General features: G+C 36.7%; 130 protein-coding genes, 1 riboswitch and 2 other annotated features (1 of these 133 running past the window's edge). Of the genes, 20 read left to right on the top strand and 110 right to left on the bottom strand.

Annotated elements, in window-relative coordinates; genetic code table 11:
- The first annotated feature begins 294 nt into the window (after window positions 1-294).
- On the top strand, window positions 295-957 hold the full coding sequence (locus tag FEZ13_RS16920; RefSeq protein ID WP_146553658.1) for a hypothetical protein: 663 nt from the start codon (window positions 295-297) through the stop codon (window positions 955-957).
- Window positions 958-1,302: 345 nt separating this feature from the next.
- Here the strand turns inward: FEZ13_RS16920 and FEZ13_RS16925 are convergent, their stop codons facing one another.
- Window positions 1,303-2,001: a KinB-signaling pathway activation protein gene (locus tag FEZ13_RS16925; protein WP_146553659.1), complete on the bottom strand. Its 699-nt coding sequence runs from the start codon at window positions 1,999-2,001 to the stop codon at window positions 1,303-1,305.
- A 146-nt stretch (window positions 2,002-2,147) separates the two neighbouring features.
- On the opposite strand from FEZ13_RS16925, the gene gerD reads away from it, so the two are divergent.
- Window positions 2,148-2,744: a spore germination lipoprotein GerD gene (gene gerD, locus FEZ13_RS16930; protein ID WP_146553660.1), complete on the top strand. Its 597-nt coding sequence runs from the start codon at window positions 2,148-2,150 to the stop codon at window positions 2,742-2,744.
- A 405-nt stretch (window positions 2,745-3,149) separates the two neighbouring features.
- Here the strand turns inward: gerD and FEZ13_RS16935 are convergent, their stop codons facing one another.
- Together FEZ13_RS16935 and cwlD are read right to left on the bottom strand one after the other, a co-directional pair.
- Window positions 3,150-4,211 (bottom strand): Mrp/NBP35 family ATP-binding protein, encoded by a 1,062-nt coding sequence (locus FEZ13_RS16935; RefSeq protein WP_146553661.1) that lies wholly within the window; start codon window positions 4,209-4,211, stop codon window positions 3,150-3,152.
- A gap of 71 nt (window positions 4,212-4,282) precedes the next feature.
- Entirely contained in the window at window positions 4,283-4,996 is a 714-nt protein-coding gene (gene cwlD, locus FEZ13_RS16940) for an N-acetylmuramoyl-L-alanine amidase CwlD (protein ID WP_146553662.1), read from the bottom strand.
- A gap of 350 nt (window positions 4,997-5,346) precedes the next feature.
- On the opposite strand from cwlD, the gene FEZ13_RS16945 reads away from it, so the two are divergent.
- The gene (locus FEZ13_RS16945) at window positions 5,347-6,198 is read left to right on the top strand and encodes an IS4 family transposase (RefSeq protein ID WP_255473237.1); all 852 of its coding nucleotides are present in this window, start codon (window positions 5,347-5,349) and stop codon (window positions 6,196-6,198) included.
- Between the two features lie 82 nt (window positions 6,199-6,280).
- Here FEZ13_RS16945 and FEZ13_RS16950 read toward each other — a convergent pair whose 3' ends face one another.
- Both FEZ13_RS16950 and FEZ13_RS19845 read right to left on the bottom strand, forming a co-directional pair.
- A complete protein-coding gene (locus FEZ13_RS16950) occupies window positions 6,281-6,478 on the bottom strand; it encodes a hypothetical protein (RefSeq protein WP_146553663.1) in 198 nt (65 codons plus the stop codon).
- A 10-nt stretch (window positions 6,479-6,488) separates the two neighbouring features.
- Window positions 6,489-7,181: a hypothetical protein gene (locus FEZ13_RS19845; protein WP_222434433.1), complete on the bottom strand. Its 693-nt coding sequence runs from the start codon at window positions 7,179-7,181 to the stop codon at window positions 6,489-6,491.
- 295 nt (window positions 7,182-7,476) lie between these two features.
- On the opposite strand from FEZ13_RS19845, the gene FEZ13_RS20260 reads away from it, so the two are divergent.
- From FEZ13_RS20260 to FEZ13_RS20270, 3 genes are read left to right on the top strand one after another with little or no spacing between them, the layout of a single operon-like run.
- Entirely contained in the window at window positions 7,477-7,650 is a 174-nt protein-coding gene (locus FEZ13_RS20260) for an Arm DNA-binding domain-containing protein (protein WP_243881280.1), read from the top strand.
- Between the two features lie 60 nt (window positions 7,651-7,710).
- Window positions 7,711-8,100 (top strand): hypothetical protein, encoded by a 390-nt coding sequence (locus FEZ13_RS20265; RefSeq protein ID WP_255473243.1) that lies wholly within the window; start codon window positions 7,711-7,713, stop codon window positions 8,098-8,100.
- Window positions 8,079-8,528, top strand: coding sequence for a tyrosine-type recombinase/integrase (locus FEZ13_RS20270; protein WP_255473238.1), 450 nt, complete (start codon window positions 8,079-8,081; stop codon window positions 8,526-8,528). The genes FEZ13_RS20265 and FEZ13_RS20270 overlap by 22 nt, the downstream gene beginning before the upstream one ends.
- A gap of 329 nt (window positions 8,529-8,857) precedes the next feature.
- Here the strand turns inward: FEZ13_RS20270 and FEZ13_RS16970 are convergent, their stop codons facing one another.
- Entirely contained in the window at window positions 8,858-9,982 is a 1,125-nt protein-coding gene (locus FEZ13_RS16970) for an IS4 family transposase (RefSeq protein WP_146553664.1), read from the bottom strand.
- Between the two features lie 433 nt (window positions 9,983-10,415).
- Here FEZ13_RS16970 and FEZ13_RS16975 point away from each other — a divergent pair, with 433 nt between their 5' ends.
- Window positions 10,416-11,072, top strand: a complete 657-nt coding sequence (locus tag FEZ13_RS16975; RefSeq protein ID WP_146553665.1) for a hypothetical protein — start codon at window positions 10,416-10,418, stop codon at window positions 11,070-11,072.
- Window positions 11,073-11,111: 39 nt separating this feature from the next.
- On the opposite strand, the gene FEZ13_RS16980 is transcribed toward FEZ13_RS16975, so the two are convergent.
- The 8 genes from FEZ13_RS16980 to FEZ13_RS17010 all read right to left on the bottom strand — a co-directional run bounded on the left by FEZ13_RS16980 (window position 11,112) and on the right by FEZ13_RS17010 (window position 15,756).
- Window positions 11,112-11,516 (bottom strand): DUF2178 domain-containing protein, encoded by a 405-nt coding sequence (locus FEZ13_RS16980; protein ID WP_146553666.1) that lies wholly within the window; start codon window positions 11,514-11,516, stop codon window positions 11,112-11,114.
- Complete coding sequence (locus FEZ13_RS16985; protein WP_146553667.1) at window positions 11,513-11,716, bottom strand: helix-turn-helix transcriptional regulator; 204 nt, start codon at window positions 11,714-11,716, stop codon at window positions 11,513-11,515. Before FEZ13_RS16985 ends, FEZ13_RS16980 begins: the two co-directional genes overlap by 4 nt.
- Before the next feature lie 376 nt (window positions 11,717-12,092).
- Complete coding sequence (locus FEZ13_RS20540) at window positions 12,093-12,185, bottom strand: DUF5776 domain-containing protein (RefSeq protein ID WP_222434429.1); 93 nt, start codon at window positions 12,183-12,185, stop codon at window positions 12,093-12,095.
- Between the two features lie 31 nt (window positions 12,186-12,216).
- The gene (locus tag FEZ13_RS16990; RefSeq protein WP_146553668.1) at window positions 12,217-12,855 is read right to left on the bottom strand and encodes an N-acetylmuramoyl-L-alanine amidase; all 639 of its coding nucleotides are present in this window, start codon (window positions 12,853-12,855) and stop codon (window positions 12,217-12,219) included.
- A complete protein-coding gene (locus FEZ13_RS16995; protein WP_146553669.1) occupies window positions 12,852-13,271 on the bottom strand; it encodes a phage holin family protein in 420 nt (139 codons plus the stop codon). Before FEZ13_RS16995 ends, FEZ13_RS16990 begins: the two co-directional genes overlap by 4 nt.
- Before the next feature lie 100 nt (window positions 13,272-13,371).
- The gene (locus tag FEZ13_RS17000) at window positions 13,372-13,920 is read right to left on the bottom strand and encodes a hypothetical protein (RefSeq protein ID WP_146553670.1); all 549 of its coding nucleotides are present in this window, start codon (window positions 13,918-13,920) and stop codon (window positions 13,372-13,374) included.
- Window positions 13,921-14,030: 110 nt separating this feature from the next.
- Window positions 14,031-14,615 (bottom strand): non-contractile tail sheath protein, encoded by a 585-nt coding sequence (locus FEZ13_RS17005; RefSeq protein ID WP_146553671.1) that lies wholly within the window; start codon window positions 14,613-14,615, stop codon window positions 14,031-14,033.
- A gap of 559 nt (window positions 14,616-15,174) precedes the next feature.
- Entirely contained in the window at window positions 15,175-15,756 is a 582-nt protein-coding gene (locus FEZ13_RS17010; RefSeq protein WP_146553672.1) for a hypothetical protein, read from the bottom strand.
- A 91-nt stretch (window positions 15,757-15,847) separates the two neighbouring features.
- Between FEZ13_RS17010 and FEZ13_RS17015 the strand changes: the two genes are divergently transcribed.
- Together FEZ13_RS17015 and FEZ13_RS17020 are read left to right on the top strand one after the other, a co-directional pair.
- Complete coding sequence (locus tag FEZ13_RS17015) at window positions 15,848-16,030, top strand: hypothetical protein (protein WP_146553673.1); 183 nt, start codon at window positions 15,848-15,850, stop codon at window positions 16,028-16,030.
- 355 nt (window positions 16,031-16,385) lie between these two features.
- Window positions 16,386-16,559 carry a tyrosine-type recombinase/integrase gene (locus FEZ13_RS17020; RefSeq protein WP_146553674.1) on the top strand — a complete coding sequence of 58 codons (174 nt, stop codon included), beginning with the start codon at window positions 16,386-16,388 and terminating at the stop codon, window positions 16,557-16,559.
- A 148-nt stretch (window positions 16,560-16,707) separates the two neighbouring features.
- Here the strand turns inward: FEZ13_RS17020 and rpsI are convergent, their stop codons facing one another.
- From rpsI to FEZ13_RS17350, 66 genes are all read right to left on the bottom strand, one after another.
- On the bottom strand, window positions 16,708-17,100 hold the full coding sequence (gene rpsI / locus FEZ13_RS17025; RefSeq protein WP_146550579.1) for a 30S ribosomal protein S9: 393 nt from the start codon (window positions 17,098-17,100) through the stop codon (window positions 16,708-16,710).
- Between the two features lie 21 nt (window positions 17,101-17,121).
- The gene (rplM, locus tag FEZ13_RS17030) at window positions 17,122-17,559 is read right to left on the bottom strand and encodes a 50S ribosomal protein L13 (protein ID WP_146550578.1); all 438 of its coding nucleotides are present in this window, start codon (window positions 17,557-17,559) and stop codon (window positions 17,122-17,124) included.
- 180 nt (window positions 17,560-17,739) lie between these two features.
- Entirely contained in the window at window positions 17,740-18,489 is a 750-nt protein-coding gene (gene truA / locus FEZ13_RS17035) for a tRNA pseudouridine(38-40) synthase TruA (protein WP_146553675.1), read from the bottom strand.
- Window positions 18,490-18,509: 20 nt separating this feature from the next.
- Window positions 18,510-19,307 carry an energy-coupling factor transporter transmembrane component T family protein gene (locus FEZ13_RS17040; protein WP_146550576.1) on the bottom strand — a complete coding sequence of 266 codons (798 nt, stop codon included), beginning with the start codon at window positions 19,305-19,307 and terminating at the stop codon, window positions 18,510-18,512.
- Entirely contained in the window at window positions 19,304-20,176 is an 873-nt protein-coding gene (locus FEZ13_RS17045; protein ID WP_146553676.1) for an energy-coupling factor ABC transporter ATP-binding protein, read from the bottom strand. The genes FEZ13_RS17040 and FEZ13_RS17045 overlap by 4 nt, the downstream gene beginning before the upstream one ends.
- Entirely contained in the window at window positions 20,152-20,997 is an 846-nt protein-coding gene (locus FEZ13_RS17050) for an energy-coupling factor ABC transporter ATP-binding protein (protein WP_146553677.1), read from the bottom strand. Before FEZ13_RS17050 ends, FEZ13_RS17045 begins: the two co-directional genes overlap by 25 nt.
- A 532-nt stretch (window positions 20,998-21,529) precedes the next feature.
- The gene (rplQ, locus tag FEZ13_RS17055; protein WP_146550573.1) at window positions 21,530-21,910 is read right to left on the bottom strand and encodes a 50S ribosomal protein L17; all 381 of its coding nucleotides are present in this window, start codon (window positions 21,908-21,910) and stop codon (window positions 21,530-21,532) included.
- 52 nt (window positions 21,911-21,962) lie between these two features.
- Complete coding sequence (locus FEZ13_RS17060) at window positions 21,963-22,907, bottom strand: DNA-directed RNA polymerase subunit alpha (protein ID WP_146550572.1); 945 nt, start codon at window positions 22,905-22,907, stop codon at window positions 21,963-21,965.
- A gap of 145 nt (window positions 22,908-23,052) precedes the next feature.
- Window positions 23,053-23,442, bottom strand: coding sequence for a 30S ribosomal protein S11 (rpsK, locus tag FEZ13_RS17065; protein WP_146550571.1), 390 nt, complete (start codon window positions 23,440-23,442; stop codon window positions 23,053-23,055).
- A gap of 25 nt (window positions 23,443-23,467) precedes the next feature.
- A complete protein-coding gene (gene rpsM, locus FEZ13_RS17070) occupies window positions 23,468-23,833 on the bottom strand; it encodes a 30S ribosomal protein S13 (protein WP_146550570.1) in 366 nt (121 codons plus the stop codon).
- A gap of 24 nt (window positions 23,834-23,857) precedes the next feature.
- Window positions 23,858-23,971 (bottom strand): 50S ribosomal protein L36, encoded by a 114-nt coding sequence (gene rpmJ / locus FEZ13_RS17075; RefSeq protein ID WP_000868344.1) that lies wholly within the window; start codon window positions 23,969-23,971, stop codon window positions 23,858-23,860.
- Between the two features lie 37 nt (window positions 23,972-24,008).
- On the bottom strand, window positions 24,009-24,227 hold the full coding sequence (gene infA / locus FEZ13_RS17080; protein ID WP_146550569.1) for a translation initiation factor IF-1: 219 nt from the start codon (window positions 24,225-24,227) through the stop codon (window positions 24,009-24,011).
- A 430-nt stretch (window positions 24,228-24,657) separates the two neighbouring features.
- Window positions 24,658-25,311 carry an adenylate kinase gene (locus FEZ13_RS17085; protein WP_146553678.1) on the bottom strand — a complete coding sequence of 218 codons (654 nt, stop codon included), beginning with the start codon at window positions 25,309-25,311 and terminating at the stop codon, window positions 24,658-24,660.
- A 65-nt stretch (window positions 25,312-25,376) separates the two neighbouring features.
- Entirely contained in the window at window positions 25,377-26,663 is a 1,287-nt protein-coding gene (secY, locus tag FEZ13_RS17090) for a preprotein translocase subunit SecY (RefSeq protein ID WP_146550567.1), read from the bottom strand.
- The gene (gene rplO, locus FEZ13_RS17095) at window positions 26,663-27,103 is read right to left on the bottom strand and encodes a 50S ribosomal protein L15 (RefSeq protein WP_146550566.1); all 441 of its coding nucleotides are present in this window, start codon (window positions 27,101-27,103) and stop codon (window positions 26,663-26,665) included. Before rplO ends, secY begins: the two co-directional genes overlap by 1 nt.
- Window positions 27,104-27,135: 32 nt before the next feature.
- Complete coding sequence (gene rpmD / locus FEZ13_RS17100) at window positions 27,136-27,318, bottom strand: 50S ribosomal protein L30 (RefSeq protein ID WP_119415288.1); 183 nt, start codon at window positions 27,316-27,318, stop codon at window positions 27,136-27,138.
- 14 nt (window positions 27,319-27,332) lie between these two features.
- Window positions 27,333-27,836, bottom strand: a complete 504-nt coding sequence (gene rpsE / locus FEZ13_RS17105) for a 30S ribosomal protein S5 (protein WP_146550565.1) — start codon at window positions 27,834-27,836, stop codon at window positions 27,333-27,335.
- Between the two features lie 21 nt (window positions 27,837-27,857).
- Window positions 27,858-28,217 carry a 50S ribosomal protein L18 gene (rplR, locus tag FEZ13_RS17110; RefSeq protein WP_146550564.1) on the bottom strand — a complete coding sequence of 120 codons (360 nt, stop codon included), beginning with the start codon at window positions 28,215-28,217 and terminating at the stop codon, window positions 27,858-27,860.
- Window positions 28,218-28,250: 33 nt separating this feature from the next.
- Window positions 28,251-28,790 (bottom strand): 50S ribosomal protein L6, encoded by a 540-nt coding sequence (rplF, locus tag FEZ13_RS17115; protein WP_146553679.1) that lies wholly within the window; start codon window positions 28,788-28,790, stop codon window positions 28,251-28,253.
- 32 nt (window positions 28,791-28,822) lie between these two features.
- Window positions 28,823-29,221 carry a 30S ribosomal protein S8 gene (gene rpsH / locus FEZ13_RS17120; protein ID WP_146553680.1) on the bottom strand — a complete coding sequence of 133 codons (399 nt, stop codon included), beginning with the start codon at window positions 29,219-29,221 and terminating at the stop codon, window positions 28,823-28,825.
- A gap of 30 nt (window positions 29,222-29,251) precedes the next feature.
- The gene (locus FEZ13_RS17125; protein ID WP_146550562.1) at window positions 29,252-29,437 is read right to left on the bottom strand and encodes a type Z 30S ribosomal protein S14; all 186 of its coding nucleotides are present in this window, start codon (window positions 29,435-29,437) and stop codon (window positions 29,252-29,254) included.
- A gap of 17 nt (window positions 29,438-29,454) precedes the next feature.
- On the bottom strand, window positions 29,455-29,994 hold the full coding sequence (rplE, locus tag FEZ13_RS17130) for a 50S ribosomal protein L5 (RefSeq protein WP_146550561.1): 540 nt from the start codon (window positions 29,992-29,994) through the stop codon (window positions 29,455-29,457).
- A gap of 26 nt (window positions 29,995-30,020) precedes the next feature.
- Window positions 30,021-30,332 (bottom strand): 50S ribosomal protein L24, encoded by a 312-nt coding sequence (rplX, locus tag FEZ13_RS17135; protein ID WP_146553681.1) that lies wholly within the window; start codon window positions 30,330-30,332, stop codon window positions 30,021-30,023.
- Between the two features lie 35 nt (window positions 30,333-30,367).
- Window positions 30,368-30,736: a 50S ribosomal protein L14 gene (rplN, locus tag FEZ13_RS17140; RefSeq protein WP_146550559.1), complete on the bottom strand. Its 369-nt coding sequence runs from the start codon at window positions 30,734-30,736 to the stop codon at window positions 30,368-30,370.
- Between the two features lie 38 nt (window positions 30,737-30,774).
- Window positions 30,775-31,038: a 30S ribosomal protein S17 gene (rpsQ, locus tag FEZ13_RS17145; protein ID WP_146550558.1), complete on the bottom strand. Its 264-nt coding sequence runs from the start codon at window positions 31,036-31,038 to the stop codon at window positions 30,775-30,777.
- A gap of 20 nt (window positions 31,039-31,058) precedes the next feature.
- Complete coding sequence (gene rpmC / locus FEZ13_RS17150) at window positions 31,059-31,259, bottom strand: 50S ribosomal protein L29 (RefSeq protein WP_146550557.1); 201 nt, start codon at window positions 31,257-31,259, stop codon at window positions 31,059-31,061.
- The gene (gene rplP / locus FEZ13_RS17155; RefSeq protein ID WP_146550556.1) at window positions 31,249-31,683 is read right to left on the bottom strand and encodes a 50S ribosomal protein L16; all 435 of its coding nucleotides are present in this window, start codon (window positions 31,681-31,683) and stop codon (window positions 31,249-31,251) included. The genes rpmC and rplP overlap by 11 nt, the downstream gene beginning before the upstream one ends.
- Before the next feature lies 1 nt (window position 31,684).
- Complete coding sequence (gene rpsC, locus FEZ13_RS17160; RefSeq protein ID WP_146553682.1) at window positions 31,685-32,341, bottom strand: 30S ribosomal protein S3; 657 nt, start codon at window positions 32,339-32,341, stop codon at window positions 31,685-31,687.
- A 3-nt stretch (window positions 32,342-32,344) separates the two neighbouring features.
- Window positions 32,345-32,689: a 50S ribosomal protein L22 gene (gene rplV / locus FEZ13_RS17165; RefSeq protein WP_146553683.1), complete on the bottom strand. Its 345-nt coding sequence runs from the start codon at window positions 32,687-32,689 to the stop codon at window positions 32,345-32,347.
- A 21-nt stretch (window positions 32,690-32,710) separates the two neighbouring features.
- Window positions 32,711-32,992 carry a 30S ribosomal protein S19 gene (gene rpsS / locus FEZ13_RS17170; protein ID WP_102693547.1) on the bottom strand — a complete coding sequence of 94 codons (282 nt, stop codon included), beginning with the start codon at window positions 32,990-32,992 and terminating at the stop codon, window positions 32,711-32,713.
- Between the two features lie 60 nt (window positions 32,993-33,052).
- A complete protein-coding gene (gene rplB, locus FEZ13_RS17175) occupies window positions 33,053-33,883 on the bottom strand; it encodes a 50S ribosomal protein L2 (protein ID WP_146550553.1) in 831 nt (276 codons plus the stop codon).
- Window positions 33,884-33,924: 41 nt separating this feature from the next.
- Window positions 33,925-34,203, bottom strand: coding sequence for a 50S ribosomal protein L23 (rplW, locus tag FEZ13_RS17180; protein ID WP_146550552.1), 279 nt, complete (start codon window positions 34,201-34,203; stop codon window positions 33,925-33,927).
- On the bottom strand, window positions 34,203-34,826 hold the full coding sequence (gene rplD / locus FEZ13_RS17185) for a 50S ribosomal protein L4 (protein ID WP_146550551.1): 624 nt from the start codon (window positions 34,824-34,826) through the stop codon (window positions 34,203-34,205). The genes rplW and rplD overlap by 1 nt, the downstream gene beginning before the upstream one ends.
- A gap of 26 nt (window positions 34,827-34,852) precedes the next feature.
- Window positions 34,853-35,482, bottom strand: coding sequence for a 50S ribosomal protein L3 (gene rplC / locus FEZ13_RS17190; RefSeq protein ID WP_146553684.1), 630 nt, complete (start codon window positions 35,480-35,482; stop codon window positions 34,853-34,855).
- A gap of 45 nt (window positions 35,483-35,527) precedes the next feature.
- Window positions 35,528-35,836, bottom strand: coding sequence for a 30S ribosomal protein S10 (gene rpsJ, locus FEZ13_RS17195; protein ID WP_119415300.1), 309 nt, complete (start codon window positions 35,834-35,836; stop codon window positions 35,528-35,530).
- A 407-nt stretch (window positions 35,837-36,243) separates the two neighbouring features.
- Window positions 36,244-37,431 carry an elongation factor Tu gene (tuf, locus tag FEZ13_RS17200; RefSeq protein WP_146553685.1) on the bottom strand — a complete coding sequence of 396 codons (1,188 nt, stop codon included), beginning with the start codon at window positions 37,429-37,431 and terminating at the stop codon, window positions 36,244-36,246.
- Window positions 37,432-37,578: 147 nt separating this feature from the next.
- Window positions 37,579-39,660 (bottom strand): elongation factor G, encoded by a 2,082-nt coding sequence (gene fusA, locus FEZ13_RS17205; RefSeq protein WP_146550548.1) that lies wholly within the window; start codon window positions 39,658-39,660, stop codon window positions 37,579-37,581.
- Window positions 39,661-39,702: 42 nt separating this feature from the next.
- Complete coding sequence (rpsG, locus tag FEZ13_RS17210) at window positions 39,703-40,173, bottom strand: 30S ribosomal protein S7 (protein WP_102693540.1); 471 nt, start codon at window positions 40,171-40,173, stop codon at window positions 39,703-39,705.
- A 35-nt stretch (window positions 40,174-40,208) separates the two neighbouring features.
- Entirely contained in the window at window positions 40,209-40,628 is a 420-nt protein-coding gene (gene rpsL, locus FEZ13_RS17215) for a 30S ribosomal protein S12 (protein WP_102693539.1), read from the bottom strand.
- Between the two features lie 99 nt (window positions 40,629-40,727).
- Window positions 40,728-40,976, bottom strand: a complete 249-nt coding sequence (locus FEZ13_RS17220) for a ribosomal L7Ae/L30e/S12e/Gadd45 family protein (protein ID WP_146550547.1) — start codon at window positions 40,974-40,976, stop codon at window positions 40,728-40,730.
- A 164-nt stretch (window positions 40,977-41,140) separates the two neighbouring features.
- Window positions 41,141-44,743: a DNA-directed RNA polymerase subunit beta' gene (gene rpoC, locus FEZ13_RS17225; protein WP_146553686.1), complete on the bottom strand. Its 3,603-nt coding sequence runs from the start codon at window positions 44,741-44,743 to the stop codon at window positions 41,141-41,143.
- A gap of 130 nt (window positions 44,744-44,873) precedes the next feature.
- On the bottom strand, window positions 44,874-48,425 hold the full coding sequence (gene rpoB, locus FEZ13_RS17230) for a DNA-directed RNA polymerase subunit beta (RefSeq protein ID WP_146550545.1): 3,552 nt from the start codon (window positions 48,423-48,425) through the stop codon (window positions 44,874-44,876).
- Window positions 48,426-48,666: 241 nt separating this feature from the next.
- On the bottom strand, window positions 48,667-49,266 hold the full coding sequence (locus FEZ13_RS17235) for a class I SAM-dependent methyltransferase (protein WP_146553687.1): 600 nt from the start codon (window positions 49,264-49,266) through the stop codon (window positions 48,667-48,669).
- A 79-nt stretch (window positions 49,267-49,345) separates the two neighbouring features.
- The gene (gene rplL, locus FEZ13_RS17240; protein WP_146553688.1) at window positions 49,346-49,705 is read right to left on the bottom strand and encodes a 50S ribosomal protein L7/L12; all 360 of its coding nucleotides are present in this window, start codon (window positions 49,703-49,705) and stop codon (window positions 49,346-49,348) included.
- Window positions 49,706-49,776: 71 nt separating this feature from the next.
- The gene (rplJ, locus tag FEZ13_RS17245) at window positions 49,777-50,277 is read right to left on the bottom strand and encodes a 50S ribosomal protein L10 (RefSeq protein ID WP_146550542.1); all 501 of its coding nucleotides are present in this window, start codon (window positions 50,275-50,277) and stop codon (window positions 49,777-49,779) included.
- Between the two features lie 32 nt (window positions 50,278-50,309).
- Window positions 50,310-50,456: a sequence feature (ribosomal protein L10 leader region), on the bottom strand.
- A 46-nt stretch (window positions 50,457-50,502) separates the two neighbouring features.
- Window positions 50,503-51,198 (bottom strand): 50S ribosomal protein L1, encoded by a 696-nt coding sequence (gene rplA, locus FEZ13_RS17250; protein WP_146553689.1) that lies wholly within the window; start codon window positions 51,196-51,198, stop codon window positions 50,503-50,505.
- Between the two features lie 128 nt (window positions 51,199-51,326).
- Window positions 51,327-51,752 carry a 50S ribosomal protein L11 gene (gene rplK / locus FEZ13_RS17255; RefSeq protein WP_146013888.1) on the bottom strand — a complete coding sequence of 142 codons (426 nt, stop codon included), beginning with the start codon at window positions 51,750-51,752 and terminating at the stop codon, window positions 51,327-51,329.
- Between the two features lie 175 nt (window positions 51,753-51,927).
- Entirely contained in the window at window positions 51,928-52,461 is a 534-nt protein-coding gene (gene nusG, locus FEZ13_RS17260; RefSeq protein ID WP_146553690.1) for a transcription termination/antitermination protein NusG, read from the bottom strand.
- A 99-nt stretch (window positions 52,462-52,560) separates the two neighbouring features.
- On the bottom strand, window positions 52,561-52,746 hold the full coding sequence (secE, locus tag FEZ13_RS17265) for a preprotein translocase subunit SecE (RefSeq protein WP_146553691.1): 186 nt from the start codon (window positions 52,744-52,746) through the stop codon (window positions 52,561-52,563).
- A 41-nt stretch (window positions 52,747-52,787) separates the two neighbouring features.
- Window positions 52,788-52,934: a 50S ribosomal protein L33 gene (rpmG, locus tag FEZ13_RS17270; RefSeq protein ID WP_146550538.1), complete on the bottom strand. Its 147-nt coding sequence runs from the start codon at window positions 52,932-52,934 to the stop codon at window positions 52,788-52,790.
- An 87-nt stretch (window positions 52,935-53,021) separates the two neighbouring features.
- A complete protein-coding gene (gene sigH, locus FEZ13_RS17275; protein WP_146553692.1) occupies window positions 53,022-53,663 on the bottom strand; it encodes an RNA polymerase sporulation sigma factor SigH in 642 nt (213 codons plus the stop codon).
- 68 nt (window positions 53,664-53,731) lie between these two features.
- Entirely contained in the window at window positions 53,732-54,241 is a 510-nt protein-coding gene (locus tag FEZ13_RS17280; RefSeq protein ID WP_146553693.1) for an NYN domain-containing protein, read from the bottom strand.
- 11 nt (window positions 54,242-54,252) lie between these two features.
- Complete coding sequence (rlmB, locus tag FEZ13_RS17285; RefSeq protein ID WP_146550535.1) at window positions 54,253-54,999, bottom strand: 23S rRNA (guanosine(2251)-2'-O)-methyltransferase RlmB; 747 nt, start codon at window positions 54,997-54,999, stop codon at window positions 54,253-54,255.
- A complete protein-coding gene (locus FEZ13_RS17290) occupies window positions 54,992-55,417 on the bottom strand; it encodes a Mini-ribonuclease 3 (protein WP_304621405.1) in 426 nt (141 codons plus the stop codon). Before FEZ13_RS17290 ends, rlmB begins: the two co-directional genes overlap by 8 nt.
- 1 nt (window position 55,418) lies before the next feature.
- Complete coding sequence (gene cysS / locus FEZ13_RS17295) at window positions 55,419-56,822, bottom strand: cysteine--tRNA ligase (RefSeq protein ID WP_146553694.1); 1,404 nt, start codon at window positions 56,820-56,822, stop codon at window positions 55,419-55,421.
- A 6-nt stretch (window positions 56,823-56,828) separates the two neighbouring features.
- Complete coding sequence (gene cysE / locus FEZ13_RS17300; protein WP_146553695.1) at window positions 56,829-57,476, bottom strand: serine O-acetyltransferase; 648 nt, start codon at window positions 57,474-57,476, stop codon at window positions 56,829-56,831.
- Window positions 57,477-57,524: 48 nt separating this feature from the next.
- Window positions 57,525-57,779: a binding site (T-box leader), on the bottom strand.
- A 48-nt stretch (window positions 57,780-57,827) separates the two neighbouring features.
- Window positions 57,828-59,288: a glutamate--tRNA ligase gene (gene gltX, locus FEZ13_RS17305; protein ID WP_146553696.1), complete on the bottom strand. Its 1,461-nt coding sequence runs from the start codon at window positions 59,286-59,288 to the stop codon at window positions 57,828-57,830.
- Window positions 59,289-59,366: 78 nt separating this feature from the next.
- Window positions 59,367-59,843, bottom strand: a complete 477-nt coding sequence (ispF, locus tag FEZ13_RS17310; RefSeq protein ID WP_146553697.1) for a 2-C-methyl-D-erythritol 2,4-cyclodiphosphate synthase — start codon at window positions 59,841-59,843, stop codon at window positions 59,367-59,369.
- Window positions 59,844-59,845: 2 nt separating this feature from the next.
- Entirely contained in the window at window positions 59,846-60,532 is a 687-nt protein-coding gene (gene ispD / locus FEZ13_RS17315) for a 2-C-methyl-D-erythritol 4-phosphate cytidylyltransferase (protein WP_146553698.1), read from the bottom strand.
- 241 nt (window positions 60,533-60,773) lie between these two features.
- Window positions 60,774-61,868: a PIN/TRAM domain-containing protein gene (locus FEZ13_RS17320; RefSeq protein WP_146550529.1), complete on the bottom strand. Its 1,095-nt coding sequence runs from the start codon at window positions 61,866-61,868 to the stop codon at window positions 60,774-60,776.
- Window positions 61,869-61,997: 129 nt separating this feature from the next.
- Window positions 61,998-63,374, bottom strand: a complete 1,377-nt coding sequence (gene radA, locus FEZ13_RS17325; protein ID WP_146553699.1) for a DNA repair protein RadA — start codon at window positions 63,372-63,374, stop codon at window positions 61,998-62,000.
- Window positions 63,375-63,562: 188 nt separating this feature from the next.
- Window positions 63,563-66,001, bottom strand: coding sequence for an ATP-dependent Clp protease ATP-binding subunit (locus FEZ13_RS17330; RefSeq protein WP_146553700.1), 2,439 nt, complete (start codon window positions 65,999-66,001; stop codon window positions 63,563-63,565).
- 24 nt (window positions 66,002-66,025) lie between these two features.
- On the bottom strand, window positions 66,026-67,060 hold the full coding sequence (gene mcsB / locus FEZ13_RS17335) for a protein-arginine kinase McsB (protein WP_146553813.1): 1,035 nt from the start codon (window positions 67,058-67,060) through the stop codon (window positions 66,026-66,028).
- Between the two features lie 31 nt (window positions 67,061-67,091).
- On the bottom strand, window positions 67,092-67,658 hold the full coding sequence (locus FEZ13_RS17340) for a UvrB/UvrC motif-containing protein (RefSeq protein WP_146553701.1): 567 nt from the start codon (window positions 67,656-67,658) through the stop codon (window positions 67,092-67,094).
- A gap of 13 nt (window positions 67,659-67,671) precedes the next feature.
- Window positions 67,672-68,142, bottom strand: coding sequence for a CtsR family transcriptional regulator (locus tag FEZ13_RS17345; protein ID WP_146550525.1), 471 nt, complete (start codon window positions 68,140-68,142; stop codon window positions 67,672-67,674).
- Window positions 68,143-68,311: 169 nt separating this feature from the next.
- A complete protein-coding gene (locus tag FEZ13_RS17350; protein ID WP_146550524.1) occupies window positions 68,312-68,629 on the bottom strand; it encodes a magnetosome magnetite crystal formation protein family in 318 nt (105 codons plus the stop codon).
- 430 nt (window positions 68,630-69,059) lie between these two features.
- Between FEZ13_RS17350 and FEZ13_RS17355 the strand changes: the two genes are divergently transcribed.
- Together FEZ13_RS17355 and corA are read left to right on the top strand one after the other, a co-directional pair.
- A complete protein-coding gene (locus tag FEZ13_RS17355; protein WP_146553702.1) occupies window positions 69,060-69,305 on the top strand; it encodes a hypothetical protein in 246 nt (81 codons plus the stop codon).
- Window positions 69,306-69,579: 274 nt separating this feature from the next.
- Complete coding sequence (gene corA, locus FEZ13_RS17360; protein ID WP_146553703.1) at window positions 69,580-70,542, top strand: magnesium/cobalt transporter CorA; 963 nt, start codon at window positions 69,580-69,582, stop codon at window positions 70,540-70,542.
- A gap of 255 nt (window positions 70,543-70,797) precedes the next feature.
- Here the strand turns inward: corA and FEZ13_RS17365 are convergent, their stop codons facing one another.
- On the bottom strand, window positions 70,798-70,989 hold the full coding sequence (locus FEZ13_RS17365) for an acyltransferase (RefSeq protein ID WP_146553704.1): 192 nt from the start codon (window positions 70,987-70,989) through the stop codon (window positions 70,798-70,800).
- A 309-nt stretch (window positions 70,990-71,298) separates the two neighbouring features.
- Between FEZ13_RS17365 and FEZ13_RS17370 the strand changes: the two genes are divergently transcribed.
- Complete coding sequence (locus FEZ13_RS17370) at window positions 71,299-72,603, top strand: globin-coupled sensor protein (RefSeq protein WP_146553705.1); 1,305 nt, start codon at window positions 71,299-71,301, stop codon at window positions 72,601-72,603.
- 332 nt (window positions 72,604-72,935) lie between these two features.
- Here the strand turns inward: FEZ13_RS17370 and FEZ13_RS17375 are convergent, their stop codons facing one another.
- Together FEZ13_RS17375 and FEZ13_RS17380 are read right to left on the bottom strand one after the other, a co-directional pair.
- Window positions 72,936-73,427: an acyl-CoA thioesterase gene (locus tag FEZ13_RS17375; protein WP_146550519.1), complete on the bottom strand. Its 492-nt coding sequence runs from the start codon at window positions 73,425-73,427 to the stop codon at window positions 72,936-72,938.
- Between the two features lie 118 nt (window positions 73,428-73,545).
- Window positions 73,546-74,973, bottom strand: a complete 1,428-nt coding sequence (locus FEZ13_RS17380) for an aldehyde dehydrogenase family protein (protein ID WP_146553706.1) — start codon at window positions 74,971-74,973, stop codon at window positions 73,546-73,548.
- Window positions 74,974-75,092: 119 nt separating this feature from the next.
- Between FEZ13_RS17380 and FEZ13_RS17385 the strand changes: the two genes are divergently transcribed.
- Window positions 75,093-75,914 carry an AAC(3) family N-acetyltransferase gene (locus tag FEZ13_RS17385; protein ID WP_146553707.1) on the top strand — a complete coding sequence of 274 codons (822 nt, stop codon included), beginning with the start codon at window positions 75,093-75,095 and terminating at the stop codon, window positions 75,912-75,914.
- A 50-nt stretch (window positions 75,915-75,964) separates the two neighbouring features.
- On the opposite strand, the gene FEZ13_RS17390 is transcribed toward FEZ13_RS17385, so the two are convergent.
- From FEZ13_RS17390 to FEZ13_RS17490, 21 genes are all read right to left on the bottom strand, one after another.
- Window positions 75,965-76,327 (bottom strand): DUF779 domain-containing protein, encoded by a 363-nt coding sequence (locus FEZ13_RS17390; protein WP_146553708.1) that lies wholly within the window; start codon window positions 76,325-76,327, stop codon window positions 75,965-75,967.
- Between the two features lie 19 nt (window positions 76,328-76,346).
- Window positions 76,347-77,864: an acetaldehyde dehydrogenase ExaC gene (gene exaC / locus FEZ13_RS17395; RefSeq protein WP_146553709.1), complete on the bottom strand. Its 1,518-nt coding sequence runs from the start codon at window positions 77,862-77,864 to the stop codon at window positions 76,347-76,349.
- Between the two features lie 463 nt (window positions 77,865-78,327).
- Window positions 78,328-79,029, bottom strand: coding sequence for a CpsD/CapB family tyrosine-protein kinase (locus tag FEZ13_RS17400; protein WP_146553710.1), 702 nt, complete (start codon window positions 79,027-79,029; stop codon window positions 78,328-78,330).
- Between the two features lie 54 nt (window positions 79,030-79,083).
- The gene (locus FEZ13_RS17405) at window positions 79,084-79,773 is read right to left on the bottom strand and encodes a YveK family protein (RefSeq protein WP_146553711.1); all 690 of its coding nucleotides are present in this window, start codon (window positions 79,771-79,773) and stop codon (window positions 79,084-79,086) included.
- A 355-nt stretch (window positions 79,774-80,128) separates the two neighbouring features.
- Window positions 80,129-80,902 carry a tyrosine-protein phosphatase gene (locus FEZ13_RS17410; RefSeq protein WP_146553712.1) on the bottom strand — a complete coding sequence of 258 codons (774 nt, stop codon included), beginning with the start codon at window positions 80,900-80,902 and terminating at the stop codon, window positions 80,129-80,131.
- Between the two features lie 318 nt (window positions 80,903-81,220).
- Window positions 81,221-81,928, bottom strand: a complete 708-nt coding sequence (locus FEZ13_RS17415) for an ABC transporter ATP-binding protein (protein ID WP_146553713.1) — start codon at window positions 81,926-81,928, stop codon at window positions 81,221-81,223.
- A complete protein-coding gene (locus tag FEZ13_RS17420) occupies window positions 81,929-82,705 on the bottom strand; it encodes an ABC transporter ATP-binding protein (RefSeq protein ID WP_146550510.1) in 777 nt (258 codons plus the stop codon).
- Window positions 82,698-83,645 carry a branched-chain amino acid ABC transporter permease gene (locus tag FEZ13_RS17425; RefSeq protein ID WP_146553714.1) on the bottom strand — a complete coding sequence of 316 codons (948 nt, stop codon included), beginning with the start codon at window positions 83,643-83,645 and terminating at the stop codon, window positions 82,698-82,700. The genes FEZ13_RS17420 and FEZ13_RS17425 overlap by 8 nt, the downstream gene beginning before the upstream one ends.
- A gap of 12 nt (window positions 83,646-83,657) precedes the next feature.
- Entirely contained in the window at window positions 83,658-84,533 is an 876-nt protein-coding gene (locus FEZ13_RS17430; RefSeq protein ID WP_146553715.1) for a branched-chain amino acid ABC transporter permease, read from the bottom strand.
- A gap of 78 nt (window positions 84,534-84,611) precedes the next feature.
- Entirely contained in the window at window positions 84,612-85,814 is a 1,203-nt protein-coding gene (locus FEZ13_RS17435) for an ABC transporter substrate-binding protein (RefSeq protein WP_146553716.1), read from the bottom strand.
- A gap of 369 nt (window positions 85,815-86,183) precedes the next feature.
- Window positions 86,184-86,807 carry a methyltransferase gene (locus tag FEZ13_RS17440; protein WP_146553717.1) on the bottom strand — a complete coding sequence of 208 codons (624 nt, stop codon included), beginning with the start codon at window positions 86,805-86,807 and terminating at the stop codon, window positions 86,184-86,186.
- A 400-nt stretch (window positions 86,808-87,207) separates the two neighbouring features.
- On the bottom strand, window positions 87,208-89,157 hold the full coding sequence (locus FEZ13_RS17445) for a CotH kinase family protein (RefSeq protein ID WP_146553718.1): 1,950 nt from the start codon (window positions 89,155-89,157) through the stop codon (window positions 87,208-87,210).
- A 26-nt stretch (window positions 89,158-89,183) separates the two neighbouring features.
- Window positions 89,184-89,867 carry a DUF4956 domain-containing protein gene (locus FEZ13_RS17450; protein ID WP_146553719.1) on the bottom strand — a complete coding sequence of 228 codons (684 nt, stop codon included), beginning with the start codon at window positions 89,865-89,867 and terminating at the stop codon, window positions 89,184-89,186.
- A gap of 22 nt (window positions 89,868-89,889) precedes the next feature.
- On the bottom strand, window positions 89,890-90,591 hold the full coding sequence (locus tag FEZ13_RS17455) for a polyphosphate polymerase domain-containing protein (RefSeq protein WP_146553720.1): 702 nt from the start codon (window positions 90,589-90,591) through the stop codon (window positions 89,890-89,892).
- A gap of 17 nt (window positions 90,592-90,608) precedes the next feature.
- Window positions 90,609-91,553: a peptidylprolyl isomerase gene (locus FEZ13_RS17460; protein ID WP_146553721.1), complete on the bottom strand. Its 945-nt coding sequence runs from the start codon at window positions 91,551-91,553 to the stop codon at window positions 90,609-90,611.
- Window positions 91,554-91,889: 336 nt separating this feature from the next.
- Window positions 91,890-93,338, bottom strand: a complete 1,449-nt coding sequence (locus FEZ13_RS17465) for a sensor histidine kinase (protein WP_255473239.1) — start codon at window positions 93,336-93,338, stop codon at window positions 91,890-91,892.
- The gene (locus tag FEZ13_RS17470; protein ID WP_146550502.1) at window positions 93,316-94,002 is read right to left on the bottom strand and encodes a response regulator transcription factor; all 687 of its coding nucleotides are present in this window, start codon (window positions 94,000-94,002) and stop codon (window positions 93,316-93,318) included. The genes FEZ13_RS17465 and FEZ13_RS17470 overlap by 23 nt, the downstream gene beginning before the upstream one ends.
- A gap of 152 nt (window positions 94,003-94,154) precedes the next feature.
- The gene (locus tag FEZ13_RS17475; RefSeq protein ID WP_146553722.1) at window positions 94,155-95,429 is read right to left on the bottom strand and encodes a cation:dicarboxylate symporter family transporter; all 1,275 of its coding nucleotides are present in this window, start codon (window positions 95,427-95,429) and stop codon (window positions 94,155-94,157) included.
- Window positions 95,430-95,632: 203 nt separating this feature from the next.
- Window positions 95,633-96,529: a response regulator gene (locus FEZ13_RS17480; RefSeq protein ID WP_146553723.1), complete on the bottom strand. Its 897-nt coding sequence runs from the start codon at window positions 96,527-96,529 to the stop codon at window positions 95,633-95,635.
- A 2-nt stretch (window positions 96,530-96,531) separates the two neighbouring features.
- Window positions 96,532-97,800 carry a sensor histidine kinase gene (locus tag FEZ13_RS17485; protein WP_146553724.1) on the bottom strand — a complete coding sequence of 423 codons (1,269 nt, stop codon included), beginning with the start codon at window positions 97,798-97,800 and terminating at the stop codon, window positions 96,532-96,534.
- A 190-nt stretch (window positions 97,801-97,990) separates the two neighbouring features.
- Complete coding sequence (locus tag FEZ13_RS17490) at window positions 97,991-99,037, bottom strand: NAD(P)/FAD-dependent oxidoreductase (RefSeq protein WP_370467730.1); 1,047 nt, start codon at window positions 99,035-99,037, stop codon at window positions 97,991-97,993.
- A 153-nt stretch (window positions 99,038-99,190) separates the two neighbouring features.
- Here FEZ13_RS17490 and FEZ13_RS17495 point away from each other — a divergent pair, with 153 nt between their 5' ends.
- Both FEZ13_RS17495 and FEZ13_RS17500 read left to right on the top strand, forming a co-directional pair.
- Entirely contained in the window at window positions 99,191-99,973 is a 783-nt protein-coding gene (locus tag FEZ13_RS17495) for an ABC transporter ATP-binding protein (protein WP_146553726.1), read from the top strand.
- Between the two features lie 181 nt (window positions 99,974-100,154).
- A complete protein-coding gene (locus tag FEZ13_RS17500; RefSeq protein ID WP_146553727.1) occupies window positions 100,155-100,856 on the top strand; it encodes a pirin family protein in 702 nt (233 codons plus the stop codon).
- Between the two features lie 331 nt (window positions 100,857-101,187).
- Here FEZ13_RS17500 and FEZ13_RS17505 read toward each other — a convergent pair whose 3' ends face one another.
- The 5 genes from FEZ13_RS17505 to FEZ13_RS17525 all read right to left on the bottom strand — a co-directional run bounded on the left by FEZ13_RS17505 (window position 101,188) and on the right by FEZ13_RS17525 (window position 106,743).
- Window positions 101,188-102,183 carry a methyl-accepting chemotaxis protein gene (locus FEZ13_RS17505; protein ID WP_146553728.1) on the bottom strand — a complete coding sequence of 332 codons (996 nt, stop codon included), beginning with the start codon at window positions 102,181-102,183 and terminating at the stop codon, window positions 101,188-101,190.
- Window positions 102,184-102,380: 197 nt separating this feature from the next.
- The gene (locus tag FEZ13_RS17510) at window positions 102,381-103,115 is read right to left on the bottom strand and encodes an amino acid ABC transporter ATP-binding protein (RefSeq protein ID WP_146553729.1); all 735 of its coding nucleotides are present in this window, start codon (window positions 103,113-103,115) and stop codon (window positions 102,381-102,383) included.
- 22 nt (window positions 103,116-103,137) lie between these two features.
- Window positions 103,138-103,887 (bottom strand): amino acid ABC transporter permease, encoded by a 750-nt coding sequence (locus FEZ13_RS17515; protein WP_146553730.1) that lies wholly within the window; start codon window positions 103,885-103,887, stop codon window positions 103,138-103,140.
- A 78-nt stretch (window positions 103,888-103,965) separates the two neighbouring features.
- A complete protein-coding gene (locus FEZ13_RS17520) occupies window positions 103,966-104,820 on the bottom strand; it encodes a transporter substrate-binding domain-containing protein (RefSeq protein WP_146553731.1) in 855 nt (284 codons plus the stop codon).
- Window positions 104,821-104,943: 123 nt separating this feature from the next.
- Window positions 104,944-105,126: riboswitch (Lysine riboswitch) on the bottom strand.
- A gap of 141 nt (window positions 105,127-105,267) precedes the next feature.
- The gene (locus FEZ13_RS17525; protein WP_146553732.1) at window positions 105,268-106,743 is read right to left on the bottom strand and encodes a PepSY domain-containing protein; all 1,476 of its coding nucleotides are present in this window, start codon (window positions 106,741-106,743) and stop codon (window positions 105,268-105,270) included.
- Window positions 106,744-107,643: 900 nt separating this feature from the next.
- Between FEZ13_RS17525 and guaC the strand changes: the two genes are divergently transcribed.
- The 5 genes from guaC to FEZ13_RS17550 all read left to right on the top strand — a co-directional run bounded on the left by guaC (window position 107,644) and on the right by FEZ13_RS17550 (window position 114,046).
- Window positions 107,644-108,627 (top strand): GMP reductase, encoded by a 984-nt coding sequence (gene guaC / locus FEZ13_RS17530; protein ID WP_146550490.1) that lies wholly within the window; start codon window positions 107,644-107,646, stop codon window positions 108,625-108,627.
- A gap of 596 nt (window positions 108,628-109,223) precedes the next feature.
- On the top strand, window positions 109,224-111,185 hold the full coding sequence (locus FEZ13_RS17535) for a methyl-accepting chemotaxis protein (protein ID WP_146553733.1): 1,962 nt from the start codon (window positions 109,224-109,226) through the stop codon (window positions 111,183-111,185).
- A gap of 327 nt (window positions 111,186-111,512) precedes the next feature.
- Window positions 111,513-112,571: a hypothetical protein gene (locus tag FEZ13_RS17540; protein ID WP_146553734.1), complete on the top strand. Its 1,059-nt coding sequence runs from the start codon at window positions 111,513-111,515 to the stop codon at window positions 112,569-112,571.
- Between the two features lie 414 nt (window positions 112,572-112,985).
- On the top strand, window positions 112,986-113,522 hold the full coding sequence (locus tag FEZ13_RS17545) for a hypothetical protein (RefSeq protein WP_146553735.1): 537 nt from the start codon (window positions 112,986-112,988) through the stop codon (window positions 113,520-113,522).
- Window positions 113,519-114,046 (top strand): hypothetical protein, encoded by a 528-nt coding sequence (locus FEZ13_RS17550; RefSeq protein WP_146553736.1) that lies wholly within the window; start codon window positions 113,519-113,521, stop codon window positions 114,044-114,046. Before FEZ13_RS17545 ends, FEZ13_RS17550 begins: the two co-directional genes overlap by 4 nt.
- Before the next feature lie 302 nt (window positions 114,047-114,348).
- On the opposite strand, the gene FEZ13_RS17555 is transcribed toward FEZ13_RS17550, so the two are convergent.
- Window positions 114,349-115,343, bottom strand: the 3' portion of a protein-coding gene (locus FEZ13_RS17555; protein WP_146553737.1) for an ABC transporter permease. The gene runs 124 nt beyond the window's last position; only the last 995 of its 1,119 coding nucleotides appear in the window; the start codon falls outside the window, past its right edge; it ends in the stop codon at window positions 114,349-114,351.

Below are 115,343 nucleotides of genomic sequence, written 5' to 3' on the forward strand. Positions count from 1 at the left end.
GAAGATGATATCTATTTTATCTTTGTCACTAACGGAGGTTAGTGAACAAATTTTATTGATTAACGTCTTGCTTGTTCAGTTTTCAAGGTTCATCCTTACTTAAAAGACTTAAATATTATATCATATCTAAAAGTCAAAAGCAAGATGTTTTTTTAGATTAGAAAGATTAAATATTTTGTTGTTTTCTCTTAATGAGTCAACGTTGTTCAATATACGCTGATTATATATAAATGTCAATACTTTATAGCAAAAAGTTTTAAAAAACCTTTTACAATCATATATATAGGGCAAGAGGTGAGCATACTGTTTAAAAGAATAATTGTATCAACGATTATTATGATGGCTTTATTGTTAATTTTTATTCCTTCTAAAAATTCAATATTAGAAGTTTTTCGTTTAACAGATGAACCCAATATTATTATAAAGGGAAATTTTGGGATGTCATTAACAATAGATTTATCTTATGCTGATGCAAAGTTTATCGAATGGTTAAACGAGGAAAAATCTCCTTATCCTTTATTAATGGTCGATCCAGATTTATTAGAAAGATCTCCAACTCTTGTAAAAGTCATTAAAGCTAAAAATATCCCAATAGGATTGCTAGGAAGAAATAGTGATTTTTATGAAGTCAATCCTTCTCAGCTTGAAAAAGATATCAGTACTTTCAATTCCATTATGAAACAATCTCCTCTTTGGTTTAGAACAAGAGATTATGTATTCCTCCCAGATGTTACTAAGGTGCTATGGAAAGAACAAATTAATATGCTAGCCGCTTCTAAAATTTTATCTGACAGCAAAGACTTGAAACTCTCAAAGGGCGATATAATTTCCATACCGTATCATCAAGAAGAACGACTACCATTAAAAGAAATCGATCGACTGATACAAAACAACTCTTTTCAGCCAATAGAAGAAACAATATTTGGCTATTCCGTTAAGACCAAAAAAACCCCATAACGTTTTAGTCTTCTATTTCAAGAAATAGTAAGGGAAAACTTCACTCAGTGAGAGCCTTTTTCAACTTTCACTGGGTCGGGGATTTTTATGCAGACAATCCCCTCTTTTTGCGGCTTGTAATGAGGGGCTTCCTTGCTGCCTGTTCCTATGGGTTTGTTTTGATTAGTTTTAATCTTCCTTATTTCTCCTCCAGCAAGTCCTTCCGGTAAACCTTATTTGGGTAGGAAGCGCTAACATTTCAGGGGTTTTGTGTTTTCTTCCCCACTTTTCTTTCTTACAAGCAACCTTAGATTTAGATATAAGGTTATTGCTACTTTTTCTCTTCAAAAACCATTTAGCTCTTGATCATTTGTGCTTCGCATTTTTATTATTTTTTTCTTCTAATTCTCTACGTGCAGCTCGGCGTTCTTCTCTTTTTTTCAAATCTTCAGCAGATTTAGCATTATATTTTGGTAATTCAAGCAGTTGAAAAGCATTTACTGCAAGAATCGGGAATAATAAAAGTGTAATGTACTCATTGCCACCACTTGTTCGTACCCATAGAGCTATGAGCCACTCAATAATACTAACGAAAATCATAAAGAATAATGCAGAAATTAAAATATGCTTCTTACCAGTCATCTTCACCTTTTTCATAGCTGTTAAAATGGCGGCTGCAATCAATACTATCAATAACCCTATGTAAAGAAGCCAATCACTAGCGCTATATGCATATGGTTTAAAGCGGAACAAAATAACATCCAGTAATGCGACAAACATTAATAATATTTGTACCCAGTTCCATAAAGTCAATGAGCGGCAAATATTAACACCAATTTGATGTACTGTGAGATAGGCAAAGTATCCCATTTGGCAAACCATGCTCATCGTAAAACCAAGAAGAACAAACCATAGTAATCCTAAAAAAGCTTCTCCCCATTCACCATTTGAAAAATGTTGAGCATAGAAATCTCCCCAACGAACGATTAAACTCATCAATCCAGTGACAACGCCACCAATTATGAGTGCTCTAAAAGCAAATTTAAACCAATTTCGTATCGTCACGACTTAAAGGCCTCCGTTTTTACAAGTTCTTGTTTCATTCTAACAACGAATTTCGAAAAAATCTATTTCTTATCTCGTTTCATACATATTCCGCCGTTAATTGTGAACAATAATTGAAACGACTTACGCAAAAGTGAGGGAAGTATATGTATAAAAAAGCCATAATTTTCACACTTCTATTCGTTATTCTATCCGGTTGTTCCGCTGCTCCCCAACAGAACCAATCTTATGATGATATAAAAAAATCAACCCTCGATGCTCTGCAAACGGAGGAAGGCAAAAAGGTGATCCGTCAACTGTTAGAGGATCCATCAATGAAGGATTTAGTCGTCTTAGAGCATGATGATGTTAACAAAGCTGTGCAAGACACTATGATGTCAAAAAAGGCTGAAGAATATTGGAAAAAACAATTTGAAGACCCTAAATTCCGCGAAAGCTTCGCCAAGAGTATGAAAAAAGAACAGCAAGATCTACTGAAGGATTTGATGAAAGATGCTTCTTTTCAAAAAGATTTGGAACAATTCTTCTCACAACCCGATATGCAAAAACAATTAGAAAAAATAATGAAATCAGCAAGTTCAAAGGAAGATTTGCAAAAAGTAATCATTGAAGTAATCAATAGCCCTTTGATGCAAGAAAAATGGTCCAAACTCATTCAATCAGCAGGGGAAAAATCCTCTGATGAAGATAAATCTGGAGGCGGCAGTGATAAGAACTCTGGCGGAAGTAAAGATCAAGGATAAAGGTAAAGTGAAACTTCGCATAGCGAGAGGATTTCTTCATCACTCTCTGTGCGTTAGTTGAACTAATCGAGGTTTCAAGCAATAAGATTCCCCTATTTCCTGCTTGTTCCTTGCATTTTGAAGTGGTGCTATCTTATCTTGTCTGTTGTCGGATAAAGTGAAGCTTCCATCAGTGAGTGGTTTCTTTATTCCCCACTGATGGTTAGCTAAACCAATCGGGCTTTTACGGGCAGTTAATCCCCCACCTATCTTTCTCGTTTCTCTCTAAACCTTGTGGTGGGAGTCTTACTGCCCGTTAAAGCGGGGTAAAGAACGATTCATTGAGGTATCCGTTTTAAAAATTTGTTCTTCAAAAAACAAAGGATGTATCTAAGATATTTTTTCTTAAGATACATCCTTTAATCGTTATTCTTTGTCTAATTTATCAATCACACGTTGAGCAATTTCTAGATAAATTTGTCCAGTGGAGTGGTTTTTCGCATATACAGATGGAGCAAAATCTACTTCATTCCAATCTGGTTGACCAAGAGGAATTTGTCCGAGTAGTTCTGTGCGAAGTTCTTCTGTTAGTTTAGTCCCCCCACCTTGGCCAAATACATATTCACGTTCACCTGATACATCAGATTGGAACCATGACATATTTTCGATAACGCCCAAAATATTATGTTCCGTTTTTATAGCCATTGCTCCCGCACGAGCGGCTACAAATGCCGCAGTTGGATGTGGAGTCGTTACGACGATTTCATTAGATTCAGGTAACATTTGGTGAATATCTAGCGCTACATCACCTGTACCTGGAGGTAAATCTAAAAGTAAATAATCAAGATCTCCCCAATCGACATCGCGGAAAAATTGATTTAACACTTTTCCAAGCATTGGGCCACGCCATACAACTGGTGCGTTATTTTCGACGAAAAATCCCATAGATATCATTTTGACACCAAAACGTTCAACTGGAATAATGCGATTTTCTTCAACGATCGGCATAGTTTGTACACCCATCATATCTGGAACACTAAATCCATAAATATCTGCATCGATTAAACCAACTTTTTTATCAAGGCGAGATAATGCTACAGCTAAGTTAACAGCAACAGTAGATTTGCCAACTCCACCTTTACCAGATGCAATAGAAATAAATTTTACTTTATTTAATGGTGAAAGCAAATCCTGTGTTTCTGCACGTGTTGCAGTGCCACGGAATTTTTCAATGGCTTCTGGTGAAAGTTCTGAGAATCGAATACCAACAGTTTTGCAGCCTGCACCCTTTAATACATTAACAATTTCCATTTGAAGTGCAAGTTGTTCCGGCGTATTTGTTTTCGCTATCGCGATTTTTACGCTCACATGCTCTTTTTCTTCTTTTATGGAAACTTCAACGATACCATCTGTTTCAGTCAATGTTTTATGTAGAAAAGGATCCTTTAATGCTCCAACTAATTCTCGAACTTGTTGTTCATCAATCACTGTAGACACTCCTTTATTATCATTTCGATTTTAGTATATCATAACGCTTTCAAAAAGGTATGATACGTTACTCATTCTACAATAGAATCAGAGTAACGTTCGATTCCTTCTACGATTGCTTCTGCCATTTTTTGTTGATAATCTGCTGAAGATAATAACTCCGCTTCTTGTGGATTGCTTAGAAAACCTGTTTCTACAAGAACTGACGGCATCGTAGCCTTTTTCAGTAAATATACTTGTTTAATCGCCAAAGCTTCACGATCTGTATTCTTTAAATTTTCCTTAATAGAGCCTTGAATCGCTTTCGCTAAAAGTTCTCCCGCTGGATGACCATCTTTATGATAAAAAACTTGTGCACCATGCCATTTTGATTCTGGGATAGCATTTGCATGGATACTAATGAAAAGATCTGGCTTAGTTTTATTGACCAACTTTTCTCTAAGGAAAATATCCTCTTTCTTTCTTTCTCGCAACGTTGTATAATCGGCATCTGGTTGATGCTCTGCGATCACATCATCATCTTTTGTACGAGTCATCACTACCGTTGCACCTTTTTCTTTTAATAGCTTTTCCACTTTTTTGGCGATGGCTAGTGTTATATCTTTTTCTATAAGTTCAGACGTTGAAGCACCACCATCCATTCCTCCATGCCCAGCATCCACTACGATTTTGACTCCTCCTAAAGTCTCTGAAATAAAAAAACCACGATTGGATGCTTTTGTTTCATATACAACTAGGAGTATACATGCTACTAATACTACACTCCAAATGAGCCAACGTTTCAATCATAGACACCACCTTTTACACTACTATATGCTTGTGTAAGAAGGGTTATGTCGCTCCGTATAATCAAAATTATAGATTCATTTTCTCAGTTAAAAATGGCCAAATTTAGTAATTCTGTACTTGAAAAATAGGAGGAGAATCCGTTCGTTAAAAATGGGAAGTCTTAATTCGTTAAAACGAATCATATATAAGCTTCTGGTATCAAAATATGGTCGGCTGGTGGTCAAAAAGAAAAAAGATCACGCGTGTTGATTATCTAATTTTTTCCAATAAAATAATACAAAAAAGAGAGATCCTCCTGTAAAATGTAAGGTGCGAACCACAACATTTATGAAACGAGGAATCTCTCATGACTAACCATACCACGATCTTCACCCTGATTCAAAACTTTCTTTCCGAAACGGAGCTACAAGCGATTTTAAAAGAGTTCCATTACGTCGAAACAGCCCGTAAATGTACGGTTTCTACGCTCCTCCATTATTTACTTGGCGCTGCAAGCTATGAATGGAAAAGTTTGCGTCATGCAGCGGATGTTGGTCCAAGTCATGGACTGGTTTCAGTGGATCATTCTTCGCTTTCTAAACACTTAAAAACGTTGGATTTTGGTGTCATCAAACGGATATTTGAAGTCATTGTAAACAAATTGAATCGTGCGGCACGTCGTCGATGGACGCTTCCGAAAAAACAGCTTCTTTCCATTGATTCCACCACCATTACCGTTGGAAAATCACGTTTACCCTGGGCTGTCTACCATGGTGAACGCTCTGGTGTTAAACTGCATGTGAGTCTGACAAATGAAACAGCCATGCCTTTGAAGGTCGTTGAAACAACGGGCTTACAGCATGACGGCCCCATTGGCGAGCAATGGGAAGATGCCCGCTTTGTTTTGGTGTGTGATCGTGCTTATTTTTCCATCGATAAAGTAGATCGTTACCAAAAAGAGCACCAAGATTTTGTGATTCGTCTAAAAGAGAATGGACAAATCAATCGAAAAAAATCCATCAAAGGCGGTCTGAACAAGGCTTCCAACTTCCTAGACGATTTCACTTGTATCCTTTCCACGGCTTTAATAGCCTATGTTTTATTCAAATTTCTTCCTACGCAAGGGAGCAAGCTGATTCACGTCAAACCTTTATCTTTTGCGGGTTTTACACGTCTGCTTCTTTGGGATGATTTGCCTCTTGAATGCGGATTCACATAAGAGAAACACTCGAATTTCACAGGGAACTGAATCAAGGTGATATTGTATAATTTTGGTTAACCAACACGCGTGATAAATTATATTACTCTCTTTTTCCATCTAATCGCCGACGAAATACTAAAGCTGAGACAGTGAATATAACAAAAGCTACTGTTGAAGCAGCAGTAACCATCTTCACCACATTTCCTATTGGAGATTCAAACAACAGAGCGATGGAGATGATTAAAACGGCACCAGTTAAACCCATTCCTAAAATTGAGAATGCCAAAACCTTGTTCATAAATCACACCTCACAGGTAATTGAAACAAGCTACCGCTCCAGCAATACCACCAGCACCAATAACTGCATATGCACCAATACATGCAGCACATATCGGGGCAGTCACTGGTGTCGGTGCTGCACACGATCCGCCACACGCAACCGCAATTATATAAGCCGCCGTACCACCAACGCCAAGCACTGCTCCAAGACAAGCTGCCACTGCTTTTACACCCATCGGTTGAATTAATGCCGGCTCTTCTGCAAGCATTTCTTCATCTGTGATCCAAGAAATCCCAGTATCCTCAGACTTAACAAGTAATCCATCCAAATACGTCTCAACTTGGAAGTTTCCTACCTCATTCTTGGTCACTAACATTTCATTTGTCTGCAATGCAGTCTTATTCTCATCGAAGAATACTGTTATGTTACTAGGAAGGCTATAATCCCCATGCACAGGAACTGTAACAGCCGTTACTCCACCACCTACGGTATACACACTCGATTCTTCCAAATCAAAAGCAGAGATAGGAGCGATATTCTCGACTTCACCTTCCTCTACCGCATGTAGCGTTGCATCGACAAATTCCTCAGCTTCATCACCTGTAACTACAACAATACTTTGAGTATCATCAGCTTGCGCAGTAACACTCGGAGATAAATCGAAACAGAAAATCGCCAAAATCATTAATACTGGGGAAAAAACCTTTTTCACCTTTAGCATAATAAATCCTCCTATTTTTCAATATTTTGTATAAATTATAAGTTATCTATAAATATAACAATATCCTTCTTTTATATTTAAAATAAGTAATAAATCTTTAAGTTATAAATCATTTGATAAATATATTCGACCACATAGAGAACTTGATCAATTCATGATTGGTCGACAAGAACGATACACCATGAAATCTTTAATTAAATTTATCGAAAAACAATCTGTTTAACTTATTTTTAGTTGATAATATGCTAGTTTCAAAATGCAATATATATTCAACTAGCATCTATCAACATTATTTTTGAAGGGAATTGATAGTATAGATATTATTGTAAAAAGAGGACAATCCTATTGGACACAAGTTTCTTTATATAAATATGGAGAGCATAAAAAGCTTACTAAAACATTTACGACTAAGAAGGAAGCGAAACTTTGGGCGTTAGAAATGGAATTAGCGAAGGGAGAAGGTAAATAACTGGCTCAAAGAACAACAACCTTCGCGGACTTCTTCGAAAATTGGATTTATCTTATAAAGATAAACGATGTTAGAGAAACGACTTTTCAAAATTATGTTTGTGATTTAGTAGGAGTCATTAGAAACATACTTCAAGATATCCGATTAAAGGATTTAAATGATATTGTTGTTCAGAAGAAGATAGATGAGTATGCCAAGACACATTCTCGAAAAACAACACATGAGGTTCTTCTTAAAATCAAAACATCATTACGTGATGCATATGCTCGTGGTTATATTGCTAATGATTTTGCTCGTTTGGTGAAAACACGTGGGGAAAACCCACCTAAGCGAAACAAAGCTTTGTCTATTAAAGACTTTAAAATGCTTCGTAATTATGTTTTACAGCACCCAGAAGATGAATTTAGCTTACTTGTCTTACTCGCGGTATGCGACGAGGTGAATTATTAGCTATTCGACCAAAAAATTTATACGAGTACGGAATTAAGGTTAGGCACTCAATCAGCTCCACTTCTGATGATACTTCACTAAGAACACAAAATGCAAAACGTGACGTTTCTATAAACAAAGAAGTGTATGAGCTTATCCGTAACATTCCCGTTAAAGAGAATAGTTATATTTTTGGCTTTGGTGGCTTTAAACAATCAGAACTTTTAGCCGAATTATTAACGAAATTAAACATTAAAAAAACAACATTCCACGGCTTAAGAGATACGCACGCATCATTTTTATTTTCACAAGATATAGATATTGCGTATGTATCAAAACGATTAGGTCACATCAACATTCAAACAACCCAAAACTACTATCTGGAATTAATGCCAGAAAAAAAGCACCAGCAAGATGCTGATGCTTTAAATCTGTTAAGTTCTTTATGAAGTTCAAGCCGATTTGAACCAACTTGAACCAAAAAACCTTTGCAAACGTTGATACAATAAGGAATTGATTAACGTTTTGAGAATTTATAGAGCCTATTTTACAACAGTTCAGAGCGCTTTTTGTATATTACTGGTATATTACATGAAACGTTAAAAAATATCTTACAGTGCTTCGATCCATTTTCTAAGAGGTCTTCTTTTGACGTTCTAGTTCTTTGTTTTCGTAAAAATATGAGATTAAAAATGGGATCATAATACTCAAAAACTTTAATAAATTACTATCCACTCATTAAATTATATTATAGTACACGTGTGTTGATTAACCAAAATTATACAGTTTCATCATAAACCAAACGATGCCTTTCGATGATTTCTTTGAGTGTCAGCCGCCATTCAAAAGGCAAAGCATCACAAAGAAGCAATCGCTGAAATCCTGTGAGTGACAAGGGTTTTCGGTTGATTTGTTTACGAACTTGAACGTACAACCATTTCAATAAAACATACGCAATGAGCGCTGCGAATAGTTGGTTGAACACCGCATTTTTCGTCGTGCCAAACAACACAGGTACGTTTAAATTTTGTTTGATCCAGCGGAAAAACGTTTCAATCGCCCAACGAAACTTGTACATATTGGCTATTTCTTCCGCCGTGACATTCATCAAACTCGTCACCACACGCATTTCTTTTCCTTCATAATCCGTAAATTGAACGACACGATGACGCTTTTGTGTTTGTTTTTGTGATGTACCGATGATGCATGTGAAATCAGCCGTCACGTTAGAACTATTGGTACGACTGCCTTTGAGTGATTTTTTACGACTAAATTGTATGTTGTCTTTCAAACGAAAAACAAAATCTTGCCCGTCTTTTACGTACGAATCCACTTTATCAATCGAAAAATAAGCGCGGTCTCCGACAAGAATAAAGCGCTTGTCTTCGAGTTGTTTACCTATGGGTCCATCATGCTTTAAGCCTGTTGTTTCAACGATTTGAAGAGGCATACCGGTTTCATTCGAGAAGCTAACGTGCAATTTAATGCTGGAACGTTCACCGTGATAAACCGCCCACGGTAAGCGTGTCTTCCCCACCGTAATCGTTGTGGAATCAATGGACAAAAGGGTTTTCGGCATCTTCAAAGACCGTTGTGTAGCACGATTCAACTTCCCAATGAGGACTTCAAAAATGCGCTTGATGATGGCATAATCGAGCGCCTTCATATGCTTAGAAAGGGACGAATGGTCGACGGAAACTAATCCAAAGCTGGCACCTACATCAGCCGAATGTCGTAAGCTTTTCCACTCATTCGCCGCAGCTGCGACAAGATATGAAAGGAGTGTAGAAACGGTGCATTTGCGCGCTGTCTCTGCATAGTTGAATTCTTTTAAAATGGATTGTAGCTCGGTTTCTGAAAGAAAGTTTTGAATCATATTTTGGAACGTGGTATGCTTGTTCATAAGAGATTCCTCGTTTCGTAAATGTTTGGTCGTACTTACATTTTACAAGAGGAATCTCTTTTTTTGTCTATATTTAATTGGAATAAAATAGATAATCAACACACCTGATATACCCATTTAAATTTGAGTCTTGGTCTTTTTTCGTTCATATGTAATAAATATTGTATCATTTCAATTTACTATCATCATGATCATTTACTTTAATTTTCTTGAATAGTTTTCTTAATAAGAAGATTACTAAAACTAAGACCAAAATAGTAATTATAAGCCCAGGTAACCCAAAACTCCTTAACATTATTAACAGTTCTCCCTCTTCAAATATAGATATATTTTTAATCCTTTTAGATATAAAAGTAAATATTAGTAAACTTATTAGTGGTATTTTATGTTATAATTAAATTGTAAGTACAAAAATACATATAAGAGGAATAATATGAAAAAATATACTTCTTTAGTTTTATCAGGTGCAATTATTTTATCAACATTTGCTCCATTACAAGCAAACGCTGAAGAAACAACAAATGAAGTAGAAAATTACGATCAAGCTGAAAACAATGCACAAAACAAAGATTACGCATTATCTGAAAGTGCTACTGTACAACAAAATAGTGATTTAGAACAAGTAAAAAAATATGTCACTGTTAACTTAAATGGTCACATTGGTTTTACATCTGTTCCATCAGACGAATATGAAAAATACGATTTGGCAGAACTTCAAAATTACTTTGATTTTTTAAATCAAAAAGTCGATAATGAACAAATTAAAATCAATAGTGATTTAACAATTAAAACCTTAGGTCTTCAACTTAGTGCGGTTTATGGTAAATGGACATATCATTGGTGGGGTTATGATCGTAAATTCACCAAAAAACAGGCAAATGCATATGTAGATCAGATTGAATATACTATAATTGGACTTGGTGCGGGCGCTATTGTAACATCACCTTCAATTATAATAGCTGGTGGTTTTGGACTAAGTGCAGGCTGGTACGAACTATTAGCTAAAAGAATAAAGGCTAATAATAAAGGGAAAAAGGGAGTTCTTGTTAAAATTTATTGGGCTAGAACTTTCGATATAGTACCTTTATAAAAGGCAAGCAGTCACTAAGTGGCTGCTTTTTTTAAATTGCTAAACTTTTTTTGAAAAATAGACCATCGTTAAATGGATAAATATTATATAAACAGAAATTAACAGCAACAGTGTTTCTCTAACACTTAAATCGAAATCAAAAAATGGGTTATCTATTAATAATAACACGAGTAACATTACTCCCAAATAAAAGTAATAGCTAATATTCATAGACTTTTCTTTTATTAACTTTGCACGTTCATCTTTTAATGACATATGAGGTATTAAAAAATAATTACAAAGTTGCATTATACCAATCGCCATTAAAAAAACTCCTGTAGATACTGTGTGATTAAAAAAGTCATCATAACTCACATATAACCCTACTATAAAAGCAAATAATCCCGATATTATAGCAATAAATTTAGCTGTTTTGCTATCATTTGAAAATAAGAAATTTATCACAACAATCCCTCCTCAAAAATAAATACATCTTCAATGGAACAATTGAACAGTCTAGCTATTTTAAAAGCTAAAATTATAGAAGGATTATATTTATCTTTCTCCAATGAAATAATAGTCTGTCTTGACACCTTCAACTTTTCTGCTAAATCATCTTGTGTAAGATAATTTTCTGCACGAAGCTTTTTTATATTATTTTTCATTTACCCTCCTCCTATTATGTAAAGCTTACTTTACGTAAAAATTACCTTACACAATATGCTTTGTCAACTTAAATTTACAAAAGTTATCCATTGTTACATTGATTTTATCTTTCGTTGCACCAAAATTATTGGATAAAATTTAATATGTACATACATGGTACTGTAAGCAAGAATAATGGTACTAAAAAGTCGATGCGGAAACATCAGCTTTTTTCATGCATAAAAATTTAAAAAATCCTCACATAGTGATATGTGAGGATGGTTAAGAATAAGCGTTAAGGGCTCAAGTACTTATTATTTAAGTACTGAAACCAATGTACATCCATATTCGCTATAATTCAAATTATCTGACTCATTAAAAACCATGGCCTTTATTTTACACCTTTTCAACAAACTCTTTATTGGCGGTGATATATAAACCAGATTTGGTTTTTAATTTATATACTGATCCATACTTGATCACGTCCACAATCGTATATTTAGTATTTTTTTTGCAAACTTCAACTCTTCACTTTTTTGTATGCATAACAGTCTTTTTTGATACGATATAAGCCTGTGCCACTTTTATAATATGAAGCTTTAGATGATTTACTAGCAGTTGTCACTTTTTTCTTGTATCCAAGTTCTTCTGCAATCACTTTGGCAATCGCTTGGCATAAATCCTCGAAGTTTTTATGATATGCAGCCGCATCCTTTTTAGATGTTACAAAACAAACTTCTAATAAAATAGCAGGTTTGGTTGTATTACGAAGAAAGTATAATTCTTTACGTTCTTTTGCTCCACGATTAACGATTCCGAGTGCATTACTCATTGCACTAGCCATCTTAACTGATAGACTTCGAGCATCGTAATATAAGCATTCAGAGCCAGTCGCACTTGCAGAAGCACTATTAAAATGAACACTAATATCCAATGATCGAGATTTGCCATTATGATAGTTGACAATGTTGTCTAAATTTCTTTGTTGCGTTGTAGCTGTTGTTTCATGATATTTATAGCCGCTACCGTTGTACTGAGTAGTTAAAATCGCATATACTTGATTGACTACTTTCTTAGCTTCGTTATGTTCGTTTAAGATACCTATAGCCCCACTCACTTTTTCCCCATGCCCTGAACTGATTACGAATTTTTTTGTCATTTTTTATCACTCTTTTCATCATCGTTTTCATCGTGTAATTGGGAAAAGGCATCTTTGATAAACTTTGGTGTTTTAATCCCCAATTGGCCTAAATTTTCGATGAAGCTAATACCTTCCATACCAATTAAAAATAGAATCATAGCCGTTCGCATAAAGTGTCCACTTTCTGTTACTTTGTCCATTTGTACAGCCACAATGACCATCAAAATCATGGCCGTCTTTTTCAGTAATCCTTTAAAAGCAACTCTGGAATCGACATTTTTCTTAACTGTATAGGCTACAGATAAACCTAAAACATAATCAATTCCCATAATAATTGCTAACGCGATCACTAAATCATCAAGTCCTCCTACTAGATAAGTAAGAGATGCGATTAAACCACCTACGATAGAGTTATATAATGTATCTGTTTTCACGTTTTTTCTCTCTTTTTTTCTGCATAATAAAAACGCACCAGGATTGATGCGTTCGGAATCTATATAAAAACACACCTGTTAAGGTGTGCTATTGCTAATATTATTTATTTTTTAATTTAATTAATTCAACTACTTTTTTAGCTTTGTACTTAGTAGTTTTATCAGAGCGAGTTAATAAAATAATACCCGTGTTTGGTGCATAATAACTTACAGAATAACCTTTACTTTTAGTATTATTTTCTTTTACAACTATTACATTTTTAAAAGTACCAGCTTTTGTTTTAATAGTTCTTTTTGAATCGATAATTTTATATTTATAGTTTTTATTATATTTATCGTACCATACTTTTCCTTTTTTTACTGGGTATGAAATATCTTTATTTCTAAAAGAATCGTAAAGGCCATTTTTTGTTTCTTTATATGCAAAACAAGGTATGTCATTTTTGTTTACCCACTCATCATAGCCAAACTCTGTCTTTTGTTTGAATTTAACAGTAGTTACATCTGAATATTGAGAATAAGTGTATAATTTCTTCTTATTCATTAGATAACTTGTTTTCTTAGAAGCATCGGCTGACAAACTAACAGAAGATATTGTAAATGCGACTAAAAGCAAAAATGATAATACAATTTTTATTATATTTTTCAAAAATATCTCTCCTTTAACGAATACTATCTAATTAAGATATATTATAATTATCTCACTAAATAAAGTAGATATTATATGATAAATTTCCACTATTTTCAATAAAAATAACTCTAGTCGATTGACTGCGTTTGTTCCTCTTCTTTTGTCATAAACACATCTGCATATAAAGTACAATCAGTTACATAAGTATTTAATTGAGGCACCCAACTATCACGCCTTATCTGTGTGCCAGCCCAAATAAATACTTCTGCATATTTTCTCCCTAATGCTTGTTGTGCTGCTCGTTCAATTAACGGCCATTCTTTTTTTGCGCGTTCATGTTTTAAGACAAATCCAGCGAAATAATGCTGTTGACTATAATCATAATCCATGTCTAACCACGGCTGCATAAACACATCTTCATGTGCTTTAACTTCTCCAGTCACCCAGTCGTAATCTTCAATCTGTATAAAATCTAAATTTGGCCGTTTCCAATAGTCAAAAGGAGAATTAACAATACGAATGAATTGCGGAACCCGTTCTACATCTATAACGGATGGTGGAAAAAATAAAGTAGTAAATTGAGCATTTTCATATTGATTGGCTATTGATTTCATGAATTCAGTGTATTCCCCAAGATATTGTTGTAACTTCAATGCCACTTCATAATTTCTTTCATCCATCGTTAAAAAATATCTTACAGTGCTTCGATCCATTTTCTAAGAGGTCTTCTTTTGACGTTCTAGTTCTTTGTTTTCGTAAAAATATGAGATTAAAAATGGGATCATAATACTCAAAAACTTTAATAAATTACTATCCACTCATTAAATTATATTATAGTAAGAACTATTTAAGATCGTCAATTTTGACGGTCTTTTTAATTAATGCATATCTTTATATTCATATACAGCAACTAAGCGAATACAATAAGCCCCTCACCAATGAGGGTAAAAGTTTGTTGCTGTTCCACCATATGATAGATCAAAAGAAATATACTTGTATATACAGATAAAATACTTTTTAATATCTTTTTTTAAATAAAAATTTGCACGTCACTTGCAAATTTAAAACTACATGTAACCCAGTTTACACAAGCCTTTACAGAATTTTTAACGGTATTTCCTGCTAGGGTATTACTAGCCCTAGTAAGTCAAAAATAAAAGATAAATATAATGTAACGTGATAAAAAAAGTAGCAAAACCTTATACATTAGGATTTGCTACTTTTGAATTTATATAATTAATTATTAGAAAGTTAATTTTGCACAATCATAAATTAAGCTTTTTTATACTGAACATAGAGTTGATTAGTTCTTTTTGAATCTTTGTAATATTTAATAATTAAATAGGTATGGATACCAGTAGAATCTTTACATTCCCTACGTTGAGTAGTTACCCAAGTATCTTTTGATTTGGGAACTTTGGAAGGAAATACAGCAAATGCGCCTGCAGTTACAAATTTTTGAATTACGCCCTTGGTGAAGTAATTAATTACACCTATTCCCCCACCAATTAGGAACTTAAGTATCTTTTGTTCATAATTATTATAGGTCACATTGTTAATATTTTTTGTTGCTACGACCTTACATAAGTTTGTAAAGTCTCCAGGTAATTGATAAGTGGACATATCACCACTAAATTCTTCATCAGTTTGTTGTAATTTCACTTCTTGCCTTAAACAAGCTTCTAAGGTCTCGTTTTTTTCTTCAGAAGATGCAGGCTCAATCGTTGGTTCTAAATCAGTTAATTTTACTAATTCAGAATTGTTTATATTTGGCTCTGCAGCATGACTAATAGAAGGCGATATAAAAGTCAGTACTAAAATAAATGGTAAGATTATACTAATAACTTTTTTCACAATAAAATCTCCTTATGTTATTATTTAATATAAAGATGTATATGTATATATATGTAAATATTAACATATAAAAAGGAGAACGATACAAAAAATGGAAATTTTATTATTTTTTATAATTGGTGGATTAATAGGATTAGTATTTCCAGACCTTTATAAAAGCATCAAAGATGGAAAAACAATTAGATATATAATCGACATTTTATTATTAATAATGTTATTTGGAACTATTTTCTTCATACCCAAAAAACGCAAAGAAGAGATAGAAAAAAAGTAATCCAATATATAAATATTGGTCTTAAAAAATATAATAAAACAAGCTAAAACCGAGATTAGTGAAGAAGACTACAAGAATAAAACAGAACTGCATAAAAGAATATATATATTTTTTGAGACAATGACTACTTTTTTATTTTAATCAGTTTTTCTGTAATAGAAAGAAATAAAAAAACTATAGTTTAGTAAATAAAAATCTGATAGATTATAATAAAAAGTTTATTAAACGTAGTTCAATACAGTTTTAAGTTATCTACAGAATTGGAGTTTTTATTTTTTCGTGCGATCTTGTGCTGTGGCTCAAGATTCGCGCGAGAAAAAATAAAATACTAACAAATCATTTTAGACAACTTGAAATGACTCATAGACCACATGATTGTCGTCATACATTCGCTACACTGATGGACAATGCAGATGCAAATAAACTATCTATTAAAAGAATTATGGGACACGCATCGAAAGATATTACGGACAAAGTTTATACACATAAAGATATTGAACAACTTTTAAAAGCGATAGATTTGATTTAATATGTCACTCGATTTGCCCTATAAATTTGTATATTGCTCGTATATTATGTGTATATTACGTGTGATATTTTTTACTATTTTATACGAACGCAAAAATAGAAAAACCCCACAACCGCAAGGGTTGAAGGGCTTTGTGTAAAGTGTCGAATTAACGTTTTGAGAATTGTGGTGCACGACGAGCGCCTTTAAGACCGTATTTTTTACGTTCTTTCATACGAGGGTCACGAGTAAGTAGACCAGCTGATTTAAGAGCTGGACGGAAATCAGGGTCAACAGTTAGTAATGCACGAGCGATACCGTGACGGATTGCGCCTGCTTGACCTGTAAAACCACCACCGTTTACATTTACGTAAATGTCATAGCTACCTAGAGTTTCAGTTGCTACTAGTGGTTGTTTAATTACTTCACGTAAAGATGCGAATGGGACGTAATTTTCAACGTCGCGGTTGTTAATAACAATTTTGCCTTCACCTGGTACTAAACGTACGCGAGCAGTTGAGCTTTTACGACGACCTGTACCAATATATTGAACTTGTGCCAAGGTTATATCCTCCTCTAATTATTATCCGCGAAGCTCATAAGCTTCTGGTTTTTGTGCTGCATGTGGATGTTCAGAACCAGTGTAAACGTGTAGTTTGTTGAACATTTGACGACCTAAAGTGTTTTTAGGAAGCATGCCTTTAACTGCCAATTCAAGCATTTGAACTGGATATTTTTCTTTCATTTCGCCAGCTGTGCGAGTTTTTAAACCACCAGCAAATTGAGTGTGACGATAGTAAATTTTACCTTTTAATTTATTACCAGTTAACTCAATTTTGTCAGCGTTGATAATGATCACGTGATCACCTGTGTCAACGTTTGGTGTATAGATTGCTTTATGTTTACCACGTAAAAGAGCAGCTACTTCAGATGCTAAGCGACCAAGAGTTTGGCCTTCAGCGTCTACAACCAACCATTTACGTTCTACTTCGTGACCTTTAGCCAAGAATGTTGTACGCATTTTTAGTATCCTCCTACAATTTTTAAATTGTTTCTATTAACTTTGTTCCAATTGTTTTCTTTATCCTCAAAAGTAAGATTCGGGGCTTATCTCGTGGGGTAATGAAAATACCATATGTCATCTTACAACAAATAGCAATGTAAGTCAAGTATTTCAAGAAAAACACCTGGACATGTTGCTTCAAATTTCATAATGTACGTTTTCAAGATACAAACCTTGAGCTGGCGCAGTTTTACCAGCTCTTCCTCTATCCATAGAGGCTATGATTTCGGCCATTTCATAAGAATTACGTTTACCAATCCCTATTTCCCAAAGTGTGCCAGCAATAATACGCACCATATTATATAAAAAGCCGTTCCCTTCAATGACCATATGCAGTTCCTCTTGATGCCACTCAAAAGTTAAGGCAGTTACTGTACGAACTTTATCCTTTACATTTGTATGTGCCGCACAGAAACATGAGAAATCATGCGTTCCTAAAATATAACGTGCTGCTTCCTCCATTGCCTTAACATCTGGTTTCGTGCCATTGGTAAATGTCGTATAAAAACGTCTAAAAGGGTTTTGAATTTCTTCACATGCCCAAATATAACGATATCGTTTATCATGAGCACTATAGCGAGCATGAAAATCACTAGATACTTCCTCCACTTTTAGCACACGAATATCTTGAGGCAATTGTACGTTTAATGCTCGCACATAACGATTAAGCGGAATCGACAGCGTAGTATCAAAATGAATGACTTGTCCTGTTGCATGAACTCCTGCATCTGTTCTACCGCTTGCTGTCACATGGATGATCTCACCCTTATGCATTTTCGTTAGTACCTTCTCGATTTCCTCTTGAACAGTTCTTTGCTTTGGTTGAACTTGATATCCCGAAAAATTGGTGCCATCATAGGTGATGGTCGCTTTCATTCTTCTCTTCATCGTTATAGCTCCTATTACTTTTAACTACGCAAATACACCAATATAGCCGTTATCACTACAATAGAAAGTAATGCTACAGTATCTTCTATACTCCATTTTAACTGACGATACCGAGTTCTTCCTTCTCCGCCACGATAGCCACGAACCTCCATAGCTGTTGCTAGATCTTCTGCTCGTTTAAATGCACTCACAAATAAGGGAACTAATAATGGGACAACTGCCTTAATTCTATCTTTGATGGGACCTGTAGTAATATCAGAGCCTCTTGCCATTTGTGCCTTCATAATTTTATCGGTCTCATCCATTAATGTTGGGATAAAACGTAAGGAGATAGACATCATCAACGCCAGTTCATGTACTGGTAATTTAAATTTTTTAAGAGGACCTAATAGCACTTCCATTCCATCCGTGATAGAAATAGGAGATGTCGTTAAAGTTAAGATAGATGTGACAAAAACCAATACTAAGAAACGAATAGAGATATAAATCCCTTGTCTAAGACCTTGCTCATAAATGTGAATAAATTTCCATTCAAAAATCAATGGCCCCTCTTTTGTAAAGAAGATATGCAATAAGAAAGTAAATACCATCAAAATGATAATAGGCTTTAATCCATTGATTAGAAAATATAATTTAATGCGAGACATTAAAATGACTAATAATGTGAATGCCAAAAGGACAATATATGTTGGCGTATTATTGGCCAAAAAGACGACAATAATAAATGCAAAAACAAATATCAGTTTGGAGCGTGGATCCAATCTATGAACAAATGAGTCACCAGGTATAAAACGACCAAATATCATTTTATCCATCATTGACCATCACGCTCCTCTCGTAATAATTGCGCAATCGTCTTCGCTAATTCCTCTTCTGTTAGACAAAGTTTTGGCAGTTTACGACCTATTTTCTGCTCAAGTTCATGTTGGAAATGTACAACATGGGGTAATTCCAAACGATAATTTTCTAATTCTTCTGCGTTACTAAAGATTTCCTCTGGCGTACCGGTTAGTACACAATGACCTTCATGCATAATAGCAATGCGATCTGCATAGCGCGCTGCATCTTCCATACTATGTGTAACAAGAATTGTCGTTAAATGACGTTCCCTGTGTAACTGATAGAACAATTCCATAATTTCCGTACGACCTCTCGGATCCAATCCAGCAGTTGGTTCATCTAAAACGATAACTTCAGGTTCCATAGCTAAAACACCGGCAATGGCGACTCGACGCATTTGCCCACCAGATAGATCAAAAGGTGATTTCTCAAGAACTGATTCTGGAAGCCCTACTAACTTTATTAATGTATGGGCTCGATTAATAGCCTCTTCCTCTGATACGCCAAAATTCATAGGTCCAAAAATAATATCTTTTAAAACCGTTTCCTCGAACAATTGATGTTCAGGAAATTGAAAGACGATTCCTACTTTTTGACGCACCGGTCGTAGATCATTCTCTTTTTTTCCGGCATGAATCGTTCTATCTCCAATTCGCACTGATCCTTCTGTTGGTTTTAGCAATGCGTTTAAATGTTGTAATATCGTTGATTTGCCTGAACCAGTATGCCCAATGATGGCTTGATAGCTATCTGAAGGAATAGCCAAATCTACATCAAATAATGCTCTTTTCTCAAAGGGCGTACCTGGTGCATAGGCAAAGCTTACTTTTTGAAGTTCGATGTCCATAAATCATTCACCAACTGTTCCTCTGTCATGTTTTCACCTTGAAGCTGCACACTTTCCGCTTGTAAAAGTTTTGTAAGCTTCATGGCAAAGGGTAAGTCCAATCCAAGTTCAATTAATTGGTCACCTAAAGCAAAAATCTCCGATGGGGTACCTTCAGCATACTTTTTCCCACCATTCATAAATAATAACCGATCAGCCATAACTGCTTCTTCTAAATCATGTGTGATCGATAATACAGTTAATCCTGTTTTTTTACGTAAATCTCTCACAACCGCAAGGACTTCTTGACGTCCTTGTGGATCAAGCATTGAGGTTGCCTCATCCAAAATAAGCAACCGTGGTCGTAGTGCAAGTGCACCTGCTATAGCGACACGTTGCTTTTGTCCCCCCGATAAGTGTTGGGGTTCATGATTTAAAAAGTCGTCCATTTTAACTTGTTTTAACGCTTCATGAACGCGTTCGACCATATCTTCATAAGGTACACCATTATTTTCTAAAGCAAACGCTACATCATCTTGAACTGTAGCACCTACAAATTGATTGTCGGGATTTTGAAAAACCATTCCTATCTGAGAACGAGATTTCCATAAATTTTCTTCACTTAATGTTTGTCCTAAAACATTTACAGTACCACTCTGTGGAAAAAGCAGACCACTAATAAGACGAGCAATTGTTGATTTGCCTGAACCATTATGACCTACAATGGCAATCCATTCACCTTCTTCCACATGGAAAGAAACATCTTCTACTGCTTTCTTTACCGTGGGTTCTTCAGGCGCATATGTGAAAGTCACATGATTTAGTGATAAAATTTCATGCATGCGTTTTAACTCCTCTCGCTAGACTGTTCTAAGCTCTGCTCTTTTATAACTTACACTGTTTTATGTATGATTACTAGTTGAAAATAGCTTTTGGTAAAAAAAGACGACTTTGTCCATAATGGCAAAAGTCGAATTAGGCTGCTATCAAAATAAAATAAAACTTCACCCAGCAAGATTTCTTTACCTCTCATTGGGTATTCGTGAACCAGTCAGGCTTTTACAGTAGTATATCCCTTATTATCCACTGTTTTACTTTGTCTGGATGTGGGATTTTTACTGCCCGTTAATGCGGGATAAAATAAAAAAGCGCGCACCCCACTCAGAGAAATGCGCTAATTAGATATCTCCCGTTCTAAGGTCGCTCATACCTTAAACGTGAATGAGGTGCGTAGAGCTAAACGAGACAGCACTAATGATGTCCGCTCATCATAACGCTCAGCTTTTCAATTTGTCGTATAAATCTTTATTTTTAAAAAAGAGGGTGTAAGTTCAATTATAGTGAACAAGTACACCCTCCCTCGCATTGTTATAATTAAACTAATTCAATTACAACTACAGGTGCACCGTCACCACGGCGAGATCCTAATTTCATAATGCGAGTATAACCGCCTTGACGGTCAGTGTAGCGTGGTGCTACATCATCAAACAATTTTTGAAGTGCAAAAACTGTTGATTCATTACCTTCAGCATCAGTTGAAGTTGCTACTTCACGACGGATAAATGCAGCAGCTTGACGACGAGCGTGTAAGTCACCGCGTTTACCTAAAGTAATCATTTTTTCAACTACTGAGCGCAATTCTTTCGCACGAGTTTCTGTTGTTTCAATACGCTCGTTAATGATTAGGTCTGTTGCTAAATCACGTAACAAAGCTTTGCGTTGAGAACTTGTACGTCCAAGTTTTCTGTAACCCATGGATGTTTCCCTCCTTTGTTCAATTACTGATCTTACATATTTTTAAAGTCGCTTAGTCTTCTTCTCGTAATCCTAAACCAAGCTCTTCTAACTTCGCTTTTACTTCTTCTAATGATTTACGTCCTAAATTACGAACTTTCATCATATCGTCTTCTGACTTGTTAGCAAGTTCGAGAACCGTATTGATGCCAGCACGTTTTAGACAGTTGTAAGAACGAACAGAAAGATCTAGTTCTTCGATCGTCATCTCTAAAACTTTTTCTTTTTGATCTTCTTCTTTTTCAACCATGATTTCAGCAGTTTTTGCTTCATCTGTTAAACCCACGAAGATATTTAAGTGCTCGGTTAAAATCTTAGCTCCGAGCGAAATCGCCTCTTTTGGACCGATGCTGCCATCTGTCCACACATCAAGTGAAAGTTTATCGTAGTCAGAAGATTGTCCAACACGAGTATTTTCAACAGTGTAGTTGACGCGTGAAACTGGAGTGTAAATAGAGTCGATCGGGATCACGCCGATAGGAAGATCCTCACGTTTGTTTTGATCAGCTGGAGTGTATCCACGTCCACGTTGCGCATACATACGCATACGGAGATGACCATTATTAGCAACAGTTGCAATGTATAGATCTGGATTTAATACTTCTACGTCACTGTCATGCGTAATATCTGCAGCAGTTACAACTCCGTCACCTTTAAAATCAATTTCAATGACTTTTTCTTCGTCAGAGTAAATTTTTAAAGCTAGCTTTTTAATGTTCAAAATAATTGATGCAACATCTTCTACAACGCCTTCAACAGTAGAGAATTCGTGTAGTACGCCGTCAATTTGAATTGAGGTTACAGCAGCTCCTGGTAAAGAAGACAGAAGGATACGACGTAGTGAATTACCCAAAGTAGTTCCATACCCACGTTCAAGTGGTTCTACAACAAACTTGCCGTATTTTAAATCATCGCTGATCTCTACGGTTTCAATCTTTGGTTTTTCAATTTCGATCATTCAATTTACCCTCCTTCAAAACATCGAATATATGGTATTATTTCCATTTAAATCGAATGTCAATCAAATCATTCATTAATCATTCAAACTATATATTCTATTCATGTATAAAAAGTGTACTCAATACATAAGAGAGTTGCAACTATTATACACGACGACGTTTTGGTGGGCGGCAACCATTATGAGGAACTGGTGTTACATCTTTAATAGCTGTAACTTCTAAACCTGCAGCTTGAAGCGCACGGATAGCAGCTTCACGACCTGCACCAGGACCTTTAACAGTTACTTCTAAAGTTTTTAAACCATGTTCTAAAGACGCTTTAGCAGCCGTTTCAGCAGCCATTTGTGCAGCGAATGGTGTAGATTTACGTGAACCTTTGAAACCTAGTGCACCAGCTGAAGACCAAGAAACAGCATTACCTTGCATGTCAGTGATGGTTACAATTGTGTTATTAAATGTAGAACGAATGTGTGCAATACCAGATTCGATATTTTTTTTCACACGACGTTTACGAGCTTGTTGTTTACGTGCCATGTTTAGAATAAACCTCCTTTACCTACTATTTTTTCTTATTAGCTACAGTTTTACGAGGACCTTTACGAGTACGTGCGTTGTTTTTAGAATGTTGTCCGCGTACTGGTAAACCGCGACGATGACGAATACCTCGGTAAGAACCGATTTCCATTAAGCGTTTAATGTTAAGAGAAGTTTCGCGACGTAAGTCACCTTCTACTTTGTATTTGTCAACTTGTTCACGGATTTTGTTTTGTTCGTCTTCTGTTAAATCACGAACACGAGTATCTTCTGAAACACCTGCGTCTGCAAGAATTTGTTTAGCAGTTGTGTTACCGATACCGAAAATGTATGTTAATGAAACTACAACGCGTTTTTCGCGTGGAATGTCAACACCAGCAATACGTGCCATGTATAATTTACACCTCCTTGAAAATTATCCTTGTTTTTGTTTGTGTTTAGGATTTTCACAGATTACCATTACTTTACCGCGTCTGCGAATAACTTTGCATTTTTCACAGATCGGTTTCACAGATGGTCTCACTTTCATCTAACCTAACCTCCTTAGTGGTCCGGAGTGCAAAAGATTATTTAAAACGGTATGTGATACGACCGCGAGTTAAGTCATATGGAGATAACTCAATGGTTACTTTATCCCCAGGTAAAATGCGAATAAAGTGCATACGGATTTTGCCTGATACATGTGCAAGAACTGTATGACCATTTTCTAATTCTACCTTAAACATCGCGTTTGGCAAAGTTTCAATGACTGTGCCTTCGATTTCAATTACATCGTCTTTCGCCATCGACCCTGTCTCCCTTCTATATGCAATTCAAGAACTATCGCCAAATTCGTTCGGAATTTGCTGCAAGTTATGCTACTTCTCAACATATGTTTGGTTTGTATGAGAGATGTTCGAAAGACGCTCATCAGGCTTCGCTTCTCGAACCAAGATATAAGTGCAGGGTTTACCTGATTCTCACACGCTCCCCGGCTACCCTGGATGAGATCCTGTATACCCGCTTACCGTTTACACAGATACTTTTCCACGAAATCCATTATACCCTTTCAGAATAAAGAATGCATCAAGGATATATATGGCATCCACAAGATACAAACTATTCATCAGTGCATAGACCGGGTACAATATGCTTTTGCAGCTCTCGAAAATGAATTTTCGCTATGCTACCGCATACTCCCGCGGTTGCAGACATCTGCGTCCTTAATCTCGGGTATTAATTGCGGTTGCCTTTCAATAGAGCATCAACATCAGCAAATACATCATCTATATCTTGCTGACCATTAATATTCGTTAAAACATTTTTCTTACGATAAAAATCAAGTAATGGTTGAGATTGCTTGATATTTACTTCTAGACGATTCGTAACTGTTTCTGGATTATCGTCTGCTCTTTGATAAAGTTCTCCTCTATCTTTATCACATTTTCCTTCCTCTTTAGGAGGGTTGAAAACTAGATGATAGGAAGAGCCACATACTTTACAGATACGACGACCTGTTAAACGTTTAATCAATTCTTCTTTTTCTACTTCGATGTTAATCACATGTTCTACTTTTTTACCAAGATCCGCTAGAATATTATCTAAAGCCTCAGCTTGAACAGTAGTACGTGGAAAGCCATCCAGTAGGAAGCCTTGATCACAATCAGGTTGGCTTAAACGTTCACGAACAATTCCAATCGTTACTTCATCTGGTACTAAAGCACCTTGATCCATAAACGATTTCGCTTTAAGCCCTAATTCCGTGCCATTTTTAATAGCTGCACGGAACATATCGCCTGTAGAAATATGAGGGATATCGTACTTCTCAACAATTTTGTCTGCTTGGGTACCTTTACCAGCACCAGGCAAACCCATTAAAACGATATTCATACGGACTGCCCCCAATATTAGTATGAAGGTTTTTAGGAACGATTAACGTTCCAAAAAACCAACCTTTATTTCATAAAACCTTTGTAGTGACGTTTTACAAGTTGTGATTCTAATTGTTTCATCGTTTCTAGTGCAACACTGACAACGATCAACAAACTAGTACCACCAATCTGTGCAGAAGATGGTAGATTGGCAATATTGATAAACAAGATTGGAAGAACTGCCACTACTGCCAAGAAAATAGCTCCTACAAATGTTAAGCGATATAAAACAGTTGTTAAATAATCTTGTGTACTTTTACCTGGTCGAATACCTGGAATATAAGCACCTTGTTTCTTCAGATTATCAGAAACTTTTTCTGGATTAACTTGAACAAACGCATAAAAATACGTAAACGCTACAATTAGCGCTACATATAAAATCATCCCAACTGGTTGAGAATAATCAAACGTTCTTTCAATAAATTGTGTTACTTTATTGTCTTCGAAGAAAGTAGCAATTGTTCTCGGTGTTACGAGAAATGCAACAGCAAAGATTACTGGAATAACCCCTGCAGAGTTGACTTTCAATGGAAGATGCGATTGTTGAGCTCCACGTTGAGCACCAGAACCCTTCGCATATTGAATCGGAATTTTACGATTCGCTTGTTGAACATAAATAACTCCGACTACAATGGCAAGAGCTGCTAATGCAATCAAGACAAGCGTAATAATGTTGATGAACAATTGGTCACCAGCATTTTCAAATTGTTGAGCATAAATTTGGTTCACTGTATTAGGTAATGCAGCTACGATCCCAGCGAAGATGACAATGGAAATACCATTTCCAACACCTTTTTCTGTAATCTGTTCGCCTAGCCATAATAAGAATGCTGTACCTGCAGTTAACACGATCGCAATTGTTAAATACGTCATTACTCCTTCTTCTTTAATCAATGAACCGCTGTACATACGGTTAAAACCGTAAGACATAGCGATTGATTGAATAAATGCAAGGAGAATTGCAAAATAACGAGTAAATTGGGCAAGTTTTTTACGACCAACTTCACCTTGTTTTGACCACTCGGTGAACTTTTTGACAACATCCATTTGTAACAGTTGAACAATAATTGATGCCGTAATATAAGGCATAATCCCCATCGCAAAAATAGAGAAGTTTTTAAGTGCTCCACCGCCAAAAGTATTCAAGAAACCAACCAAGCTGTATTGATCCGTTTGTTGTAATACTTCAGCATCTACATTTGGTACTGGAATGAACGACCCTATACGGAAAACCACCAACATCAAAAGGGTGAAAATGATTTTATTTCTTATATCTCTCACGCTCATAAAGTTAGAGATTGTTCGAAACATTAAATCACCTCAATGTTTCCGCCGACATTTTCAATTGCTTCTTTTGCAGATGTAGAGAATTTATGAGCTTTGACTGTAAGCTTTTTATCAAGAGTTCCGTTACCAAGAACTTTAATGCCGGCTTTTTCTTTACCCACAACACCAGTTTCAATAAGTAAAGCTGGTGTAACTTCTGTGCCTTCTTCAAAACGATTTAATGCATCAAGATTTACGATAGCGTATTCCTTGCGATTAATGTTAGTGAATCCGCGTTTTGGTAAACGACGAAAAATTGGGTTTTGACCACCTTCAAATCCAGGGCGTACGCCGCCGCCTGAACGTGATTTTTGACCTTTTTGTCCTCTACCTGAAGTTTTACCATTACCAGTTGCAATACCACGACCAACACGGTTACGTTCTTTGCGTGAACCAGCTGCTGGTTCTAACTCATGAAGTTTCATTAGATGGCACCTCCTTGTATTTAAATTTAAGATTATTTTTCAGTAACTGTTACTAAGTGAGCAACTTTAGTAATCGCACCGCGAATAGCTTCGTTGTCAGCATGTTCAACAGTTTGATGCATTTTACGTAAACCTAGTGCTTCAATTGTTTTACGTTGAGCTGGTTTAGCACCAATTAAACTTTTAGTGAGGGTAATTTCTAGTTTATTTGACATGTTATTTCCCTCCCTTAACCTAATAGTTCTTCTACTGATTTACCACGAAGTTTTGCAACTTCTTCAGCTTGTTTTAATTCAGATAAACCTTTAATAGTTGCACGTACCATGTTGATCGGTGTGTTTGAACCTAAAGATTTAGATAGAATATCAGTAATACCAGCAAGTTCAAGTACGGCACGTACTGGACCACCAGCGATAACACCTGTACCAGGAGCAGCAGGTTTGACCATGATATGACCTGCACCAAAGTTACCAATTACTAAGTGAGGTGTAGTACCACCAACACGTGGAACTTCAATAAGGTTTTTCTTAGCATCTTCTACAGCTTTACGAATAGCATCAGGTACTTCTTGTGCTTTACCAGTACCAAAACCTACATGACCATTACGATCTCCAACTACAACTAATGCAGTAAAGCGGAAACGACGTCCACCTTTTACAACTTTGGCAACACGGTTAATTGTAACAACGCGTTCTTCAAGTTCTAGATTGTTTGCGTCAATATTAAGACCCATGAAAAGTATACCTCCTTCTTATTAAAATTCTAAACCGTTTTCGCGAGCAGCTTCAGCCAAAGCTTTTACACGTCCATGATATAAATAACCACCACGGTCAAATACAACAGCTTTGATATTTTTTTCTGCAGCACGTTTAGCGATTGTTTCACCAATTTTTGTTGCAGCTTCCACATTGCTTGCAGCACCTTCAAAATCTTTATCCATAGTTGAAGCTGAAGCAAGTGTTACGCCTTGAGTATCGTCAATGATTTGAGCGTAAATGTGTTTATTTGAACGGTATACATTTAAACGTGGACGTTGTGTAGTACCTGAAATTTTAGCACGTACGCGAGCATGACGTTTTTTACGAACTTGATTTTTATCTTGTTTCGTAATCACAAAGGTTCACTCCTTTCTAACGCTTAAGCAGCATTATTTACCTGTTTTACCTTCTTTACGGCGAACATATTCGCCTTCATAACGAATCCCTTTACCTTTATATGGTTCTGGCGGACGTACGTCACGAATGTTTGAAGCAAGAGCTCCAACTTTTTCTTTAGAGATACCTTTAACGACTACTTTAGTGTTAGAAGGTACTTCAAATTCTAAATCTTCTTCTGGTGTGAATTCTACTGGGTGAGAGTAACCAACGTTCAATACAAGTTTTTTACCTTGTAATTGAGCACGATAACCAACCCCAACTAATTCTAAAGATTTAGCGAATCCTTCAGAAACACCTGTAACCATGTTAGCAAGTAAAGCACGAGTTGTACCATGAATTGTACGGTGTTCTTTAGATTCAGAAGGACGTGATAAAGTGATCACATTACCTTCTTGTTCGATTTTGATATCTTTGCTAAAAGCACGAACTAATTCGCCTTTTGGTCCTTTTACAGTTGCTACGTTCTCAGCATCAACTGATACAGTAACACCTGCAGGTACCTCGATTGGCTTTTTACCTATACGAGACATTTAATGTTGCACCTCCATTCCTTTGTTGCTAATTACCAAACGTATGCTAGAACTTCGCCGCCAACTTTTTTAGCGCGAGCTTCTTTATCTGTTAATAAACCTTGTGAAGTTGATACTAAAGCGATACCTAGACCGTTCAACACTCTAGGCACTTCATCAGTTTTTGCATAAACACGTAGACCTGGTTTAGAAATACGTTTTAAGCCTGTAATAACACGTTCATTATTTTGACCGTATTTTAAGAAGATACGGATAATACCTTGTTTGTCATCTTCAACATATTCAACGTCACGAACGAAACCTTCACGCTTAAGGATTTCAGCGATTTCTTTTTTAATATTAGAAGCTGGAAGCTCTAATTTTTCGTGACGGACCATGTTCGCATTACGAATGCGTGTAAGCATATCTGCAATTGGATCTGTCATAGTCATTACAATTTACCTCCTTCCCAAATTAGGGGATTACCAGCTGGCTTTTTTAACGCCAGGAATTTGTCCCTTGTAAGCAAGTTCACGGAAACAAATACGGCAAAGTTTAAATTTGCGGTATACAGAGTGTGGACGGCCACAGCGTTCACAACGAGTATATTCTTGAACTTTATACTTTGCACCACGTTGTTGTTTAATGATCATTGATTTTTTAGCCACGTTCTCGCCTCCCTATATTATTTTTGGAATGGCATACCGAATTGTGTTAACAACTCGCGAGCTTCTTCATCTGAGTTCGCAGTAGTAACGATAACGATATCCATACCGCGTACTTTTGAAACTTTATCATAGTCGATTTCAGGGAAGATTAATTGTTCTTTCACTCCAAGAGTATAATTGCCGCGACCATCAAATGCTTTTTTAGAAATCCCATGGAAGTCACGTACACGTGGAAGAGAAATAGAAATTAATTTGTCCAAGAAGTCATACATACGTTCACCACGTAATGTAACTTTTGCACCGATTGGCATGCCTTCACGAAGACGGAAGCCTGCAATTGATTTTTTAGCTTTAGTAACAACTGGTTTTTGACCAGTAATTAGTGTTAATTCTTCAACAGCAGCATCAAGAACTTTTGAGTTTTGAACTGCATCACCGACACCCATGTTGACAACGATTTTTTCAACTTTTGGTACTTGCATTGTTGAAGTATATCCAAATTTACTCATAAGAGCTTTAGAAACTTCATTTTCATATTTTTCTTTTAGGCGGTTCATGTTTGTACCTCCCTTCTCTTTTAAACTTATTTATCGATTACTGCACCTGATTTTTTTGCTACACGAACTTTTTTGCCATCTTCTACTTTATAACCTACGCGAGTCGGCTCGCCAGATTTAGGATCGATTAGCATTACGTTCGAAACGTGAATTGCTGCCTCTTGGCTGACAATCCCACCTTGTGGATTAAGTTGGTTAGGTTTCACATGTTTTTTTACGATGTTAACACCTTCAACTATTACACGGTCTTTTTTAGGAAAAGCAGCTAAAATCACGCCTGTTTTTCCTTTATCTTTACCTGTAATAACCACTACTTTGTCGCCTTTTTTAACATGCATTCTGTCGCACCTCCTTGATTGGCACTGTCATGTAATTAAAGAACTTCCGGAGCTAATGAAACAATTTTCATAAAGTTATTATCACGTAATTCACGTGCTACTGGTCCGAAAATACGTGTTCCGCGTGGTGATTTATCATCACGAATGATTACACATGCGTTTTCATCAAATTTGATATAAGTACCGTCTTTACGACGAACACCGCTTTTCGTACGAACGATAACAGCTTTAACTACTTCGCCCTTCTTGACAACGCCTCCTGGTGTTGCTTTCTTAACTGAACATACAATAACATCACCGATATTAGCTGTTTTACGTCCAGAACCACCAAGTACTTTAATAGTTAGTACTTCTTTTGCACCTGAGTTGTCGGCAACTTTCAAACGAGTTTCTTGTTGAATCACTTAGGTTACCTCCCTTCGGATGTATATTCCGAAATATATTAGATAATAACCGCTTTTTCTACAACTTCAACTAAACGGAAGCGTTTAGTAGCTGATAGCGGACGAGTTTCCATGATGCGTACGATATCTCCAACTTTAGCTACGTTGTTTTCATCATGCGCTTTGAATTTTTTAGAGTATTTTACACGTTTACCATAAAGCGTATGCTTCTTGTAAGTTTCAACTAAAACAGTGATTGTTTTGTCCATTTTGTCAGAAACTACGCGACCTGTGTAAACTTTGCGTTGGTTACGCTCAGTCATGCTTGCAAACCTCCTCTTTATCAGTTATGTGCACTGATTTCTCTTTCGCGAATCACAGTTTTCATTCGCGCAATCGCTTTGCGTACTTCACGAATGCGAGCTGTGTTTTCTAATTGACCAGTCGCCAATTGGAAGCGAAGGTTGAAAAGCTCTTCTTTCAGTGATTTTACTTTTACTTCTATTTCTGCAGTTGTAAGTTCACGGATTTCATTAGCTTTCATTAGATTCACCACCAATTTCTTCACGTTTAACAATCTTACATTTAACAGGTAATTTATGTGCTGCTAAACGAAGTGCTTCACGAGCAACTTCCTCTGAAACGCCACCGATTTCAAACATAACTCTACCTGGTTTTACTACGGCTACCCAACCTTCAGGAGCACCTTTCCCTGAACCCATACGTACTTCAAGAGGCTTTTTAGTGTATGGTTTGTGTGGGAAGATATTAATCCAAACTTGACCGCCACGTTTTGTATAACGAGTCATAGCAATACGTGCAGCTTCAATTTGGCGGTTAGTGATCCAGCTAGCATCTAATGCTTGTAAACCAAATTCCCCAAATGTTACTTTAGTGCCGCCTTTTGATTGACCACGCATTTTGCCACGATGTACACGACGATATTTAACGCGTTTTGGCAATAACATATTATTTGCCTCCTTCCTCAGAGTTCTTCTTAACTGGAAGGACTTCACCACGATAGATCCATACTTTAACACCTAATTTACCATAAGTAGTGTCAGCTTCTGCATGAGCATAATCAATGTCAGCACGAAGAGTATGAAGTGGAACAGTTCCTTCGCTGTAGTGTTCAGCACGAGCGATATCAGCGCCACCTAGACGACCAGATACTTGTGTTTTAATACCTTGAGCACCTGCACGAATTGTGCGTTGGATTGCTTGTTTTTGTGCACGACGGAATGATACACGGTTTTCTAATTGGCGAGCAATATTTTCAGCTACTAATTTAGCGTCAAGATCAGCACGTTTGATTTCAACGATGTTGATGTGAACGCGTTTACCAGTCATTTCGTTAAGGTTTTTACGAAGTGTTTCTACTTCTGTACCGCCTTTACCGATAACCATACCTGGTTTCGCTGTGCTAATTGTAATGTTGATTTTATTTGCAGCACGTTCGATTTCAACTTTAGAAACCGATGCTTCTTTTAAACGAGTTTCAATGAATTTACGAACTTTAATGTCTTCGTGAAGTAATGTAGCATAGTCTTTTTCAGCGTACCATCTAGATTCCCAATCACGAATGACACCGATACGTAATCCTATTGGATGTACTTTTTGTCCCACGTATTATCCCTCCTTCTTCTCAGATACCACGATTGTAATGTGGCTTGTACGTTTGTTAATAGCGCTTGCACGCCCTTGAGCACGTGGACGGAAACGTTTTAACGTTGGACCTTCGTCAACGAACGCTTCTGAAATTACTAAGTTATTAACATCTAAATCATAATTATGTTCAGCGTTTGCAACTGCAGATTTTAGTACTTTTTCTACTACAGGAGATGCTGTTCTTGGAGTATGACGTAAAATTGCAACCGCTTCGCCAACTTGCTTGCCTCGGATTAAATCAACTACTAAGCGGACTTTACGAGGAGCAATTCGAACTGTGCGAGCAATAGCTTTGGCTTCTTGCATCAGGATTTACCTCCTCTCAAATTAGCGTACTGAAGTTTTCTTATCATCTGCACCATGTCCTTTGAAAGTACGTGTTGGTGCAAATTCGCCTAGTTTATGACCTACCATATCTTCAGTCACGTATACAGGCACGTGTTTACGTCCATCATATACAGCGATTGTTAAACCGATGAAATTCGGGAAGATTGTAGAGCGGCGAGACCAAGTTTTAATCACTTGTTTTTTTTCTGAATCTTGTTGAGCTTCTACTTTTTTCATTAAGTGTTCATCAACAAAAGGTCCTTTTTTCAAGCTACGACCCATTTTGGAACCTCCCTCCGTGATCCTACCACGGCTCTCTTGTTGAACCGTAGTCTAATCACATTATTTTTTGCGACGACGAATGATAAGTTTGTCGGATTTGTTTCTCTTATTACGAGTTTTGTAACCAAGTGCTGGTTTACCCCAAGGAGTCATTGGTGATTTACGTCCTACAGGAGCTTTACCTTCACCACCACCATGTGGGTGATCGTTAGGGTTCATAACAGAACCACGAACAGTTGGGCGTTTACCTAACCAACGAGTACGTCCAGCTTTACCAAGGTGAATAAGTTCATGTTGTTCATTACCAACTTCACCGATAGTAGCACGACATGTACCTAGGATCATACGAACTTCGCCAGATTGAAGACGAACGATTACATATTTACCTTCTTTACCTAAAACTTGAGCAGATGTACCAGCAGAACGTACTAGTTGACCACCTTTGCCAGGTTTTAATTCAATATTATGGATTGTTGTACCCATTGGGATGTTTGATAATGGTAGAGCGTTCCCTACTTTAATATCAACTTCTTGACCAGATACAATTGTCATTCCAACTTCTAGACCTTTTGGTGCTAGAATATAACGTTTTTCACCATCAGCATAGTTGATTAATGCGATGTTAGCAGATCGGTTTGGATCATATTCGATAGTAGCAACGCGTCCTGGAATGTCATCTTTTACACGTTTAAAATCAATGACACGATATTGACGCTTGTGACCACCACCATTATGACGAACAGTGATTTTACCTTGGTTATTACGACCAGCTTTGCTTTTTGTAGATTCTAACAAAGATCTTTCAGGTTTGTTAGTAGTAATCTCAGCAAAGTCAGATGATGTCATATTACGACGACCATTTGAGGTAGGCTTATACTTTTTAATCGCCATTTGTGTTCCCTCCTTCTTTATTGTTCATATTGAACGATCAATTACTTTTCAAATAATTCGATTTCGCCTTCAGATAATTTTACAATTGCTTTACGACGTTTGTTTGTGTAACCACCAAAGCGTCCAACGCGTTTGTATTTACCTTTGTAGTTCATAATGTTAACTTTTTCAACTTTAACGCCAAAAATTTCTTCAACAGCGTCTTTCACTTCTGTTTTGTTGGCACGAGTGTCAACTTCAAAAGTATATTTGTTTTCTGCCATTAGTTCTGAAGAACGCTCAGTAATGACAGGACGTTTTAATACTTCACGTGCTTCCATTAACCAAGCACCTCCTCAACTTTTTGTACAGCTGCTTGAGTGAATACAACTTTATCATGACCTACAAGATCAAGAACGTTGATTCCAGCAGCAGTTAGAACTGTTACACCTGGGATGTTACGAGCAGATAATGCTACATTTTCATCAAGATCAGCAGTTACAAATAATGCTTTAGATTCAATAGAAAGATCAGTAAGAACTTTCACGAATTCTTTCGTTTTTGGTGCTTCTAATTTAAGAGCATCTAAAACTACGAAATTTGTTTCAGCAACTTTAGAAGATAGTGCTGATTTAAGAGCTAAGCGACGAACTTTTTTAGGAAGTTTATAGCTGTAGCTACGAGGTGTAGGACCGAATACAGTACCACCGCCACGCCATTGTGGAGAACGGATAGAGCCTTGGCGAGCACGACCTGTACCTTTTTGACGCCATGGTTTACGGCCACCACCAGCAACTTCTGAACGGTTTTTAACTTTATGTGTACCTTGACGTAGTGAAGCGCGTTGGGCGATTACAGCGTCAAATAATACTGATTGATTTGGTTCAATTCCAAAGATTGCATCGTTTAAATCGATTTCACCTACAGAAGAACCTGTTTGACTAAGTACGTTAACTTTTGTCATTCCTGTTTCCTCCTTTCTTCGAAAAATTAGTTAGATTTAATAGCAGTTTTAACTGTCACTAATGCTTTACGAGAACCAGGAACATTACCTTTAATAAGTAGCAAATTACGTTCAGCATCAATTTTAACAATTGTTAAGTTTTGAATTGTTACTGTGTTGCCACCCATTTGACCAGGTAATCTTTTTTGTTTAAATACGCGGTTTGGAGCAACTGGTCCCATTGAACCAGGACGACGGTGATAGCGAGAACCATGAGCCATCGGTCCACGAGATTGTCCGTGGCGTTTGATAACACCTTGGAAACCTTTACCTTTCGTAACACCTGTTACATCTACTACATCGCCTTCTGCGAAAATTTCAACTTTGACTTCTTGACCAACTTCGTACTCAGCTAAGTTTACATCGCGAATTTCGCGGATGAAGCGCTTAGGAGTAGTGTTTGCTTTAGCTACATGCCCCTTTTCAGGTTTATTTGAAAGGTTTTCACGTTTATCATCGAAACCGATTTGGATTGCTTCGTAGCCGTCTGTTTCTACTGTTTTCTTTTGAAGTACTACGTTTGGAGCAGCTTCAATAACAGTTACAGGGATCAAATCACCATTCTCAGCAAAAACTTGCGTCATACCGATTTTTCTACCTAAGATTCCTTTGGTCATTCGTCACACCTCCTGTGGATTTTATCATTTTATTTTACTTTACCATTATAGTTTGATTTCAATATCAACGCCTGATGGTAAATCTAATTTCATTAACGCATCAACAGTTTGTGGTGTTGGGTTAACGATATCGATTAGACGTTTATGAGTACGCATTTCAAATTGTTCACGAGAATCTTTATATTTGTGAACCGCACGAAGAATAGTGTAAACAGATTTTTCAGTTGGAAGTGGTATCGGACCTGATACACTTGCACCTGAGCGTTTAGCAGTTTCCACAATTTTTTCAGCGGATTGATCGAGAATCTTGTGATCATATGCTTTTAAACGAATACGAATCTTTTGTTTTGCCATTATTTTCCCTCCTTTTCGCCTATTTCCTAGACATTCTCCACGGAAATTTCCCACACACTCGCCATGGCAATGCGGCCGGGTGTGCCGGCAACCTCCCGCTTCATCGCAGTCAAAGACCAACATTTATCATTATACACATATCATTATGAATAAGCAAGGAATTTCACTATATTCTTTTCAATGTTGGAGATTTTCTTGACTCTTCTTTAATGCTCTGTTTTCACGTTTCTCAGTATATTAAATATTGTTGATTTTGACAATGATTTTATATTCTTTTTTTGACGTACATTTTTTGAAAATCTTCTGAAAAATTATTGATGGAATAACTTATTTTGAACATACAAAAAGCCATCCCGTGTGCACTCGGGATGACTTTATAAAAAATAATGATCGATTGTTATCTAAAATTATTTTTCGATAGCTGATACGACACCTGAACCTACTGTACGGCCACCTTCGCGGATTGAGAAACGTGTACCTTCTTCAATAGCGATTGGGTGAATCAATTCGATATTCATTTTAGTGTTATCGCCAGGCATTACCATTTCAGTACCTTCTGGTAAAGTGATAACACCAGTTACGTCAGTTGTACGGAAATAGAATTGTGGGCGGTAGTTAGAGAAGAATGGAGTATGACGGCCACCTTCTTCTTTTGATAATACATAAACTTCAGCTGTAAATTTAGTATGTGGAGTGATTGAACCTGGTTTAGCTAATACTTGTCCACGTTGAATGTCTTCACGAGCAACACCACGTAATAAAGCACCGATGTTATCGCCTGCTTCAGCATAGTCTAATAATTTACGGAACATTTCAACACCAGTTACAGTTGTTTGTTTAGTTTCTTCTGAAATACCTACGATTTCAACTACGTCACCAACTTTTAATTGACCGCGTTCTACACGACCAGTAGCAACTGTACCACGACCAGTAATAGAGAATACGTCTTCAACTGGCATCATGAATGGTTTATCAGTTTGACGTTCTGGAGTTGGGATGTATTCGTCAACAGCGTCCATCAATTCAACGATTTTTTCTTCCCATTTTGGATCTCCTTCAAGAGCTTTAAGAGCAGAACCTTTGATGACTGGAACATCATCGCCAGGGAAACCATATTCAGATAATAGGTCACGTACTTCCATTTCAACTAATTCTAGTAATTCTTCATCGTCTACCATATCACATTTGTTTAAGAATACTACAATGTATGGTACACCAACGTTGCGTGATAAAAGAATATGTTCACGAGTTTGTGGCATTGGACCATCAGCAGCAGATACTACTAGGATCGCACCATCCATTTGAGCAGCACCAGTGATCATGTTTTTAACATAGTCAGCATGTCCTGGGCAGTCAACGTGAGCATAGTGACGTTTTTCAGTTTCATATTCAATGTGAGAAGTATTGATAGTGATACCGCGTTCTTTTTCTTCAGGAGCGTTATCGATTTGATCGTAAGATTTAGCTTCTCCACCTAATTTTTTAGAAAGAACTGTAGCGATTGCAGCAGTTAAAGTAGTTTTACCATGGTCAACGTGTCCAATTGTACCAATATTACAATGTGTTTTAGAACGATCGAATTTTTCTTTAGCCATTTTAAAATTGCCTCCTCAGTGTTTTAAGTTTTGATTTATAGCTTATGCACCTTCAAGAAATAGAGGCCTACTTCTTAAAGATGACATAGCTTACATGTTATTTATACTTGATAAGTAGGTAAAATTCAATCAAAAAATGATGGAATCTTATTCACCTTTGTTTTGTTTAATGATTTCTTCACTAATAGATTTTGGAACTTCTTCATAATGGTCAAACACCATTGAGAAAGTACCGCGACCTTGTGTAGCTGAACGTAAAGTTGTTGCATAACCAAACATTTCAGCAAGTGGAACCATTGCACGAACAACTTGAGCATTACCACGAGCTTCCATACCTTCTACGCGACCACGGCGAGAAGTGATGTTACCCATAATATCACCAAGATATTCTTCTGGCATTACAACTTCTACTTTCATAACTGGTTCTAATAGAACTGGGTTACATTTAGAAACTGCATTTTTAACTGCTAGTGAAGCAGCCACTTTAAATGCCATTTCATTTGAATCGACATCATGGTAAGAACCGTCGAATAATTTTGCTTTTACGTCGATTACAGGGAATCCGGCAAGTACACCATTTTGTAAAGCGTCTTTAAGACCTGCTTCTACAGCTGGCACATATTCACGAGGAACTACCCCACCAACGATTCCATTTTCAAACTCGAAGCCTTTACCTGTTTCGTTTGGTTCAAACTCGATCCAGACGTGACCATATTGACCACGACCACCAGATTGACGTACGAATTTACCTTCAACTTGGGCACCAGTACGGAATGTTTCACGATAGGATACTTGTGGAGCGCCTACGTTAGCTTCAACTTTGAATTCACGTTTCATACGGTCAACGATGATATCTAAGTGAAGTTCACCCATACCAGAGATAATGGTTTGACCAGTTTCAGTATCCGTATGTGCACGGAAAGTAGGGTCTTCTTCTTGTAATTTTTGTAAAGCTTGCCCCATTTTATCTTGGTCAGCTTTTGATTTTGGTTCTACAGATAAAGAAATAACTGGTTCTGGGAATTCCATAGATTCAAGAATAACTAAATTATTTTCATCACATAGAGTGTCACCAGTAGTAGTTGCTTTTAAGCCGACAGCAGCAGCAATATCTCCTGCGTATACTTTGTCGATTTCTTCACGGTGGTTAGCATGCATTTGTAGGATACGACCTACACGTTCACGTTTACCTTTTGTAGAGTTTTGTACGTATGAACCTGATTCAAGAACACCAGAGTACACACGGAAGAAAGTTAATTTACCAACATAAGGGTCAGTCATAACTTTGAATGCTAATGCAGCAAAAGGTTCTTCATCTGAAGAATGACGTACGATTTCTTCGTCACCGTCCACTGAAGTACCTTTGATAGAAGCTACGTCAGTTGGAGCTGGTAGATAATCGATTACAGCATCTAACATTAATTGAACACCTTTGTTTTTGAATGCAGTACCACAAGTTACAGGGAAGAATTCTACTGATAAAGTAGCTTTACGAATAGCAGCTTTTAATTCTTCTTTTGTAATTTCTTCACCAGAGAAGTATTTTTCCATCAAATCTTCGTCTAGTTCAGCAACCGCTTCAATTAACTTTTCATGATATTCTTGTGCTTGCGCTTTGTATTCTTCTGGAATTTCACCAATTTCAGCGTGAGAACCATCATCGCCTTCTTTGTAGAATGTTGTATTCATTTCTACAAGGTCGATGATTGCGTGGAATTCATCTTCAGCACCAATTGGTAATTGGATTGGGTGAGCATTGGCTTCTAAACGTTCATGCAAAGTTTTTACAGAATATAAGAAGTCGGCACCGATTTTATCCATTTTGTTAACAAATACGATACGTGGTACGCCGTATGTTGTAGCTTGACGCCATACAGTTTCAGTTTGTGGTTCTACACCTGATTGTGCATCAAGTACAGTAACAGCACCATCAAGTACGCGAAGAGAACGTTCAACTTCAACAGTGAAGTCTACGTGTCCTGGTGTGTCGATGATGTTAACTCGGTGACCTTTCCATTGAGCTGTTGTAGCAGCAGAAGTGATTGTAATACCACGTTCTTGTTCTTGCTCCATCCAGTCCATTTGAGAAGCACCTTCATGAGTTTCACCAATTTTGTGAATCTTACCAGTGTAATAAAGGATACGCTCAGTTGTTGTTGTTTTACCAGCATCAATATGAGCCATGATTCCTATATTACGAGTTTTCTCAAGAGAGAACTCTCTAGCCATGCTGTCTTTCTCCTTCCATAATGGATTAAGATTAAATTGCGATTACCAACGGTAGTGAGCGAACGCTTTGTTTGCTTCTGCCATTTTGTGCATATCTTCGCGTTTTTTAACGGATGCACCAGTATTGTTAGAAGCATCTAGGATTTCGTTAGCTAAACGTTCTTCCATCGTTTTTTCACCACGAAGACGAGAATAATTTACTAGGTAACGAAGACCAAGTGTTGTACGACGTTCTGGACGTACTTCTACTGGTACTTGATAGTTAGCACCACCTACACGGCGAGCACGAACTTCAAGAACTGGCATCACATTGTTTAATGCAGCATCGAATACTTCTAGTGGATCTTTACCTGAGCGTTCTTTGACTAATTCAAAAGCTCCGTATAAGATTTTTTGAGAAGTACCTCTTTTACCATCTACCATCATTTTATTGATTAAACGAGTTACTAGTTTTGAATTATAAATTGGGTCTGGTAACACGTCACGTTTGGAAACAGGACCTTTACGAGGCATTTGTTTTCCTCCTTTCAGTTAAAAACTTTTTTTCATTATTTTTTTTCTTTTGGTTTTTTAGCACCATATAAAGAACGAGATTGCATACGACCGTTTACAGCAGCAGTATCCAATGCACCACGTACAACGTGATAACGTACCCCTGGTAAGTCTTTTACACGACCACCACGAATAAGAACAACACTGTGTTCTTGTAGGTTATGACCTTCACCAGGAATGTAAGCATTCACTTCGATTTGGTTTGTTAAACGCACACGAGCATATTTACGTAATGCTGAGTTTGGTTTTTTAGGAGTCATTGTACCAACACGTGTACAAACACCGCGTTTTTGTGGTGAGTTAACATCAGTCAATGATTTTGCAAAGCTGTTATAGCTTTTGTTCAATGCTGGTGATTTTGATTTTTTACTTTTGGATTGGCGAGGCTTACGTACTAATTGGTTAATTGTAGGCATCGATTTTTCCTCCCTTCATCATAATTCTTAAATCCACACATCCAGGTGGTTCATTTTAAGGCAAAAAACAAAGCCTTTGCGTAATCATCGCAAAAACTGTTATTCAGCGATCGCACAAACTGCGGCATCTACATGAATTCCGCAGGCTCTACCGAGTTCTCTTTTCGAGTCTACTAATACGACGGGAATGCCCTTATTTTGTGCTAATTGCACTGCGCGCTTGGTCATTCGAACGTCTGCATCTAGAGCAACGAAAACTTCAGTAACATGACCAGTCTGTAATGCTTTAACTGTTTGTTTCATACCAACGATTGTTTTGGTAGCCTGTTTGACTTTTTCATAAGACATTTGCATATCCTCCGAAATGATAGACAATCAACTATCAACCTGAAATATAATATCATTCATATTGACCATTGTCAATAATTTTATTCAGTGCTTAAAGTCAATAAATGATTTGAGAAAAATTTTTTCAAGGAGAAGTGATTAGCTTCTCCTTGAAAGTTTAACTACTACTCAGCAGCAAGTGTTTCTTCGGTTTTTTCTTCTTTAGGTTCTGCAATTTTAATTTGACGATAACGTTGCATACCTGTACCAGCTGGAACAAGTTTACCTAAGATAACATTTTCTTTAAGTCCAAGTAATTCATCACGTTTACCTTTAATTGCAGCGTCTGTTAGGACACGTGTTGTTTCTTGGAATGATGCAGCAGATAAGAATGATTCTGTTTCAAGTGAAGCTTTTGTAATACCAAGGATAACCGGACGACATGTTGCAGGGATCTTCCCTTCCTGTACGGCTTCAGCATTTGCTTCAGAGAACTGATGGATATCTAGTAAAGTACCTGGAAGTAATTCTGTTTCACCAGCTTCGATAACACGCACTTTACGAAGCATTTGACGAACCATTACTTCGACGTGCTTATCGCCAATTTCAACCCCTTGCATACGATATACTTTTTGAACTTCTTTTAACAAGTATTCTTCTACAGTTGAAACATCTGTTACTTTCAATAATTCTTTAGGGTCAATAGAACCTTCTGTAAGAATTTGACCATGTTTTACTTCATCGTTTACTTGTACTTTTAAACGTGCATTGTAAGGAGCCAAATATTTACGAGTTTCTACTGCACCTGTAACTGTAATTTCTTTTTGACCTTCGCGAACTTCATCAATTTCAGATACAACCCCAGCAATTTCTGTGATGACAGCTTGCCCTTTAGGGTTACGTGATTCGAAAATTTCTTGAATACGTGGAAGACCTTGAGTGATATCGGCACCTGCCACACCACCTTGGTGGAATGTACGCATGGTTAGTTGTGTACCTGGTTCACCGATAGATTGAGCAGCAATGATACCAACTGCTTCACCCACTTCAACTTTGTCACCAGTTGCTAAGTTCATACCATAACATTTTTTACATACACCATGTTTTGTATTACATGTAAATGCAGAGCGGATGGTTACTTCTTCGATACCAGCTTCAGCGATTTGACGAGCCAATTCTGGTGTGATCAATTCATCTCTAGCCACAATTACCTCATTCGTTTCTGGATGGCGAATGGTTTTCTTAGCATAACGACCAGTAACACGTTCTTCTAATGTTTCGATGATTTCTGTTCCTTCTTTTAAAGAAGTAATAGTCAAACCACGGTCAGTACCACAATCATCTTCACGAACAATAACATCTTGCGCAACATCCACTAAGCGACGAGTAAGATAACCTGAATCGGCTGTTTTAAGGGCTGTATCGGCAAGACCTTTACGGGCACCATGAGTAGAGATAAAGTATTCCAATACCGTTAAACCTTCACGGAATGAAGATTTGATTGGAAGTTCGATAATACGACCAGCTGGGTTAGCCATCAGACCACGCATACCAGCAAGTTGAGTGAAGTTAGATGCGTTACCACGGGCACCAGAGTCACTCATCATAAAGATTGGGTTATCCGCAGGAAGTGAGTCCATCAATTTAGATTGGATTTCATCTTTTGCAGCACTCCAGAATGAAATAACACGATCATATCGTTCTTCTTCCGTAATTAAACCACGACGGAATTGCTTCATTACTTTATCTACTTGTTCTTGTGCATGATGCAAAATTTCTTGTTTACCAGGTAATACGATGATATCTGAAATACCAATTGAAATACCGGCTTTAGTAGAATAGTGGAAACCAAGATCTTTTAGACGGTCAAGCATTTTAGATGTTTCAGTAATATGATAACGAGCAAATACTTCAGCAATGATTTTACCTAGATATTTTTTCGTAAATGGTTTAATAATTTCTTGAGCAGCTATGTGTTTTTTCACATTAGTTGTAGTCGGAACAAAGTATTTATCTGGTGTTCCATTTTGTAAGTTTGCAGTTGTTGGTTCATTGATATATGGGAAAGTATCGTCAAGTATTTCATTGAAAATAACTTTACCGACCGTTGTAATCAATAACTTTTGATTTTGTTCTTCAGTAAATGTTTTGTTGTTCAAAGAAGAAGCTTTGATCGCGATCCGAGAATGCAAATGTACCTCGTGATTTTGATAAGCAATATTTAATTCCTCTGGTCCGAAGAAAATTGTACCTTCCCCAACAGCACCTTGGCGTTCAAGTGTTAAATAATAGTTACCTAATACCATATCTTGAGAAGGTGTTACAACTGGTTTACCGTCTTTAGGGTTCAAAATATTTTGTGCTGCAAGCATTAATAAACGTGCTTCCGCTTGTGCTTCCGCTGATAATGGAACGTGAACTGCCATTTGGTCACCATCGAAGTCGGCATTATATGCTGTACATACTAATGGGTGAAGGCGAATTGCTTTTCCTTCCACTAAAGTTGGTTCAAACGCTTGGATACCAAGTCTGTGAAGAGTCGGTGCACGGTTTAGTAATACAGGGTGTTCTTTAATGATATCTTCAAGGACATCCCATACTTCTGGATGCATACGTTCAATTTTACGTTTTGCTGATTTAATGTTGTGCGCTAAACCGCGTTCAACAAGTTCTTTCATCACGAAAGGTTTAAACAACTCGATTGCCATACCTTTTGGAAGACCACATTGGTACATTTTCAAATATGGACCTACTACGATAACAGAACGACCGGAATAGTCAACACGTTTACCAAGTAAGTTTTGACGGAAACGACCTTGTTTCCCTTTTAACATATGTGAAAGAGATTTTAATGGACGATTACCAGGGCCAGTAACTGGTCGGCCACGACGTCCATTATCGATTAAAGCATCTACTGCTTCTTGAAGCATACGTTTTTCATTTTGAACAATGATTCCAGGTGCTCCAAGATCAAGAAGGCGTTTTAAACGATTGTTACGGTTAATGACACGACGATACAAATCATTTAAATCGGATGTTGCAAAACGGCCACCATCTAGTTGCACCATTGGGCGTAATTCTGGAGGAATTACAGGTAGTACATCTAAAATCATCCATTCAGGGCGATTACCTGAGTGGTGGAATGATTCAACAACTTCTAATCGTTTAATAGCACGAGTACGACGTTGACCTTGAGCAGTTTTCAGTTCCTCTTTAAGAGCTTCTGATTCTTTATCAAGATCAATTTCTTGAAGTAATTGTTTGATTGCTTCTGCACCCATTGCTGCTTCAAAAGTATTACCATATTTTTCACGATATGCACGGTATTCTTTTTCTGTAAGCAATTGTTTTTTCTCAAGCGGGGTATCTGCTGGATCAATTACTACATAGGAAGCAAAGTAGATTACTTCTTCAAGTGCACGAGGTGACATATCTAAAATCAGCCCCATACGACTTGGAATACCTTTAAAGTACCAAATATGTGAAACTGGAGCAGCTAATTCAATATGGCCCATACGTTCACGACGCACTTTTGCACGTGTTACTTCTACACCACAACGGTCACAAACTACGCCTTTATAGCGTACACGTTTGTATTTACCACAATGACATTCCCAGTCCTTTGTAGGTCCGAAAATGCGTTCGCAGAACAAACCGTCTTTTTCTGGTTTAAGTGTACGATAGTTAATAGTTTCTGGTTTTTTGACTTCTCCATAAGACCATGAGCGAATTTTATCAGGTGAAGCTAAACCGATTTTCATATACTCAAAATTATTAACGTCTATCAAGGAGCCTACCTCCCTTTATTATGAAGTCTTAAATGACTTTTCTTAGCTCGACGACTGATTTATTGATAAAACAGGAAGGAGGACAGCCCATAAATGATCTGTCCAACATCCCCAATACTGCAAATATAAATTATTCAGGAGACACTACTGATGCTTCTTTATCACTGTTTGAAGTAATATTAAATGAATCATTTGGTTGAAGATCGTCATCCTCACTATCACGTAATTCAATTTCTTCATCATTGATTGTTAGCATTTTCACATCTAAACCTAAAGATTGAAGTTCTTTGATTAATACTTTGAAAGATTCCGGAACACCTGGTTCAGGGACACTTTCACCTTTAACGATAGCTTCGTAAGTTTTCACACGTCCTACTACGTCATCGGATTTTACAGTTAAGATTTCTTGAAGTGTATAAGCAGAACCATATGCTTCAAGAGCCCAAACTTCCATTTCACCGAAACGTTGTCCCCCGAATTGCGCTTTACCACCAAGCGGTTGTTGCGTAACAAGTGAGTAAGGACCTGTAGAACGAGCATGAAGTTTATCATCGACCATGTGAGCCAGTTTGATCATATACATAACCCCAACGGATACACGGTTATCAAATGGTTCACCTGTACGTCCATCATAAAGAATCGTTTTACCGTCACGATTCATGCCAGCTTCTTCCATTGTTTTCCATACATCTTCATCTGTAGCACCATCGAATACAGGTGTTGCCATATGAATTCCTAAGTAACGAGCAGCCATGCCTAAATGCAACTCTAAAACTTGTCCGATATTCATACGAGATGGCACACCTAATGGATTTAACATGATGTCAACCGGAGTACCATCTGGAAGGAATGGCATATCTTCTTCAGGTAAGATACGAGAGATTACCCCTTTGTTACCATGACGTCCAGCCATTTTGTCCCCAACGCGGATTTTACGTTTTTGAACAATATAGACACGAACCATTTGGTTAACACCAGGAGATAATTCATCGCCATCTTCTCGATTGAAGACTTTAACATCAAGAACAATACCACCAGCACCGTGAGGAACACGTAAAGAAGTATCACGAACTTCACGAGCTTTTTCACCAAAGATCGCATGTAGTAAACGTTCTTCAGCAGTTAGTTCAGTCACACCTTTAGGAGTTACCTTACCCACTAAAATATCGCCATCATTTACTTCAGCACCAATGCGGATAATACCACGTTCGTCAAGGTTACGTAACGCTTCTTCTCCGACATTTGGAATATCACGAGTAATTTCTTCAGGTCCAAGCTTTGTATCACGAGCTTCAGATTCGTATTCTTCGATATGGACAGAAGTATAAACGTCATTTTTCACAAGGCGTTCGTTCATAATAACGGCATCTTCATAGTTATAGCCATTCCAAGTCATAAATGCTACGACTACGTTTCGACCAAGTGCTAATTCTCCGCGTTCCATTGAAGGACCATCTGCAAGAATATCACGCGGTTGAACACGTTCGCCCACTTTTACTAATGGACGTTGGTTGTAACTTGTACCTTGGTTAGAACGTACAAATTTTTGTAATTTATATTTTGTTAAATCGCCTTTTACTTCTTTACCATCGATGACTTCAATACGACGCACATGAATGGAACGAGCTTCAACGTGTTCAACAATACCTGCATATTTTGCAACTACTGCAGCACCTGAGTCACGCGCATTTACATGTTCCATACCAGTACCAACGAATGGAGCTTCCGGATTTAACAAAGGAACTGCTTGACGTTGCATGTTGGCACCCATAAGAGCACGGTTTGAGTCATCGTTTTCTAAGAATGGGATACATGCTGTTGCCGCAGATACTACTTGTTTTGGAGATACGTCCATGTAGTCAATTGTTTCACGTTTAAATACAGAGTTATCACCACGGAAACGACCAACAACTTCTTCTTCAGTAAAAGAACCATCAGGATTTAATGGTGAGTTTGCTTGAGCAACTACATAGTTATCTTCTTCATCTGCAGTCAAGTAGTCAATATGATCCGTTAAACAACCTGTTTCAGGATCTACACGACGATATGGTGTTTCAATAAAACCAAATTTGTTCACTTTCGCATAACTTGAAAGTGAGTTGATCAAACCAATGTTTGGACCTTCTGGCGTTTCAATCGGACACATACGACCATAGTGAGAGTAGTGAACGTCACGTACTTCAAAACCAGCACGTTCACGTGTTAAACCACCAGGTCCTAGAGCTGATAGACGACGTTTATGTGTTAATTCGGCTAGCGGATTTGTTTGGTCCATGAATTGGGACAATTGAGAACTACCAAAGAATTCTTTAATAGCTGCAATTACTGGACGAATATTGATTAATTGTTGTGGTACGATAGACGCCGTATCATTGATAGACATACGTTCACGTACGACACGTTCCATACGAGATAGCCCGATACGGAATTGATTTTGTAGAAGTTCACCTACAGAGCGTAGACGACGATTACCTAAATGGTCGATATCGTCTGTACCTCCTACACCGTACAACAAATTAAAGAAGTAAGAGACAGATGCTACTACATCAGCAGGAGTGATATGTTTCACTTCTTCAGCAACATAAGCATTACTGATTACTTTTATAATTTTTTGTGATTCGTCATTTGGAGCGTAAATTTTAATTTCTTGAAGTTGAATATCATCTTCAAGTACACCACCAACTTTAGAAACCGTTTTGAAGCCAACACCGTTTTCTAAATATGGGATTAAACGATCTAATACACGACGATCGATCAATGTTCCAGCTTCTACTAAAATTTCGCCTGTTTCAGGATCCGCTAAGGTTTCAGCGATGGTTTGGTTGAATAGACGATTTTTGATATGAAGCTTTTTGTTCATTTTGTAACGACCAACATTGGCTAAATCATAGCGTTTTGGATCGAAGAAACGAGAATACAACAGATTTTTTGCGCTTTCTACTGTTGGTGGTTCACCAGGACGTAGACGTTCATAAATTTCTAATAGCGCTTTTTCTGTGCTATCTGTATTATCTTTTTCTAATGTGTTACGTAAAAATTCGTTATCACCGATTAATTCGATGATTTCTTGGTCAGATGCGAAGCCTAATGCACGTAAAAGCACTGTGATTGGTAATTTACGTGTACGGTCGATACGAACATAAACGACATCTTTTGCATCTGTTTCGTATTCAAGCCAAGCACCACGGTTAGGAATGACTGTTGCACCAAAACCTTTTTTACCGTTTTTATCTGTTTTATCATGGTAGTATACACTTGGTGATCTTACTAATTGTGAGACAATAACTCGTTCTGCGCCGTTGATAATGAAAGTACCGGTTTCTGTCATAAGCGGAAAATCGCCCATGAATACTTCTTGTTCTTTCACTTCTTCTGTTTCTTTGTTAAGAAGACGTACTTTTACACGTAATGGTGCTGCATAAGTCACATCACGTTGTTTACATTCATCGACATCATATTTCGGTTCTCCGAGATTGTAGTCGACGAATTCCAGTGATAGATTTCCTGTAAAATCTTCAATCGGCGAAATGTCACGGAACATTTCACGCAAACCTTCTTCAAGAAACCACTCGTTAGATGCAGTTTGAATCTCAATCAGATTCGGAAGTTCTAGCACCTCTTTAATACGCGCAAAGCTTCTACGCTGGCGGTGTTGTCCGTACTGAACTAGTTGACCTGTCAACTCATTCACCCCTCATAAAGCGATAATAGATCTTTCAGAAATCATATAAATGTTGTATGATAACGAAAGACAAAAAGAAAACGAGTTCGTTTGAGCTCATTTTCGATTAACTAAAGTTAAATTCGAAAGCTCTTGCTATTACATTCTCAGTCAATAGGCAAACGCCCTCAAATTAATATTTTTGCATTGTATTATATTATCACAGCGTTTTTGTCAAGTCAATCCATAAGTTTTAACAAATTTATTTTATTGCTTTGATAATCCAATATCCTTTTCTCTTTTCTACTATTTCCACTTCCGAAAATTTTAATTTTAAATGTTCTATAGTAGATGGAGCACCCTGTTTTTTCTGAATGACAATCCATAATTCGCCTGAATTTGCTAGTTTTTCATGAGCTTCGTCATAAAATTTAAAGATTGTTTTTTTCCCTGCTCGAATCGGAGGATTTGTCAAAACAGCAGCGATTTGTTCTTCCTGAACAGATGAAAGTGCGTCACTCTCATAGATCTGTACATTTTGAACCCCGTTCAATTCAGCGTTTCTCTTTGTTAGATGAACCGCTCGTTCATTAACATCCATCATATGAATTATACGATCCGGATAACTTTTTGCAATTGACAATCCAATCGGTCCGTATCCACAGCCTACATCTAAAATACACCCTGCAACAGCCGGCATCTCAAAACTATCAATTAACACACGGGAACCAAAATCTACTTCGCTTTTACTAAAAACCCCTGCATCTGTTTCAAAAACAAAAGAAAATCCCCGAAGTGTAAAATTCCATCTACGCGGTTTGCTCTCTACTTGAGGCTTTTTGGAATAATAATGTTCTGACAAGAATAATACCCTCCCTCATCTAAAGGTAAAGAAAAAGCCCGCCAAAATTGACGAGCTTTTTACAATCAATCAGTAGAAATTATTTAACTTCTACAGATGCGCCAACTCCTTCAAGTTTAGCTTTGATTTCTTCAGCTTCTTCTTTAGCAGCGCCTTCTTTAAGAGCTTTAGGTGCATTGTCAACTAATTCTTTAGCTTCTTTAAGACCTAAACCAGTGATTTCACGAACCACTTTGATTACTTTAATTTTTGAATCTCCAGCTCCAGTTAAAACAACATCAAATTCTGTTTTTTCTTCTGCAGCAGCAGCAGCGCCACCAGCAACTGCTACAGGAGCAGCAGCAGTAACTCCAAATTCTTCTTCGATTGCTTTTACTAAATCGTTTAATTCAAGAACTGTCATAGCTTTAACAGCTTCTAAGATTTGCTCTTTACTCATTATAAATTTCCTCCTATACAAATGTATATTTTATATGATATTCATTCTTCAAAACTAAGCGGTCAAAAATATTAAGCGCCTTGTTCTTCTTTTTGTTCTGCAACAGCTTTTGTTACAAGAGCTAAATTGCGGATTGGTGCTTGAAGTACAGAAAGTAGCATAGATAGTAAACCTTCGCGAGATGGAAGTTCTGCCAATGCTTTAATTTCTTCAACACTTGCGTATGCACCTTCGATTAAACCAGCTTTAATTTCTAGTTGTTCATTTTCTTTCGCAAATTTGTTGATAATGCGTGCTGGTGCAACAACATCTTCTGCAGAAAATGCAATTGCGTTAGGGCCTGTAAGAACTTCATTCAATTCTTCATGGCCGACTTCTGTAGTAGCACGGCGAACTAAAGTATTTTTATATACTTTTAATTCCACACCAGCTTCACGTAATTGTTTACGTAGTTCAGTAACTTGAGCTACTGTAAGTCCGCGGTAGTCAACCACTACTACGGATGCTGCACTTTTAAATTTGTCAGCGATTTCTTGAACAACAGCTTGTTTAGCTTCAACTGCTTCGCTCATCTTGACACCTCCTATAAGAATGGGTCATTTATACCGACAAAAGAAAAGCCTCTTGCCATAGTAGACAAGAGGCGGAAATTCATCATCTTAAATAAGAATCCGAGTTCCTTTGACCTCGGTAGGATGATTAAGCGATGTTTTATCGCCCCTACGGTCTACGGTACAAATGGATGATTCACAACGCTACCCATCATAACAAATGATAAATACTTTGTCAATCAAAAATTATTTAGCTGCTGATAATGGATCAACTTTAATAGATGGTCCCATTGTAGTAGTTACATATAAAGATTTGACGTAAGTACCTTTTGCTGCAGCAGGTTTTGCTTTAAGAATTACGTCAATTAAAGTTGATAAGTTTTCAGCTAATTTGTCAGCTTCAAACGATACTTTACCAACAGGAGCGTGAATGATACCTGCTTTATCAGCACGGTATTCAACTTTACCAGCTTTAATCTCATTAACTGCTTTCGTTACATCAAAAGTAACTGTACCCGTTTTAGGGTTTGGCATTAAGCCCTTAGGTCCTAATACACGACCGAGTTTACCAACTTCACCCATCATATCTGGAGTTGCAACGATTACATCAAAGTCAAACCAGCCTTGTTGGATTTTTTGGATATATTCTGCATCGCCTACGTAATCAGCACCAGCTGCTTCCGCTTCTTTAATTTTTTCACCTTTAGCGAAAACTAAAACGCGTTGAGTTTTACCAGTACCATTTGGAAGTACAACTGCTCCACGAATTTGTTGGTCATTTTTACGAGTATCAATGTTTAAGTTAAATGCTACTTCAACTGTTGCATCAAAGTTAACAGTGCTTGTTTTTTTAGCAAGTTCAGCTGCTTCAGCAACTGTATAAAGTTGGTTACGTTCAACTAATTTAGCTGCATCTTGCAATTTTTTACCTTTTTTAGCCATTTTATATTTCCTCCTTGATTGTGGTTGTAACGGATTAAAACCTCCCACGAATAAAGGCTGCGCGTTTCAAATATCACTATAAGAAACAATCGCAACCTCCAAAAACAATACTTTATCAAGTAATGGGATTAGTCTTCGATCACAATACCCATGCTACGTGCAGTACCTTCTACCATTGACATAGCAGCTTCTACTGATGCTGCATTTAAATCAGGCATTTTTGTTTCAGCAATTTCGCGTACTTTATCACGTTTCACTGTAGCTACTTTCTTACGGTTCGGTTCACCTGAACCTGATTTAATACCAGCTGCTACTTTAAGTAATACTGCTGCTGGTGGAGTTTTCGTAATGAAAGTGAATGAACGATCTTCAAATACAGAAATCTCAACTGGGATAATTAACCCTGCTTGATCTGCAGTACGAGCATTGAATTCTTTACAGAATCCCATGATGTTAACGCCTGCTTGACCCAATGCAGGTCCTACCGGTGGTGCTGGGTTTGCTTTACCAGCTGGGATTTGAAGTTTTACAACTTTAACAACTTTTTTAGCCACGAGACACACCTCCTTAAGTCCGTGATGTGGTAATTGGGTTGCCCCTCCCACTCAATATCTGTCTGTCGGCTTAATCCGATAACATTAAAAATTACTATATCACATGTGATAGATTTTCACAGTATGACCTATGAAATGATACCACTTTTTAAAATGCAAGGCAAGTGCCTTATATTTAAACTTTTAGGACTTGATCAAAATCAAGTTCCATTTTCGTTTCGCGTCCAAACATATCCACCGTTACATTGACTTTACCCTTATCAGTAATAATCTCATTAACGATTCCTTGGAAATGAGCAAAAGGTCCTTCTAGAACTTCTACTAAGTCACCAACATTGAAATCTAAATCAACATTTGCTTCATTTTCACCCATTTGTTGTAGAATTGATTCAACTTCTTCAGGTAATAGTGGTGTTGGTTTTACCCCGCCACCTGAAGAACCTATGAATCCGGTAACACCTGGTGTATTACGAACGACATACCAAGCATCATCTGTCATCACTAGTTCGACTAGAACATAACCTGGGAAGGTTTTGCGCATATATGTTTTTTTGCGACCGTCTTTTATTTCAGTTTCTTGTTCTTCCGGAATAATGACACGAAAGATTTTATCTTGCATCCCCATTGTTTCAACACGTTTTTCTAGGTTTGCTTTTACTTTGTTTTCATAACCTGAATAAGTATGAACGACATACCAATTTTTCTCCATAATAGATAGGACTGTTCGTCCTTCCCTCCTTTTCTAAAAGGCAAAATGAAAAAACCCGTTACAACACACGGGCTATCCAAACATATTAATTTTATTAAATCATAACTCTAAATACCAGCGCAATAATTTAGAAATGCCTAAATCAATTACCATGAAAAATGCAGCCATGAACAATAAAGTCGTGATAACAATAATTGTATATTTCGTCAACTCTTTACGTCTCGGCCAACTTGTTTTTCTCATTTCCGATAAAACACCACGGAAAAATTTACCTAATTTCCCCATCCAACCAAACCTCCGAATATAATTATCTATAACGAATTGTATTATTTAGTCTGTTTATGTAATGTATGTTCATTACAATGCGAACAATATTTTTTAAGTTCCATTCTCTTTGAGTTGTTTTTCGCTACGGGCACATGATAATTTCTAGCCCCGCATTTCTCACAGCTTAGAGCGACCTTTTGTACCATGGTTATCACCTTTTACAGATTTGTCCTTTTAAAAGCCTATCATCTATTATACAAGCTGTCAACTAACCCCTTGACATTATAAAACTACTATTCTACTTCTAGATGGCGCTCTAGTTTTCGCTTAATGCGTTGCAATGCATTGTCGATTGACTTTACATGACGATCTAATCGTGCAGATATTTCTTGATAAGAACATCCTTCTAAATAGAGGGCCAAAACTTGACGCTCTAAACTACTCAATACTTGACTAATCTTTTCTTCTAGACGATTAAACTCTTCACGATGAATCATTAACTTTTCAGGATCATCTATAGTCGCCCCCGTAAGCATATCCATCAATGTTTTTGCGGATTCTTCTTCAAATATGGGCTTATCTAACGAAACATATGAATTAAGTGGAATATGCTTCTGCCTTGTAGCTGTTTTAATCGCAGTAATAATCTGACGCTTGATACAAAGTTCGGCAAAAGCTTTGAAAGAAGCCAGTTTATCATCTTTAAAATCTCGAATCGCTTTATATAATCCAATCATACCTTCTTGCACAATATCTTCTTTATCAGCACCAATTAAAAAATAAGATTTTACTTTTAAACGCACGAATGGCTTATATTTGTTGATTAGAAAATCTAATGCCTCTGTATCGCCATTACGTGCCAACTCTACTAATTGCTCATCCATCAAATTTTTTAATTTTTGATGCTGAACATGTAAATGATCACTTGTTAACAAAGTATCACCCCAATTGTGCGAACTATTTAGAAACAGTATAACGGAATTGGAAAATATCAGTCAATCGATCATTTATTCCCTCTCCGCATTTTTTCGAACTTTTCCAAAACTTCATCTGATAACGGTATTTTAGAACTTGGTTTTTGAACCTGAATTTTTTTTACTTTTTGAGAAATTTGAGTACGTACCTTTTGCAATTCGATTTCAAATTCACGGGCTGATTTTCGCAAAGCCCCGTTTCCAAATATAACATTTTGCTCAGCCATATCTGAAGTAGCTACATAAATTTTGCTCCGCTTATTAGCTAGTTCTGCTGTAAGCTTTTCAATACGGTCATCTGCAGTTTCTTTTGCTCTAGTATAAATAATTTCGACATTATGCTGTTTTACCTTTGTTGCAGTACCAGGGACTAGATATGCATCAAAAACGACGATGACACGCATTCCCGAATAGGCTTGATAGTCTGCCATTAACTCTATCAGTCGATCTCTTGCATCTATTAGCTTATGTTTTTTTAATATTTGTAATTCCTTCCATGCACCAATAATGTTATAGCCATCAACTATGAGTATGTTCATCAGCAGTCACCTTAAACTTTTTGACGTTTACGGAATACTTCATACATCAATAAAGAAGCGGCTACAGAGGCATTTAATGATGTAACATGACCTATCATCGGTAAATTGTATAGAAAATCGCACTTTTCTTTTAAGATACGGCTCATGCCACGACCTTCGCTACCAATAATGATAGCAAGTGGAATGGTGGCATCCATTTGACGATAATCGATAGATCCTTTTGCATCTGTACCTGCAATCCAAACACCACGTTCTTTTAACTCTTCCACCGTTTGCGATAAATTGTTGACACGCACAGTTGGAATATATTCAATAGCACCCGTTGAAGCCTTAGCAACAACCGCTGTTAAACTAACCGAACGGCGCTTTGGAATAATAATACCATGGGCACCAACGGCATCAGCTGTCCGCATAATGGAACCCAGATTATGCGGGTCTTCTAATTCATCCAAAATGATGAAAAACGGATCTTCTCCTCGCGCTTCCGCCAATTTAAAAAGATCATCTAATTCCGCATAATTATAAGCAGCTACAGAAGCAACAATCCCTTGGTGATTTTCAGAAGATAATTGGTCAATCTTTTTCTTTGGAACGAATTGTACGATTATGCCACGTTCTTTTGCTAAATGAAGCAATTCGTTAATACCACTTTTTTTGACACCTTCTGCGATCCAAATCTTATTGATATCTCTTGTAGATCGAAGTGCCTCAAGTACTGGGTTTTTTCCTGCAATGATTTCTTTTGATGATTCAGCCATTTTTCGACACCTCTCTCTTATTTTCGACTATTTGAATAGCATATTGGATAATCCCATCAACGCGTGCCTGTTGCCCTGTTAAGTATAAAAAACCAAGAACTGCTTCAAAAGCCGAGCTATAATTATAGGTTTGGACATCTGTATTTTTAGGTACAGAACCTGACTTAGCATTACGACCGCGTTTTAACACGGCCATTTCTTCTTCTGTAAAATAATGCTCATCTATCATTTGATGAATGACCATGGATTGTGCTTTTGCAGAGACATAATGTGTTGCCTCACGATGAAGAATATTAGGTTTCACACGTCCAGCTCTAAGTAAATGTTCACGAATGGCTATTTCTAATACTGCATCGCCCATATACGCTAAAGCTAGTGCATTCAACTGTTTTACATCTGCATGACGAAGTTCTCCCACTTCATTGACCTCGTTTCCATCGAACGCCTTGGCGCGTATCTTCTAAAATAATATTCATGTCTTTTAGTTGATCCCGAATTTCATCAGCTCGTTTAAAATCACGATTTTTCCTTGCTTGCTGACGTTCTTCTATTAATGCATCAATTTCTTCATCCAACAACTCTTCTTTTTCTTCAAGTTTAATACCTAGCACATTGGAAAGCTCATCTAATGTATGGATAAATGCTTTTAATATTTCTTCGTTTGTATTCGTCTCATTGAGATATTTATTGGCCTCTGTAGATAAGCTAAATAGAGCTGCAATTGCATTTGCCGTATTAAAGTCATCATCCATTGCCACTTCAAAATTTTGACGTTCTTGCTGAATGGCATCTAACCAAGATTGTTCTTTTTCACCTAAATTAGCAGTAGCATTTAGGCGGTATTTTATGTTGTTATAAGAAGTACGGATACGTTCCAAACCAGCTGCTGCTGCCTCCACTAGATCTTGTGAAAAATTAATAGGATGACGATAATGGACTGACAGCATAAAGAAACGTAATACTTGTGGGTCAATTTGTCGAATAATGTCATGTACTAAGATAAAATTACCAAGAGATTTTGACATTTTCTCGTTATTGATATTAATATAACCGTTATGCATCCAATAACGGGCAAAAGTTTTACCAGTGTAAGCTTCTGATTGGGCGATTTCATTTTCATGGTGGGGGAATGTCAAATCTTGACCACCTGCATGGATATCAATCGTATCACCAAAGTGACTGTGTACCATGACAGAACATTCGATATGCCATCCTGGACGACCATCGCCCCAAGGACTATGCCAGAAAATTTCACCAGGTTTTGCCGCTTTCCAGAGTGCAAAATCTAGTGCATCTTCTTTCTTTTCCCCTGCTTCAATTCGAGCGCCAATTTTCAAATCATCAACAGATTGATGTGATAATTTACCGTAGTCTTTAAATTTCCGAGTACGATAATACACATCCCCTTGAGATTCATAAGCATAGCCTTTTTCAATCAGCACACCAATGAATTCAATAATTTCATCCATATGTTCTGTTACACGAGGGTGTACATCTGCTTTTTGACATCCAAGAGCTGTAATATCCTCAAAATAAGCTTTAATAAAACGTTCTGTTAGTTCTGAAACTTCTTCTCCTAACTCATTTGCCGCTTTAATAATTTTATCATCCACGTCCGTAAAGTTGGAAATATAAGTAACTTTATAACCGCGATATGTTAAATAGCGACGCACTGTATCATAAACGATAACAGGACGTGAATTTCCTATATGAATGTAGTTGTATACAGTTGGACCACATACATACATTTTAACCTTACCTTCTTCAAGAGGTACAAATGGTTCTTTTTCACGTGTTAATGAGTTAAAAATTTGAATACCCATGAGAAATTATCTCTCCTTTTTCGTCTGCTCAAGTTCTCTATTTAAAGCGCTGACTCTTTGTTCAATTTGCTGGATACGATCTCCAACGGGATCTGGGATATTTTGATGGTCTAGCTTTTGTTCATGATTTACACGGATACCATCTTGGATCACGACTTTCCCCGGAATACCAACAACTGTAGCATTAGCAGGCACTGGTTTCAAGACAACTGAACCAGCACCAATTTTACTATTCTCTCCAATTGTAATAGAACCGAGTACCTTTGCACCAGTGGCAACTAATACATTATCTTCTAGCGTAGGATGTCTTTTGCCTTTTTCTTTCCCGGTTCCCCCCAATGTTACACCTTGATACAGGGTGCAATCATCTCCGATTTCGCAAGTTTCACCAATGACAACCCCCATGCCATGGTCAATAAAGAAGCGACGACCAATTTTTGCACCTGGATGAATTTCGATACCAGTAAAGAAACGACTAGTTTGTGAAATAACTCTTGCTATAAAATAAAGTTTATGTTTATAGAAAGCATGTGCAATTCTATGCGACCATATTGCATGCAAACCTGAATAAGTTAATACCACTTCTAGTGTACTACGAGCTGCTGGATCATTTTCAAAAATTGTTGCAATATCTTCTTTTATTCTTTTAAACATGTAAAAGCCTCCTTTTTCACATAGAAAAAAGCACCTCTATCTAACGAAGACAGAGGCGCTTCAATACGCGGTTCCACTCTGGTTGAAAGCACAACAAGACACTTTCCACTCTAATGTCCATAACGGTAACAACCCGGCTAAAGCCTACTGATTCGTGAACGTTAACGAGGTACGTCCCACTTCTATTTCAGCTTAGCACTCAGAGGTGCATTTCTGTTTTACATTGGCTCAGATCACTTTCAGCCGGTGATGATCCTCTCTTTAGAGCATGTGCCACATACTTCTCCTCTTCAACATTTTTATCATTTACTAGCTTAATTGTACAGTGAAGTAGAAAAAAAGCAACTAAAATTATTTTACATATTTTCCAACACGATTTAGCACGGTTTCTTTACCAAGTAAAACAAGTGCATCGTTTAGTTCTGGTCCATGCATTTCGCCAGTAGTTGCCACGCGAATTGGCATATAAAGATTTTTACCTTTATGTCCTGTTTCTTTTTGCACAGCTTTGATCGCTTTTTTGATCTCTGCTGGTTCAAATGTTTCTAACGCTTCTAATTTTTCTTTAAACGCAGCCATAACTTCTGGTACCTGTTCTCCAGCTAAAACTTCTTTTTCATCATCATTAAAATCAAGTTCTTCTGTAAAGAACATTTGAGATAATTCTACAATTTCAGCACCGTAGCTCATTTGTTCATGATACAGTCCGATTAACTTATCAGCCCATTCCAATTCTTCATCTGTTGGATTTTCTGCTACTAAGCCTTCTTTTTGTAAGAATGGTAAGCAAAGTTCAACCACTTGTTCATGAGACAATTTTTTCATGTATTGGTTATTCATCCATTTTAATTTATGCATATCGTACATTGATGGTGATTTAGAAAGTCGTTTTTCATCAAACTGTGCGATCAGCTCGTCCATTGTAAAAATTTCTTCTTCACTTTCTGGAGACCAACCAAGCAATGCCAAGAAGTTTAACATGGCTTCTGGTAAATACCCAAGATCTCTATATTGAGAGATGAATTGGATAATGGATTCATCCCGTTTTGAAAGTTTTTTATGATTTTCGTTTACGATTAATGTCATATGGCCGAAACGTGGTGCTTCCCAACCAAAAGCATCATAAATCATTAGTTGTTTAGGTGTATTAGATAAATGTTCTTCTCCACGGAATACGTGTGTCATTTCCATTAAATGATCATCAAGTACAACCGCAAAGTTGTATGTTGGAATACCATTTGCTTTTACAATTACCCAGTCACCAACATCCTTTGATTCGAACGTTACTTCACCACGAATCAAATCATCAAATTGATAAGTAACATCTTCAGGTACACGGAAACGAATGGTATAAGGTATACCAGCTGCTTCTTTTTCAGCGACTTCTTCAGCAGATAAGTAGCGACAAGTCCCCTTGTACATTGGAGCAGCAACACCTTTTGCGCGTTGTTCCTCACGATCAGCTTCTAATTCTTCTGGTGTACAGAAACATTTGTAGGCTAATCCCCTATCGATTAATTTTTGAGCATATTCTGTGTAAATGTCTAAACGTTCCATTTGACGGTAAGGAGCATATGGACCACCAATAATTGGTGACTCTACTGGGTGAATACCTAACCAGGCCAAGTTTTCAATTTGTGATGATTCACCATCCTCGATGTTACGAGCCACGTCTGTATCTTCAATACGAAGAATAAAATCCCCATCATAATGTTTTGCATATAAGAAATTAAATAGAGCTGTACGTGCGCCACCAATATGTAAATGTCCTGTTGGGCTTGGTGCATAACGAACACGAACTTTGTTAGTCATGATTAAAATCCTCCTATTTGTCGGTCAAAAATTCAACTTTTTTCATTTTACCACTGCAAGTATAAAAATTAAAGAAAGTCAATTTTTAATAAGTAAAATGGTTGCCAATGTGGCTATTCCTTCTTCACGACCCGTAAATCCTAGCTTTTCTGTTGTTGTTGCTTTTACATTCACTTGCGAAGATTCCGCATGTAAAAGTTCTGCAATACGTTTTCGCATTAGCTCAATATATGGGGCTAATTTAGGGCGCTGTGCCATAATCGTACAATCTACATTGCCTAAAGAGTAGCCTTTATCCTCCACCATTTTCCATATATATGCTAGTAATTTGGCGGAATCTGCATCCTTAAACTCCGGATCAGTATCTGGAAAATGACGACCGATGTCTCCTTCTCCTATCGCACCAAGCGCTGCATCGGTTACAGCATGTAACAATACATCCGCATCTGAATGACCAAGTAATCCTTTATCATGGGGAATGGTGATCCCTCCAATGATTAATGGACGTCCTTCAGCAAACGCATGTACATCAAACCCTTGTCCTACTCGAAACATAGTTAACCTCCTATACGTTGATTTAGAATGGCCTCGCCAATTACTAAATCCTCCTTAGTAGTTATTTTAACGTTTTCATAGCTACTTTCAACCATATATACAGATTGTCCTAAACGTTCGACAAGCATCGCTTCATCCGTTCCTAAGAAATAATCTTTTTCTGCTTGTTGTTCTGCACGCTTTAATACTTCAAAATCAAATGCTTGGGGCGTTTGAATCATCCATAAACTAGAGCGATCCACTGTTTCTTCAATAACACCATCTTTTACTCGTTTCATCGTATCCTTTGCGCGAACGCCTGCTATTGCTGCCCCTTTGGTATATGCTGTGTCCACTAGCTGATGAATAATCGATCTCGTTATAAAAGGTCTCGCTGCATCATGTACCAATACAATTTTCCCATCTTCCACCTTTTTTACACAATTATTAACGCTATATTGTCTTTCTGAACCCCCATCAACAAGCGCTTTTACTTTTGTAATATGATATTTTGTCAAAAGCATTTCAATATACGAACGTTCTTCTGATTTTACAGCCAACCATATTCCCTTACATTCCTCGTCTTGTTGAAATACTTCCAATGTATGTATCAAAATCGGCTTTTGATGTAATTCTAAAAATAATTTATTTTGACCCACAGCCATTCGTTTGCCACTGCCTGCTGCCGGTAATATAACATCATATTGCATGGTTTCCTCTCACTTCCTCGCCTCATCATAAAAAGGACAAGGCATTTTTGCCCTGTCTCTTTTTATATTTTTAGTTTTACATATGTGCGTCCATTTCATCAATACTTTTTTGAGTTTAAAAATACAATCATCAACTGATTTCCGTTATTAGATAACTTACCTTCCAACAAATCTAGCCCCCTTAGCTAGATTTAATGTACGAGGAAAACAATCATAGCAGGTAACAGCAGCAAATGTTGAATTACGCTATTCTTCCACTTTGTTTGGGTTTCGCAAAAATCATACGACCTGCCGAAGTCTGTAACACGCTCGTTACTGTCACAACAATTGTTTGACCAATATAAGATTTACCTTCCTCGACAACAATCATTGTACCATCATCTAAATAAGCGACACCTTGGTTGTGTTCCTTGCCATCCTTGATCACAACCACATTCATTTCTTCACCTGGAATAACAACCGGTTTCACAGCATTAGCTAAATCATTTATATTAAGCACTTCCACATTATGCAGATCACATACTTTATTTAAATTAAAATCATTTGTTAAGATTTTTCCACCCATTTTTTTAGCTAAACGCACTAATTTCAAATCAACCTCTGGAACATCTTCGAAATCGACTTCCGTGATCAAGACCTGTGAAGCTCTTTCTTCCTGTAGTTTTCTTAAAACGTCAAGACCACGACGCCCCCTCGTGCGTTTTAATGTATCAGACGAATCAGCTATATGTTGCAATTCTGTCAATACGAATTGGGGAACAACCAAAATCCCTTCCACAAAACCCGTTTCAGAAATATCCGCTATACGCCCATCAATAATAACACTTGTATCTAAAAGCTTATACAAGGAACTAGAAAAATCCACTTCCTCTGTAGATTTTTTTCTCAAACTATTATGGGATCTGCCTGATGTAAAAACATTAATCAATTCATCACGTTTTTTAAATCCCACTTGGAACCCTAAATATCCCAGTACAATTGATAGTAATATCGGTAAGATAGTTGTGATAATCGGAATTTTTACACTGTCGATCGAAAAACCGATCAAATAAGCAACGATTAACCCAATGATTAGCCCCAAAGTACCAAACAATAAATCTCCACTAGGTGCCTTCAATAATTTTTCTTCCATCCATCGAATGAATTTTACAAAATAATCTGAGAACAAAAATGAACAGCCAAATAATATTAAAGCACCAATAGCAACTGAAGTATACGGATTATTTAACCATGGGTTTGAAGATAAATGAATCAGTTTGTATAATGGCGGTAAGATAAATAAACCCATCGTCCCTCCGATAAAAAGAAACGCAATTTGAATAATTTTTTTAAGCATTTAACGCACCTCCCCAAGTGGTTTCATTATACATAGTTTCTCTGATTAACGCCTTGAATAGCTATTAACACGATTTAATTTCATAAAAATAGCTGCACAGCCGACAATAGCTTAAAAATTTGTGATAGTTTATAACTCTTTAAAACTCAACTTTAACGCTTGGTTTACTGTATCTACTCCAAGTACTTCGATATCGCTTGGATAAACCCAGCCTTCTAGGTTCGATGATGGAATGATAGCTCGTCTAAAACCTAATTTAGCAGCTTCTTGGACCCTCTGCTCGATACGTGAAACACGGCGTACTTCCCCTGTCAGCCCTACTTCCCCGATGTAGCAATCCATTGGCTTTGCCGCAACATCTCTAAAACTAGAGACAATGCTCACTAAGATAGCTAAATCAATAGCAGGTTCATCTAATTTAACACCGCCCGCCACTTTAATATAGGCATCCTGTGCTTGTAATAACATACCCATTCTTTTTTCTAACACTGCCATCAACAGCGATATACGATTCTGATCCACACCTGACGCCATTCGTTTTGGATAATTAAAGCTTGATGGTGTTACGAGAGCTTGAATTTCTACTAAGATAGGTCTTGTTCCTTCCATCGAAGCAACAACCGTCGAACCTGGTGCTCCCTGCGAACGCTCTTGTAAAAATAATTCAGATGGATTCAATACCTCTTTTAAACCGTTCTGAAGCATCTCAAAAATAGCAATTTCATTTGTTGAACCAAAACGGTTTTTTTGACTGCGTAATATACGATACGTATGATGGCGTTCACCTTCAAAGTATAATACGGTATCCACCATATGCTCTAAAATACGCGGTCCTGCAATTTGACCTTCTTTTGTGACATGACCAACTATGAAGATAGCAATATTCTTTGTCTTTGCGATTCTCATAAATTCTGCTGTACACTCTCGAACTTGAGATACACTTCCTGGCGCACTTGTTATATTTGGATGGTAGACTGTTTGAATGGAGTCCACAATCACAAACTTTGGTTGTACCTCATCGATTGTTTGATTTAAAAATTCCAAATTGGTTTCTGAGTAAATATATAACTCGGGTGACTTAACACCAAGGCGTTCTGCTCTAAGCTTTGTCTGATGAATCGATTCTTCTCCAGATATATAAAGGACACGGTGACCCTTATTAGATAATAGAGCGGATACCTGCAGTAATAATGTAGATTTACCAATACCCGGATCTCCACCGATTAATACAAGTGAGCCTGGTACTACTCCACCTCCTAGGACGCGATTTAGCTCTTTAAGTTCCGTTTTAACTCTTGGCGCTTCTGCTGATTTGACAGAAATAATGGGGGCAGCCTTTTGCGAAACGTTCACAGAATGCTGAAACGCACCTCTAGGACCTTTCGAAATAACTTCTACTTCTTCAACCATCGTATTCCATTCGCCACAGCCTGGGCACCTGCCAAGCCATTTGGGTGATTCATATCCACATGAATTGCAAAAGAATTTTGTCTTCTTTTTGACCATTTTTTTCTCCTTATATTGTAGTTTTATTCTCAAATTAACAGATTCAATTATCTCCAGTAAAAGGTGAAGGAAACTCCTATTGGATGAAATTGCACTTTATTACCTTATATTATAAAACAAGGCATCCCAAATTTCGCATTTGGAATGCCTTTTTACGGCGTACATGGCCTTTTGTCAAAATACGTTCATTATTTCGTTACGAGTTCTTTTACATTTACAACGAATTGATCATCTTTCACATCAAATACAACACGTTGACCTGTTAACACCGTACCTTTTAAGATTTCTTCAGAAAGTCGATCTTCTACATGTTTTTGAATAGCTCGACGTAATGGACGTGCACCATATTGAGGATCATAGCCTTCCTTCGCGATCTTTTCAATAGCGGCTGGCGTTAACTCAAGTGTAATATTTTGTTCTTCTAATCGTTTTGTTAAGGTTTTCGCCATGAGAACAACAATTTGGCTTAACTCTTCTTTTTCTAATGAATGGAACACGATCATTTCGTCTATACGATTTAAGAACTCAGGTCGGAATGCTTTTTTCAATTCTTCCATCATCACGTTTTTCGCAGTTTCTTGACTTTGAGTTGCGCTTTGTGCACCGAATCCAAGAGACTTACGATATTTTAACGCTTCTGCACCAATGTTAGAAGTCATGATCACCACTGTGTTACGGAAATCAACTACACGGCCTTTTGAATCTGTCAATCGACCATCATCAAGCACTTGTAAAAGGATGTTGAACACATCTGGATGTGCTTTTTCGATTTCATCAAGTAAAATAACAGAATATGGTTTACGACGAACCTTTTCGGTTAATTGACCACCTTCATCAAAGCCTACATATCCTGGAGGTGAGCCGACAAGACGTGAAGTCGAATGTTTTTCCATATATTCAGACATGTCAATTCGGATCATCGCGTCTTCATCACCGAACATAACTTCTGCTAATGCACGAGCGAGCTCTGTCTTACCTACACCTGTTGGACCCAAGAAGATAAATGAACCGATTGGACGTTTTGGATCTTTTAACCCAGCACGTGCTCGACGAATGGCTCTTGAAATGGCTTCAACTGCTTCACTTTGGCCCACAACACGTTTGTGTAGTTCTTCTTCAAGATGTAGTAGTTTTTCAGATTCTTCTTGTGCTAGTTTTGCAACTGGCACTCCTGTCCACATCGATACAACTTCCGCAATATCATTGACTGTTACTTTTGATTCTGATTTACCTTGTGCTTCTTTCCATTCTTTTTTAGTCGTATTCAACTTGTCTTTGAGTTTTTGTTCTGTATCACGCAATGATGCGGCTTTTTCAAATTCTTGTGATTGAACTGCAGCCATTTTCTCGGAATGGATAGAATCCAATTGCTGTTCTAATTCTTTCAAATCAGGCGGTGTTGTAAATGAACGTAAACGCACTTTTGAACCTGCTTCATCGATTAAATCAATGGCTTTATCTGGTAAGAAGCGGTCTGAAATATAACGATCTGACATTTTAGCAGCTGCTTCAATCGCTTCATCTGTAATTTTGACACGATGATGTGCTTCGTAGCGATCACGTAATCCTCTAATAATTTGAATAGCTTCTTCCACAGTAGGTTCATCCACTTGGATCGGTTGGAAACGACGTTCAAGTGCTGCATCCTTTTCAATATACTTACGATATTCATCTAATGTCGTAGCACCGATACATTGTAATTCACCACGTGCAAGAGATGGTTTTAAAATATTAGATGCATCGATTGCTCCTTCTGCACCACCTGCACCGATTAATGTATGCAATTCATCGATAAATAAGATCACATTACCTGCTTGACGGATTTCATCCATTACCTTTTTCAAACGATCTTCAAATTCACCACGGTATTTTGTACCTGCTACTACCGTTCCCATATCTAAAGTCATGACACGTTTATCACGCAATGTTTCTGGAACTTCATTGTTAACAATTTGTTGGGCTAGACCTTCAGCGATGGCTGTCTTACCTACACCAGGTTCACCGATCAATACAGGGTTATTTTTTGTTCGGCGTGATAGCACTTCGATGACACGTGTAATTTCCTTGCTACGTCCAATAACAGGATCTAAACTGCCTTCTCTAGCAATTTGTGTAAGATCACGCGCTAAGCTATCCAAAGTCGGTGTATTTGCAGCTGGAGCCGCATTCGTGTTCGCTTGTGGATGATCGCTGCTACCTAAAAGCTGTAATACTTGTTGACGAGCTTTGTTTAGACTGACACCCGCATTATTTAAGACTCGAGCTGCTACACCTTCGCCTTCACGGATTAATGCTAAAAGCAAATGCTCTGTACCAATATAGGAATGACCTAATTTACGTGATTCATCAACCGATAACTCGATAACCTTTTTAGCTCTAGGCGTATAATGAACGATTGGGCCAACATTCTGTGTACCAATTCCTACTAATTCTTTAATACCTTCTTCAATCATTTCAGGACTTACATCGATCGCTTCAAGTGCTTTGGCAGCAATTCCACCACCCTCGCGAATCAGTCCTAACAATATATGTTCAGTACCAATTGCCTCATGTTTCATGCGAATTGCTTCTTCTTGAGCAAGTTGCAAAACCTTTTGAGCGCGCTGTGTAAAACGATTATACATCATAAAAATTCTCCTCCTCTTCAACGCTTAATTAGAATCTGTATCATTTAACTGCAATTTTTCTCTAATGATGGATGCACGATAAACATCTCTTTCATTGGCTTGGAGTGTTGTACCTGCATGTTGTTGTAAAAAACCTGGTTGCATGATTAACATACACTCATTTAATACTTTATCGGGAATCGATGGCATTAACCCTAAATCGATACCTAATCGCACATTTGATAAGCAATTGGCGGCTTCTTCGCTCGATAAAATTCTGGCATATCGTAAAACACCTAAAGAGCGATTCAACCGATCGGATACTGCAATGGATGCATGTTCTAATAATGCTCGTCGTGCACCAATTTCCTTTTGAACGATTTGTTCAGCCACACTTTGCAAATCTAAAATAATATCTTCTTCAGGCTTACCCAATGTAATCTGATTTGAAAATTGATAATAATTACCGACAGCTTCTGTGCCTTCACCATAAATCCCTCGCACAACCATTCCTAGCCGTACCATCGTATTAATAAGAGGTCCCATTTGGTTGGTCACTGTTAATGCTGGTAAATGCATCATGACGGAAGCTCTAAGCCCAGTCCCCGTATTGGTTGGGCAACTTGTTAAATAACCAAATGAATCATCAAAAGCATAAGGTAAATTTTTTTCTAATAAGCGATCCACTTCATCCGCTAACTGATAGGCTTTGTCTAGCTGTAATCCCGGTTGCAAGCATTGAATTCGAATATGATCCTCTTCATTTATCATAATACTAATCGTTTCATCTTCTGATACTAGGATTGAACCAAATTTTGTTTTATTTGCTAATTGTGGGCTTATTAAGTGTTTCTCTACCAATACTTGCCGTTGTATTGCTGGCATATCATGAAGGGAGAAATAGGAAAATGGGATACCAAGACTATTTTCTCCATCCATCACTGCATTTGAAACCATCTTGCCAATTTTGGATGCCTCTTCATCTGAAAAAGCTCTTGGAAAACGGAAACCGTTTAAATTTCTAGCCAATCGAATACGTGTGCTCATGATAATGTCACCATAATCAACATCACCACGCATCCAAAGAGGTGGTTTGCTTTTTAGAAAATGATCAATGCTCGTCACTTTCCTCACCCCCTGTTTGTAGCTTCTTCTCTAATTCTCGTACTTGATCTCGAATATGAGCGGCATCTTCAAAACGTTCTGCTTCTACAGCTGATTTCATATCTTGGCGTAGCGCTTCAATTTGCCGTTTCATTTGATAACTTTGATTGACAGAACCGGGTACTTTTCCAATATGCTCTGTTGCACCATTATGCAGTCGTTTAAGTACTTGAGGTAGCTGTTCTTTGAACGTTTCATAACAAGTTGGACAATTAAATTTCCCCTCTTCAAGAAACTGTCTATAGGTCATCCCACATTGTGGGCAGCTATCATTTGGCACTTTCGTTTGCGTATTATTAATCGGTACTGATTGAACAGACCAACTTGGTGTTCCAAACCAATTGGCAAACAATTTTTGCATTGCATTTGAACCTTCTTCTGAATCGAGGTTCAAGTGAAAGTGATCCATCTGCTTATTGCATACATCACAATAATGTCTGGTAATTTTTTTACCATTTTTCATTTGCGTAACTGTGATCGTAGCCGGCCGCTGTTTACAATTTTCACAAATCATACCTTGCACCTCTTTATGTTTTCTTATCATACTTTAATGTTAATACCATAGCGTGTAATATTCGTGCACGTAATTCATCCCGTACCGGCAAATTGATGCATAGCACCGAACGATCAATTGCCGTGATCATCATCTTCGCCTCTCTACGAGTAATCACATCCTCGTCAATCAAACGAAAAATAAAATCTTGTGCTGTTGCTTGAGAGATCGAATCACCTATCTGTTGTAAAATTTCATCGATTAACTCTGTTTCAGAATCAGCTTTTACACGTAATATTCGAATATAACCGCCTCCACCACGTTTACTTTCGACTATATATCCACGTTCGGCAGTAAATCTCGTATTGATCACATAATTTATTTGCGATGGTACACACTGAAATTTATCTGCAATTTCACTGCGTTTAATTTCAATATGTCCTTTACCACCTAATTCAATAACTTCCTTCAAATACCCTTCAATAATGTCAGAGATATTTCGCATTTTTAGCTTCCACCTCACTTACATCACTGACTTTGACTATCTTTGACTATATTATATAAGGCTATAAAAATTGACGCAAATATTCTGCACTTCTTTTTATGAATTTTAAATATTTTTTACTATACGTAAAAAGCATACCGCTATATGCAGTATGCTCAAAAGTAACTTATTAAATCCATTTACCGACGATTGGATATTCCCAATGTACATCTTGTAACGCATTGATAATACCAATAATCGGTACAATGATGCCCATAAGACCAAAGACAACTATCATCGGAATACCGATAATTGCCAGGACAATCGTGGCTGATAGCACAGCTCCCACTCCCACTAGCACCCACATGACAAATTGAAACAGCAATGCTTGAATGGATAGACGTTTTATTTCTTCATCCTTTATCAAAAGAAAGAAGGCTATTGGCACTAAACATGGGGCAAAAAATGCACTTGCATGCAAAATTACTTTTAGTCCTTTTTCCTCCATATTCTAATCACTCACTTTCACTATTCTGAAACATTTTCTTATAGCTAATCTACGTTCTTTCCTTTGAATAAGTTTCACTTCTTTTAAAAGTTCTTTCATTTCTACATGCAACATTTCCATGATTGTTACGTCTTTTCTACTATAACGATTCTATTTAATCCTATTGTTGATACACATTTATATTCGCTATAGATGATAGCCTTTCTTGAACATTCGTAGAAGTTGTCACCTCTCACTTTATTATAGTAAGTAGGGATTTTTTTATCCCTAGCTGGAATTCGTTGAGCCATCAGGATTTTTAATAGATAGGCAAATTCTTATTCTCTGCTTGTTACTTAAGTCTTGAAGTGTTAGGAATCTGACTACCCGTTAAAATTGGACTAAAGTTTAAAATAACATATAACAGAGCTAAGGTAAGGGGGAGACTTCCTTGAAAAAAATCGTTTTGTTAATAGGAACCATTCTACTCGGCTTACTTATTTTCATCGGTATGCCATACTGTTTGCTAAAAAGTTCATTGATGCATCATTGCGACGAACCATCATCAGTATGTACCAAAACTGTTCAACATAAATTATCTCACGAAATCTCCATTCACTCTGATTTTCAGGATTCTTATATACCAGAAAAACTGTCGACCAATATATTCCCTAAATATTGGATCACTGACCACTAAAAGAAAGAAAATTCTCATCTAATAGGGATTTTTTTCATCTTCTGATGGATATCGTTGAACCAATCGAACTTTTACGGGCAGTTGATCCCCCATCTGTCTTTCCCGTTTCTCTCTAAATCTTGAGTTCAGGGTCTTACTGCCCGTTAAAGCAGGATAAAAATAGCTGTTCTTCTTTTTGGTGTCACACTAGAAGCGGTGTTTTTTATTCAATTATGGAAACATTGGCTTTTTTATGAGAGGATAGGTATAACAACAGTTGAAATGAGGTGTGGTAATGATTCGAACTCTTGGAGTGACAACTGACCAACAACTTAAAATGGATTTCCCACTAGATGAAATTAAACAAGGCAAATTTGATTGGTATTGGGTAGATTTTGAAAAGCCTAACGATACAGAAGACCTTCTATTAGATCAATTTTTTCATTTTCACCCTTTAGCAATTGAGGATTGTTTAATGCGACTGCAACGTCCAAAGGTAGATTATTACGACGATTATCACTTCCTAGTTGCCCACAAGATCAATGAGGAAACATTTGAAGCTGAAGAAGTGAACTTGTTCGTATCTCCCAGTTTCATCGTAACTTACCATAAATCTTCTGTACCTGAATTCGATGTTGTGCGGAAACGATTAGTGAGCCGTCCCCAAACATGGGAACGAGGAGCACTTTTTGTCATGTATCAAGCGATTGATAAAATCGTCGATAGCTATTTTCCTATGGTATATAACATTGAAGATCATTTAAACGAAATCGAAGACCAATTGAATTATCAAAATAGCACCAAATCAATGCGTTATGTATTTGATTTGAGAAGTGATTTACTTCATATAAGACGAACCATTCTACCAATGCGCGATTTACTTTATCGCATTTTAAATTCTTACCGATTCAATTTGGATGATCAGGAAAGAGCCTACTTTGGAGACATCCATGACCACTTAGTCAAGCTGACTGAAATGGTTGAATCAAACCGTGAGCTTACAGCAGATATGCGAGACAGTCATATGTCCGTAAATGCTAGTCGCATGAATGGTATTATGATGATTCTAACGATTATTTCATCTATTTTTATCCCCTTAACATTCATTGCTGGTGTTTATGGTATGAATTTTAAGCATATGCCCGAACTTGAATGGCACTATGGCTATTTTATCATTTTACTAATTATGTTTGGAATTGCGATTTCAATGATCACGTGGTTCAAACACAAAGGCTGGTTTGACTTATTTAGACCGTAAAACGCCCTCTATATTTGGCGAATCCCACCAAAATAAAGGGCTTTTTTTTACGTGTATGCTATTTATTTACCCCGCTTTAACGGGCAGTAAGATCCCAAACGAGAAAGATAGATGGGGTCAGGTCAACTGCCCGTATAAGTCCGATTGGTTCGGACGGGCAGGATGTTGGTCACTCAGGTGTTGCCACAGGACGTGGCGCCTTTAACCTGAGTTCCTCTATTTCAGGGGGGGAAGAAAACCCCCACTGATGGAGTTTCACTTTATCTTATCTTCCATGCCAAACAAAATAAATGCCAATATATAAGTTACGATTGTTGCACCAGCTGCGATCAAAATACGATTCGTCATTGTCACTGAAGTATAATTAGCATTTAGTAACATCATTGATGATACTGCAACAACAGCGGCCAACGGTAATGCAAATCTCCTACCTCTCTCTTTATCCATCTTTTAGTACATCCTTTTCTTCATAACTTTTTCTTTATTGTAGCACGCTCATATCTAAACGTAACTTGAAAACTGTGTCAAATTTTTGTTTTTCCTTTAGCATTTCGTATCAAATTCCCATCTTTTCTCTCAGATCATCACACAAAATTCATTTACCTAATTTCTTAAATATGCATTTACAGTAAAAATTGACTAGTACATTTTTTTCATGTTATCTTGTTATCAACTAAAAAAATGATAAAATAATAATAAGTATCATTAAGTTAATATAGCAAAGATTAATTGTATAAAACGGAATGGAGAATTACAGTGGCATTTTGGTCTAGTAAACAAAACAAAAATGAAAGATATTTCAATACGAATCAATACATTGGACAAGTCACATTGGATTTATCAAAACATCCAGAATTACAAAAACAAATTCAATTATTGCAATTAACTACAGAAGATTTAGCAATTATTAAACAATTACAACCCATTTCAAAAGAATTAATAGTGGAAATGGTAAATAATTTTTATGCTTCCATTACCAAATCAGACGATTTAGTTCAGATTATTAATCAATATTCCAATGTCGAAGCTTTAAAAGTAACACTCACACGTCACATTACGGAAATTTTCGATTGCCATATTGATGAAAAATATATTCAACAAAGAATCAGAATCGCCCATGCACATGTGCGTATTGGCTTAAAATCAAAGTGGTATCTTAATTCATTTCAATCTTTAACAACAACGTTCTCAACATTTATACGTCAATTAGATTTGCCAACATATGACGCAACTATAGCGATGAATGCTTTTTCTAAACTCATTAACTTAGAACAACAGCTTGTCATTGAAGCTTATGAAAATAAGGAAGAAGACGTAAGATTGAAAGCCAATGAATTACAGCATAATATTATTCTTTCTGTGCAAAGTACAGCACAAGAATTGAGTGCAATTAGTGAGGAAACAACTGCTTCCTTGCATTCATTAGCAAGTCAATCCGACGGTATTGCTCAGTCCACGAAAAAAGGGCTTGTGTTCGTTACTTCTACTCAAGAAAAATCAGAAAGTGGCAAACAACTGCTTGAAACACAGACGGAACTAATGAACCAAATGTCAAAAAGTGTGGCAATACTCGACAATACAATGAGCCAATTGCGTGTATCTTCACATAAAATCAATGAAATTGTACATCTTGTAACAGACATTGCAGACCAAACAAATTTACTAGCATTAAATGCATCCATTGAAGCAGCTCGTGCTGGCGAACATGGTAAAGGATTTGCAGTTGTTGCGGATGAGGTTCGAAAGCTTGCTGAAGAAACAAAAAAGGCCGTTCAAAATGTATCGCAGCTTATTGAAGATACGGAAAACAATATTGAAAACATGTCTAGTTCGGTAAAAAGTGTGGATACACAAATTACAAACGGGGTTAATATGCAAAATGATTTATCACAATCATTCCATCAAATTGCTGAAGCAGTCGCTGGAATCAAAGTGATAAATGAAGATACAATGGAAGACATTACAACGATCTCTCAATTATTAAATGATTTAAGCGATGGGGCTACCCAAGTTTCTGCATCAGCTGATCAATTGACCAATATTGCGAATAATTTAGCCTAATGGATCAAAAAGAAGAGCAATTTTGCAGAATAAAAAAAGAGGAACAGATACTGAAAAAATTCATAAGATCTTTTTAATTCCTTCCTCAACATAAGAACAAGAAAAAACGTCAACTCCTAATCATTAAGAGTTGACGTTTTGTTTTTTTACAAAAAGTGAAACTTCACATAGTGGAAGTTTTCTTGATCCCCTATTATGTGTTCGTTAAACTGAATAATAAACTTTGTTCAGATAATTGAACCTTTTACTTATCCTCCTGCTCTTGCTTGAGTCTTGAAGTAAAGATCTTACTATCCATTAATATGGTATCAAAATCTTCCAAGTCGGAGCGACTACAATGTAAAGAATTTATGTGGCATATTACGTTTTTCTTTACGATGTTGCCGACGTTGCGGCCCTGTTTCAAATAATCGCTTTTCTTCTTCCGTTTCCGGGTATACTGGCGCAACTTCTTGCGGCTTACCGTTTGCATCCACCGCTACCATTGTTACAAATGATTCAGTCGTTAATCTTTTTTTACCCGTATGAATATCTCTAGACTGTACGACAATATAAAGTTCCATAGAAGTTCGGCCTGTGGAACTAACGATTGCTTCAAGTTCTAATATCTCTCCGGAATGAACCGGCGAGAAAAAATCAACAGAATCAAATGATGCGGTAACTGTTTGCATTTTAGCATGTTTCATAGACGTTACGGCAGCGATTTCATCAATATACGCTAACACTTTACCACCGAAAATAGTATCCATATGGTTTGTATCTGGCGGTAAAACTAATCTTGTTTGAACGGTCCTTGATTGACTCATAGGAATCGGTTTAAGCATAGACAACACCCCTTTAAAATATGTCTGTATCTATGCTAACCTTAATTCTGTATCAGTGCAATAATAAAGTATTATTCACACATAATTTATTGTTATATATTATTTTTATAAAATAATATCACAGTTTAGTCTTAATGGTTATGAATTTCAATTCTGTCATTTCATTCACTGCATATTTAATTCCTTCACGACCATAACCACTTTTTTTGACACCACCATAAGGCATATTATCCGTACGGAATGTAGGAACATCATTAATAATGACAGCCCCTGCCTCCAACTCTTCTGCTGCTTTCATGGCATCTTCTAAATTGTTAGTAAAGATACCAGCATTTAACCCTAAGTCGGAATTGTTCAATAAAGCAATAGCTTTGTCGAATGTTTCATATGAAACAATCGACACAATCGGTGCAAATGTTTCCTGACATACAATTTTCATATCAGATTTGACATTCGTCATGACGGTTGGTGTCAAAGTACGTTCTGTAAATGTTCCACCCGCCGCAACTGTGGCACCTTGCGCTTTTGCCTCTTCAATCCACTCAGCAATACGAGTGACTTCTTTGGGATTAATCATTGCACTTACATCTGTACGCTCATCCATTGGATCGCCAACAACTAATTTTTCAGTCGCTGTCACAAATGCTTTTACAAATTCATCGTAAATAGATTGATGAACAAATATACGTTGCAACGAAATACATACTTGACCAGCAAAACCAAATGCGCCACCAACACACCGATTAACGATTTTATCAATTGGTGCACTCGGTTCAATGATTAAACCTGCATTAGAACCAAGCTCTAATGTTACTTTACGTAAACCAACCTTTTCTTTGATCTTCAGTCCGACAGCACCGCTACCTGTAAATGTTACCTTTTTGACAAGAGGATGTGTCACTAAAGTATCGCTAAGTTCGCTTCCACTACCTGTTACAATTTGTAGCATACCATCAGGTAAACCAGCTTCTTTAAAAATTTCAGCCATTACAATACTGCTCAAGGGCGTTTGCGTAGCTGGTTTTAAAACGACAGCATTTCCAACTGCAAAGGCTGGTCCTAGCTTATGTGCTACAAGATTAAATGGAAAGTTAAATGGAGTAATCGCTGAAACAACACCTAAAGGAACCCGTTTCGTCCATCCAATACGATCTGATCCCCCTGGTGCAGCATCCATTGGTACTGTTTCACCACTTAACTGTTTTGCTGCTTCACCGGCAAATTGATACGTTGCAATTGTACGATCGATTTCGGCTAATCCAGCCGTTAAAGGTTTCCCCGCCTCTTGCGCGAGAATTTCTGCAAATTCCTCGCGACGACTTTTCATAATAGCGACTACACGATATAAAATTTCAGCTCTTTCATAGGCAGTGGAAGACTTAAATTTCTTAAATGCCACTTGTGCACCTTCAATAGCAATTTCCACATCGTGTGGCGTTGCTTTTGCTACTTTAGCGATCACTTCCCCACTATATGGAGAAGTTAAATCATAGCTTTCACGTGTATCTACCCATTGTCCATTAATCCATAACTTTGTTTCTTTCAATCTAAGCACCTCCAATATTGTTATACCCTCTTTTATCTATACTATCACCAATCATTGTTTTAAACTTATTTTACAATCGCTTACGATAAGTTGATAATGAATGTAATGAGGTGATTATTATGACTGAGTTTGACGTGATCCAATCAACCGATGAATTTCAAAACAAGGATACACTTGTTGAACAGCTACAGGCATTAGGAATTCAAAAAGGTGATTCGATTATTGTACATTCATCACTTAGCAAAATGGGCTGGATCGCTGGAGCTGAACAGGCAGTTGTTGAGGCATTGATGCAAGTTATCACAAGACAAGGCACTATCGTAATGCCCTCTCAATCAACTGCAAACTCCGAACCTTCTTATTGGTCGATACCCCCTATTCCTAAAGCTTGGCAACAACCAGTTCGCGACACTATTTCAGCTTATGATCCACATTTAACACCTATACGTGGTATGGGAAAAATAGCGGAATGTTTTTTAAGACATCCCGAAACGATAAGAAGTCCTCATCCTGCACATTCTTTTATGGCATGGGGCAGGCATGCAAAGGATTGGATGCACGATCATCCATTAGAGGATTCATTTGGGTTAGCATCACCCCTTGGCAAAATGTATCATGCATCTGTGAAAATCATGTTAATAGGTGTTGATTATGATTCATGCACATCACTCCATCTTGCTGAATATTTAGCACAACAAAAAAACTATTCGTCGCAAGGGGCCGCAATGCTTGTCAATGGTCAGAGAAAATGGGTTACCTATGAACTGTTAGATATGGATTCCGAACGCTTTCCTGCTATTGGCAAAGCTTTTGAGTCTATAGCTCCTTCTTCTATTCGCCTCGGCAAACTGGGGCAAGCCAATACTCGTGTCATTTCTTTAAAACCTTTAGTCGACTTTGGTGTAGAATGGTTAAATGCTCATTCTGTAAGAATAGAATAATCAAAACGACTAAAAAATCTCCAGCCATCAACGACTGGAGATTCCTTATTTTAAAGAAGCTTTTTTACTTCTTCATATTCTTTATCTGTAAATACTCGTGAATTCAAGATAAAGTGTTTATCTTCTACGTTATCCAATGAAAACGTAGCTCCTCTACCCTCAATTGCGTCAATGATCAATTGGGTATGCTTCCAATAATCATATTGACTTCTATGCATATAGAATGGGACATCGCCTATCGAACCAAGATAAATATCTGCGGAACCTATTTGAAAATCCCCTTCTGCATAGCACATAGGGACAGAGCCATCACAACATCCACCAGATTGGTAAAACATGATAGGTCCATAGATGCCTTTTATATGTTCGATTAAAGCAAGCGCCTTATCTGTTGCAACTACACGTTCTACCATGTTTTTTCCTCCTTATGGCCTAGAAGAAGCCTTGCGGTTTACGGTTGTAATTGACAAGTAAACATTTCGTTTGTTGATAGTGTTCAAGCATCATTGCATGGTTTTCTCGACCAATACCAGATTGTTTGTAACCACCGAATGCAGCACCTGCTGGATATTGGTGATAAGTGTTCGTCCATACACGACCAGCTTGAATAGCACGACCAGCACGGTAAGCAATATCACCAGAACGAGACCATACACCCGCACCTAAACCGTATAAAGTATCGTTTGCGATTTGAATAGCTTCGTCAAAGTCTTTGAAAGTTGTTACACCAAGTACTGGGCCAAAGATTTCTTCTTGGAAAATACGCATTTTGTTATTACCTTTGAATACTGTTGGTTTGATGTAATAACCATCTTCTAAACCTTTGACATGGTTTTCTTCACCACCAATTAAACATTCAGCGCCTTCTTCTTTACCTAGTTTGATGTAAGATAGAATTTTTTGTTTTTGTTCATCAGAAGCTTGTGCTCCCATCATGACTTCTGTATCTAATGGGTTACCGATTTTAATAGCTTCCACACGTTTTAATGCGCGTTCCATAAATTTATCATAAATAGATTCTTGGACTAATGCACGGGAAGGACAAGTACAAATTTCACCAGAATTTAATGCGAACATAACTAAGCCTTCGACTGCTTTATCTAAGAATTCATCATCTTGATCCAGAACATCTTCAAAGAAAACGTTTGGTGATTTACCACCAAGTTCAAGTGTTACTGGAATAATATTTTCAGTTGCGTATTGCATGATCAGACGACCAACTGCAGTCGAACCTGTAAATGCAATTTTAGAGATACGTGGGTTTGTTGCAAGCGGTTTACCAACTTCAACACCAAAACCATTGACAACATTTAGTACGCCAGCTGGTAGGATATCTTGGATTAATTCAAGGACAACCATAATAGAAACTGGAGTTTGTTCTGCTGGTTTTAAGACGATACAGTTACCTGCAGCTAATGCTGGAGCAATCTTCCAAACAGCCATTAAGATTGGGAAATTCCATGGAATGATTTGTCCGACAACACCTAGTGGTTCGTGGAAGTGATAGGCTACTGTATCATTGTCAATTTGAGTAGTACGGCCTTCTTGCGCACGAATAGCACCTGCAAAATAACGGAAATGGTCAATTGCCAATGGAATATCGGCATTTAAAGTTTCACGTACGGCTTTCCCATTATCCCATGTTTCTGCAACTGCGATTTTTTCTAAGTTTTCTTCCATGCGATCTGCAATTTTATTTAAGATTTTAGCACGTTCTGCTGCAGAAGTTTTTCCCCAAGCATCTTTTGCTGCATGTGCGGCATCTAAAGCTAATTCAATATCTTCAGCAGTTGAACGAGCAGCCTTTGTGAAAACTTTTCCTGTAACTGGTGATTTATTTTCAAAATATTGACCTTTTACTGGTGGTACCCATTTGCCACCGATAAAGTTGTCATATTTATCTTTGAAGTTTACAACTGCACCTTCACTATTAGGATTTGCGTAAATCATTTTAGAATCTCTCCTTTAATATTTATTGAAAACTCATTCTCTCAAATTTCTAATTGAGAATGTTTTCAATTATATAATGTTCCAACACTCTCTATTAATCAAGTAATTTGCATTTTTTTAGAGTTTCTGAATTTTGTAGAAATCATGTAAATAAACACTAATAACTCAGATTTTTCTGAAATTTCTGCAAAATAAAGTGAACAAAGCTTATCATCCATTACGCACCAGCGTAATTGTGCCCGGATTTTCTTGAGTTTGCTTGAAAAGTTCCTCTTCAAAATCCGTAACATCCTCCAAAAGCTTTATTCACATTAATATACATATTAAACAAATTAAGAAATTATTCGATATCCCAACTGATCAAGCATTAATGGCTATAGTATCCTTACTTCAGGGCGTAAGGAAAAAGCAGAAAGATAAGTGGCTGGATGTAAGACATACATATCTGTTCGTCATCTGACCTTTATCGGTACTGGTAATTATACTGGTTGCGGGGTAAGGTAGAATTATTTAAAACAACTCCCATAATTTTAGCTTGAGAAGCATGAAGGGACGCTTTTGCCTTTAAAATATCTGCCTTTTTTGTCGTATTTCGATCTACAATCAATACTGTGCCATCACATTTATTTGATAAAATTCGTGCGTCTGTTACTGGTAGTAATGGGGGCGAATCAAAAATAACTAAATCATATTCTTGTCTTAGAACTTTTAACAATGTATCCATTGCTTTAGAGGCCAGCAACTCTGACGGATTAGGAGGAAGAGGCCCACTTGTTACAATATCTAATCCAGTTATTGAGGTTTCTTGTATTACGTTTTGAATCGTCTGCTGTTTGATCAATACACTAGATAATCCATCTATATTTAATAATCTAAAAGTATGATGTAATGTAGGTCTTCGCATATCTGCATCAACAATCAATACTTTTTTGCCCTCTTGTGCGAAAACAACACCAATATTGGCAGCATTGGTCGACTTTCCTTCACCTGGGATCGATGATGTCACTAATATGGTTTTTAACTCCTGATCTGGTGCAGAAAATGTAATATTTGTACGTATTGTCCGGAATTGTTCTGAAACGACGGATTTAGCGTCTGACATGGTAATAAGATTTCTCTCTAATTTCAAAAAACGCTTCTTTTTGTTTTTTTTATAGTGAAACATGTGAAATCCTCCTTCCCCTATGAACCTGAACGAATCATCTTTTTTGTAAAGTAATCATTTTTTATCAATGATAGGACTGACCAAACCAATCACCGGAATATTCCCCAGAATTTCTTCGATGTCCTGTTCAGATTTTATTCTCGTGTCAAAGGTTTCGATTAAAATGGCTAACCCGATCCCCAACATTAAACCAATGATAGTTGCAATACCCGTATTCAGTAGTTTATTTGGTTTGACAGGTTTAGAATTTTCACCTAATTTAGCAGCAGATAATATATTGATATTGTCTACTTTCATCAAAGATGGAACTTCTTTTTCAAATACTTGAGCAACTGTGTTGGCAATCTCTACAGCCTTCTCCGCATTTTTATCTTCTACTTGGACCGTCAATACTTGTGAATTATTAGCACTTGATACTGAAATTTGCTCTGTTAGTTTTTCGGGGGTACTCTTTAACTTTAGTTCATCAATAACTTTCGATAAAATGACAGGGCTTTTTATAATGACATTGTACGTATTGATCAACTGTAAATCTGCATCAATCTGTTGTGAAGATAGATATTGACCCTCTTTTTCGTATTTTTGATTAACTAAAATTTGTGTTTCTGCTTTATAAATTGGTGTTAATACAAAATAGCTAACGGCTATTGTTGCTCCACCAAACACTACCATCATTAGTAAAATTAAAAATATATGTCTTTTTAAAATTTTTATGCCATCACTTAATTGAATCGCTGCTTCCAACTTCCTCCCCCTCTTCTAGTCCCTACTATTTCTTCTCAATGTAGTATAGTGTTCTATCTCTTCAGTTATTCATTCAACTGCACAATATTTCTAAAAAACTATCAGTTTAAGAGAATAAACCCTATTCTATTTATCATGATTGGGGAAAAGGGAAGACAGTAAGGTTTGCCGTGAAGGTGGCTTACTACTTGTTTAGGCACTATAAAAAATGTTCAAAAAGAAGATTTAAATGGCAAGCTGCCTCCCTAGAAGCCATCAAATTCAGATGCACCCCAACAAAATTGACATATAGAAGAGAACACTTTTCTATTAAGCTGGCGCTTTCTTTGAATCCTGCGGAAATTGCTTTGAATCATTACTTCTGAAAAAATATTCCTCGCCATTTTCTTTTTTCAACATTCCTTGGCTCAAATAGAATGACTTCACTATTAGAAATAATTCGTGCATTGTTTTCTAAAAATATATGCACAAAATCAGAACACCTATGTTTTTCTAGATAGGACAATCCTTTCGCAAACAGAAATGGTCGTGCCGTCATATCATGCACATCTGATCCATATGTGTGTATTAAATTAGCCTTAACTAATTGTAAGGCTGTATGTTGAATTTGTTTTCCAAAATGCCCTACAAGGCTGCCTGCATTTAGTTGCGAAATTGCTCCCTGACGCACTAATTGTTCTAACAACTCAGGCTTTTGGGCAATCCCAGCATTTCGTTCTGGATGTGCAATCACTGGTACAATATTCATAGCTAATAACCGATTGATAATTTCAAAAGTATATCGTGGTACCCCCTGAGACGGCAATTCCAGCAGCAAATATTTAGAATGTGCTAACGTTAATGCGCTTCCTTTTTCAATCTGCTGACAAAGATGTTCATGGAGTCTTACTTCATGTCCTGTATAAACTGTTAATGGAAGGTCGTGAACTTTTATGACTTCTTTCAATACATCTGTCCTCTCCTTCACAGCATTTGCTTCAGCATGATATTGTGGGTGAAAGGCGTGTGAGGTAAAGATGATTTCAGTAATGCCCTCTGCCACTGCACTATGAAGCATTTGAATGGATTCTTCCAAACTTTTAGGTCCATCATCTATATCAAAAATAACATGGCTATGTATATCGATCATTACCGACACGCCCTCTCCATTTAAACTGTTAAAATACGACGCAGTGGAAATTTTAAGTCACCTCATATGTTAGTTAGACCCATCAGGCTTATACTGGTGATTGATCTCACATCATTTATCCCCTGCTTTTTCATATACGGGTTAGAAGCCATATAATTTCCTTGAATTTTGCCTTGCTATCCGTTCATGTGGGATAACTTCTTACTTCTATACGCTTAGAATATATTCCTTTATTTCATAAAAATTCCTTCTAAATTCAACAAAAAAACCGTATTCCTAGTTATATGATAAATAACTAGAAATACGGCTTACCCTTTTTTATAGTCCACCCAAATAGGCAGCCTTTACTTGCTCTGTTTCTTGCAGTTCTTTGGCAGTACCGGATAATACAACCTTTCCTGTCTCGATTACATAAGCACGGTCTGCTATAGAAAGAGCCATATGAGCATTTTGTTCGACTAAAAGAATGGTAGTTCCTTCTTTTCTAATTTCCTCTATTATATTAAAAATCGTTTTTACCATAATTGGTGCTAGCCCCATTGACGGTTCATCTAACAACAGCAACTTCGGCTTTGCCATAATCGCCCGCCCCATCGCAAGCATTTGTTGCTCACCACCTGATAAAGTACCCGATAATTGTTTACGGCGTTCTAAAAGAATCGGAAAAATGTTGAAAACACGTTCTTTATCCTTGGCAATTTCTGCGCGATCGTTTCGTAAATATGCACCTAAATCCAGATTATCTTCTACTGTCATATTGGCGAATACACGACGTCCTTCTGGCACATGTGAAATCCCTGCTTTGACAATAGATTGTGCAGGTTTTCCCGCAATGGACTGACCAAGATATTCAATGGTTCCTTTTTTAGGTTTTAATAAACCTGATAATGTTTTTAAAAGTGTACTCTTACCCGCACCATTCGCACCAATTAATGTAACGATTTCACCTTCATTTACCTCCAAGGAGACACCCTTTAATGCTTGAATATTGCCGTAAAATACATCAATACTATTTACCTTCAGCATCTATTCCGCTACCTCCTCACCTAAATAAGCCTCAATAACTTTTGGATTGTGGCGAATTTCTTCCGGACTACCATGAGCGATAAGCTGACCATGGTCAAGAACATAAATACGTTCACAGATTCCCATGACAAGTCCCATATCGTGCTCGATCAATAAAATCGTTAAATCGAATTTTTCACGAATAAGTGCTATCAATTCCATTAAATCATGTGTTTCTTGTGGATTCATACCGGCAGCCGGTTCATCTAATAGTAATAGCTTTGGCTTTGCCGCTAAGGCCCTTGCAATTTCAAGTCGTCGTTGCATTCCATATGGAAGATTTTTAGCCAACTCATGCATATATTTATCAAGGCCAAAAATCTTTAGAAATTCAATCGACTCTCGTTCCATTTTAGCTTCTCCAGAAAAATGACTTGGTAAACGTAAAATAGAACTGAATACGGAATGATGTGCAAGCGAATGATTTGCTACCTTTACATTATCTAAAACGGATAGTTCTTTGAACAAACGAATGTTTTGGAATGTACGACTGACACCACTTTTGGTTACTTGGTGCGGAGACATATTATTCATCTTTTTGCCGTCAAACGTAATCACTCCTTCTGTTGGTTTATATACGCCTGTCAACATATTGAAGCTTGTCGTTTTACCCGCACCATTCGGCCCTATCAAACCAATAAGCTCGCCTTGATACATTTCCATATTCAAATCAGATACAGCTTTCAAGCCACCAAAATGTATCCCTACATCCTCTACTTTTAAAAGAAGGTTACTCATTCATATTACCTCCTTTAGATTTCTTACCGAATTTGAATAGATCGGTAACTTCCTTCGTACCCATTAATCCAGCTGGACGATATAGCATAACAATGATCAATACCAAGCTATAAATAATCATACGAGTTTCTGGGAAATCTTGTAGATATAATGAAATGACTGTTAATAAGATAGCAGCAATAATCGAACCTGAGAGACTTCCTAAACCACCAAGTACAACATAGATTAAAATATCGAATGATTTTAAAAATCCAAATTGTGATGGTTGAATGATAAAGAAGTTATGAGAAAATAATCCTCCTGCAAGACCGGCAAAAAAGGAACCGATCGCAAAAGCTAGTACTTTATAATAAGTAGTATTAATCCCCATCGAATCTGCTGCAACTTCATCTTCTCGAACAGCGATACACGCACGACCATGACGTGAATTTGTAAAGTTTGAAATGACAACAACCGTAATAAGTGCAACAAAGAATGCATATGTCCAAGTTGTTAGATAATCTACTTGCATACCTGCTGCTCCACCTACATAGTCAATATTCAAGAAAATAATACGAATAATTTCTGCAAATCCGAGTGTAGCGATGGCTAAATAATCCCCTTTTAAACGAAGCGTAGGAATCCCAACGATTAAACCAGCGATTGCAGCGGCAATTGCCCCCATTAATAAAGCGATTGGGAACGGCCAACCTAAATTTGTAGTGAATATGGCTGAAACATAAGCACCAACTGCTAAAAATCCAGCATGACCTATAGAAAACTGTCCTGTAATACCGATAACTAAATGCAAACTAACAGCTAAAATAACATTGATCGCAATTGTAATAAAGAGATTGGAGTAATACATATCAAAATTTCCACTTGAAATCATAAACTGCACAACTGCATAGACAACTAGTGCTATCGCAACATATATCCAAAACACTTTAGACTTTTTCATAAGTACTTTCACCTACACTTTCTCACGGGTGTTTTTACCAAAAATACCCGACGGTCTAAAGATCAATATTAAGATTAAAATGACGAATGCAGCAGCATCTCGCCACAAAGAAAAGCCCAATGCACTAACTACTGTTTCGACAACTCCTAGTACCATACCTCCGGCTACTGCACCAGGAATAATGCCAATTCCACCAAGTACTGCAGCAACGAATGCTTTAACACCTGGTATAATTCCCATTAAAGGATCGATTTTCGTATAATAAATACCGAAAATAACACCTGCTGCACCAGCTAAAGCAGAGCCAATGGCAAATGTGATCGAAATTGTATTATCGACATTAATCCCCATCAAGCGAGCTGCCTCTTCGTCATATGATACTGCACGCATCGCTTTACCGATTTTCGTCTTATGTACTATGAATTGTAGAATTATCATAAGAACAACTGAGACTGATAAAATCATAATTGATTGCATAGAAATCTGCGCACCTAAAAAATGAAAAGACTTATTGGGAATAACATCTGGATACGCCTCCGGTTGTGCACCACGGAAGAATATCGTCGTATATTCAATTAAAAGAGAAACACCAATCGCTGTAATTAATGCAGCAATTCGCGTCGCATTTCTCAAACGTTTATAAGCTATACGTTCAATCAGTACCCCTAATATTGCACAAACAACCATTGCTAATATCAATGCTGGGAAAAAACCTAATCCCCATCTTGCAATAGCAAAAAAGCCTATAAATGCACCAATCATGAATACATCACCGTGTGCAAAGTTAATCAGCTTGATAATGCCATATACCATTGTATAGCCGAGGGCAATCAACGCATAGATACTACCGAGTGAAATACCATTAATCAATTGTTGCAACCACTCCATTAAAATCTCACTCCTTTTCCAAGACCATAAATAAACGACAAAAGGGAGGACAGTGCCCCCCTTTTATAAAACTAAAAATTAAGGATTAACTTTAGAGTTGAACACTTGCTCACCATCTTTAAACTCAAGAACTGTTGCTGATTTAACTGTGTTGTGTTTATCATCTACTGAGAATTTACCTGTTACTAATGACAAGTCTTTCGTACTTGCTAAAGCATCTTTTACTTTTTCACCATCTGTTGAGCCAGCACGTTCGATCGCATCTTTTAACCAATAAACCGTATCGTAACCAAGTGCATTAAATGCATCAGGTGCTTGATCACTATTTGCAGCCTTAAATGCTTTAACAAATTTTTGGATTTTTTCATCTGGGTCTTCAGAAGAGTAATGATTTGTGAAGTACGTTTTGTTGAGCGCATCTTTACCAGCTAACTCAACCATTTTAGGAGAGTCCCAACCGTCTCCACCCATTAACGGTACATCGATACCAGCAGCACGAGCTTGTTTAATGATTAAGCCTACTTCTTCATAGTAACCTGGGACATAAATGAAATCAGGTTTCTTTGATTTTAAACGAGTCAATGTAGATTTAAAATCTGTATCTTTGGCAACATAAGATTCTTGAGCTACGACTTTACCACCATTTTTTTCGATCGTATCTTTAAATGCTTTTGCCAATCCTTTTGCATAATCACTTGCGCTATCTGAGAAAATTGCTACATTTTTTGCTTTTAAAGTATCTAAAGCAAATTGCGCTGCCACTTGACCTTGGAATGGGTCAATGAAACATGTACGGAAAGCATATTCGTTTACTTCGCCTTTTTCATTGACAGTGACTGTTTCAGATGTTGCAGATGGTCCAATAACAGGCATCTTGTTTTTATTTGCAATTTGAACTGCAGCTACTGTATCACCAGAAGTAGCAGAACCAATTTGAGCTACAGCTTTTTCTTGCGTTGCTAATTTAATCGCAGCAGCTGTTGCTTCAGCTGCATCTGATTTATTATCAATTTCAACTGGCACGATTTTCTTACCATCGATACCACCGGCTTTGTTGATTTCATCAATGGCTAGCTTTGCACCTTTTGAAATGCCAGAACCATAGGAAGCTACGGGACCAGATAATTCTAAGTTCAAACCAACTTTGATCTCATCGCTATTTCCGCCTCCGCCACCAGAGGATTTTTCATCTTTATTTCCACAACCTGCTAGAATGCCAACGACCAAAGATGATGCTAAAAACACTGATGCATATCGTTTTAATTTTTTTGAACTCAATATAATATCCCCCTTATGAAAACTATACTTTCTTCAATATTCAGATAAATGCATATAATTCTGAATATTAATTTGATATAGCTTTAAAAACCTTGTTAGACTTTTTTACAAACCATATTGTAAATGATTCAGATGATTTAGTCTATATTAATTTTTTAGTAAATTTATAATATTAAAAATAGTATTTCCAATTTTTATTTTGAAAACATGAGACTACAACAAGCTTAGTCTCCTGAAACTTTCCGCAATCATGTGATAAATAAAAATCATTCTAACAAATCTAAATCACTTGTAGAATCAAGTTTTAACGATATTTTCAGTCATCATTTAGATGACATGAATAAGTCCCTATATAGGCCTTCTTGAAATCTTTTATTCCATAGATGATTTTTCTTTAGATTCAAAAATCAATACGCGCTCATGCATGTTATAAACAGAAATATTCGGCACTAAAATATCTTTTATCATTTTAAATTGAGTCTCATCTCGCAGAAATTGAATGTATTCAAAGGATGGATAGTATAATATCACATATATTTTTCGGGGATATAATTGTTGTGATTTCCATATATGACGAATGATATGGCGAAAAATCCGAATGGAAAAAGGATTGAAGAAAAAGAAGATATTATCGGTCGGTTTTATTTTATATTGTTCAGCCTTAATGTTAAGAAAATTTACGGGTGCAGCTACTAGATGATGTTCCTTCGAATATTGTGCCTTGTTTTGTAAGGCATCTTGCACATAGCTTTTGTTCATTTCAATCCCAAGTGTTTCAATATGATATCGATAATTCACATAAAAGACAACTCGGCCTTTACCGCATCCAAAGTCGACAAAACAATCCTTTTTTTCCAATTCAATTTGGTCAAAACATAGATCTAATACAGTATATGGTGTTGGCTCATAAGGATAATAATTGGCGAACAATTGAAAATTTTTTTGTTCTTCCGTCGTTTGTATGTGTAATAATTCATCATATTGTTGATCATTCATAGAAAGACACTCCATTTATTTTAGGTATAGGCTGAAGCCATTTCACAAATCTATTTTAGTTCAAAATATGAATTTTAAAACGGTGACAACTAAATATTCAGATTTCATGAGGGATAAGGACTATTTACTATTACACAATAAAGTATACCAGAGCTTAGAAATTCATATTGCATCAGGTGTGTTGATTATCCAATTTTATCTATCTCAATATAGATAATTAGCTTGATATTGGGAAACTTACCTTCTTTTATTGTGGGATAAGTAGAACGGACAAATGGCTATCCTGATCGCTGTGCTAGACGATCAATGATAGCCATTTACCAAGTATAAAGTGTAAAATTGGGTGGGATTTCACTGCCTGCATCGTCGAACAGATACAGGCAGTGACTGCATTACTCCATTACCATTTAGCTCGTATTTTCCCCCTACGTTTAAATATAAATACTGTAATGATTGCCAGTAGCAATACGACTACAGCTATACCATTTAAGATCATTGTTTGTTTAGAAGTGCCTGATGTCTCCTGATTTTTCTCCGCATTCGGAAATTGGCCCTGTCCCATCATCCCGCCACCCGGCTGTCCTTGGGCTCTACCACCGAATGTTTTTTCACTGTTATCGTTTGGACTTATTCCATTCTTTTTAGAGTCATTCGAAGAATCATCTTGGTTAACAGTTGAACTATTTTTCTTTGAATCAATAGCTGTTTGACTATTTGAGTTTACTGTAGTTGTTTCTCCATCTGATGCCTCACCTGATAGTTGCTTTAATATAGCTACAGAGCGTTGTTTCGCAAATTGCGGTAAGCTATTATCTCCTGAAACTGCCTTTTCAAAATCCTCTGTTGTATAGAACTTTGTGGGATCCTTTTCCACATATGGCTTGATCAGCTTAGCAATTTTAGCCGTTTCTTTGCTAATTTGTTCTTCAGTTAAATATTTTGTTGCTACTTCTTTTAAGTAGCTTTCATATTGTTTTTGATATTTATCATTAGATAGCAAAACATTGAGTAAGGGACGCTCTTCTAAAGTTGTTCCCGATACTGGATTTGTGATACTAAAGTCAATACTAGATTCGGCTAGTAAATTATTATTAGATCCTCCTGCTGCTCTTTGTCCCTTAGCATCACTCTTTTTGTTGCCTGTGTCCTTCTCTTGGTCTTGTGCTTTTTCTTCTTTTTGATCGTTATCATTTGCATTCTGATCATCCTGTTGAGTCGATGGTAACTCATCATTTTGTGGGGGTTGCATACTTCCTTGACCATTTCCATCCATTGGCATTTGACCTTCTGGAGGCTGCCCACTTGGAGGCGATGGCCTATTATCCTTCCCTGTGTCGTTATTTTGTTTGGAAGAGTTATTGCCTGTTGCTGAACGAGCGTTTTGTTCGTTATTATTTTGCAACTGTGGTCCTCCACCGCCGCCGCCAACACCAAAACCACCAAAGGACATATTGTAATCCCACGGAATGATATTAAATTTTCCATTTTCTTCATACAAATAATAGTTATGTTTTAAATTACTTTGGTAACTGTCCAGATTGACTAATGCTGTATTTACGGCAAAGTAACGCAGAAGATTGTCTACATTTGCTGTATCTTCAAGATTTTTTCCTTTATTATTAATCGCTTTTAGGAAATTAATGGTTGCCTCCTCTGAATCCTTATCCACCTTAGTTTTAGCATTTAATCCTGAATAGTCATCTAAATCATTACTAATCCATTTTAAATCACTGCCTGTACCATCTGGCTTATAAAGCGCCCCCGTATTTGTCTTAAAGTTCTTTGCTAAAAACGTTTCATCTACCTGTTCAACACCTAGAAATAAACCACGATCCTTGCCGTTGACGGTTACATACATATAAGAATAGGATGGAGTCGGCAATCCCATCTTTTCCATCAATTGATAGGAAAGATATTCACGCATCAGTGTCGCATCACTATAATTGTTATTCAGATTCAATTTTTTCAAGCCATTTAAACTTTGTTCGTCATTGTAATAATCAAAATCTATTTTTAAGCTATAACGATCTGAATCTTCATCATTGGCGACTTCACGCAATGATAAATTTCCTTTCGTACGAACCCCAACATGCTCGACTTTTTTACCATTGACGGTAACGGTTGCTTCTTTCATTTCTTCTTTCAATGGATTATTAAGCATGTCCTGCCAATCTGTATCCGATAACTCAATATCTACTGTTGTTACTTTATCGTGATTAAACACTTGTGATACGTAACTGGTTTCCGTATTCTTTGATTTTATCGCTAAGTTTGGTAATATCCCGACAGCACAAATAAACACCATCACGAGTACAGCGAGAATACCATAAACTACTCTATTTTTAATCATGCTGTAACTCCTTTACACGATATTTATTACGCTGTGAAATTCCCATCATAGCTAAGCATTACCGCCGAACGAATACCTTGGATAGAGGTTAACTCATTGATGAAATGCGAGTCATTTTCCTTTACACGTATTTCATAGGTCGCCTCTAAGTCATCCCCAGGCATCACAGATTTAGATTTTAATATATATTTTTTGGATTTTTCCTTAATAACATGTTCCATTGAGGCTTCTATTGAAGCATCATCATACTTCACGACCAACAAATAAGGATTCTCGATCGTAATCTTGTTCACAAAAAGGATGAGGACTAAGCCGATTAAAATAGATCCAATAATAACTAGCGGTATAAAACCTGCACCACATAAAATTCCTGATACAATAGCCCAAAACAAATAGACTAAATCCATTGGATCTTTAATAGGGGTACGGAAACGGACGATTGACAACGCACCGACCATTCCAAGAGATAGTAAAACATTTGAGGAAATGCCCATAATAATGAGTGCCGTAGCCATTGTCATAATCATTAAAGAAATATTGAAGCTATGGGAATAAATAACTCCTGAAAAAGTTTTTTTATAGACTGCATATATAAATAGCCCAACCAAAAAGGCAACGAGTAGTCCAATAAGTGAATCAGTTAGTGAAAAACTTGATGTTTTTTCAATAAAACTTGATTTAAAAATATCGTTAAAATTTATATTATCCATTTATCTTACTTCCTCCAATCTATTATCCATACATACGACTTAGTTGATATTTCGAATAGGCATCTGGTCTACGATCCATCATTTGTAAGGTCAGCTTAATGATATCTGGTAGATATTCATCATACTTTACCTCTAAAATCATTTGTGTTGGATCAAATACAGGCACCATTGCTAAATCCGGATTGAAAAGATCAATATTTCGAAAACTCGATTTAATCTGACTATCAAATGTGATACGAACATTGCCATATGGGTAGGTATAAGCTTCCCGAACATAATCTACCACTGTTACAGGTTTAAGTTGATATAAAGACATTTGAATGTACAACTCGCGAATTAATAGTCTCTGATCATTTTTCATCCATTCGATTTCACCAATACTCAGCCATTCATATTCATGTTTAGTTATGCAACATTTTTCCTTAAAGGTTAAATTGTTGCGTTTGCTTTTCTTCTCTAATTTAACAAAACTTGAATTATTTCCGTATATACGAATACGATATTTATCTCTTTTGAAATAGCCCTCTTTTTTCTCATTCAGAATTTTATTATCAAAATTATCAAAATAAACGCTTCGAATAACATACCTACCATCTCGTCCAGCATTTGTATCAAGCTTCATAACATGCTTTAGCTTATTTTTTAAAATGGTATAATCCACTTGTGAGATGGCATGCTTTAACTCTTTGCGCCCTTTTACTGTAAAATCATCTTGATAACGCATGGATAGACACCTCTTTTTTAACTGTTACTTGTACTACTATTGGATGTTGAGCTACTGTCTTTATCTAATTTATTTTTGATATTGTAATCTTTATAGAGGGAAGCTAACCATGAGCTATAATTATCATTGATTTTTTGTTCAATGACTGCGTCTTTTACTTTATCTTTTACATCTGCAAATTTAGCTTCTTTTGCATCCTTTTTACCTGTTACTTTAATAATGTGATAACCATAAGATGATTTCACGATATCGCTTGTTTCCCCCACTTTTAGTGAAAATGCCGCATCCGCAAAATCTTCATCCATATCACTTTTGGCAAAGTAACCTAGATTTCCTCCGTCTGATGCATTGCTTGAATCTTGTGAGTATTTTTTCGCTAGTTGATCCCAATTACCGCCATCATTTAATTTAGCTAATACCGTTTCAGCTGTTTTTTTGTCGTTCAATAGGATATGGCTTGCCTCCACCTGTGCCGCCTGATCATATGTGTCTTTATTTTCTTTAAAATAACTTTTTAATTCTGAATCTGTAATATCGAGAGTGGGCACCATTAACTTTTTAGTTAACAAGTATGTTTTTACACTTTTCTTGGCATCGCTCATTGTCATGTTATTAGAGGCAAGTGCTGATTTTAATGCCTCTTCGCTGCCATATTGTGTGGCTAAAGTATCCAACTGTGACTCAATTGCCTTTTTAGAAACAGTGACATGCTGTTTCTTAGCCTCTAGCTCTATCACTTTATCTGAGATTAATGTATCCAGAACGGTTTTTCCATATTGCTTATTTAAAGCTGAATCCAATTCTTCCTGTGAGATTTTCACATCACCGATTTTCGCTACATAGTTATCTTTGCTCACCAGATAATAAGTTACTACTGCTACGACACATATAAATGGAATACCAATAGCTAAAATCAGCTTTTTGCCTATTCCTTTTTTCTTATTTGAGTTCCATTCATTCATCTATATCTTCCTTCCTTTTAGGTGTTAGGTTATTTCACATCCTCTACAATAAATACTATACAAGCTGAATGTGTCAGTTGAATGTCGAGGAAAAAATCTTTAGAAAAATAAAACACTCTATCTCCCAGATGTATTTTTGAAGGAAAAAGTTTGGACATATTAGTATGTATTATGTTTTTCAAAGCGATTGGACATGAATTTCTCTTTGAAACAATTTTTAAGTACACAAAAAAGGGCATTCGATAAGTTTTGTATCCCATAACTTATCGAATGCCCTTTAGCTTTTCTATCCCCTATCAGCGGGTCGTAAAACCTACAACTGTGTGAAATTTCACCTTATAATTTTGGAATCATGACCTCAAAAATCGTGCCGCTTTCAGAACTCTTGATCAAACGAAGGTCTCCACCAATAGATTGTGCCATCATTTTACTTAATGGCAGCCCTAAGCCCAGACCATGAACTTCATATTTTTTATTTTCTCCTCGATAAAAGCGTTCAAAAATAAGTGTTTGCTCTTCCGCTAGAATTCCTCCGCCTGTGTCCGCAACACGAATAAGCACAGCACCCGTTGCTTCGCTGAGTGTAACGGTAATTTTGCCATGACCTTTCATTGCCTGTTTGGCATTTGTAAAAAGATTCGTAAATACTTGTTGAAATCTGACAAGATCAATTTCTACCTGTCTAGGCTCTGGTAATGTGACCAATGTCAATTCAATATCTTCTGTATCCTGCGTCAGTTCCCATTGTGTGACCGTCTCTTGTATCGTTTGATTGATTTCAAGTTTTTCAAGTTTCACAGGAATGGCATTCACAGAGAATGAATTAAACGCTAACAGATCTCCTACCATTGTTTTTAGCTTTGTCGTTTCATTGACAGCCATTCGTATAAATTCCTTTTGGTCTTCGCCTTCAACGACTCCATCCTGAATAGCTTGCAACAGACCACTGATAGAAGTGACTGGTGTTTTTAGTTCATGCGTTACCCCTGCTAATAGCTCAGTTCTCATGGCCTCTAACTGTTCTAATCTTGACGCCATTTCTTTGAAGGAATGCACGAGTTCATATATCTCTTCTTCTTTGATATTATCTGATAGTTGGATATTATAATTGCCATCTTGCACTTGCTTGGCTGCATAGGCCACATCCTTAATCGGTCTGGCTAAACGACGCGACAAGAAATAAATAGCCCCTAATCCTAGCAAGGCTAAACCAACAATCATAATCGCCAACTGACCATATTCTTGATTTAAATGTGTCAGATGCTCTTTTGTTTCCGTAATAATAATGTATCCGACTGTCTTATCATCGATTTCGATTTTCTTTTTAATCGCATAATACGTTTGCATAGAATCTTCTGATTTGAATTTGATCGTTTCTTTTTTAGATGCCATGACAGATTCAGGTATGGTCTGCTGCTCCATCGGTTCTTTTGGGCGATTGGTAGATAAAATATTCCCTTCCGTATCCACAATATAAATATTGGGGTTGATGCCCATATCGATAAAACGTTCCCGTTCTCTAAATACTCCAGGGTCTACTTTATTGCCGCTTGGAGTTCTCGAAGGCTCTGTGGATGAATTATTGGTAATATTATCTTCCAAACGGTTTGTAATTTCTTCCCCCATGAATTGAAGCATATCTAATCGATTTTGTAACGTTGTGTGGCGTATCCAGATAGCAGATAGGAACGCGACAATCGTTAATCCGATACATAAAGTAAGCAAATAGCGACTTGTCCAATATTGCGTTAAAGAAACCCTTTTATGATTGATATGATTTGACACTTAATTGATACCCCAATCCACGCAATGTTTTGATTTCACCTTCTGTTGCAGGCCAATCCTTCAATGCCTTGCGTAGCCGTTTAATGGCTAAGTCTACAGCACGGTCACTACCATCATATTCCCATCCCCAGACTTGATCAATAAGTTGATCTCGCGAAAATGTATGATTAGGATGCTCTGCAAGAAACATCAGAACTGATAAATCTCTTGGCGTTAAATCAATTTCATGACCGTCTATCATCACTTGATGGGATTGTAGATTGATTTCTAGACTGCCAAATTGACGTTTGGGCCCTGTATCTCCTTGTGTTCTTCGAAGAACAGCCTTAACACGCGCCACGACTTCCTCTGCTACAAACGGTTTTGCAATATAGTCGTCAGCCCCTTCGTTTAGCCCTTCTAATCTATAATTGACATCACCTAATGCAGTAAGCATAATGACTGGGCAATTACTCTCTTGTCGAATCTCTTTTAAAATTTGCCATCCATTTTTGCCCGGCAACATCACATCTAACAAAACAATGTTAGGACTACAAGCATGAAATTTTTCGATTGCTTCGGTACCCGTGAATGCCTGCTCTGTTTGAAAATGTACCTTTTGCAAATATGCCTTTAACACTTGGCTTATGGCAAATTCATCTTCAACAATCAATACTTTATCCATCGCTTGACCCCCATTCATCTTTTTTACTTATACATTATCATCTCAATAAGTCAGTAAGATGTCTAATCGCTGCTCTGTTTAAAATGGATTTAAACAAAAAAACTCTACTAATGTGAAATGGACCTTCACATCAGTAGAGCTATTATCTATCATTAAGCTAATTTCTCTTCATTTCCAAAATAATTGTCGTATTTTTCTTTATCAAGACGGCCTTCCCATTTAGCCATAACAAGTGAAGCAAGTGAATTACCTACTACGTTTACAGCTGTACGAGCCATATCAAGGATACGGTCGATTCCTAGGATAAATGCTAACCCTTCGAGTGGGATATTAACAGCCGTTAAAGTGGATAGCAATACAACGAATGATACGCCTGGAACACCTGCAATCCCCTTAGAAGTTACCATCAATGTAAGAACCAATGTAATTTGTTGACCTAATGTTAAGTCTATACCATACATTTGGGCAATAAATAATGCAGCGATCGATTGATATAAAGTTGAACCATCCAGGTTAAAGGAATAACCTGTTGGAATAACGAATGATACGATATCTTTTGGAACGCCGGATTTTTCCATCTTCATCATAATACGTGGTAATACAGATTCAGAACTTGAAGTTGAATACGCTAACAATAATTCATCTTTCAAAATGCGAATAATGTGGAAAATACTTAGACCACAAATTTTAGCAACTACTCCAAGTACAATGACGACAAATAAAATCATCGCTAAATAAACAAGGATCGCTAACTTTCCCAATGGAATCAATGATTTTACGCCAAACGTTGAAACAGTTACTGCAATTAACGCGAATACGCCGAATGGAGCGAATTTCATAATTGTATTGGTTACCCAGAACATGGCTTCTGCTACGCCTGAGAAGAATGCTAAAACTGGTTTTCCTTTCTCACCAATTGCCGCAACACCTAAACCAAATAATACGGAGAAAAAGATAATGGCAAGCATGTTACCATCTGACATGGCTTGTACAATATTTGTTGGTACGACATTAATAATCGTCTCAGCAAAGCCGCCACCTTCTTTTACTGTTTTACTTGTCTCTACATAAGTTGAAATATCACCTTTTGTTAAATGAGACATATCTACGCCAACACCAGGATGAAAAATATCTGCTGCTGCGATACCAATGACAATAGCAAATGTCGTAATAACTTCAAAATAAACGATTGTTTTAATACCTAATTTACCAAGCTGTCTAAAATCCCCTTGACCAGCTACACCAACGATCAATGTTGATATGATAATTGGTACAACAATCATTTTGATCATGTTCATAAAGATTGTGCCAACAGGTTGAAGATATTTCGTCACATTTTCATTTCCGTAGAAAATGGCTCCAACCATTACACCAAGAATCAGCCCAATGAGAATTTGCCAAGCTAATCCTAATTTGAATTGTTTCATAAAATAAGTCACCCCTTCAAATATGATTGCTTTCTATATCAAGAAGCAAAATCATAGCCTAATTATATGGGCAACTTATAAAATCCGACATTATCCGACATTTTAAATGATATAAAAATTCAAAAAAATCATTTTTTATATAACTTTTCTATTAAATAGATAAGTATCATGCCGAAAAGAGATTGATATTTACATATTATTACTTATTTTAATGAATGTTTGAATTTTTCGTTAGCTTCTACATATAAAACTTGTAAAAACTTTTTCACATTGATTTTGGTTTTTCTAGGTGCTGGTTCATTTTCCTGAATATTTTTCATCAACGTTCGTATTTCGGCAAATTCAAAATAACGAGGTGCATAGTATTCAAATTCTGGATTTGTATAATCCACCGCTCCAAGCGTTGCTAAATTACTCATTGCTATAGAGATGGTTCGACGGATACGCTGTTCAATCGCTTTACTTTCTTTCATGATTTCTATGCTATTAAATTTCGTTTGGCTAGCCAATTGTTCATAAATATCTTTTAATGGCGGAATCTGAATAGTCTTTTCTTTGCTAGAAGACAAGAAATCAATAATAGATACGATATCGTCACTTCCTACTTCTCCAAGAATACCCATGTCATTTAGGATGGATGACACCGTATCCTTAATTGTACGGTGAGATTCCTCTTTTGTTTCTTCTTCAAAATGTAATATAGACTTTCGAATAGTCAGAAGAGATTTTTTTAGTAAAAGACGTTCAGATGTTTTTTTCAATACACTTTGTACTTCAATGCGATTAATCGGTTTGTGTATAAAAAATTCAATATCTTTTTCATAAGCTTCACCGATCATTTCTTTATTTTCAACTTGCGATATCATGATAAAGTTTCCTTTAAATCCTTGATTACGAAGCTGATCTATTGTTTCGATACCATCTAAACTTGGCATCAAAAGATCAATTAGCACAAAATCTGGATCGCTCGATAGAATAGGTTCCAATGCATTGACGCCGCTATCAGCTTCTCCAATGACTACACCCATATTCCCTTCTAGAATGATCTGTTTAAGCATACGTCGACTCGCTGCATCATCATCTACAATAAAGTATCGCAAGTTTACTTCACTCCCTTTTGTATGTTCTTGCGAGGTATCTTGATATGGAAAATAGTTCCTATAGATGGACATTCAACATGAATTTGGCCGTCTAGCATTTGAACAATCTCTTGCACATGAGATAAACCGATCCCCGTTGCAGCTACACCTTGTTGGTTATATTTTGTTGTAAAACCCGGTTCAAAAATAACATCCAAGTCATCTTCAGCTATACCTTTTCCTGTATCTTGTATGACAAAATGGATCATCTCTCCATACTCAAAAATCCCAAGCTTAATATTTCCTTTTTCTTCTATAGCCTCAATCGAATTGGCTGTAATATTATTAAGAATTGCAAGTAGGGGTATTTGTTGTGTTAATGCAAAATCAACCGTATTGTCGGTTTTAAACTCAATATGCTTATTTAGCATTTCACTATATTTACTATTTGCAGTTATAACAAAATCAACGATGTTCGACAAATAATATACATCTTCTGTCTTAGGCATTGTTATATTCGATAACCCTGAAAAGATCCTCTGCGCATCTTTCTTTACCTCATGAATTTCCTGGGAAATGTGCAATGCCTTCACACTCTGTTCTTGTGATTGTTGTTTCTTTAACGTGCGATATAAATCGTAACTCGCTGCCATTATTTGTTCAATATGATTCATCATTTTTTGCAAATACACTGTTTCGACATATAAATCTGAGCTTAAAGTCAGTTGTTGGTTCAAGCTTTTACGTTGCTCAGATAGTATAATAGAGCTATAGATCCCTACCACAAAGAAACTTCTTAGGATCGCAACCATAACGATTAAAAGCCAATCAGAAAAATCTAAATAGTTATTAGGTAAAATGACATAACGAACAATATGTTCAGCACTATTTGAGATGATCTCAATAAAGGTTGCCATTATTCCTAATTTAAGAGGTTGATCGATCAATTGTTCAACTTTTAATAACTTAAATAAGTAAACATACACGAAGTAAAACAAAAAGGCAGGATAATGCTCTGTAAAACTATCAGAAAGTGTACCGCTATATATAAAAACGTTTGAAAATATACGAAAAAAAACGACCGTTAATCCTGTTATTATGCCCGTTCGAATGACTGATTTAGGTATACGTATTAAGACTAATAATAGAAAAGTAATACTTCCTAGACCGAAACGGAAATGTTCTCCATTAAATGGTATAATTTTAATTTCACTACTAATTGCTGTGAAGACCGCAATAAGCAATACCCATATCGTTTCGGACTTCAACCATTTGAATGATATTGGATTCATAGGAAATCACCTTTTGAAAAAGACTTAAAAATTCACATACAGCTTATTTTATCATTTTCGATAGGATAAAGAAAAATATTTATCAAGCGAGAAAGATAACCCTTTCAAAGAAAAACATCCCCCACACTCAAGTTGAATGTAGAGGATGTTTGGATCATTTAAATGAAACTGGGATTGTAAAAGACTTTGATTAATTCATCATATGTTGAATAATTTCACGATTGCGTTCTTTGAATATTTCATTGTGAGAAGATACCATACCAAAAGCATTAGCAGATGGTTCAATATAAGTTTTTGCCCTGTTGACCGCATTCACAGCATCTTGAAATGCTCCTGCAATCAGATGGACTTTGCCATCATAACTCATGATATCTCCAGCAGCAAACAAACCTGGAACAGATGATTCTCCGAATGAATTTCCTTTAATGTAAAAATCATCTACAAGTTGGACGTCGATCGCACTATTACTTAATAACGAAGAATCATGTTCAAAACCATGACTAATAATCACTGCATCGACATCTATATTGATAGACTCTTTTGTTTTGTTATTCGTAAGTTCTACCGTTTTTATCAGATCTTTATGGCTATCATCAGCCAGTAATTTTGTAATAGATGTATTGCAGAATATCATGGCATCACTTGATAATAATTGTTCCACTTGTGATTCATGTGCCGGTAAATTTTCTTTACGATAACTGACATAAACTTTTTTAGCGACCTGTTGTAATTCATTTGCCCAATCAACAGCGGAATTACCACCTCCTGAAATCAAAACAACCTTGTCTTTGAATCGTTGTAGTGATTTGATCGTATAATTCAAGTTGGATACTTCAAATCTTTCTGCGCCTTCGATTTCAAGTTTTTGTGGATTTAAAATACCACTTCCTACCGCAACGATGACCGTTTTTGAAAAATGTTCCTCACCCTTTAAAGTTGTCAGTTTAAAAAGTGCATCTTCGGTTCGAGTAATAGTTTCAACCTTCTCACCTAATACAACAGTAGGTTGAAATGTTAGACCTTGTTCTATCAATTGCTCAATCAGCTGTTCACTAGCTAATGGTTTATGCCCGCCTACATCCCAAATCATTTTCTCCGGATAGACATGAAGTTTGCCACCTAAGTTTGGTTGATATTCGATTATTTTTGTTTTCATGCCTCTCAATCCACTATAAAAGGCTGAATATAAACCTGCTGGTCCTCCACCGATAATTGTAACATCATAAATTTCCTCCATTTGACCCATCCTTTTCACTCCCATGTTTATATACAAAATTTTTATCTCTTATTGACAATCATTATCAATTGAATTATGATTATTGTCAAGTATGATTGAAATTTATTCTCATTTATATCGTTAATTTTTTGCAAATAGGAGGTTTGTTCATAAATGGTGCGTCTACATACCGATGACTTAAGCGTTGGCTATGGTGAAAAGTTAATTTTGCAAAACTTAAATATCGAAATCCCTGATCAAAAAATCACGACAATTATTGGTTCAAACGGCTGTGGTAAGTCGACTTTGCTCAAAACAATGACCCGAATCATTAGTCAACAGTCTGGTACGACTGTTTTAGATGGTGCAGATATTGCTAAACAAAAGACGAAAGATCTCGCGCGTAAAATGGCGATTCTTCCACAAACTCCGGAAAGCATTAATGGATTGACTGTTGGAGAATTGGTTTCTTATGGACGTTTTCCTTATCAAAAAGGGCTTGGAAAATTGACAAAGAAAGACTACGAGGTGATTGACTGGGCCCTAGAGGTGACAGGCACTGCCGATTATAAATACCGTCCTGTCGATGCACTATCAGGTGGACAAAGACAACGTGTATGGATCGCAATGGCACTTGCTCAAGAAACAGAAATCATTTTCTTAGATGAGCCGACTACGTATTTAGATATGGCACATCAATTAGAAGTGCTTACATTGCTTCAAAAACTAAACAGGGAGCAACATCGCACTATCATTATGGTGCTTCATGATCTAAATCAAGCTGCTCGATTTGCAGACTACTTAATTGCTCTTAAGGATGGTCAGATCATCAAGGCCGGAAACTGTGAAGATGTTATCCGACCAGATGTATTAAAAACCGTTTTTAATATAGACGCCTATATTGACAAAGACCCTAGAACGCATAAGCCAATGTGTATGACATACGATCTTATCTAAAGTAAAAAATATTTTTCCCACTGTTGTTATGAAAAATGATAAAAAGAGGCCTTATAAGCAAGTTCTTGCTTGTAGGCTTCTTTTTTATGAATTCAAAAAATTTGACTAATTAAAAGATTATCTTTAAAATTATCTTGAATTCGAGATAATTTAAAATTTATTATACGAGGGAGCGATTACGATGCTAAGAAAAGTTGATCATAAACAAATGGGGACAAGTCATCTAGGCTGGTTAAATAGTACATTCCATTTTTCATTTGCTGAATACTATAATCCAAACAACATCCAATTTGGTGCACTACGTGTTATTAATGATGATTTAATCGCACCACACACTGGATTCGACCTTCACCCTCACCGTGACATGGAAATCATCTCTTATGTAGTCAAGGGTGCACTCACACACCAAGATAGTATGGGAAACAAACATACAATCACACGCGGTCAAGTACAATATATGAGTGCGGGTACAGGTGTTTTCCATAGTGAACATAATAGAGGTGAGGAAGAACTTCGTATGTTACAAATTTGGATTTTACCAGACCGATACGGCCATACGCCTCATTATGGTGAATTCTTATTTACAATGGATGAACGAAAGAATAAATGGCTTCACATGGTTTCAGATAAAAAAGGCACTGCGCCTATTCAAATAAACCAGGATGCAAATCTCTATGCCCTTGAACTAGATGCAGGCAAGGGAATCGACTTTGAAGTGGCAGAAGGCAGACAAGCATATCTCGTTGAAATAGAAGGCCGAGCAACCATCAATGACATCGAACTTGAAACGCATGATGGCTTAGAAATCAAGGAAGAAGATATTCATATCAAAGCACAAGACACTGCACATATCTTAGTAATTGAAATGGTTAAAATCGACTGATCTTTCTTCAAGGAAAGCTTCACACAGTGATGATTTTCTATACCCCAACTATGTGTTAGTTGGATCAATCGGAGCTTACAGGCAAAGTTGATCCCACACCTATCCTCACTTATTATCGGAGTCTTGATATAGAATTGCTATTACCTGATGAACGAGGAATAAAAAAGCCCCATTTTGATCAATCTTTTTCAAAATGGAGCTTTTTATTTTTGCTACTAAACCAGGGTCCATACGAATTTTTCATCAATCTTTATTTCATCCGAAAAACGATTCCATTCTTTCTTCAAGAATGGCTGCTGAAAGTCGGTTCGGTAATAAGTTAAATAAACCATTATATAGACTCAACTACAATAACGGACCAGCCTTTTCCCTTATAGGCATTGTATCCTTCCGTTAGGCAATAGGCACAAATTTGGTTATTCTCTATTACATATCCACGGGTATCTGCGCCACTTATAACCTGATTGACGGCTTTCATATTGTTCAAATTCTTACTTAAAATATTTTCTCTATCTTTTGATGCGATCACGATACCTTCTTTATTGATCAAATATAAATTTGAATGTTCATCAATTTTGACATTATCAATAATATCGTAGATGAAATCCCAGTTGAAACGTGTAGATAATACACCAATGACATTGCCAAATTGATCGCGAATCGGACAAGAATAGCCCATTGTGTATCCTTGGACAACTTCAGAATAATACATATCTGTTACATATACATCATTATTCGCAACAGTCTCTTTAAACCATTCACGATCCGCCATACTCTTGCCAACTTCGCTTTGATTTTTTGCAGTGACTAAAATATTCCCATTCAAATCAACAACCAATAATTCAAAATATACTTCATAAATTTCGTATATATTTTTTAATAAAGCCTGTGCAGCCTGTTTCGTTTCAGTTGTTGGATCTAATACAACATTTTTGACTGCATCAAAAGTCGCCCATGCTTGTACATCGCAATTTCTTTCAAATAAATTACGATCAATTTTATCGATCGTATCAAAAGCAATATCTACTGTTCGGACAGCAATGATTTCATTCGCCTTTTGTTGAATAGAGTTAATAATTTCTTCACTTTCTTTACTTGCATCCATACTTGCTGCGGCAAACTTATTAATCTCTTTTGCTACTACCGAAAAGCCTCGCCCTGCTTCTCCAGCTCTAGCTGCTTCGATCCCTGAATTTAATGCTAATATTTTGGACTGCAAAGAGATCTTTTGTAATTTTTGCATAACTGTTTGCATTTCTTTATTTTGATATTTTAGCTCATTCATCAATGTTGATACATTAAGATTTTTTTCTTGTGTTTTTGTCATATAATAACCCCCTAATTAAAAACCTTTCTTTATAGTATAGCATGCTAATTTTAGAATTTTCCGACTAATAATTGTATTATTAACATTTCATTACTTAAAATTTAATCATAGCGCTTACATATTGTGAGTAAATTTGTTCTTTTATGTAATAAAACCTTACATAAAAAGCTGTCATTGATTAGATGACAGCTTTCGTTTTATTTTAACGCACGTTGTAAAAAAGCCTTTGTACGTTCGTGTTTTGGGTTGTTGAATACTTCATCTGGCGCACCGTCCTCAACGATCACACCCTTATCCATAAATACAATTCGATCAGATACTTCTCTTGCAAATTCCATTTCATGCGTAACAACGATCATCGTTAAGCCTGATTGCGCTAATTCTTTCATTACTTTCAATACTTCCCCTACCATTTCAGGATCAAGGGCTGATGTGGGTTCATCGAATAATAGCGCATCCGGTTGCATAGACAAAGCTCTAGCAATAGCAACACGTTGTTTTTGCCCCCCTGATAATTGACCAGGTCTCGCATTTAAATAACGATCCATCCCCACTACTTTTAGGTATTTCATGGCTACATCTTTGGCTTCATCTTTTGAACGTTTTAAAACCTTTACTTGACCTAAGATACAATTGTTTAACACATCGCAGTTGTTAAATAAATTGAATTGTTGAAATACCATCCCTAGATGAGTTCGATACGTATTAAGATTTTGTTTATTACCTAGGATATTTTTGCCATTATAAACAATCTCACCGCCACTTGGCGTTTCAAGTAAGTTAATGCAGCGCAAAAGCGTTGACTTTCCTGATCCAGATGAACCAATGACACACACTACTTCACCTTTTTTCACGGAAAAGTTTATGTCTTTTAATACTTCATGTGTACCAAAGGATTTACTGAGATGTTGAATATCGATAATTGTTTCCATAGTTATTCTCTCCTTTGTACCTCTATTTTGTTTGTTCTGATCCACGAATCAGTGCAGCATCATCTAACATTTGATAGTTCGCGTCACCTGTGAGTCTACGTTCAAAGAATCGCAAAATTTGCGTAACAATAATGGTCATGACTAAATAAATAATACATGCTACGAAGAATGATTCGAAGTAACGGAAGTTATTCCCTGCAATCGATTTAGTTTGGAAGAATAATTCTGTTACACCGATTACATTTAATACAGATGTATCTTTGATATTCATCACATATTGGTTACCTGTCGCAGGTAAAATATTACGCAAAACCTGTGGTAAAACTACATGGACCATTGTTTGCCAATGATTCATACCAATAGCCCGTGCCGCTTCAAATTGACCTTGTTCAATACTCATTATTCCACCGCGTACGATTTCAGCCATATAAGCACCTGTGTTGATCGATACAATCAAAATAGCCGCAAAGGTACGGTTCATGTCAATGCCAAACAATAAATCAGAACCATAGTAAACAACCATTGCTTGCACGATCATAGGTGTTCCTCGAAAGAACTCAACATAAACAGTTAAAATCGCATTAATGGTTTGTAAAATCCATTTTTTAGCTCCACCATTACCCTTTGGAATTGTATTAATGACGCCAATAATCAAGCCGATTAATGCGCCAATAATAGTCCCGATTGTTGAAATAACCAGTGTCATCCAAGCGCCTCGTAAGAACATCGGCCAGTTATTTGTAATGATATTGATAAACCATTCTAAGCTCATTATTACTCCTCCTTAAAGCATAACAAGAACTACCAATTGCTATAAATCACACAATCGGTAGCTCTTTAAGTCTAAAAACTATTTAGCTGCTGGTTGATTTTTGATTGCATCATCCATAATTTGTTGACGGTCTTCTTCTGAAATACCTTTAAGAATTTTGTTGATTTTTTCTGTTAAATCGCTATCTTTTTGTAAGCCGACTGCGATTGCAGTATCTTCTTCTGAAGTTTTGAAGCCTTTATCATCCGCAAATTCAACCATTGCGAATTTATCGTTAGCTGCTGTAGCTGAAACTGCTTCAGGTTTTTCCGAAACGTAAGCATCGATTTTGCCTGACTCAAGTGCTACACGCATTGCTGGGAAGTTATCCATCGCTGTTTGTTTTTTAACGTCTTTAATTTGATCAATAACTGTGTAATGGAATGTATTTAACTGAGCAGTTACCTTTGCCCCCTTGAAATCGGCGATTGAAGTAGCACCATCAAACTTGCTACCTTTTTTTACAACCATTACTAGGTTTGATTTATAGTAAATATCTGAGAAATCAATGGTTTTTTTACGTTCTGCAGTTGGTGACATACCAGCAATAATGGCATCAATTTTACCTGAAGTCAATGCAGGTACAAGACCATCCCATTCTGTTTTAACGATCACTAATTTCTTGCCTAATCCATCAGCAATTTTTTGTGCGATTTGTACATCATAACCATTTGCATATTCTGCATTTCCTTTAATGGCGACACCACCATTTGAATCATCTGATTGTGTCCAGTTAAACGGTGGATATCCCGCTTCCATGCCTACTGCAAATGTACCTTTACTATCCCCACTATCCGATGATTCTGATTTTTTAGAATCATCCGAGCCACACCCTGCTAACACAAGGATGGTCATTAATAAAACACCTGACAATAATGCCCATGTCTTTTTCATATTTCCCTCTCCTTTGAAAAACAATCTCCTATGTGCCTTAGAAAAAAAGACTATAAAAAAGGAACCTGAGTTGAACTCAGGCTCCAGAATATATCTAGTCCTAAATCCTCCACTTTTATCCCATCATGAGATAGCTCAACTCAATAACTTCGACAACTTATTGAGACAGTCCTGCAATTATTCACTGCAGACCCAGCATGTAATATCGAGATTATTACAAACTTCGGCAACATTTCCTTCTCCCTAGTTTCCTCGCTTTCTCTAACTCCACTAAGAACTATTAAATATTGCACCTCTACCTCACCGCGATACTAGTGAGGTTGTATTTATCAATTAATAGTGACAGTCTACATGACTAGCACTTTTCTGTCAACCGCTCACTATTAAATTAGCATAAGATTAGTAGTATTCTAATAAATTCGAGCTATAAATTAGTGAAGGTTTATATCATTTTCCTTCTTTTAAAATATCTGATTCAATATACTGGATTTCACCAGTAGTTGCATCGATTTTTTCAATTTCACCATTTGCTGAGAAATCCATGACATAATTTAATCCATATACTGTAACTTCTTCATCCTCCTCATCATAATTGATCGTGCGAGCAAGTTTCATTTGCAAATGTTCTTTAAATATGGCATCTGCTTGTTCTAATGATAATACAGGATCCATCTTCATATTTAGTAGTTGTGTTTCATCTGGTAATATAATAGAACAATCACGAATAACACCAGTATAAATACCAACATTCACATAGATAGTATATTCCTCTATGCGAATCCCTTTGTAATGGCGTACGAATGTAAAGGTTGTAAATGGTTCGAAATTGTTATCCTCATCATCTTCATCCAAATCCTCTTCGTTTTCTTCTTCCATCATTTCAAGTTCCTCAAAGAATCGGCGCTCTTCCTCCGTTAAATCTTCTTCTGTTAAAACTTCAAAGTCATCGCCATCTTGAAGTTGTTCTTCCAGTAAATATTTTTCATGAATATTTCCTATTGCAGCTTCTAAGAACATTTTCGCCTTTGTTTCAAGAAGCTCTAAAGGTAATTCCTCTTCTAATTCCTTCCATTCAACATTTGACTCATAATTTTGTTGCAACGCGTCTATCTGTTCCATCTTAATCGTTGGTTCAGTTTCTTCCATATTCCTTTCATCCTCTGATGGATACCAATAGGTGCCTACACCGTTTTCTATTTTATGCATATCATTGGTAACGCCTAAGAGACTTTCTATAGATTCAGTTACATTGACTTGTTCAAACGCATGCGCATCGGCGACAAATTCATCCAAAAGCTCATCCGCTGTTACGACTTGCCCATCAACACGAACGGCTACATATTCACGTTTCGGATAATATGCAAGTTTCATCTCTCCGCTATTTTCGAAGATACCTAGTTCCACTAGAGGATATTGGCATAATATATTTTTTGCATCTTGTGCTGAAATTTGAATATCTGGATAAGATAATTGATAATACGATTGAAACAAGACAGCTGAGATAATAAATCCTTGCTTATTGATCTCAATAGTTGCACCTGAATTAGGCAAAAATAAATTTAATGCGCCATCCTTTGCTTCAAACACGATCATATAAGATTCGCCATTCCATTCTGTCATCTTTTTAAAATGCAGTTTTTCTTGGCAAAAATCTTGAATAAAATCTTCTGCACAACCGATCAATTCATCAGGCTCTAGCTCTTCATATTCTTCCAATGAAACATCATTGTTGTTTGTGATTTCTTCCATATCAACCATAAAAGATGTAAGTTTTTGATCATCAGATAACTCTATATGACCATATACTAATTTTCTATGTGCATCGATGATTACGCCAAAAGTTGGATCTTCCTCATCATGTTCAATCGAAATAACTGGTCGACCCATAATATATTCTCGTAATACAAATTCCAAATTTCCCATTATTTGCTTCCTCTCATTAATCTCTTTAAAAGCGAAGTTATTGTTTTTTATGTCCATCAATATAGAAAATCATTGAATCAGGCGTGTTGATTATCCAATTTTATCCATAAAGATAGGGAGAATTCGTTGATTTCCGCTACGGCTTGCTCGCTTTCCTGCGGGCGAATGCTGGGGGCAACAGGATGTTGGTCACGGAGTCGTTGCCACAGGACGTGGCGCCCTTAGACTCCGTTCCTTAATCTCTACGCTGCGGGGTCTCATCTATTCGCTTTTCCCGCGGGAGTCGAGCAAGCCGCAGCGAAGATCTACATAAATGAAACGAAAAATACATGTTTTTTTAAGAATTATATCAAAAATATTTCCTAATTTCTGCCTAATCAACACGCCTGTCATTGAATATCTTTTTAAACAATCCTTAAATCCTGATTTTAACATAAATATATGTATTCGTCTTACGTTGCCCTTGTAAAAATATCTACTTATAATAAGATAAAGTGAAACTCCATCAGTGGGGGTTTTCTTCATCCCCCATTGAAATAGAGGAACTCAGGTTAAGAACGCCACGTCCTGTGGCAACACCTGAGTGACCAACATCCTGCCCGTCCGAAGCAATCGGACTTTAACGGGCAGTCTCCCATCTATCTTTCTCGTTTCTCTCAAAATCTTGAGATGGGGGTATTACTGCCCGTTAAAGCGGGATAAAATTGTGGTGACATCTTCTGTTGAATCAAAATAAACCAATAGAATGGGTCTGGTTGATTGATTTTCCACTTCAAAAACTTCTTTATTTATAAATCAAGGAAAAATTTTTGACATCATAGCGAAAATAATGTAAATTACCAAAGGACGAACATTTTAAAGCTATTAAAAAATAATATTCGTTTTTAGGAGAGTGTGGACATGGATAATGTATTTGATTACGAAGATATTCAATTAATTCCCGCAAAATGTATTGTAAATAGTCGCTCTGAATGTGATACAAGCGTTATGCTTGGAGGTCACAAATTTAGACTTCCAGTTGTCCCTGCAAATATGCAAACAATTATAGATGAATCTCTTGCCATTAAATTAGCTGAAAATGGTTATTTCTATATTATGCACCGCTTCCATCCAGAAACACGTGCAGACTTCGTGAAAGATATGATCTCACGTGGATTAATCGCTTCAATTAGTGTTGGCGTAAAACCTGAAGAGTATACTTTTATAGAAGATTTGGCAAAAGCCAATCTAACACCAGATTATATAACAATTGATATTGCTCACGGTCATTCAAATGCTGTCATCAATATGATTCATCATATCAAAAGACTACTTCCTACATCTTTTGTGATCGCTGGCAATGTTGGTACACCTGAAGCTGTACGTGAACTCGAAAATGCAGGTGCTGATGCGACAAAAGTTGGTATTGGACCTGGTAAAGTATGTATCACTAAGATTAAAACAGGCTTTGGTACTGGTGGTTGGCAATTAGCTGCCCTTCGCTGGTGTTCAAAAGCTGCAACGAAACCTATTATTGCAGATGGTGGGATTCGTACAAATGGTGACATTGCGAAATCCGTTCGTTTTGGTGCAACAATGGTTATGATCGGATCACTATTAGCTGGTCATGAAGAATCCCCAGGTAAAACAATAGAGATAAACGGTAAGCTTTATAAAGAGTATTTTGGTTCTGCGTCTGAATTCCAAAAGGGTGAACGAAAAAATGTCGAAGGTAAAAAAATGCACGTTGAACATCGCGGTCATTTAAGAGATACACTAATCGAAATGGAACAGGACTTACAATCTTCTATTTCTTATGCAGGTGGTTCAAAACTTGAAGCAATTCGTAATGTCGACTATGTCATTGTGAAAAACTCTATTTTTAACGGTGACAAAGTATACTAATCGAGGGTTTTTGATAAAGTGAAACTTCACCAAGAAAGGGTTTTCTTCACTCCTACCAGATATTAGTTGAAGCATGGGTTTTACAGGTAGTTGATCTATACTTACCTCCGCTTGTTACTTGCGTCTTAATATTGGAGACCACACTGCCCGTTAACGCGGGATAAAAATGCATCCTGATTATTGGAAAGTAACTATTTCTAATCATTCAGGATGCTTTTTTGTTGGATTTCAATTATATGCCATCAGGCGTATTGATTATACTTGCAGTAACGGATGAACCTTGACACAATCGTTCAATGATGTCTTTGATTCAAAATAGTATCTAAACATCTGCTAGCGGAAATAAACTTTCATAAGCGATTTCCCCTAAACCTGCACATGAAAAGTTTTTATACAGAAAATACTTAAATTGTTACTCAAAATATGTATTTTTATGAATAAAGACTCAATACGTTTCTTTCAAATCGTGGTAAAATTGACCTGAAAAATTAAAAATATGATATTATTTATGCTATTTGTCTGATAATTATAAATAGACTATAGACATAGATCAAAATCATATGAAATATAAATCTACATAGAGAGGTCATCTTTAAATGAAACTATTTTCTAATTGGAAGTTACGAAGTAAATTAATATGTGCGTTTTTAGTCATTCTAATCATTCCTTCCACCGTTTTAAGTGTTATCTCTTACAGTAGTACTAAAAATCAAATCGAAGAAGATCAGATCAATAGCGCTAAAGTGAACATCAATCTATTAAACACGCAAATTACAAACACTATTCAAGCCAAAACACATGATGTAGAATACTTTTCCAAAAAGATTACATCATCAACTTTAGATATCTCCAAAGACTCAGACTTACGTAAAATTTTAGATCAATATGTTCATGAACATCCAGAGGCTGCAATGGCATACATCGGTACAGTAAAGGGACAAATGATTCGAATGCCATACTTCAAATATCCAAAAGACTATGACCCTCGAAAACGCCCATGGTATCAAGAAGCTATGCAAAATAACGGAAAGGTCATTATTACAGAACCATATACATCCTCAACTTCCGGTAACTTAGTCATAACGATTTCAAAAAAATTACAAGATGGCTCCGGTGTTGTCGGTATCGATATTAATATTGATACTCTTCGAGAGATTGCAAATAAAGTGAAAATTGGTCAAAAAGGTTTTATCACTTTAGTCGATAACCATAAAACCATTATTTCGCATCCTCATAAGGAAAGCGGCACAATTGCTTCAGAGAAATATATGAAAACGGTTATGGCTAACGAAACGGGACAAACAGACAATCATAAACATCACATTATATATACAACCAATCAGTTAACAGGATGGAAAGTGATTGCTACAACATATGATTCCGAAGCTACAAAAGCCGTGATGTCAACACTATATACATTTTTGGCTGTACAGATTCTATTTTTAATTGTAGGGAGTATGTTAATCCTTATGATTGTTCGTTCGATTGTGAACCCTATCAAGAAGTTGGAAACAGACGCTCATAAGATGAGTGAAGGGAATTTGACGGAGAGCATCGCCATTCATTCTAATGACGAAATTGGCGAACTTGCGAAATCATTTAATACTATGAAGGATAATCTCTCCTCTCTTATCCATAAAGTCAATACGAGTTCAACACTTGTTCGTTCTTCTGCTGAAGAGCTTGCGGCAAGCACCGATCAAAATATGGTAGCGGCACGGCAAATTGCTTCTGCCATGCAACAAGTTTCGATGAATACAGAACAGCAAACGACTAACATTGAACATAACAGCAATGCTATAGAAGAAATTTCAAAAGGGATTACGATTATTGCAGATAATACTTCAGAAGTATCAGCATTATCTACACATGCAACACAGCAGGCTGAAGATGGACAGCATTCCCTTCAAGATACAGTCGCCCAAATGGATTCCATCCATCAATCAGTGACAAAATCTGACACTAAAATCAGATCTCTATATGATCGCACGAAAGAAATCGGTGCCATTCTAGATATCATCGGTAACATAGCCGATCAAACCAATTTGCTAGCGCTGAATGCCTCCATCGAAGCAGCACGTGCTGGGGAACATGGTAAAGGATTCGCTGTCGTTGCAGAAGAGGTCCGGAAACTTGCAGAAAGCTCTCAACAGTCTGCTAGCAAAATTGCAGAACTGATTACAGCTGTCCAACAAGATTCTGGAGAAACCGTCAATATCATGCTAAATACTTTAGAAGACGTACAAAAAGGGATCACCATTTCTCAAGATACAGCTACTAAATTCGAAGCGATTATCGCAAACATGCGGGATATTACGCCAAAGATTGAAAATGTATCGGCTACTGCAGAACAAATATCCGCATCTGCCCAAGAATTATCGGCTACTGCACTTGAATTAAATGATCATGCTAAAGACAATGCTGCTGCCTCTGAGGAAGTAGCCGCTTCTACAGAAGAAACGCTATCCTCTATGGAATCTATGGAAGCATCAGTTGGACAACTCGTGAAATTATCTGAGGAACTGCAAATGGTCGTACAACAATTCAAAATAAAGTGAAACTCCATCCGTGGGGATTTTCTTCATCCCCCACTGAACTAGAGGAACTCAGGTTAAAGGCGCCACGTCCTGTGGCAACATTTTGTTGGCCCGAAGCAATCGGGGACCTATCAGGCAGTTGCTCCCCTATTCTTTGCTTGTTATTTATGGCTTGAAGAAGCGAGAGCTTACTGCCTGCTCCCTATGATAGGAAAAATAATGATTCATTTAAAACGGTTCTGATGGTAAAAATTCACCAATAGAACCGCTTTTATTTAAGAAAAGACCTTCTTTTTTCATATAAATGGCTACTCAGCATAAATTGATATAAAAAAGGTGTGATTGAAGATGAATAATGATCTCCAATTTATAAGACATTTTCTACCTCCCACTGCCTCTATTTTAGAATTGCCACAAATAGGTCCTGTTGTTCAACATGTTGATGTAGATGGAGATTCCATAGAGGAACTAGTTACCGCCTATGTTTATCAAGGGAATACTTTCCTTCTCTTACTCAAACAGATCCATTCTCAGTGGCAGCCAATGATTCACCTTAAAATTGATGAACATACGATTGCCGGACTATATCCGATAAAAATCAAACGTAGTACAAAAAAGGCATTGGTCATTGAATGGCAGACCCAACAATTACCTTCTTATTTAGATTATTTACAATGGACGCCAAACGGTTTTGAAAGACTACCTGTAGATACTTCACAAGTTGTTATTGCCAAAAGTTATGGAGACGTCACAGGCGACGGCATGATCGATACAGTCTATTTAACCGGTACTAAAAAACCAGATAGCCCCTACTGGCAAAATATTAACCTTATGATCTTCCAGCATTCAAAAAATACTTATGAAAAAATAGCCTTAAAAGAAAATAGCGGATATAACCCCACTATTTTTCTTGGAGATTTCACAGGTAATCATGTCGATGATATATTGGTCACTATGGATACAGGGGGTAGTGGTGGAATCATCTACACAGAAATCTATACCTATGTTGATGGGAAAACGCGTCCAATATTTGATGGTGAGGCCTATCAGCAACAATCCAAATATACGGTCAATTATGAAGATTTTTATAAAGTGAGCGTCACTAGTTCACATCCAAAGAAACGGTATATTTTAGATATTCGTTATAAAGGTAAAGAATATCTATCAGAAATTTATAATCCCGATGGTACATTAAAAGCACCTATAGAGGGTTGGGTCGATCCTTTAAGTGGACTGTATCCGGTCGATTTTGATCGGAATGGCATATATGAACTTCTAGCATTTCAAAAGATTGCCGGCAGATATCACGCGGACGGTCTTGGTTATATACAAAATATATTGTATTGGGATGATCAACAATTTAAAACAGAAAGCCAAAGTGTCGCTATCGAAGGCAGTAACTCTTAAACATAAAACGGGGGGTATCCAAAAGATCATTCGGATACCCCTCATTTGTTAACTTTTCTGCCATATTACCTTAAAACAAGTAATACTATAAGGTGCTTCAAATTCAACAAGATACGGAGGAAGGTGTATTGAAAAAGAATCATTGTGAATATATTACAGAATCCGCGGTCAATGATTGCCAACTAAAAGTCTTTGATTTATTGGAGATATTCCCCAAATGATTTGTTTCACACTCCAAGTAAATGGCCAAAACCATTTTTCACTTTGATAGACTACTTAGGATACGGAACACGCCAAAATGGACGCCGCACAGAAGAAAGAAACTTTTGTGTGTCCGAATACTTGATGTATAACCAGCATCATGGTAATATAATATTTATAAAATTTACATATTATTAGAAAAGGAGGTTTTTTATGAAAAAATTATTATTAGCAACTACTACATTATCTTTACTATTTTTAAATGCTAGTATTGGTGCTAGCGCTGCAGAATCTGAAGATTATACAGAATACGATGTAGCTCGCCCTATTATTTCTCCGTATGTTATTGATTTATCTGGATATGAATACATTCATTCTTCTACTTCTAAAAATAAAAAGGTTGAGTTTACCCATACACACAGCAATAACAGTTCCTCAACCGATACTGTTAGTTATTCAGTAGGCGTCACTCAATCTACTACAGCTAATGTTACTTCTAATGCTAGTTTTAAGACTATGGTGGCTGAAGCTGGGGTTTCAACCCAAGTAGGACTAGGAACAACTAAAACAAAAACATTGACAATCACATGGTCTATTCCCGCAAAAACAACTTATCAATTAAGAGCTGGAAGTAACTGGGTCAAAGAAACTGGAACTGAAAAACTATGGAATGCAGGAAAAGTAATAAAATCTAAAAGCGTTTCAGGAAATTGGACATATTCTAGTTGGAGCGACAAAATTAAAAAATGAAGCGTAAAAAATTCATGGTTGTCATTCTAGTTGTTTTTATATCTACTTTTGGTGTTGTAGCATGTGAGGATCAACAAAATGAGGATCAACAACCTAAAGGTGTCAGTAATCAAATTTCTTTAGAAGGAAAATTTACTCCACCTAATTTTAAAGTGGATGAATTTAAAGTGAAAAGTGATCATAAATCTGTTGAATTTGAAATTTTTTATAAGGTGAGTCCTTCTCTTTATACTTTGTTAAAAAAAATTGATAGTAAATATTATCTTGAATTACAATTACCTAAAAATATTTCTTCTATAGTCAAACAGAACCATACTGCGCTAGTTCCTGGAGCTGTTATGAAATCAGATAATTCATTGGCTTATAAAGTTACTTTGAATTTAAATTTAGCAAAGCCTTTGACTAATGATGAGAAAAAAAAGTTATTACAAAGTAAAGAGGGTTATGGGTTATATATTTATGATCAGGATAAAGATGCTATTCATTATTTTGATGATGTTGAATTACTTTCTACTGTACCTTAAAGATTATGATATTGTAAATATCAATGATAATGTTATAGAAAAAGTCCACTAAATTAGATCTTTGCGTTTGGCAGTATAGCCAATTACAAGTGGCTATTACTGTCAAAAAGCATAGATGAGACCCCGCAGCGTAGCGATTAAGGAACGGAGTCTAAGGGCGCCACGTCCTGTGGCAACGACTCCGTGACCAACATCCTGTTGCCCCCAGCATTCGCCCGCAGGAAAGCGAGCAAGCCGGAGCGGAAATCAACAAATCCCCCTATTTTCATGGATTACATTGGAGGATCAACATGTCTAACTTTCTATATCTGTTTCTTTTTAATCCATTTCGATAAAATAACTAATGAAACAAATAATAGGACAATCCAAAAAATACTAGTTGCAATGGGTAGCAAAACAGGTACTCCCAAAATAGGAATTGTCACAAAATCTCTGAATAAAATATTTGTATTTAAACCCACACTCGGAGCAAATTGCATAACCAATAGGAATGATTCCGAAAAGAATGTGGTGGGTAACAAATATACAAAAAGCATAGGGATTCCAATTATAACTATTGTAAGAACAATCGATTGCATAACATTTTTAGATAATAAGGAAATCAGTACAATCAGTGTCGATAATGTAATGCCCGCTAAAATTTGCAACAAAATGGAAAGCATTAAATATTGACCGATGGTTAAAGAATAGGGAGACTCATAAAACTTTTCAATAGATTGCAATGGACTATTCCACCCCGAAAAACTATCATAGATTCCCCAAACAACTGTAGCGATTAAAGTGGAGAAAACAGAGAGTATGATAATAAACATCCAGTTTGTTAATAATTTAGCCCACAAAGTTTGACGACGACCATTTACTGATGAAAATAAATAATTGACGACCCCACTCATATATTCGCAAGTGTAACTCTGAGAGGCACTTAAAATAATGAATACCAAAATCAATGCCATACTTCCAGTCGACATAAATAATACAGCTTGTTCCATAGGTCTTTGATATTCAAAATCATTATAATGAATATCCTTTAACATATTAGCCTTCAGTTCAGCTTGTCTTTCTTCATATTGGGAGTCAGCTGATTTCGCTTGATTGAAAGCACCAGAAATTTTTTGTGGTTGCATGATTCGATAATGTTCAACATAAAATAACTTATCATACGCTGCTCTCAAACTTTGTTTTTCGGGAGATAACTGCCCTTTTTTCGTTTCTTCATCGACAAGATGCTGATCATCTATGTGAGCTGCTTTCAGTTTTTGTTCAGTAATCGGCCCTTCTACTTTTTCATAAGCTGGTT

This window comes from Rummeliibacillus sp. SL167, from assembly GCF_007896505.1.
In the GTDB taxonomy this organism is placed as follows: domain Bacteria; phylum Bacillota; class Bacilli; order Bacillales_A; family Planococcaceae; genus Rummeliibacillus; species Rummeliibacillus suwonensis.

Coding starts and splice junctions, on each gene's coding strand:
- gerD (WP_146553660.1), top strand. CDS start 2,148: ATGTATAAAAAAGCCATAATTTTCACACTTCTATTCGTTATTCTATCC.
- FEZ13_RS16945 (WP_255473237.1), top strand. CDS start 5,347: ATGACTAACCATACCACGATCTTCACCCTGATTCAAAACTTTCTTTCC.
- FEZ13_RS16950 (WP_146553663.1), bottom strand. CDS start 6,478: ATGAACAAGGTTTTGGCATTCTCAATTTTAGGAATGGGTTTAACTGGT.
- FEZ13_RS19845 (WP_222434433.1), bottom strand. CDS start 7,181: ATGCTAAAGGTGAAAAAGGTTTTTTCCCCAGTATTAATGATTTTGGCG.
- FEZ13_RS20270 (WP_255473238.1), top strand. CDS start 8,079: ATGCGACGAGGTGAATTATTAGCTATTCGACCAAAAAATTTATACGAG.
- FEZ13_RS16970 (WP_146553664.1), bottom strand. CDS start 9,982: ATGAACAAGCATACCACGTTCCAAAATATGATTCAAAACTTTCTTTCA.
- FEZ13_RS16975 (WP_146553665.1), top strand. CDS start 10,416: ATGAAAAAATATACTTCTTTAGTTTTATCAGGTGCAATTATTTTATCA.
- FEZ13_RS16985 (WP_146553667.1), bottom strand. CDS start 11,716: ATGAAAAATAATATAAAAAAGCTTCGTGCAGAAAATTATCTTACACAA.
- FEZ13_RS16990 (WP_146553668.1), bottom strand. CDS start 12,855: ATGACAAAAAAATTCGTAATCAGTTCAGGGCATGGGGAAAAAGTGAGT.
- FEZ13_RS17005 (WP_146553671.1), bottom strand. CDS start 14,615: ATGGATCGAAGCACTGTAAGATATTTTTTAACGATGGATGAAAGAAAT.
- FEZ13_RS17015 (WP_146553673.1), top strand. CDS start 15,848: ATGGAAATTTTATTATTTTTTATAATTGGTGGATTAATAGGATTAGTA.
- FEZ13_RS17020 (WP_146553674.1), top strand. CDS start 16,386: ATGACTCATAGACCACATGATTGTCGTCATACATTCGCTACACTGATG.
- rplM (WP_146550578.1), bottom strand. CDS start 17,559: ATGCGTACAACATTCTTGGCTAAAGGTCACGAAGTAGAACGTAAATGG.
- truA (WP_146553675.1), bottom strand. CDS start 18,489: ATGAAGAGAAGAATGAAAGCGACCATCACCTATGATGGCACCAATTTT.
- FEZ13_RS17040 (WP_146550576.1), bottom strand. CDS start 19,307: ATGATGGATAAAATGATATTTGGTCGTTTTATACCTGGTGACTCATTT.
- FEZ13_RS17045 (WP_146553676.1), bottom strand. CDS start 20,176: ATGGACATCGAACTTCAAAAAGTAAGCTTTGCCTATGCACCAGGTACG.
- FEZ13_RS17050 (WP_146553677.1), bottom strand. CDS start 20,997: ATGCATGAAATTTTATCACTAAATCATGTGACTTTCACATATGCGCCT.
- rplQ (WP_146550573.1), bottom strand. CDS start 21,910: ATGGGTTACAGAAAACTTGGACGTACAAGTTCTCAACGCAAAGCTTTG.
- FEZ13_RS17060 (WP_146550572.1), bottom strand. CDS start 22,907: ATGATCGAAATTGAAAAACCAAAGATTGAAACCGTAGAGATCAGCGAT.
- rpsK (WP_146550571.1), bottom strand. CDS start 23,442: ATGGCACGTAAACAACAAGCTCGTAAACGTCGTGTGAAAAAAAATATC.
- rpsM (WP_146550570.1), bottom strand. CDS start 23,833: ATGGCACGTATTGCTGGTGTTGACATTCCACGCGAAAAACGCGTTGTA.
- rpmJ (WP_000868344.1), bottom strand. CDS start 23,971: ATGAAAGTGAGACCATCTGTGAAACCGATCTGTGAAAAATGCAAAGTT.
- infA (WP_146550569.1), bottom strand. CDS start 24,227: ATGGCGAAAGACGATGTAATTGAAATCGAAGGCACAGTCATTGAAACT.
- FEZ13_RS17085 (WP_146553678.1), bottom strand. CDS start 25,311: ATGAATATCGTTTTAATGGGTTTGCCTGGTGCTGGTAAAGGTACCCAA.
- secY (WP_146550567.1), bottom strand. CDS start 26,663: ATGTTTCGAACAATCTCTAACTTTATGAGCGTGAGAGATATAAGAAAT.
- rplO (WP_146550566.1), bottom strand. CDS start 27,103: ATGAAACTTCATGAGTTAGAACCAGCAGCTGGTTCACGCAAAGAACGT.
- rpmD (WP_119415288.1), bottom strand. CDS start 27,318: ATGTCAAATAAACTAGAAATTACCCTCACTAAAAGTTTAATTGGTGCT.
- rpsE (WP_146550565.1), bottom strand. CDS start 27,836: ATGGGTCTTAATATTGACGCAAACAATCTAGAACTTGAAGAACGCGTT.
- rplF (WP_146553679.1), bottom strand. CDS start 28,790: ATGTCTCGTATAGGTAAAAAGCCAATCGAGGTACCTGCAGGTGTTACT.
- rpsH (WP_146553680.1), bottom strand. CDS start 29,221: ATGACTATGACAGATCCAATTGCAGATATGCTTACACGCATTCGTAAT.
- rplE (WP_146550561.1), bottom strand. CDS start 29,994: ATGAACCGCCTAAAAGAAAAATATGAAAATGAAGTTTCTAAAGCTCTT.
- rplX (WP_146553681.1), bottom strand. CDS start 30,332: ATGCATGTTAAAAAAGGCGACAAAGTAGTGGTTATTACAGGTAAAGAT.
- rpsQ (WP_146550558.1), bottom strand. CDS start 31,038: ATGACTGAGCGTAACCAACGCAAAGTTTACACAGGTCGCGTAGTTTCT.
- rpmC (WP_146550557.1), bottom strand. CDS start 31,259: ATGAAAGCTAATGAAATCCGTGAACTTACAACTGCAGAAATAGAAGTA.
- rplP (WP_146550556.1), bottom strand. CDS start 31,683: ATGTTATTGCCAAAACGCGTTAAATATCGTCGTGTACATCGTGGCAAA.
- rplV (WP_146553683.1), bottom strand. CDS start 32,689: ATGCAAGAAGCCAAAGCTATTGCTCGCACAGTTCGAATTGCTCCTCGT.
- rpsS (WP_102693547.1), bottom strand. CDS start 32,992: ATGGGTCGTAGCTTGAAAAAAGGACCTTTTGTTGATGAACACTTAATG.
- rplB (WP_146550553.1), bottom strand. CDS start 33,883: ATGGCGATTAAAAAGTATAAGCCTACCTCAAATGGTCGTCGTAATATG.
- rplW (WP_146550552.1), bottom strand. CDS start 34,203: ATGGAAGCACGTGAAGTATTAAAACGTCCTGTCATTACTGAGCGTTCT.
- rplD (WP_146550551.1), bottom strand. CDS start 34,826: ATGACAAAAGTTAACGTACTTAGTCAAACAGGTTCTTCTGTAGGTGAA.
- rplC (WP_146553684.1), bottom strand. CDS start 35,482: ATGACCAAAGGAATCTTAGGTAGAAAAATCGGTATGACGCAAGTTTTT.
- rpsJ (WP_119415300.1), bottom strand. CDS start 35,836: ATGGCAAAACAAAAGATTCGTATTCGTTTAAAAGCATATGATCACAAG.
- tuf (WP_146553685.1), bottom strand. CDS start 37,431: ATGGCTAAAGAAAAATTCGATCGTTCTAAAACACATTGTAATATTGGT.
- fusA (WP_146550548.1), bottom strand. CDS start 39,660: ATGGCTAGAGAGTTCTCTCTTGAGAAAACTCGTAATATAGGAATCATG.
- rpsG (WP_102693540.1), bottom strand. CDS start 40,173: ATGCCTCGTAAAGGTCCTGTTTCCAAACGTGACGTGTTACCAGACCCA.
- rpsL (WP_102693539.1), bottom strand. CDS start 40,628: ATGCCTACAATTAACCAATTAGTACGTAAGCCTCGCCAATCCAAAAGT.
- FEZ13_RS17220 (WP_146550547.1), bottom strand. CDS start 40,976: ATGTCTTATGAAAAAGTCAAACAGGCTACCAAAACAATCGTTGGTATG.
- rplL (WP_146553688.1), bottom strand. CDS start 49,705: ATGAGTAAAGAGCAAATCTTAGAAGCTGTTAAAGCTATGACAGTTCTT.
- rplJ (WP_146550542.1), bottom strand. CDS start 50,277: ATGAGCGAAGCAGTTGAAGCTAAACAAGCTGTTGTTCAAGAAATCGCT.
- rplA (WP_146553689.1), bottom strand. CDS start 51,198: ATGGCTAAAAAAGGTAAAAAATTGCAAGATGCAGCTAAATTAGTTGAA.
- nusG (WP_146553690.1), bottom strand. CDS start 52,461: ATGGAGAAAAATTGGTATGTCGTTCATACTTATTCAGGTTATGAAAAC.
- secE (WP_146553691.1), bottom strand. CDS start 52,746: ATGGGGAAATTAGGTAAATTTTTCCGTGGTGTTTTATCGGAAATGAGA.
- rpmG (WP_146550538.1), bottom strand. CDS start 52,934: ATGGTACAAAAGGTCGCTCTAAGCTGTGAGAAATGCGGGGCTAGAAAT.
- FEZ13_RS17280 (WP_146553693.1), bottom strand. CDS start 54,241: ATGAACATACTCATAGTTGATGGCTATAACATTATTGGTGCATGGAAG.
- rlmB (WP_146550535.1), bottom strand. CDS start 54,999: ATGGCTGAATCATCAAAAGAAATCATTGCAGGAAAAAACCCAGTACTT.
- cysS (WP_146553694.1), bottom strand. CDS start 56,822: ATGGGTATTCAAATTTTTAACTCATTAACACGTGAAAAAGAACCATTT.
- cysE (WP_146553695.1), bottom strand. CDS start 57,476: ATGTTTAAAAGAATAAAAGAAGATATTGCAACAATTTTTGAAAATGAT.
- gltX (WP_146553696.1), bottom strand. CDS start 59,288: ATGACTAACAAAGTTCGTGTTCGTTATGCACCAAGCCCAACAGGACAT.
- ispF (WP_146553697.1), bottom strand. CDS start 59,843: ATGTTTCGAGTAGGACAAGGGTTTGATGTACATGCGTTTGCTGAAGGA.
- ispD (WP_146553698.1), bottom strand. CDS start 60,532: ATGCAATATGATGTTATATTACCGGCAGCAGGCAGTGGCAAACGAATG.
- FEZ13_RS17320 (WP_146550529.1), bottom strand. CDS start 61,868: ATGCTTAAAAAAATTATTCAAATTGCGTTTCTTTTTATCGGAGGGACG.
- radA (WP_146553699.1), bottom strand. CDS start 63,374: ATGGTCAAAAAGAAGACAAAATTCTTTTGCAATTCATGTGGATATGAA.
- FEZ13_RS17330 (WP_146553700.1), bottom strand. CDS start 66,001: ATGATGTATAATCGTTTTACACAGCGCGCTCAAAAGGTTTTGCAACTT.
- mcsB (WP_146553813.1), bottom strand. CDS start 67,060: ATGCGTGGTGATGTTGATTATGGTGACATTATCATGAGCACACGTATT.
- FEZ13_RS17340 (WP_146553701.1), bottom strand. CDS start 67,658: ATGATTTGTGAAAATTGTAAACAGCGGCCGGCTACGATCACAGTTACG.
- FEZ13_RS17345 (WP_146550525.1), bottom strand. CDS start 68,142: ATGCGAAATATCTCTGACATTATTGAAGGGTATTTGAAGGAAGTTATT.
- FEZ13_RS17350 (WP_146550524.1), bottom strand. CDS start 68,629: ATGGAGGAAAAAGGACTAAAAGTAATTTTGCATGCAAGTGCATTTTTT.
- corA (WP_146553703.1), top strand. CDS start 69,580: ATGATTCGAACTCTTGGAGTGACAACTGACCAACAACTTAAAATGGAT.
- FEZ13_RS17365 (WP_146553704.1), bottom strand. CDS start 70,989: ATGGATAAAGAGAGAGGTAGGAGATTTGCATTACCGTTGGCCGCTGTT.
- FEZ13_RS17375 (WP_146550519.1), bottom strand. CDS start 73,427: ATGCTTAAACCGATTCCTATGAGTCAATCAAGGACCGTTCAAACAAGA.
- FEZ13_RS17385 (WP_146553707.1), top strand. CDS start 75,093: ATGACTGAGTTTGACGTGATCCAATCAACCGATGAATTTCAAAACAAG.
- FEZ13_RS17390 (WP_146553708.1), bottom strand. CDS start 76,327: ATGGTAGAACGTGTAGTTGCAACAGATAAGGCGCTTGCTTTAATCGAA.
- exaC (WP_146553709.1), bottom strand. CDS start 77,864: ATGATTTACGCAAATCCTAATAGTGAAGGTGCAGTTGTAAACTTCAAA.
- FEZ13_RS17400 (WP_146553710.1), bottom strand. CDS start 79,029: ATGTTTCACTATAAAAAAAACAAAAAGAAGCGTTTTTTGAAATTAGAG.
- FEZ13_RS17410 (WP_146553712.1), bottom strand. CDS start 80,902: ATGATCGATATACATAGCCATGTTATTTTTGATATAGATGATGGACCT.
- FEZ13_RS17415 (WP_146553713.1), bottom strand. CDS start 81,928: ATGCTGAAGGTAAATAGTATTGATGTATTTTACGGCAATATTCAAGCA.
- FEZ13_RS17420 (WP_146550510.1), bottom strand. CDS start 82,705: ATGAGTAACCTTCTTTTAAAAGTAGAGGATGTAGGGATACATTTTGGT.
- FEZ13_RS17425 (WP_146553714.1), bottom strand. CDS start 83,645: ATGAAAAAGTCTAAAGTGTTTTGGATATATGTTGCGATAGCACTAGTT.
- FEZ13_RS17430 (WP_146553715.1), bottom strand. CDS start 84,533: ATGGAGTGGTTGCAACAATTGATTAATGGTATTTCACTCGGTAGTATC.
- FEZ13_RS17440 (WP_146553717.1), bottom strand. CDS start 86,807: ATGAATGATCAACAATATGATGAATTATTACACATACAAACGACGGAA.
- FEZ13_RS17445 (WP_146553718.1), bottom strand. CDS start 89,157: ATGATTAAAAATAGAGTAGTTTATGGTATTCTCGCTGTACTCGTGATG.
- FEZ13_RS17450 (WP_146553719.1), bottom strand. CDS start 89,867: ATGGATAATATAAATTTTAACGATATTTTTAAATCAAGTTTTATTGAA.
- FEZ13_RS17455 (WP_146553720.1), bottom strand. CDS start 90,591: ATGCGTTATCAAGATGATTTTACAGTAAAAGGGCGCAAAGAGTTAAAG.
- FEZ13_RS17460 (WP_146553721.1), bottom strand. CDS start 91,553: ATGAATGAATGGAACTCAAATAAGAAAAAAGGAATAGGCAAAAAGCTG.
- FEZ13_RS17470 (WP_146550502.1), bottom strand. CDS start 94,002: ATGGATAAAGTATTGATTGTTGAAGATGAATTTGCCATAAGCCAAGTG.
- FEZ13_RS17475 (WP_146553722.1), bottom strand. CDS start 95,429: ATGAAACAATTCAAATTAGGATTAGCTTGGCAAATTCTCATTGGGCTG.
- FEZ13_RS17485 (WP_146553724.1), bottom strand. CDS start 97,800: ATGAATCCAATATCATTCAAATGGTTGAAGTCCGAAACGATATGGGTA.
- FEZ13_RS17490 (WP_370467730.1), bottom strand. CDS start 99,037: ATGGAGGAAATTTATGATGTTACAATTATCGGTGGAGGACCAGCAGGT.
- FEZ13_RS17495 (WP_146553726.1), top strand. CDS start 99,191: ATGGTGCGTCTACATACCGATGACTTAAGCGTTGGCTATGGTGAAAAG.
- FEZ13_RS17500 (WP_146553727.1), top strand. CDS start 100,155: ATGCTAAGAAAAGTTGATCATAAACAAATGGGGACAAGTCATCTAGGC.
- FEZ13_RS17505 (WP_146553728.1), bottom strand. CDS start 102,183: ATGACAAAAACACAAGAAAAAAATCTTAATGTATCAACATTGATGAAT.
- FEZ13_RS17510 (WP_146553729.1), bottom strand. CDS start 103,115: ATGGAAACAATTATCGATATTCAACATCTCAGTAAATCCTTTGGTACA.
- FEZ13_RS17515 (WP_146553730.1), bottom strand. CDS start 103,887: ATGAGCTTAGAATGGTTTATCAATATCATTACAAATAACTGGCCGATG.
- FEZ13_RS17520 (WP_146553731.1), bottom strand. CDS start 104,820: ATGAAAAAGACATGGGCATTATTGTCAGGTGTTTTATTAATGACCATC.
- FEZ13_RS17525 (WP_146553732.1), bottom strand. CDS start 106,743: ATGGGAAATTTGGAATTTGTATTACGAGAATATATTATGGGTCGACCA.
- guaC (WP_146550490.1), top strand. CDS start 107,644: ATGGATAATGTATTTGATTACGAAGATATTCAATTAATTCCCGCAAAA.
- FEZ13_RS17535 (WP_146553733.1), top strand. CDS start 109,224: ATGAAACTATTTTCTAATTGGAAGTTACGAAGTAAATTAATATGTGCG.
- FEZ13_RS17540 (WP_146553734.1), top strand. CDS start 111,513: ATGAATAATGATCTCCAATTTATAAGACATTTTCTACCTCCCACTGCC.
- FEZ13_RS17545 (WP_146553735.1), top strand. CDS start 112,986: ATGAAAAAATTATTATTAGCAACTACTACATTATCTTTACTATTTTTA.
- FEZ13_RS17550 (WP_146553736.1), top strand. CDS start 113,519: ATGAAGCGTAAAAAATTCATGGTTGTCATTCTAGTTGTTTTTATATCT.